92 protein-coding genes and 1 pseudogene (2 of these 93 cut by a window edge) are annotated in these 115,343 nt (G+C 42.1%); 64 read left to right on the top strand and 29 right to left on the bottom strand.

Going from position 1 to position 115,343, the window contains the following annotated elements:
- On the top strand, positions 1–468 hold the 3' portion of the coding sequence (locus KO473_RS06060) for an FISUMP domain-containing protein (protein WP_216035091.1). It extends 1,155 nt beyond the left edge of the window; the window shows 468 of its 1,623 coding nt (coding positions 1,156–1,623); its start codon lies off the left edge, out of view; it ends in the stop codon at positions 466–468.
- Positions 469–493: 25 nt separating this feature from the next.
- Positions 494–1,258, top strand: coding sequence for a DNA-binding domain-containing protein (locus tag KO473_RS06055; RefSeq protein WP_032543411.1), 765 nt, complete (start codon positions 494–496; stop codon positions 1,256–1,258).
- Positions 1,259–1,427: 169 nt separating this feature from the next.
- On the opposite strand, the gene KO473_RS06050 is transcribed toward KO473_RS06055, so the two are convergent.
- Both KO473_RS06050 and KO473_RS06045 read right to left on the bottom strand, forming a co-directional pair.
- On the bottom strand, positions 1,428–4,184 hold the full coding sequence (locus KO473_RS06050; RefSeq protein WP_005822470.1) for a substrate-binding domain-containing protein: 2,757 nt from the start codon (positions 4,182–4,184) through the stop codon (positions 1,428–1,430).
- A gap of 79 nt (positions 4,185–4,263) precedes the next feature.
- Positions 4,264–5,910, bottom strand: coding sequence for a glycoside hydrolase family 32 protein (locus KO473_RS06045; RefSeq protein ID WP_005782940.1), 1,647 nt, complete (start codon positions 5,908–5,910; stop codon positions 4,264–4,266).
- Between the two features lie 227 nt (positions 5,911–6,137).
- Here KO473_RS06045 and KO473_RS06040 point away from each other — a divergent pair, with 227 nt between their 5' ends.
- Positions 6,138–8,900, top strand: coding sequence for a TonB-dependent receptor (locus KO473_RS06040; RefSeq protein ID WP_122130101.1), 2,763 nt, complete (start codon positions 6,138–6,140; stop codon positions 8,898–8,900).
- Between the two features lie 144 nt (positions 8,901–9,044).
- On the top strand, positions 9,045–9,977 hold the full coding sequence (locus KO473_RS06035; RefSeq protein WP_122130102.1) for a metallophosphoesterase: 933 nt from the start codon (positions 9,045–9,047) through the stop codon (positions 9,975–9,977).
- 739 nt (positions 9,978–10,716) lie between these two features.
- Here the strand turns inward: KO473_RS06035 and KO473_RS06030 are convergent.
- Positions 10,717–12,528, bottom strand: coding sequence for a mechanosensitive ion channel family protein (locus KO473_RS06030; protein ID WP_005822472.1), 1,812 nt, complete (start codon positions 12,526–12,528; stop codon positions 10,717–10,719).
- Positions 12,529–12,653: 125 nt separating this feature from the next.
- Between KO473_RS06030 and KO473_RS06025 the strand changes: the two genes are divergently transcribed.
- The 5 genes from KO473_RS06025 to KO473_RS06005 all read left to right on the top strand — a co-directional run bounded on the left by KO473_RS06025 (position 12,654) and on the right by KO473_RS06005 (position 18,811).
- Positions 12,654–13,616 carry a calcium/sodium antiporter gene (locus tag KO473_RS06025; protein ID WP_005782936.1) on the top strand — a complete coding sequence of 321 codons (963 nt, stop codon included), beginning with the start codon at positions 12,654–12,656 and terminating at the stop codon, positions 13,614–13,616.
- A gap of 88 nt (positions 13,617–13,704) precedes the next feature.
- Positions 13,705–14,841 carry a hypothetical protein gene (locus KO473_RS06020; RefSeq protein ID WP_032540912.1) on the top strand — a complete coding sequence of 379 codons (1,137 nt, stop codon included), beginning with the start codon at positions 13,705–13,707 and terminating at the stop codon, positions 14,839–14,841.
- A gap of 5 nt (positions 14,842–14,846) precedes the next feature.
- The gene (locus tag KO473_RS06015; RefSeq protein ID WP_005782933.1) at positions 14,847–16,718 is read left to right on the top strand and encodes a DNA topoisomerase IV subunit B; all 1,872 of its coding nucleotides are present in this window, start codon (positions 14,847–14,849) and stop codon (positions 16,716–16,718) included.
- Between the two features lie 2 nt (positions 16,719–16,720).
- Positions 16,721–17,173, top strand: coding sequence for a pantetheine-phosphate adenylyltransferase (gene coaD, locus KO473_RS06010; protein ID WP_005812543.1), 453 nt, complete (start codon positions 16,721–16,723; stop codon positions 17,171–17,173).
- 15 nt (positions 17,174–17,188) lie between these two features.
- Positions 17,189–18,811, top strand: coding sequence for a S41 family peptidase (locus KO473_RS06005; RefSeq protein ID WP_005822473.1), 1,623 nt, complete (start codon positions 17,189–17,191; stop codon positions 18,809–18,811).
- Positions 18,812–18,893: 82 nt separating this feature from the next.
- On the opposite strand, the gene KO473_RS06000 is transcribed toward KO473_RS06005, so the two are convergent.
- The gene (locus tag KO473_RS06000) at positions 18,894–19,517 is read right to left on the bottom strand and encodes a phosphatase PAP2 family protein (protein WP_005782927.1); all 624 of its coding nucleotides are present in this window, start codon (positions 19,515–19,517) and stop codon (positions 18,894–18,896) included.
- A 115-nt stretch (positions 19,518–19,632) separates the two neighbouring features.
- Between KO473_RS06000 and KO473_RS05995 the strand changes: the two genes are divergently transcribed.
- Positions 19,633–20,508: a helix-turn-helix transcriptional regulator gene (locus KO473_RS05995; RefSeq protein ID WP_122130103.1), complete on the top strand. Its 876-nt coding sequence runs from the start codon at positions 19,633–19,635 to the stop codon at positions 20,506–20,508.
- Between the two features lie 687 nt (positions 20,509–21,195).
- On the opposite strand, the gene KO473_RS05990 is transcribed toward KO473_RS05995, so the two are convergent.
- Positions 21,196–22,236, bottom strand: a complete 1,041-nt coding sequence (locus tag KO473_RS05990) for an acyltransferase (RefSeq protein ID WP_005782922.1) — start codon at positions 22,234–22,236, stop codon at positions 21,196–21,198.
- Between the two features lie 399 nt (positions 22,237–22,635).
- Here KO473_RS05990 and KO473_RS05985 point away from each other — a divergent pair, with 399 nt between their 5' ends.
- The 3 genes from KO473_RS05985 to KO473_RS05975 are packed head-to-tail and all read left to right on the top strand — an operon-like array spanning position 22,636 to position 26,094.
- Positions 22,636–23,328: a succinate dehydrogenase/fumarate reductase cytochrome b subunit gene (locus tag KO473_RS05985; protein ID WP_005782920.1), complete on the top strand. Its 693-nt coding sequence runs from the start codon at positions 22,636–22,638 to the stop codon at positions 23,326–23,328.
- A 37-nt stretch (positions 23,329–23,365) separates the two neighbouring features.
- Positions 23,366–25,309, top strand: a complete 1,944-nt coding sequence (locus KO473_RS05980) for a fumarate reductase/succinate dehydrogenase flavoprotein subunit (RefSeq protein ID WP_005782919.1) — start codon at positions 23,366–23,368, stop codon at positions 25,307–25,309.
- A 29-nt stretch (positions 25,310–25,338) separates the two neighbouring features.
- Entirely contained in the window at positions 25,339–26,094 is a 756-nt protein-coding gene (locus tag KO473_RS05975) for a succinate dehydrogenase/fumarate reductase iron-sulfur subunit (protein WP_005782917.1), read from the top strand.
- A 150-nt stretch (positions 26,095–26,244) separates the two neighbouring features.
- On the opposite strand, the gene KO473_RS05970 is transcribed toward KO473_RS05975, so the two are convergent.
- The 8 genes from KO473_RS05970 to KO473_RS05935 all read right to left on the bottom strand — a co-directional run bounded on the left by KO473_RS05970 (position 26,245) and on the right by KO473_RS05935 (position 34,107).
- Positions 26,245–27,090, bottom strand: a complete 846-nt coding sequence (locus KO473_RS05970; protein ID WP_005822475.1) for an AraC family transcriptional regulator — start codon at positions 27,088–27,090, stop codon at positions 26,245–26,247.
- 378 nt (positions 27,091–27,468) lie between these two features.
- The gene (locus KO473_RS05965; protein WP_232303472.1) at positions 27,469–28,443 is read right to left on the bottom strand and encodes a fimbrillin family protein; all 975 of its coding nucleotides are present in this window, start codon (positions 28,441–28,443) and stop codon (positions 27,469–27,471) included.
- A gap of 87 nt (positions 28,444–28,530) precedes the next feature.
- Positions 28,531–29,496 (bottom strand): DUF5119 domain-containing protein, encoded by a 966-nt coding sequence (locus KO473_RS05960; protein WP_005822476.1) that lies wholly within the window; start codon positions 29,494–29,496, stop codon positions 28,531–28,533.
- Positions 29,497–29,502: 6 nt separating this feature from the next.
- Positions 29,503–30,477: a DUF3575 domain-containing protein gene (locus KO473_RS05955; protein ID WP_022012568.1), complete on the bottom strand. Its 975-nt coding sequence runs from the start codon at positions 30,475–30,477 to the stop codon at positions 29,503–29,505.
- Positions 30,478–30,824: 347 nt separating this feature from the next.
- Positions 30,825–31,946 (bottom strand): DNA-processing protein DprA, encoded by a 1,122-nt coding sequence (gene dprA, locus KO473_RS05950; RefSeq protein WP_005822478.1) that lies wholly within the window; start codon positions 31,944–31,946, stop codon positions 30,825–30,827.
- Positions 31,943–32,347 carry a thioesterase family protein gene (locus tag KO473_RS05945; protein WP_005782900.1) on the bottom strand — a complete coding sequence of 135 codons (405 nt, stop codon included), beginning with the start codon at positions 32,345–32,347 and terminating at the stop codon, positions 31,943–31,945. The genes dprA and KO473_RS05945 overlap by 4 nt, the downstream gene beginning before the upstream one ends.
- 2 nt (positions 32,348–32,349) lie before the next feature.
- Complete coding sequence (locus KO473_RS05940; protein WP_181996013.1) at positions 32,350–33,591, bottom strand: peptidase U32 family protein; 1,242 nt, start codon at positions 33,589–33,591, stop codon at positions 32,350–32,352.
- A gap of 57 nt (positions 33,592–33,648) precedes the next feature.
- Positions 33,649–34,107, bottom strand: coding sequence for a DUF2059 domain-containing protein (locus KO473_RS05935; RefSeq protein WP_005822479.1), 459 nt, complete (start codon positions 34,105–34,107; stop codon positions 33,649–33,651).
- A gap of 94 nt (positions 34,108–34,201) precedes the next feature.
- On the opposite strand from KO473_RS05935, the gene dusB reads away from it, so the two are divergent.
- Positions 34,202–35,179, top strand: coding sequence for a tRNA dihydrouridine synthase DusB (dusB, locus tag KO473_RS05930; RefSeq protein WP_005822481.1), 978 nt, complete (start codon positions 34,202–34,204; stop codon positions 35,177–35,179).
- On the opposite strand, the gene KO473_RS05925 is transcribed toward dusB, so the two are convergent.
- Genes KO473_RS05925 through KO473_RS05915 form a run of 3 tightly spaced genes read right to left on the bottom strand, consistent with a single transcriptional unit; the run spans position 35,172 to position 38,056 of the window.
- On the bottom strand, positions 35,172–36,137 hold the full coding sequence (locus tag KO473_RS05925) for a phosphatase PAP2 family protein (protein WP_005782893.1): 966 nt from the start codon (positions 36,135–36,137) through the stop codon (positions 35,172–35,174). The two genes, dusB and KO473_RS05925, sit on opposite strands and share 8 nt — an antisense overlap.
- Complete coding sequence (locus KO473_RS05920) at positions 36,128–37,135, bottom strand: NAD(P)-dependent oxidoreductase (RefSeq protein WP_005812513.1); 1,008 nt, start codon at positions 37,133–37,135, stop codon at positions 36,128–36,130. The genes KO473_RS05925 and KO473_RS05920 overlap by 10 nt, the downstream gene beginning before the upstream one ends.
- Before the next feature lie 21 nt (positions 37,136–37,156).
- On the bottom strand, positions 37,157–38,056 hold the full coding sequence (locus KO473_RS05915; protein WP_005782889.1) for a cation diffusion facilitator family transporter: 900 nt from the start codon (positions 38,054–38,056) through the stop codon (positions 37,157–37,159).
- A gap of 103 nt (positions 38,057–38,159) precedes the next feature.
- Between KO473_RS05915 and rnr the strand changes: the two genes are divergently transcribed.
- From rnr to KO473_RS05885, 7 genes are all read left to right on the top strand, one after another.
- On the top strand, positions 38,160–40,304 hold the full coding sequence (gene rnr, locus KO473_RS05910; protein WP_122130105.1) for a ribonuclease R: 2,145 nt from the start codon (positions 38,160–38,162) through the stop codon (positions 40,302–40,304).
- Between the two features lie 796 nt (positions 40,305–41,100).
- Positions 41,101–41,613: a hypothetical protein gene (locus tag KO473_RS05905; RefSeq protein ID WP_250716529.1), complete on the top strand. Its 513-nt coding sequence runs from the start codon at positions 41,101–41,103 to the stop codon at positions 41,611–41,613.
- A 124-nt stretch (positions 41,614–41,737) separates the two neighbouring features.
- Positions 41,738–42,700: a toxin-antitoxin system YwqK family antitoxin gene (locus KO473_RS05900; RefSeq protein WP_005782880.1), complete on the top strand. Its 963-nt coding sequence runs from the start codon at positions 41,738–41,740 to the stop codon at positions 42,698–42,700.
- Between the two features lie 71 nt (positions 42,701–42,771).
- On the top strand, positions 42,772–43,314 hold the full coding sequence (locus KO473_RS23380; protein ID WP_250716530.1) for a DUF5991 domain-containing protein: 543 nt from the start codon (positions 42,772–42,774) through the stop codon (positions 43,312–43,314).
- 249 nt (positions 43,315–43,563) lie between these two features.
- Complete coding sequence (locus KO473_RS23375; protein ID WP_250716531.1) at positions 43,564–43,917, top strand: hypothetical protein; 354 nt, start codon at positions 43,564–43,566, stop codon at positions 43,915–43,917.
- A 190-nt stretch (positions 43,918–44,107) separates the two neighbouring features.
- Positions 44,108–44,593 (top strand): RNA polymerase sigma factor, encoded by a 486-nt coding sequence (locus tag KO473_RS05890; RefSeq protein ID WP_005782877.1) that lies wholly within the window; start codon positions 44,108–44,110, stop codon positions 44,591–44,593.
- A gap of 6 nt (positions 44,594–44,599) precedes the next feature.
- On the top strand, positions 44,600–45,196 hold the full coding sequence (locus KO473_RS05885) for a hypothetical protein (RefSeq protein WP_005782874.1): 597 nt from the start codon (positions 44,600–44,602) through the stop codon (positions 45,194–45,196).
- Between the two features lie 277 nt (positions 45,197–45,473).
- Here the strand turns inward: KO473_RS05885 and KO473_RS05880 are convergent, their stop codons facing one another.
- Positions 45,474–47,939, bottom strand: a complete 2,466-nt coding sequence (locus KO473_RS05880; RefSeq protein ID WP_122130107.1) for a glycoside hydrolase N-terminal domain-containing protein — start codon at positions 47,937–47,939, stop codon at positions 45,474–45,476.
- A gap of 106 nt (positions 47,940–48,045) precedes the next feature.
- Here KO473_RS05880 and KO473_RS05875 point away from each other — a divergent pair, with 106 nt between their 5' ends.
- Positions 48,046–48,519, top strand: a complete 474-nt coding sequence (locus KO473_RS05875) for a pyridoxamine 5'-phosphate oxidase family protein (RefSeq protein ID WP_005782870.1) — start codon at positions 48,046–48,048, stop codon at positions 48,517–48,519.
- A gap of 103 nt (positions 48,520–48,622) precedes the next feature.
- Here the strand turns inward: KO473_RS05875 and cysK are convergent, their stop codons facing one another.
- Both cysK and KO473_RS05865 read right to left on the bottom strand, forming a co-directional pair.
- Positions 48,623–49,570: a cysteine synthase A gene (gene cysK / locus KO473_RS05870; protein WP_005822492.1), complete on the bottom strand. Its 948-nt coding sequence runs from the start codon at positions 49,568–49,570 to the stop codon at positions 48,623–48,625.
- A gap of 144 nt (positions 49,571–49,714) precedes the next feature.
- Positions 49,715–50,527, bottom strand: coding sequence for an alpha/beta hydrolase (locus KO473_RS05865; RefSeq protein ID WP_005812493.1), 813 nt, complete (start codon positions 50,525–50,527; stop codon positions 49,715–49,717).
- Positions 50,528–50,700: 173 nt separating this feature from the next.
- On the opposite strand from KO473_RS05865, the gene KO473_RS05860 reads away from it, so the two are divergent.
- The 5 genes from KO473_RS05860 (at position 50,701) to KO473_RS05840 (ending at position 55,990) form a co-directional block, all read left to right on the top strand.
- The gene (locus KO473_RS05860) at positions 50,701–52,086 is read left to right on the top strand and encodes a DUF4932 domain-containing protein (RefSeq protein WP_005822493.1); all 1,386 of its coding nucleotides are present in this window, start codon (positions 50,701–50,703) and stop codon (positions 52,084–52,086) included.
- A 220-nt stretch (positions 52,087–52,306) separates the two neighbouring features.
- Complete coding sequence (gene ychF, locus KO473_RS05855; RefSeq protein WP_005782865.1) at positions 52,307–53,410, top strand: redox-regulated ATPase YchF; 1,104 nt, start codon at positions 52,307–52,309, stop codon at positions 53,408–53,410.
- A 168-nt stretch (positions 53,411–53,578) separates the two neighbouring features.
- Positions 53,579–54,508 (top strand): ketopantoate reductase family protein, encoded by a 930-nt coding sequence (locus KO473_RS05850; RefSeq protein ID WP_005782864.1) that lies wholly within the window; start codon positions 53,579–53,581, stop codon positions 54,506–54,508.
- 10 nt (positions 54,509–54,518) lie between these two features.
- On the top strand, positions 54,519–55,352 hold the full coding sequence (gene lgt / locus KO473_RS05845) for a prolipoprotein diacylglyceryl transferase (protein ID WP_005822496.1): 834 nt from the start codon (positions 54,519–54,521) through the stop codon (positions 55,350–55,352).
- Positions 55,349–55,990 carry a chloramphenicol acetyltransferase gene (locus KO473_RS05840; RefSeq protein WP_005782860.1) on the top strand — a complete coding sequence of 214 codons (642 nt, stop codon included), beginning with the start codon at positions 55,349–55,351 and terminating at the stop codon, positions 55,988–55,990. The genes lgt and KO473_RS05840 overlap by 4 nt, the downstream gene beginning before the upstream one ends.
- Here KO473_RS05840 and mutS read toward each other — a convergent pair whose 3' ends face one another.
- The gene (gene mutS, locus KO473_RS05835) at positions 55,991–58,606 is read right to left on the bottom strand and encodes a DNA mismatch repair protein MutS (protein ID WP_005782858.1); all 2,616 of its coding nucleotides are present in this window, start codon (positions 58,604–58,606) and stop codon (positions 55,991–55,993) included.
- A 1,136-nt stretch (positions 58,607–59,742) separates the two neighbouring features.
- Here mutS and leuS point away from each other — a divergent pair.
- From leuS to KO473_RS05820, 3 genes are read left to right on the top strand one after another with little or no spacing between them, the layout of a single operon-like run.
- Positions 59,743–62,574, top strand: coding sequence for a leucine--tRNA ligase (leuS, locus tag KO473_RS05830; RefSeq protein ID WP_005822498.1), 2,832 nt, complete (start codon positions 59,743–59,745; stop codon positions 62,572–62,574).
- 14 nt (positions 62,575–62,588) lie between these two features.
- Positions 62,589–63,488, top strand: coding sequence for a YitT family protein (locus KO473_RS05825; protein WP_005783550.1), 900 nt, complete (start codon positions 62,589–62,591; stop codon positions 63,486–63,488).
- Positions 63,489–63,498: 10 nt separating this feature from the next.
- On the top strand, positions 63,499–64,083 hold the full coding sequence (locus KO473_RS05820; RefSeq protein ID WP_005822500.1) for a non-canonical purine NTP diphosphatase: 585 nt from the start codon (positions 63,499–63,501) through the stop codon (positions 64,081–64,083).
- Between the two features lie 590 nt (positions 64,084–64,673).
- Here the strand turns inward: KO473_RS05820 and nadA are convergent.
- A complete protein-coding gene (gene nadA, locus KO473_RS05815; RefSeq protein WP_122130109.1) occupies positions 64,674–65,666 on the bottom strand; it encodes a quinolinate synthase NadA in 993 nt (330 codons plus the stop codon).
- A gap of 456 nt (positions 65,667–66,122) precedes the next feature.
- Between nadA and KO473_RS05810 the strand changes: the two genes are divergently transcribed.
- The 3 genes and pseudogenes from KO473_RS05810 to KO473_RS05800 all read left to right on the top strand — a co-directional run.
- Positions 66,123–66,650, top strand: a complete 528-nt coding sequence (locus KO473_RS05810) for an RNA methyltransferase (protein ID WP_032537718.1) — start codon at positions 66,123–66,125, stop codon at positions 66,648–66,650.
- Between the two features lie 315 nt (positions 66,651–66,965).
- Entirely contained in the window at positions 66,966–68,777 is a 1,812-nt protein-coding gene (locus KO473_RS05805; protein WP_122130110.1) for an erythromycin esterase family protein, read from the top strand.
- Positions 68,778–68,890: 113 nt separating this feature from the next.
- A pseudogene (locus KO473_RS05800) lies at positions 68,891–69,224 on the top strand (peptidase domain-containing ABC transporter); the annotation flags it as partial.
- Between the two features lie 150 nt (positions 69,225–69,374).
- Here the strand turns inward: KO473_RS05800 and KO473_RS05795 are convergent.
- On the bottom strand, positions 69,375–69,974 hold the full coding sequence (locus KO473_RS05795; protein ID WP_005822507.1) for a DUF4294 domain-containing protein: 600 nt from the start codon (positions 69,972–69,974) through the stop codon (positions 69,375–69,377).
- A gap of 119 nt (positions 69,975–70,093) precedes the next feature.
- Between KO473_RS05795 and KO473_RS05790 the strand changes: the two genes are divergently transcribed.
- The 4 genes from KO473_RS05790 to KO473_RS05775 are packed head-to-tail and all read left to right on the top strand — an operon-like array spanning position 70,094 to position 75,126.
- Positions 70,094–72,121, top strand: coding sequence for a helix-hairpin-helix domain-containing protein (locus tag KO473_RS05790; protein WP_122130111.1), 2,028 nt, complete (start codon positions 70,094–70,096; stop codon positions 72,119–72,121).
- Positions 72,122–72,170: 49 nt separating this feature from the next.
- Positions 72,171–72,944: a radical SAM protein gene (locus KO473_RS05785; protein WP_122130112.1), complete on the top strand. Its 774-nt coding sequence runs from the start codon at positions 72,171–72,173 to the stop codon at positions 72,942–72,944.
- A 41-nt stretch (positions 72,945–72,985) separates the two neighbouring features.
- Positions 72,986–73,501, top strand: a complete 516-nt coding sequence (locus tag KO473_RS05780; RefSeq protein ID WP_181996010.1) for a flavin reductase family protein — start codon at positions 72,986–72,988, stop codon at positions 73,499–73,501.
- An 11-nt stretch (positions 73,502–73,512) separates the two neighbouring features.
- Entirely contained in the window at positions 73,513–75,126 is a 1,614-nt protein-coding gene (locus tag KO473_RS05775; RefSeq protein ID WP_122130113.1) for an arylsulfatase, read from the top strand.
- Positions 75,127–75,229: 103 nt separating this feature from the next.
- Here the strand turns inward: KO473_RS05775 and KO473_RS05770 are convergent, their stop codons facing one another.
- From KO473_RS05770 to KO473_RS05760, 3 genes are all read right to left on the bottom strand, one after another.
- On the bottom strand, positions 75,230–75,856 hold the full coding sequence (locus KO473_RS05770; protein ID WP_005812463.1) for a PepSY domain-containing protein: 627 nt from the start codon (positions 75,854–75,856) through the stop codon (positions 75,230–75,232).
- Positions 75,857–78,271 (bottom strand): TonB-dependent receptor, encoded by a 2,415-nt coding sequence (locus tag KO473_RS05765; RefSeq protein ID WP_122130114.1) that lies wholly within the window; start codon positions 78,269–78,271, stop codon positions 75,857–75,859.
- Between the two features lie 197 nt (positions 78,272–78,468).
- Positions 78,469–80,151, bottom strand: a complete 1,683-nt coding sequence (locus KO473_RS05760; protein WP_005812459.1) for a SulP family inorganic anion transporter — start codon at positions 80,149–80,151, stop codon at positions 78,469–78,471.
- Positions 80,152–80,412: 261 nt separating this feature from the next.
- On the opposite strand from KO473_RS05760, the gene rbr reads away from it, so the two are divergent.
- Complete coding sequence (gene rbr, locus KO473_RS05755) at positions 80,413–80,991, top strand: rubrerythrin (RefSeq protein ID WP_005782823.1); 579 nt, start codon at positions 80,413–80,415, stop codon at positions 80,989–80,991.
- A gap of 84 nt (positions 80,992–81,075) precedes the next feature.
- Here the strand turns inward: rbr and nadB are convergent, their stop codons facing one another.
- Complete coding sequence (nadB, locus tag KO473_RS05750) at positions 81,076–82,647, bottom strand: L-aspartate oxidase (RefSeq protein ID WP_005782820.1); 1,572 nt, start codon at positions 82,645–82,647, stop codon at positions 81,076–81,078.
- 107 nt (positions 82,648–82,754) lie between these two features.
- On the opposite strand from nadB, the gene KO473_RS05745 reads away from it, so the two are divergent.
- The 3 genes from KO473_RS05745 (at position 82,755) to dacB (ending at position 86,016) form a co-directional block, all read left to right on the top strand.
- Positions 82,755–83,153: a PH domain-containing protein gene (locus tag KO473_RS05745; protein WP_005782818.1), complete on the top strand. Its 399-nt coding sequence runs from the start codon at positions 82,755–82,757 to the stop codon at positions 83,151–83,153.
- A 6-nt stretch (positions 83,154–83,159) separates the two neighbouring features.
- Positions 83,160–84,503 carry a dihydrolipoyl dehydrogenase gene (gene lpdA / locus KO473_RS05740; RefSeq protein ID WP_005782816.1) on the top strand — a complete coding sequence of 448 codons (1,344 nt, stop codon included), beginning with the start codon at positions 83,160–83,162 and terminating at the stop codon, positions 84,501–84,503.
- 103 nt (positions 84,504–84,606) lie between these two features.
- Positions 84,607–86,016 (top strand): D-alanyl-D-alanine carboxypeptidase/D-alanyl-D-alanine-endopeptidase, encoded by a 1,410-nt coding sequence (gene dacB, locus KO473_RS05735; protein WP_022010936.1) that lies wholly within the window; start codon positions 84,607–84,609, stop codon positions 86,014–86,016.
- A 56-nt stretch (positions 86,017–86,072) separates the two neighbouring features.
- On the opposite strand, the gene KO473_RS05730 is transcribed toward dacB, so the two are convergent.
- Both KO473_RS05730 and KO473_RS05725 read right to left on the bottom strand, forming a co-directional pair.
- The gene (locus tag KO473_RS05730; RefSeq protein WP_005782811.1) at positions 86,073–87,572 is read right to left on the bottom strand and encodes an acetyl-CoA hydrolase/transferase family protein; all 1,500 of its coding nucleotides are present in this window, start codon (positions 87,570–87,572) and stop codon (positions 86,073–86,075) included.
- Positions 87,573–87,607: 35 nt separating this feature from the next.
- Positions 87,608–87,937, bottom strand: a complete 330-nt coding sequence (locus KO473_RS05725) for a hypothetical protein (protein ID WP_032531548.1) — start codon at positions 87,935–87,937, stop codon at positions 87,608–87,610.
- Between the two features lie 330 nt (positions 87,938–88,267).
- Here KO473_RS05725 and miaB point away from each other — a divergent pair, with 330 nt between their 5' ends.
- The 3 genes from miaB to KO473_RS05710 all read left to right on the top strand — a co-directional run bounded on the left by miaB (position 88,268) and on the right by KO473_RS05710 (position 93,353).
- The gene (miaB, locus tag KO473_RS05720) at positions 88,268–89,641 is read left to right on the top strand and encodes a tRNA (N6-isopentenyl adenosine(37)-C2)-methylthiotransferase MiaB (RefSeq protein ID WP_005822519.1); all 1,374 of its coding nucleotides are present in this window, start codon (positions 88,268–88,270) and stop codon (positions 89,639–89,641) included.
- Positions 89,642–89,757: 116 nt separating this feature from the next.
- The gene (locus KO473_RS05715) at positions 89,758–91,176 is read left to right on the top strand and encodes an alpha-L-fucosidase (protein WP_005822520.1); all 1,419 of its coding nucleotides are present in this window, start codon (positions 89,758–89,760) and stop codon (positions 91,174–91,176) included.
- Between the two features lie 62 nt (positions 91,177–91,238).
- Positions 91,239–93,353 (top strand): glycoside hydrolase family 2 TIM barrel-domain containing protein, encoded by a 2,115-nt coding sequence (locus tag KO473_RS05710; protein WP_005822521.1) that lies wholly within the window; start codon positions 91,239–91,241, stop codon positions 93,351–93,353.
- A gap of 411 nt (positions 93,354–93,764) precedes the next feature.
- Here KO473_RS05710 and KO473_RS05705 read toward each other — a convergent pair whose 3' ends face one another.
- Positions 93,765–95,489 carry a helix-turn-helix domain-containing protein gene (locus KO473_RS05705; protein ID WP_005822522.1) on the bottom strand — a complete coding sequence of 575 codons (1,725 nt, stop codon included), beginning with the start codon at positions 95,487–95,489 and terminating at the stop codon, positions 93,765–93,767.
- A 961-nt stretch (positions 95,490–96,450) separates the two neighbouring features.
- Between KO473_RS05705 and KO473_RS05700 the strand changes: the two genes are divergently transcribed.
- The 20 genes from KO473_RS05700 to KO473_RS05615 all read left to right on the top strand — a co-directional run.
- Positions 96,451–97,668 carry a winged helix-turn-helix domain-containing protein gene (locus tag KO473_RS05700; protein ID WP_032541643.1) on the top strand — a complete coding sequence of 406 codons (1,218 nt, stop codon included), beginning with the start codon at positions 96,451–96,453 and terminating at the stop codon, positions 97,666–97,668.
- 104 nt (positions 97,669–97,772) lie between these two features.
- A complete protein-coding gene (locus tag KO473_RS05695) occupies positions 97,773–97,997 on the top strand; it encodes an NVEALA domain-containing protein (protein ID WP_005779757.1) in 225 nt (74 codons plus the stop codon).
- Positions 97,998–98,177: 180 nt separating this feature from the next.
- Positions 98,178–99,245 (top strand): BF3164 family lipoprotein, encoded by a 1,068-nt coding sequence (locus KO473_RS05690; RefSeq protein WP_005822526.1) that lies wholly within the window; start codon positions 98,178–98,180, stop codon positions 99,243–99,245.
- Positions 99,246–99,651: 406 nt separating this feature from the next.
- On the top strand, positions 99,652–100,803 hold the full coding sequence (locus KO473_RS05685) for a hypothetical protein (RefSeq protein ID WP_232303474.1): 1,152 nt from the start codon (positions 99,652–99,654) through the stop codon (positions 100,801–100,803).
- 130 nt (positions 100,804–100,933) lie between these two features.
- On the top strand, positions 100,934–102,052 hold the full coding sequence (locus tag KO473_RS05680; protein ID WP_005822528.1) for a 6-bladed beta-propeller: 1,119 nt from the start codon (positions 100,934–100,936) through the stop codon (positions 102,050–102,052).
- Complete coding sequence (locus KO473_RS05675) at positions 102,049–102,918, top strand: DUF1573 domain-containing protein (RefSeq protein WP_005822529.1); 870 nt, start codon at positions 102,049–102,051, stop codon at positions 102,916–102,918. Before KO473_RS05680 ends, KO473_RS05675 begins: the two co-directional genes overlap by 4 nt.
- 46 nt (positions 102,919–102,964) lie before the next feature.
- Positions 102,965–103,207, top strand: coding sequence for an NVEALA domain-containing protein (locus KO473_RS05670; RefSeq protein WP_005779749.1), 243 nt, complete (start codon positions 102,965–102,967; stop codon positions 103,205–103,207).
- Positions 103,208–103,274: 67 nt separating this feature from the next.
- Positions 103,275–104,330 (top strand): BF3164 family lipoprotein, encoded by a 1,056-nt coding sequence (locus KO473_RS05665; RefSeq protein ID WP_005779745.1) that lies wholly within the window; start codon positions 103,275–103,277, stop codon positions 104,328–104,330.
- A gap of 37 nt (positions 104,331–104,367) precedes the next feature.
- A complete protein-coding gene (locus KO473_RS23370) occupies positions 104,368–104,946 on the top strand; it encodes a BF3164 family lipoprotein (RefSeq protein WP_005822530.1) in 579 nt (192 codons plus the stop codon).
- Positions 104,947–104,975: 29 nt separating this feature from the next.
- On the top strand, positions 104,976–105,410 hold the full coding sequence (locus KO473_RS23365; RefSeq protein ID WP_022012683.1) for a BF3164 family lipoprotein: 435 nt from the start codon (positions 104,976–104,978) through the stop codon (positions 105,408–105,410).
- A 329-nt stretch (positions 105,411–105,739) separates the two neighbouring features.
- Positions 105,740–106,879 carry a hypothetical protein gene (locus KO473_RS05655; RefSeq protein ID WP_005822534.1) on the top strand — a complete coding sequence of 380 codons (1,140 nt, stop codon included), beginning with the start codon at positions 105,740–105,742 and terminating at the stop codon, positions 106,877–106,879.
- Between the two features lie 103 nt (positions 106,880–106,982).
- Positions 106,983–107,204, top strand: coding sequence for an NVEALA domain-containing protein (locus KO473_RS05650; protein WP_005822536.1), 222 nt, complete (start codon positions 106,983–106,985; stop codon positions 107,202–107,204).
- Between the two features lie 273 nt (positions 107,205–107,477).
- Positions 107,478–107,708 (top strand): NVEALA domain-containing protein, encoded by a 231-nt coding sequence (locus tag KO473_RS05645; protein WP_005779735.1) that lies wholly within the window; start codon positions 107,478–107,480, stop codon positions 107,706–107,708.
- 120 nt (positions 107,709–107,828) lie between these two features.
- The gene (locus tag KO473_RS05640; RefSeq protein WP_005779732.1) at positions 107,829–108,872 is read left to right on the top strand and encodes a BF3164 family lipoprotein; all 1,044 of its coding nucleotides are present in this window, start codon (positions 107,829–107,831) and stop codon (positions 108,870–108,872) included.
- A gap of 5 nt (positions 108,873–108,877) precedes the next feature.
- Entirely contained in the window at positions 108,878–109,732 is an 855-nt protein-coding gene (locus KO473_RS05635) for a DUF1573 domain-containing protein (protein ID WP_005779729.1), read from the top strand.
- A gap of 372 nt (positions 109,733–110,104) precedes the next feature.
- Positions 110,105–110,890: a 6-bladed beta-propeller gene (locus KO473_RS23360; protein ID WP_005822539.1), complete on the top strand. Its 786-nt coding sequence runs from the start codon at positions 110,105–110,107 to the stop codon at positions 110,888–110,890.
- Entirely contained in the window at positions 110,887–111,279 is a 393-nt protein-coding gene (locus KO473_RS23355) for a hypothetical protein (protein ID WP_232303475.1), read from the top strand. The genes KO473_RS23360 and KO473_RS23355 overlap by 4 nt, the downstream gene beginning before the upstream one ends.
- A 164-nt stretch (positions 111,280–111,443) precedes the next feature.
- Positions 111,444–113,426, top strand: coding sequence for a hypothetical protein (locus KO473_RS05625; protein ID WP_005822541.1), 1,983 nt, complete (start codon positions 111,444–111,446; stop codon positions 113,424–113,426).
- A gap of 149 nt (positions 113,427–113,575) precedes the next feature.
- Positions 113,576–114,475, top strand: coding sequence for a bifunctional 2-polyprenyl-6-hydroxyphenol methylase/3-demethylubiquinol 3-O-methyltransferase UbiG (locus tag KO473_RS05620; RefSeq protein WP_005822543.1), 900 nt, complete (start codon positions 113,576–113,578; stop codon positions 114,473–114,475).
- Positions 114,475–115,343, top strand: partial view of an ABC transporter permease gene (locus tag KO473_RS05615; protein WP_005812419.1) — the 5' portion only. 13 nt of this gene lie beyond the right edge of the window; 869 of the gene's 882 nt are visible here — the first part of the coding sequence; its start codon is at positions 114,475–114,477; the stop codon falls past the right edge of the window. Before KO473_RS05620 ends, KO473_RS05615 begins: the two co-directional genes overlap by 1 nt.

Genomic DNA, 115,343 nt, shown 5'->3' with positions numbered 1-115,343 from the left:
AAAAGTACAGGAGCGAGTAATAATTATGTGTGGACTACTTCGACTGATTATGGATATTATTATACTTGGAATCAAGATTATAATAGAAACAATATAGATCCATGTACAAGACTTAACCCTACGACGTATGGTTCAGGATGGCGAACGCCATCGATAAACGAATTGACTAAACTTTCTCGATGTACAAATAAAATAGTGACTAATAAAGGCGTATGGTTTATGAATAACAGCAAAGGAATCTTTCTCACTGTAGCAGGAGCAAGAGGAGCAGGAGGATGTGGTACAGTAGGGACACACTTTGTCGGAGAAGTTGGCTTTTATTGGAGTAGTGATAATAATAATAGTAATAATAATTGGGCGCGTAGGCTTGTTCTTGATGCTCGATCTACACTTAGCATAGAAATACAAGTTGAAGGTCCGAAAGGTGACGGGCATTCTGTCCGTTGCGTAAAAGGCACCAAACAATAATATTCACTTTTAAACTTAACAAATCATGAAAACCGAACTCAAAGGCTGGCTTGCGGACAATACCGTAACCACCGACAACAAAGAAGACAAAATCCTGGTATTGGAGAGCGCCGGAAACCTGACACTATCCGATGTACTGGATGAAATGAAGAAAGAAGATACCGGCTTGCGGGCAGAGACTTTAAAGCATGCCGTCGATCTCTTTCAGCGCACAGTATCAGAATTGGTACTGAACGGATACTCTGTCAATACGGGGCTTTTTCGTGCCGTACCACAGTTTCGCGGTGTGATAGACGGCGGGATATGGAATCCCGAGAAAAATTCTATCTATGTTTCCTTCAATCAGGATAAGGATTTACGTGAAGCTATCGCACGGACCGGCGTGAAAATTCTGGGAGCCAAAGGTGACCCGGCCTACTTCATCGGCGGTGAAGACGCCGCCACCCGTGCTACGGACGGTAGTGCAACTGCGGGACGTAACTATCGTCTGCAAGGAAAGAATATCAAAGTAACAGGTACAGACTCTGCCGTAGGTATCGTCTTGATTGATGAAAAAGGCACGGAAACGAAGCTACCGATGGATATGATAGCAGTAAACAACCCTTCGGAAGTATTGGTGCTACTTCCTGCCGACTTGAAAGACGGAACCTATGAGCTGCGACTGACTACACAATACTGCCACAGTTCGCAGACAATGCTAAAAACGCCGAGAACTGTCAGTCGATTTATCAATATCGGCGCATCCCAGGGGAGTGGTGATGACGATATTGTAGATGATCCAACGGCCTGATAGTAAACATACCGGCACATTTCATATCGTCCCGCATTGAGAAAATTCAATGCGGGACAATTTTGTATAATACGTATACAGCATTATTTACGGCTCGTATACTACTCTATATACGTACTGTATACAGAGTTGCATACGGTGCGTAGACAGAACGATCTGTTTCCCATATTCAGTTAGCCACCATTGCCTCTGTCGGAGTGACCCCATAAAGTGTACGGAAACATTTAGTGAAATAGGCGGGCGAAGTAAAACCGGTCATATAAGCTATCTCACTGATATTGTACTGCCGGGCTTTAAGCAAAAGCATTGCTTTATTGAGCCGGTAATTCCTCAGGTAATCGGTGGGTGAAACCCCGAACAGTGTTTTCATCTTCCGGTAAAGGTGCACCCTCGACAATCCCAAATGTTCACTCAAGTCTTCGATGCTGAAATCGGAGTTTTCATATTGCGTGTCGACAATGCTCAGCAGCTTGTCCCTGAACAACTCGTCTACCTTCATCAGTTTGCATACCTCCACATTGTCCATCGTACCGGCCCGGAGATTCTTCATATAAGCTTCCTTCATCTTTTGCCGTTCCGAAATCATGTTGATGATACGTATTTTCAGGAAGTCGATGTTGAAAGGTTTGGGAATATACTCGTCCGCCCCTTCGGCAATGCCGTAAATGCGCTGGCTGTCTTCGGACAAAGCAGTCAGAAGTATGATAGGAATATGGCTGAAAGCAAGATCGTTCTTCACCCGGTTAACCAACTGGAAACCATTCATACCAGGCATCAGCACGTCACTCAGAATCAGGTGGAAAGCGACATCCTTCCCCAACAGATCCAACGCTTCATTGCCATTACCCGCCACTTCGACCCGGAAATTGTCGGACAGCTCCTTCCGCAGGCTGTATCGCACATCGGGGTCGTCTTCCACCACCAGAATATGATAATCGTAGGTCGTGGACAGCATTTCATTCACTATCGTCGTATCCACTTCCATGTCATGATAACTCAGATTGAAACGGTCAGTCTCTTCCAGTATATATTCGTGGGTATAATGGGATATGGCCTTATAAAGCCTGACGCTGAACAAGGTATATTCTCCGGGCTGGCTCTCTACACGAATTTCACCGTCATGCAAATCGACGTATTCTTTCGAAAGATTAAGTCCGATGCCGAAACCTGCCGTACCGAATGTTTTATTACCGGTATAAAACCGCTCGAAGAGATGCTCCATGCTCTCTTTTGAAATTCCCCGCCCGTGGTCCTCCACTTCCACCAGAACAGTTTCTGCCTCATCGGTAATCCTGACGGAAATATCCCCGCCGCCATCCGAATATTTAAAAGCATTCGAAATGATATTCACCAATACCTGCTCTATCTTATTGACATCGATATGGATATTCAGTTCATCGATGTTGGTGCGGAACTGATAATGAATCTGCTTCTCCTGAGCAATACCGGTAAAGTAGTCGAAGACTTCTCTGACCATTCCTATCAGATCTACCTGACGCAGAATCAGTTTCATCTTGTCGTTGTCAATCCTGCGAAAATCGAGTATCTGGTTGACAATCCGGTAGAGCCGGTCTACGTTCCGCTTCATCAAAGCCACATCTTCCTGAATAGAAGGATCGAGCCTGGAGTTTTTAATCAGTTTGTTTACCGGCCCCAGTATTAACGTAAGGGGAGTACGGATTTCGTGGGAGATATTAGTAAAGAACTGCAGTTTCTGGTTCGAGATATTTTCTATCTGGTTATTCTTGACCGCCAGTTCCTCCTTCTGCGCCTCTACAAGCTGGTTTTTATCATACAGTTCTTTGTTTTTGTTCTTGATACGGAGATTCATGTACATGACATATCCCAACAAAGGGATAATGAGTAACATCAACGCCAGGATCAGTATGGTGGAGTTGCGCAGGAACTTGAAACGAGACAGCAGATTGTCTTCTTCCTGCTTCTGGCGGTTGATCCGCTTCTGGTAATGATTCAGTTGTTCGGACTGTGCCAGAATGGTTTTTGCGTTTCCCCGGTTAATGATAGCGGTATTCAATACGTAGTTTTTCTTCACCTTCTCCCCATTGATAATGGCCATGGCCACCTGAATGGAGATAGCTCCTCCGGTAGGATACTGAAAAGAGGCTTCCAATTTCTCGTCGGCTACAGCCTGCAACCCGGCTCCATCACCATATACTCCGTCGATACCTATAAACCGGATACGTCTGCCGGACACGGAGTCACGCTTCATAATGACATCACGTGCAGCAAGAGCCATCACATCATTATGGGCATACACCAAGTCGATATCTGTAAAAGCAGGCAGCTTACTGACAGCATCGTAAGCACTGTTATAGTGCCACTTACCAAAAACCTGGGTCACCCGGAAGTTTTTGTCGCTGCGGAGATGGTCAATAAACCCGTCATGGCGTTCCATGGCGGGCGAAGAGCCTTCCAGTCCCCATATTTCAAGTATTTGGGAATTGGGAGAAAGTTGTCCGTTGATATATTCGCCGATGGCAGAACCGATGTTGTAATTATTGGCGCCGATAGAAACTGTATATTCATCCGACTGTATCTTACGGTCGTGGATAATGGTAGGAATGCCTTTCCGGTAGGCTTCCACTGCCACGTCGGTAATGGGAACAGCTTCGTTGGGTGAAATGATAAGCACATCCACATTCTGGGAAATCAGTTTGCGGATCTGGGCTACTTGCCGGCTGCTGTTATCCATTGCATTATATACTACCAACTCCACGTTGCGGTAATTGGAGGCCTCAATCTGCATTTCGAGCAATACGGCTTCGCGCCAGGAATCGGAAGTGCACTGAGAAAAACCTATAACATATTTTCTGTCCGCCTCTTCCTTCCGTTGGCAAGAAGACAGGAATACGAACAGGCCTGCAAAAAGCAAAATGCCGAACCGGAATAGATTTGTGTTTTTCATGCTGTGTTCTCCTTAGTAATACGTATATAAGACGTCCTGAAGCAAAGAAACAGGACGCCTTATCAAAAGAAAATGTTCGTTACCAGATGGATTTTACCGAGAACACTTCCAAGTTCTTGACTTCTATGTTGTTACCCCAGAAGTGAAGTCCTTCGCGATTTCCTTCACGCGGGCTTCGTTTCATCGAATACGAATAAGCTCCTCCGTCGATGAAGACTTCGATGGAGGTACGGTCGATGTATATGTCGGCTGTCAGTTCCATACTGGTGCGGTCGTCGGGTGAATAGAACACACCGTTTATCAGATTGGAGTTCATGTCATAATCCACCAGAGGCTGTCCGTAAAGATTCAGTCCGGCACTGGTGGCATGTGATAACTTGATGGTAGTCCGTATCCGCAAACAGTCTTTATCGGAAAATGATTGCAACCGCCCGTTGGCTGCATCAGAAGTAAGTGATGTCCAGTTTCCTACCGGCCGGAACAGTTGCTCTGCCTCCCTGACAGGAACACTAAACAAACGGACTCCCTTTGAAGTAGTACGAAGAGTCAGTTCATTGGGCAGCAGCATCATTCCGTTGAACGGCATGCCATCGTGTGAAATTCGTCCCCAGCCTATCTGGATGCGACGTCCGTCACTGGCAGGCAGGTTGCTATAGGTTTGGGCAGCATACATACTTCCTGTATAATAGTAGTACTTACCCGCCTCCGGAGTAAATGTCTGACCATCGAACGATCCCAGCATATAAGTACCCGAGGCTCCGTACATCACCCATTTCGTATGATTCTTATCTCCGTCAACCGGCAGCTCAAACAGTTCGGGACATTCCCAGAAACCGGTAACATGGCTCTTGTACTCCCAGTTCTTCAGGTCGGAAGAGTTGTAGATGGAGTGTCCGTCCCGCTCGTTGAGCACCATCACCCAATGTTTGCCGGGTGCGTACCAGAAAACTTTCGGATCACGTGTGTCTTTACTATTCCATTTTGCCTTTGAGTCTATCACCGGATTGCCTTCGTATTTGGTAAACGTACGTCCCCGGTCGAGACTGTAGGCAATGCACTGTCGCTGTTTCTCCGGATTATCCACTGTATAGGCGGCTACCAGTGCCGGCTCTCCCTTTTTATTAAATCCGGCGGTATTATCATAATCGATCACGGCCGAACCGGAAAAGATGGTTCCCAGTTCATCGGGGTGCAAAGCATCCGGCAGTTCCTCCCAATGTACCAGGTCACGGCTCACAGCATGTCCCCAGGTCATGTTCTCCCATTCTCGTTCGTAAGGATTATGCTGATAGAAAAGATGGTATTCGCCTTCATAGTAAACCAATCCGTTAGGATCGTTAATCCATCCGCGACGGGTAGTGAAGTGAAATTGCGGACGGTTCTTCTCTTTATACAGGCTGTCTTGCCCCGCAATCACATCGTCCTGATAGATCTTCTCCAATCCGGCAGACTCTCCTTCATAGCTGATCCGGAGTGTCTTGCCTTTCCAGGAAGAAACATCGCAAAATACCCAATAATCGGGTTTCCCGTCGGCCAGGCGAATCACGAAATTACGTTCCGGAGCCCCTTTCACCTCGAATGTCATTTTCTTCCGGTCCATTTGGTGGGACACGGGAAGGTTGATATACTTCTTCGTAATCTTCAGCGTAACATCGCCGGCAAATGAAGCAAACAGGTTACCGGCAAGCAGCGTTGCGGCAAGAAATAATTTTGTAGTCAAATGCATAGTTTTATTTTGTTAGTTAATAATGGAAAACCTGAGTGCAATTTTACGCATTTTTTCAGGGATAAGCTATCACTCAGCGTACAAAACGTATCACTCAAGTTACCCGAAAGAAGCTTTACGGTCATACAGATGTAACATCTTTGTCACCCAGCGTTCAAACAACTGTAAAAGTGACGAAACTTCCTCCCTCTACTTTTGCAACAAATTATTAACGCATACTAACAAATATGAAACGAATTCTGAAACTGGTATCATTCGTTCTTTTATTATCGAACATGGGCGGTCATCTCTACGCCGATGAAAAAGCAAACGTAGTAAAACAAGGTACGATCCGGGGACGTATCATCGACACATCCAAACAGACATTACCGGGGGCATCGATCTACATCGAGAATCTGAAAACAGGAGTAACGAGCGACGTAAACGGTTTTTATACCTTCGCCAATCTCAATCCGGGAACTTACACCGTAAAAGTAAGCTATGTGGGATATGCTCCCGTAGAAATGAAAATAACGATTCCCGAAGGCAAGACGCTCGAAAGAGATGTCATACTGAATGAAGGGGTCGAATTGCAGGAAATTGTAATAGGCGGTGCTTTTCAAGGCCAGCGCCGCGCCATCAACTCACAAAAGAACAGTCTGGGCATCAAGAATGTGGTTTCTGCCGATCAGGTAGGTAAGTTTCCGGACTCAAACATCGGAGATGCGCTGAAGCGTATCTCGGGTATCAACGTTCAATATGACCAGGGTGAAGCCCGTTTCGGACAGGTGCGCGGTACATCGGCAGACCTCAGTTCTGTCACGATCAACGGTAACCGCATCCCATCGGCAGAAGGTGATACACGTAACGTGCAGCTTGACCTGATTCCGGCAGATATGATTCAGACCATCGAAGTGAGCAAAGTGGTAACCTCGGACATGGATGGCGACGCCATCGGAGGATCGATCAATCTGGTCACCAAGAACTCTCCTTATAAACGTACGCTGACAGCCACAGCCGGTTCCGGCTACAACTGGATCAGCGAAAAGGCACAGCTGAACCTGGGATTGACTTATGGCGACCGCTTCTTTAATGATAAACTGGGGGTCATGCTATCGGCTTCGTATCAAAATGCCCCTTCGGGTTCGTACGATACGGAATTCCTCTGGGAGAAAGACGATAAAGGCAATGTATACATCAATGACTATCAGATACGCCAGTATTATGTGACCCGCGAACGCCAGAGCTATTCGGCAGCCCTGGATTGGGACATCAACGAAAACCATAAACTGATGTTCAAAGGTATTTTCAATAACCGGAACGACTGGGAAAACCGGTACCGCACTACTCTTAAAGATCTGGACGAAGAAGGCAAAGCAACCGTACGCGTACAGACTAAAGCCGGCACACCCGACAATCGGAATGCCCGTCTGGAACGCCAGCGCACAATGGACTTCACATTGGGCGGGGAGCATCTGTTCGGACCGCTATCTATGGACTGGAACGCCAGTTATGCCCAAGCAACCGAGGAGCGTCCGAACGAGCGTTACATCGACTTTCAGCTCAAGAAGCAACAATTCGATATGGATCTGAGTAACGAACGCGAACCATTGGCTACTCCGAAGCCCGGCTCTACGATGACGCTGAACAAGGATTCCGGCCTGAAAGAACTTACCGAACAACAACAAGACATCAAAGAAGAAGATCTGAAATTCTCTATGAACTTCAAGCTTCCGTTCCAAAACGGAAACAAACTGAAGTTTGGAGCCAAAGTAGTGCGCAAAACCAAAGACAAGGAGGTGGATTTCTATGAATATACCCCGAAAGATGAAGATGCATTTATGACCCACAGCCTGCAAAATACGGTAGATCAAACTAACAAAAACTTCATGCCGAGTAACAAATACAAGGCAGGTGTTTATGCCAGCAAAGAATATGCAGGCTCACTGGATCTGAACAATCCTTCCTTATTTGACAAAGAACAGGTACAGGAAGAACTGGCAGGCAACTTCGAAGCACGCGAGACTGTAAGCTCGGGATACATCCGCTTCGACCAGAAACTCACCGACAACGTGGAGCTGATGACAGGACTACGCATTGAGAATACCAGCCTCAGCTATACCGGACGGACGTATGACGACGAAACAGACCAAACCTCAAAGACTGCCCGAGAAACAAACAGTTATATCAACTTCCTTCCGTCACTCCTTATGAAGTGGAGCATAAATGAAGAATTCAAGGTACGCGGTTCGTTTACCCAGACGCTGTCGCGCCCGAAGTATTCCGCCCTGGTGCCCAGCGTCAACATTAAACGTTCGGATAACGAAGTGACAGTGGGTAATCCCGGCTTGAAACCGACTCTTTCTTATAACTTCGACCTGAGCGCGGATTATTACTTCAAGAGTATCGGCCTGGTCAGCGCAGGAGTATTCTACAAGAAGATAGACGACTTCATTGTCAACCAGGTGGCTACGAACTACGAATACAACGGCAACCTATACAACCGCTTTATCCAACCCAAGAATGCAGGCAATGCCAATCTGATAGGTATGGAACTCTCTTACCAGCGTGATTTCGGATTTATCGCTCCTGCCCTGAAATGTGTCGGCTTCTATGGCACGTATACTTTCACTCACTCCCGTGTAGAAGACTTCAACTTCGAAGGACGCGAGAACGAAAAGGACCTGAGCCTGCCGGGCTCTCCGAAGCATACCGCCAACGCATCACTTTATTTTGAGAAAAGCGGGCTGAATCTCCGCCTGAGTTATAACTTTGCCTCCGCCTTTATTGACGAGATGGGTGAAGACGCCTTTCACGACCGCTATTATGACCGTGTGAGCTATCTGGACGTAAACGCCAGTTACACTTTTGCAAAACACTACACCCTCTATGCCGAAGCAAACAACCTGCTGAATCAGCCGCTCCGCTATTATCAGGGGACAAAAGACCGTACGATGCAGGCGGAATATTATGGCGTAAAGATTAATGCCGGGTTTAAGATCAACTTCTAACCGGCTATCAGAGGAGGTTGAATCAACGGTGCACCGCTGATTAAAAAACGGTGCACCGTGGGTCTGAGATTAAAACCGTCTTCTCGCATCACTGATGAAAAAACGTATTCAATTCATTAATAATCAATATAAAAAACCATATTTATGAAATTAAAGAACTTACTGACACTTCTATTTATCTTCATCGGGGCGATAGCCTCAGCCCAGATCAGGGACTACTCTATATTCGACAAGAAGTTTAACTTCTATATTGCCAACGATCTGGGACGTAACGGCTACTACGACCAGAAACCAATCGCCGAATTAATGGGAACTATGGGCGAGGAAATAGGCCCTGAATTTGTACTGGCTCCCGGAGACGTCCATCACTTCGAAGGAGTACGCAGCGTGGACGACCCGCTTTGGATGACCAACTTTGAGCTGATCTACAGTCATCCGGAGCTGATGATCGACTGGTATCCTGTGTTGGGAAACCACGAATACCGGGGTAATACCCAGGCTGTACTGGACTACAGCCGGGTGAGCCGCCGCTGGACCATGCCTGCACGTTATTACACCAAGACGTTTGAAGAAAAAAGTGCCACCATCCGCATTGTCTGGATAGATACCGCTCCCCTGATCGACAAATACCGCAACGAAACCGAAACTTATCCCGATGCCTGCCGGCAGGATATGAACGGACAACTGGCTTGGCTGGATTCTGTGCTGACTGCAGCCAAAGAGGACTGGGTAATCGTTGCCGGCCATCATCCTATCTATGCCGAAACACCGAAAGACCAGAGTGAACGCGGTGATTTGCAAAAACGGCTCGACCCTATCTTGAGGAAGCATAAGGTAGATATGTACATCTGCGGACACATTCACAACTTCCAGCATATCCGTGTACCGGGCAGTGATACCGACTATATCGTAAACTCTGCCGGATCGCTGGCGCGTAAGGTGAAACCGGTTGAAGGTACTCAATTCTGTAGTCCCGAACCGGGCTTTTCTGTATGTTCTGCCGATAAAAAGGAATTGAACTTACGTATGATCGATAAAAAAGGGAATATACTCTATACAGTGACCCGAAAGAAATAAATCACTCTCTCTTGAAAAATACACAACTTTCAAAGAGCCGGCTTCTTCGCGACGAAAGAGCCGGCTCTGTTTTATGGGACACAGGAGCCAATTACGCAAACTGACACTGAGTTTTAATCTTTAGGAATATATAAGATAGAATCAGTCTCTATATCCTCTATAGTAAATCAGAACCTGAAAGCTCTGTAGTACTCCTGCTTCTTCACTCTGCAATGAATCGGAGAACCAACTCTCTGAGAGGTTCTATTTGTCAACATTCAAAAACAAATCAACAACCTATAAAACGTATTCTATAATTACCAAAATCGATTTAAGGGCGTTTACCCTCCGAAAAATTGAGATCACGACGACGATTTTTTGTCATCGAGACGATGTTTTGTTGAGATCGTGACGACGGTATATCGCCCTCTGGACGACGATTTTCAAATTTCCAGATTTTGTATAAAAAGAAAACCGCTACGGATAGCGGTTTCTAATGGTGTTATGTCTTGATTTTTACTTATCTTGATTTCTGCCTTTTTTTAGAGGATCTATCCAGATACTGACCAAGCGGGCGGGATTCTTCTTTTTAATTTCCGTAAAGATAGGAACAATCGTTTGAGAAAGCAAAAAAACAGGACGAAAACTTATTTCTTACGATAAAAGACATAGAGTGTGCCATAAAGTATTTATTCTTAATTAACCGGCAACTTAACCGTTTGGGATCCTCCGTGGTGTGAGTTTTTGACTCATCCGCTTACTACTGTTTATCGGTTTTAGGTCTCAGATCATCTTTCGGAATGGTAGACTCGTTGCCGTCACGCATAGCCATATAGTGAGGTGACATGATTTCGACGCCCGCTTCATTAAAACGATCCTGAATGTTCTGATGCAGATCCGAATAAATTTGCGCCAGCTTATCCGCCTCGCGAATATAAGCATTGATCTGATAAACCGGATACCAGTCGCTTAATGACGTTTCAAGTACAAACGGACGAGGATCATCAATCACTCCGGGAGTATTCAAGGCGGCTTCTATCAGCAACTGGTGCACCTGACGCCAGGGAGCATCGTAACCAATGGTCACCTCAGAGTGAATAATCAATCCGTATTCGCGCGCCGAAGAGCTATAGTTCACCGTATGAGACGACATGATAAACGAGTTGGGGATTGTCACCACTTCATTCTTCGGTGTCCTGATCCTGGTCACCAAAGGTGTTTTCTCTATCACGTTTCCGGTAGTATCATTCAGCTGGATGCGGTCCCCTAACTTGAAAGGACGCATATAGGTAATGACGAGTCCCGCAATGATATTACCAATCACCGTACTGGACCCCAACGAAACGATCAATCCGACGAAGACCGATATTCCCTGAAACACCCCGCTTCTGGATCCCGGCAAATAAGGATAAATCATCGCAATCATAAATGCATAAAGCAAAAAGCGGATAATATGGAAAGTAGGCATTGCCCAGTCGGGATAAAAACCGCCGAACTTAAGCCGCCCGGCTTCAATCTCACGGGACAGATAGTGGACAAAACGCACCAGATATTTAATAGCATACCAGATAATAAAGATGGTGAACAGATTGGGAATATAATCGACGATGCCTACCAAAATATCCTTCACCGGATTCCAGATATACGAAAAGATCGTGTCGGCCAACCCCTTGGTCTGCGGAAAAATAACAAATAGAAGCGGAACAGTAATCAACAACTGGAGAAACACCAGCACGTAACGCAACAGGTTGGAAAGGAAGATCAGCAAATTAACCTGCCGTTGTGTGTCCAGCAGTTCATAGTCCTGAATGGAAATGGGTTTCAACTTTGTGTCCTTCAGCTTCTGGATACGTACTTTCAGCTTACGGAAAAGCCAGGTAGTAAGCCGGAACAAGAGATATTGCCCCACCAATACTAAAACGAAATAGAGAATCCGTTTACCCAATTGCCAGAAGCTGTGTTCCTCTTTCAGTTCCTTCAGCTTCTTCACCACCACGATACGCTTATCTGCCGCCAGTTGCTCACGGGAACGTCCTTCCCACAACCCGTCCTGGTCGGTAAACGAAGCAATGACCTTATTGCCATACATCAAATCGGACACTATATCACTGCTCTCTATATATACCGAATCGGGATGCAGCGTAAACCGTCTACCCAATTGGGTAATGGCCGCGTCAATCATTTCAGCCCTCTGCAACGGAGTATATCCTCCACGTTTGGTGTAGAGATAAAACAACGTATCACCCTCAACCACCACCGGTACGCCCGGAGTGAACTGACGGAGCGAGTCGATGCGTGCTTTCTGCTGTGCCAGCTTCACAGAATCGGCAGCAAAGGCCTTCAACCTCAACTGCTCCATTTCCATACGCATATTGGCTTCATTCAGACGTGCCTCTTCCAACTCCCTTTTCATATTTGCCATCCGTATGGAATCCGAATCATTCCGGACCGTGGTATGGGTAACGGCACTGTCGCCGGTCAGTATCTCCCGGACCGCTTTCCCTAACTGGGCAAACATACTGTTGGCCACTAACAGAAACAACAAAAGGCTGAATAATCTGTTCTTCTTCATATCAAAAACTCATATAGTCATTGTCACTAAAATGGATAAACGTGCCAAACATACAGATTGTTTTTGACATAGCATAGAGTGAAATCACTATATTTGCACCCGAATCAGTAATTTAAGGTATCAACATGGATATATTACTACTTATCGGAGGATTACTCCTTATTTTAGTGGGCGCCAACTGCCTGACGGATGGAGCTGCGTCCGTAGCCAAACGTTTCCATATTCCTTCCATTGTGATCGGACTGACCATTGTAGCTTTCGGGACATCGGCACCGGAACTGACGGTAAGTGTATCATCCGCCTTGAAAGGCAGTGCGGACATCGCTGTCGGCAACGTTGTGGGAAGCAACATTTTCAATACCCTGATGATCGTGGGTTGCACAGCCCTCTTCGCTCCCATTGTAATCACCCGGAACACCTTGAGAAAAGAAATTCCCTTGTGTATTCTTTCTTCCATTGTTCTGCTGATATGTGCCAACGATGTCTTTCTGGACAAAGCTCCCCGTAATACATTAAGTATTTCAGACGGATTGATTCTGCTCTGCTTCTTCACTATCTTTCTGGGCTACACATTTGCCATAGCTTCTCGTAATACGAACGACGCCCAGCCACCGGAAGAAGAAATCAAAAGTCTCCCGATGTGGAAATCCGTACTTTTTATTCTGGGCGGATTAGGCGGACTTATCTTCGGAGGACAGTGGTTTGTAGAAGGAGCAAGTAACATCGCCCGTAATCTGGGTGTCAGCGAATCCGTTATCGGACTCACACTCGTAGCCGGAGGCACTTCCCTGCCCGAACTGGCTACCTCCATTGTGGCTGCCTTGAAAAAGAATCCCGAAATAGCCATCGGCAACGTCATAGGCAGCAATCTGTTCAATATCTTCTTTGTGTTGGGGTGCAGTGCCTCCATCACCCCCTTACAGTTGGCAGGCATCAATAATTTCGATCTTTTCACGTTGGTCGGATCAGGCATCCTGCTCTGGTTTTTCGGATTATTCTTCGCCAAACGCACCATCACACGGATCGAAGGAAGCATTCTGGTCTTGTGCTATATAGCCTATACAACCTATCTTATCTATCAGATCTGAAAACATTGAGGCACACAGTTTTTAGTTTCTGTACGTGGTAATTTAAAGATTATCACGTATCTTTGCTGCCTCATCATAAATACAAGTTATGGCCATTACAATTAAAAAGGTATCGACGAAAAGAGAACTTAAGAAATTCATTCGTTTTAATTACGAATTATACAAAGAGAATCCCTATTCCGTACCTGACCTCTACGACGACATGCTGAACACATTCAATAAGAAGAAAAACGCGGCTTTCGAATTTTGTGAAGCCGAATACTTTCTGGCTTATAAAGACGGGAAAATCGTAGGGCGCATCGCAGGTATCATCAACCACCGTGCCAATGCCACCTGGAACAAGAAAGATGTCCGTTTCGGTTGGATCGATTTCATCGACGACCTCGAAGTATCTTCGAAACTCTTGCAAACCGTAGAAGAATGGGGCAAGTCCAAAGGAATGGAAAATATTCAGGGTCCCCTCGGATTTACCGATTTCGACGCAGAAGGCATGCTGATCGAAGGGTTCGACCAACTCAGCACCATGGCCACGATCTATAACTATCCCTACTATCCGCAACATATGGAGAAACTGGGATTCGACAAAGACGCCGATTGGGTGGAATATAAAATCTTCATTCCCGATGCCATTCCCGAAAAACATCAGCGCATATCCGATCTTATCCAACGTAAATATAACCTCAAGGTAAAGAAATACACTTCATCCAGAAAGATCGCAGCCGATTACGGACAAGCCATCTTCGAATTGATGAACGAAGCTTACAGCCCGCTGTATGGCTACTCTCCCCTCTCCCAACGCCAGATTGACCAATACGTAAAAATGTATCTCCCGATTGTCGACCTGCGGATGGTGACCCTGATTACCGATGCGGAAGACAAACTGATCGCCGTAGGAATTTCAATGCCTTCACTTTCAGAAGCATTGCAGAAATCACACGGACGATTACTCCCCCTCGGATGGTATTATCTGCTGAAGGCATTATTTATGAAACGACGGGCCAAAATGCTTGACTTGCTGCTTGTAGCCGTAAAACCGGAGTACCAGAACAAAGGTGTTAACGCTTTGTTATTTTCCGATTTAATTCCGGTTTATCAAAAATTAGGTTTTATCTTTGCAGAAAGCAACCCCGAACTGGAAATGAACGGAAAAGTTCAGGCACAATGGGAATACTTTAAAACCGAACAACATAAACGACGTCGTGCGTTTACTAAGAAGATAGACTAAAAACAATGGAAGAGAACGAACTGATACCTGTAGACAACAACCCTGTAGAATATACAGACGACAACATCCGCCACCTGAGCGACATGGAACATGTGCGCACCCGTCCGGGTATGTACATCGGTAAGCTGGGCGACGGTTCGCATCCCGAAGACGGAATTTATGTCCTTCTGAAAGAAGTTATTGACAACAGTATCGACGAGTTCAAAATGCAATCCGGCAAGAAGATTGAAATCAGAATTGAAGAGAATCTTCGTGTCAGCGTACGCGACTACGGCCGTGGTATCCCACAGGGAAAACTGGTAGAAGCAGTCAGTGTGCTGAACACCGGTGGTAAGTATGACAGCAAAGCATTCAAGAAGAGTGTCGGACTGAACGGTGTCGGCGTGAAAGCTGTCAATGCCTTGAGCTCAAACTTCGAAGTACGTAGTTACCGGGATGGTAAAGTGCGCTGCGCCACCTTTACCAAAGGTGAGTTGATAACAGATCACACCGAGGATACCGAGGAAGAAAACGGTACTTACATCTTCTTCGAACCCGATAATACTTTATTTCTGAATTATACTTTCCGTCCCGAATTTATCGAGACGATGCTCCGCAATTATACCTACCTGAACACCGGGTTGGCCATTATCTATAACGGGCAGCGGATTCTTTCGCGTAACGGTCTGGTCGATTTGCTGAATGATAATATGACAGCTACCGGACTCTACCCCATCGTCCACCTCAAGGGAGAGGATATCGAAATCGCTTTTACCCATACAGGACAATATGGCGAAGAGTACTATTCATTCGTCAATGGACAGCACACCACTCAGGGAGGTACCCATCAAAGTGCGTTCAAAGAACACATTGCCCGCACTATCAAGGAATTCTATAATAAGAACCAGGACTATACCGACATCCGTAACGGATTGGTAGCCGCCATTGCTGTCAATGTGGAAGAACCCATGTTCGAGAGTCAGACTAAAATTAAACTCGGCTCTACCAACATGTCGCCGGGTGGCGTTACTGTAAACAAGTTCGTTGGCGACTTTGTAAAACAAGAGGTAGACAATTTCCTCCACAAGCATGCAGATGTAGCCGAAATCATGTTACAAAAGATACAGGATTCGGAAAAAGAACGCAAGGCTATTGCCGGAGTTACGAAACTGGCACGTGAACGTGCTAAGAAAGCCAATCTGCACAACCGGAAACTGCGTGATTGCCGTATCCACCTGAACGATGTGAAAGGCAAAGGGCTGGAAGAGGAATCGTGCATCTTCATCACCGAGGGTGACTCGGCAAGCGGTTCCATCACCAAAAGCCGGGATGTAAACACACAAGCTGTATTCAGCCTCCGTGGTAAACCACTCAATTCTTTCGGCCTGACCAAGAAAGTGGTTTACGAAAACGAAGAATTCAATCTGCTGCAGGCCGCATTGAACATAGAAGACGGCATAGAGGGATTGCGTTATAATAAAGTGATTGTAGCGACCGATGCCGATGTGGACGGTATGCACATCCGCTTGCTGCTGATCACTTTCTTCCTCCAGTTCTTCCCCGATCTGATCAAGAAAGGACATGTATACATCCTTCAGACCCCTCTTTTCCGCGTACGCAACAAAAAGAAAACACTCTATTGCTATACCGAAGAAGAGCGGGTGAATGCCATCAAAGAACTTAGCCCGAATCCGGAAATCACCCGGTTTAAAGGTCTGGGAGAAATCTCGCCCGACGAATTCAAACACTTTATCGGTAAAGACATGCGTCTTGAACAAGTGTCACTGCGCAAAACAGACACGGTAAAAGAACTGCTTGAATTCTACATGGGTAAGAATACAATGGAACGGCAAAACTTTATTATTGACAATCTGGTTATAGAAGAAGATATCGCATAGACATGAGAAGAGCCATCTTTCCGGGAACGTTCGACCCGTTTACTATCGGACACTATTCTGTTGTACAACGAACCCTGACATTTATGGATGAAGTTGTCATCGGTATCGGTATCAACGAAAATAAAAATACGTATTTTCCGATAGAGAAACGTGTGGAAATGATTCGTAAGTTTTATAAAGACGAACCCCGGATCAGGGTTGAATCTTACGATTGCCTGACTATTGATTTTGCCCGTCAGGTAGATGCCCGATTTATCGTCCGTGGCATCCGTACCGTGAAAGATTTCGAATACGAAGAAACCATTGCCGATATCAATCGGAAACTGGCAGGAATCGAAACCATTCTGCTGTTTACCGAACCGGAACTCACTTGTGTCAGTTCTACCATTGTACGCGAACTGCTGGGCTATAATAAAGATATCAGTATGTTTATTCCCGAAGGGATGGAAATGTAATAAATCCATGTGATCATGAAAAAAATAATATACCTGCTTATCGGCTTGTGTTCCGTTTTAGGATTACAGGCACAAAACTTCGGCTCACCTGCCATGCGAAAATTGCAACTGGCAGAGTTCGCCATCTCTAATTTATATGTAGATACGGTCAATGAAAACAAACTCGTTGAATCGGCCATTATCGAAATGCTGGCACAACTCGATCCTCATTCCACCTATTCGGATGCCGAAGAGGTTAAGAAAATGAACGAACCTCTCCAAGGTAACTTTGAAGGAATAGGGGTACAATTCCAGATGATTGAAGATACGCTACTCATTGTACAACCGGTGAGCAATGGCCCTTCCGAAAAAGTGGGTATTCTGGCAGGAGACCGCATCATCGCAGTTAACGATACTGCCATCGCAGGAGTCAAAATGAGCACAGAGGAAATCATGGGACGTCTGCGGGGCCCCAAAGACTCGAAAGTAAATCTGACCATTATCCGAAGAGGTGTGAAAGAACCACTTTTATTCAACGTAAAAAGGGATAAAATCCCCATCCTCAGTCTGGACGCTGCTTATATGATCCAACCCAAAACGGGATACATCCGTATCAACCGTTTCGGAGCAACCACTGCAGAAGAGTTTCTGAAAGCCCTGAAAGAGTTACAGAAGAAAGGAATGAAAGACTTGATTTTAGACCTGCAAGGCAATGGAGGAGGTTACCTGAACGCTGCCATCGACCTGGCAAATGAGTTTTTGGGACAAAAAGAACTGATTGTTTACACGGAAGGACGTTCTGCGCAACGCAGTGAGTTCTTTGCCAAAGGTAACGGAAGCTTCCGTAACGGACGCTTGGTGGTATTGGTAGATGAATATTCGGCCTCGGCAAGCGAAATTGTAACAGGAGCCATTCAGGATTGGGACCGGGGTGTTGTAGTAGGACGCCGTTCTTTCGGAAAAGGATTGGTTCAACGCCCGATCGACCTGCCCGACGGCTCCATGATCCGCCTGACCATAGCCCGCTATTATACTCCTGCAGGGCGTTGCATACAGAAACCTTATGATAGCAACATCAACGAGAAGCCGGGAAAAGGAAAGAGCAGCGAAAGCAGTATCGATAAATACAATCAGGACCTTATCGACCGTTACAATCACGGCGAAATGGTAAGTGCAGACAGTATCCACTTCCCGGACTCACTAAAATGCCAGACTAAAAAGCTGGGACGCACCGTCTATGGCGGCGGAGGTATCATGCCTGATTATTTTGTTCCGGTTGACACGACTCTGTATACTGATTACCATCGTAACCTGGTAGCCAAAGGGGTAGTAATCAAAACGACTATGAACTTTATTGAAAATAACCGCAAGGCTTTATTGGATAAATATAAGACCTTTGAGAAATTCAATGAGAAGTTTGAAATAGACGACCAGATATTGAATTTCCTGAGAGAGGCTGCCGACAAAGAAAAGATAGAGTTCAACGAAGAGCAGTACAACAAGGCTTTACCACTGATTAAGGCCCAATTAAAAGCTCTGATAGCCCGTGACTTATGGGATATGAATGAATACTTTCAAGTAATGAATGCTACCAATAAGAGCGTGGAGCGGGCACTGGAAATCTTAAATGACAAAGAATACGAGAAGATATTGAAATAATGATTCTCTAACGGAGAGTTATGAACGGTGAATGATGATCAGTCTACGCTTTTGGCAGAGTGTCCATCATTCACCGTTTATGTTAATAATTTATAGTAACCTGCTTTTTCTCACCGAACAACCATTTATTGAGCCAGCGATTCACATAAATATTGGCTACTGCGCAACCGGCACCTATCACAGCTCCTGCCGCTACATCCGACGGGTAATGCACACCTTCGTTCATTCTTGAAAAGCCCACAGAACATGCCCAAAAGGCTGATGGAGCTATCACATACCACTTAGGATAACGGATACTCAAAGAAGTAGCCAACGAAAAGGCGGCTGCCGTATGCCCGGAAGGAAACGAAGGACTCGATTCATGGCTGCGCGCATTCACCCGATCCGGATAACGGTCATATGGCCGCTCACGGTCAAAAGCATATTTCATACCATATGTAATTACAACTGCCTCGGCTACACTCGTCCCAATATAAATAGCATCCTTCAATAACTCTTTATCTTTATCAATCCCTGCATATACAGCCATCGCCACCGGAACACCTACTGCGATATAAGGTGCCGATTTAGAAAAAGCCTTGCTATAATTCCTCGCAAACTTACCATCAAGACTGTTTATTTTATGTAACGTATTGATATCCCAGTTCTGAGCATACCCTCCCATCGAAGAAAGCACACAAAAACAAATAAGCACAAATTTCTTCATTTTTCTACTAATTTACTATTTTGCAGCAAAGATAGATTAAAAAGACAGAGTTTTCGCAAAAAAAACCTATCTTTGTTCCCCAAGTATTATTTACCCTGACACCTAACTTTAATTCATGACCAGAGAAACTCAATGTAATAGACAGACAGATTGTGCGCAATGTCCCAAAGCTACAGAAGGCATACTTGTTCACCGGACGTTTCCAAAAGGGCAACATTTTCCGGCCGACAAATGCATACAAAATTGTATCCTGTTTATACTACAAGGAGAGTTACTGGTCAATAGTGAAGAGTATCCCGGCACAGCATTACGCGAAGGACAATTCATCCTCCAGTCCATCGGCTCCAAATTAGAATTACTGGCACTGACAGATGTAAATTATGTAGTGTACTGGTTCAACGAACCACCTTTGATCTGTGAGCAACATTATCAGGAAATCCTGCAACAATCAGAATCACCCTTAACTTATACGCCTTTGGTAATGACCCAACGTATTACCAATTTCATGAAAGATATTTGTGATTACCTGAGTGAACAGATTCCTTGCGGTGCGTTTATCGATCTCAAATGTCAGGAACTTATGTATCTGATTACCTGCTATTACCCGTCACCCCAATTAAGTAGATTCTTTTATCCCATCAGCAGTTACACAGAAAGTTTCCAATATTTCGTCATGCAAAATTACGAAAAAGTGAAAAACGTGGAAGAGTTCGCACACTTGGGAGGCTATACAACTACTACCTTCCGCCGCTTATTTAAGAATATGTATGGAGTGCCGGTATACGAATGGATTCTGAGCAAGAAAAGAGAAGGTATCCTGGAAGATCTCCAGCACACCAAACAACGCATCACTGAAATCAGCAATCGTTATGGTTTCGATTCCTTATCACATTTTGCACATTTCTGCAAAGCTTCTTTTGGAGACTCCCCGCGTGCCCTTCGTACACGTGCAGCCAAAGGTGAAAAAATTACTACTCTAAAAACAGAATAGAAACCGCCCTTTGCCTGGCAAAAGAGAAACGGTCCGCTATTTGGCATCCATAGTAAGCAGACCTTCTGTTCCAATACCCTCCATTATATACCAGGACGATAACCATTACCACAAAACTTTATAAACATCCACTTCCTTGATGAAGCTTTTATTGGTGAGTTATTCCGGTTCTTCTTCAAATTTGGTGGTAAATTCTTTATTTCTTTATTTTCAAGTTGATAATTGTCCTTTTTGCTTGCTTTAATAAGAAAAACCAGACACCGGCTGAATAAGATAACTCAAGTTTCAGAAGTGAATTTGCGCCGTCCGGACCGGTATCTTCATCCTTATACCTTTCTTCAATTAACATTGTTAACGCCTTTTGCAGTTCGTCAGGTTCTTATGCGCAAATAATAAGGCTTTTGCATTTAAAGAACTTGTTATTCACATCCAAAGAACAAGCTTTAACTCTGTGTTAAAACAAAGCTTTTGAGGATAGAAATCTTACTTTTTAAAGATATTGATTTTCAGATGGTTTATTCTAAAATTCGCTTCTTCACCTCATGGATGGACTCTTCGGGGGAAAGCCGGGATACTTGCTTTTTTGTCAACTATAAACGAGAGCTTACACTTCCGAAAACGGAATTAGATTCCATGAGTAAAAGAAAACTTACCACCAAATTTGGAGAAGAACCCTTATTCCACGAATTATTTATTTAACAGTGCTCTAATTCGCCTATTCATCGGCTTCTCAAAATAATAGTAAGAGAGCAGGCTTAACGAGACGATGACACAAAATAGAATCGGAATGGAAACGTACCAGACTATATGAAAGTTATTTTCTTTCTGCCACTCCGCATAAGATAACAAAACAAAAAGATGAATCAGGTAAAAGCTAAAGCTAATCTCTCCCCCAATCACTAAAATACGATTGGACAAAAGACGTGAGACCCAACCCTTTTGCAGAGAGAAACTGATCAGGATGAACGCGATCGGCAGCCAATAGTAACAGGAATACCGATATACTTTTGGAACTTCAGCAGCATATAGATAGAATACCAAAAATAAGACGATCGATATTATTTCAATAATACTTCCTTGGAAAGATGTGATGTTTTTATTTTTCAAACGGTCGTACAGTTGAAACAACAACATGCCGACTATAAAATCCGGAAATCGAGCAATCGGATTAACGTACCAATATCCTTTTATATCACTTTCCGGAGTAAAATACATACCGACAATAACCAATATCGCGGAGATTAAGAAAACACAGAACAAACCCTTATAGTTTTTTGCCATCGGCACCAGAAATGGAAAACAGAAGTAAAAAAGCTGCTCGCAACATAAGCTCCACGAAGGACTGTTAAATGAAAAAAAGTAATCAGCTTTAGGTATATAGGCATTTGTTAATGTGAGTGAAGCCAAAAAATGCTTGCTCCAATCCGTAAATCCCGATGCAATTACATAGCCTCCTAAAGCGGCAGCAATCAATAAAGTCAGGACATGCAAAGGATAAATACGGGCTATGCGCGCTACCCAGAAAGATCGTTTGGTCATTTTGCTTTCACTTAGTTTCTTTTGATAATTGTATGCTATAATAAAACCGCTTAGTACGAAAAAGAAACTAACACCGACAAAACCTTCTTTAAAAAAATGAAGATCGAAAAAGTCGTCTATTACATAACAATGTGCTCCAAAAACCATTAAAGCAAATATAAGTCGCAAAGAGGTGAGTGTGTTTATCATAAATCTGGTATTGCCTGTTTCTTTTGATCATTCCTTCTCTGGGATGCAAAATTAAGAAAAGAACAGTTCGAATATGCACTAAACAACTTCTTTTTATACAGATCAAGGTTAACTTCTTAAGAACAAATAATTTACTCTTCTAACAGATTCACAATAAATCACTTATAAACACAACCGACAATCCTTTGCCAGGTTTCCTCATGGAGTGCTTTCAGTCAATCAGTTACTATTTTACCGGCCCTATTTATCCTGTTCTCTCCAGGCACTTCAGATTAAAGAATTATTTCTTTAATTCTTTGGTTAATCAATGTATTTCGTGTACTTTTGCACAATGAGAAAGAAGGCTCGTAAAACAGAAATTATAGTTCTAACAATTAAATAATTTAAAATCAATCATTTATGTGGTTAAGTAATTCATCTGTAGGAAGGAAAGTGGTGATGAGCGTTACCGGTATCGCCCTTGTCCTGTTTCTAACGTTTCACATGGCGATGAACCTTGTTGCGATCATCTCGGCTGAGGGTTACAACCTGGTTTGTGAGTTCCTGGGAGCAAACTGGTATGCGTTGGTAGCTACGCTGGGCCTGGCTGCCCTCTTCGTGATTCACATTATCTACGCTTTCTGGCTGACAATCCAGAATCGCGCAGCACGTGGTAGCGAACGTTACGCCGTAGTTGACAAACCCAAAACCGTAGAATGGGCATCACAGAACATGCTGGTGCTGGGTATCATCGTTATCTTAGGTTTGGGCCTTCACCTCTTTAATTTCTGGGCTAAAATGCAGTTACCGGAATTGATACACAACATGGGAGGAGTAGCAGACACAACTTATGCTGCCGATGGTGTTTATCACATCATGAACACTTTTTCTAACCCCGTATACGTAGTGCTGTACCTCGTTTGGCTGGGCGCCCTTTGGTTCCACCTGACTCATGGTTTCTGGAGCTCTATGCAATCTCTGGGCTGGAACAACAAGATTTGGATCAACCGCTGGAAATGCATCTCCAACATCTATTCAACCATCGTTGTTGTATGCTTTGCTCTGGTAGTAGTCGTATTCTTCGTTAAATCGTTGGCATGCGGTGCTTGCTAAATTGTAAATTGTAAATGATTAAATTGTAAATAGCATTATGACTAAGATAGATTCAAAAATTCCTGAAGGCCAGCTCGCCGAAAAATGGAGTAACTATAAAGCTCATCAAAAACTTGTTAACCCTGCCAACAAACGTCGCCTTGACATCATCGTTGTAGGTACCGGACTTGCCGGGGCATCTGCCGCCGCTTCTCTGGGCGAAATGGGTTTCAGAGTATTCAATTTCTGTATTCAGGATTCACCCCGTCGTGCTCACTCCATCGCAGCACAGGGTGGTATCAACGCAGCTAAAAATTACCAGAATGATGGTGACTCGGTTTACCGTCTTTTCTACGATACAATCAAAGGTGGTGACTACCGCGCACGTGAAGCCAACGTTTACCGTCTGGCCGAGGTATCAAACGCTATCATCGACCAATGTGTAGCTCAAGGTGTACCTTTCGCACGCGATTACGGTGGCACACTCGATAACCGTTCATTCGGTGGTGCACAGGTATCCCGTACGTTCTACGCCCGTGGCCAGACCGGACAGCAGCTATTGCTGGGCGCTTATTCAGCATTGAGCCGTCAGGTACAAAAAGGTACTGTTAAACTTTACACTCGTTACGAAATGCTCGACCTCGTCGTTATCGAAGGACGTGCACGCGGTATCATTGCCCGCAACCTCGTAACCGGTGAAATCGAACGTTTCGCCGCTCATGCTGTAGTTATCGGCACAGGTGGTTACGGAAACGCTTTCTTCCTTTCTACAAACGCTATGGGTTCCAACGGTTCTGTTGCCATCCAATGCTACAAAAAAGGTGCTTACTTTGCTAATCCTTGTTTTGCCCAAATTCACCCGACCTGTATCCCGGTACACGGTGACAAGCAGTCTAAGCTGACATTGATGTCAGAGTCACTTCGTAACGACGGTCGTATCTGGGTTCCAAAGAAGATTGAAGATGCCAAAGCATTGCAGGCAGGAACTAAAAAGCCGACTGAAATTCCTGATGAAGACCGTGACTTCTATCTAGAACGCCGTTACCCCGCATTTGGTAACCTTGTTCCCCGTGACGTAGCTTCACGTGCTGCCAAAGAACGTTGTGACGCAGGTTTTGGTGTCAACAACACCGGTTTGGCCGTATTCCTTGATTTCAAATATGCCATCGATCGTCTGGGTGAAGATGTAGTTCGCGCCCGTTATGGTAACCTCTTCGACATGTACGAAGAGATCACTGACGAGAACCCGTACAAGACTCCGATGATGATATTCCCTGCTATCCACTATACAATGGGTGGTATCTGGGTTGACTATGAATTGATGACCTCTATCCCGGGCCTGTTCGCTATTGGTGAAGCTAACTTCTCTGACCACGGTGCCAACCGTCTGGGTGCATCTGCATTGATGCAAGGTCTGGCTGACGGATATTTCGTATTGCCTTATACTATCCAGAACTATCTGGCCGACCAGATTCAGGTACCACGTTTCTCTACAGACCTGCCCGAATTTGCGGCAGCAGAGAAAGAAGTGAAAGATAAAATCCAGAAGATTAAAGCTGTAAACGGAAAACATTCTGTTGACTCAATCCACAAGAAACTGGGTCACATTATGTGGGACTTCGTAGGTATGGCTCGTACTAAAGAATCTCTGCAGAAAGCTCTGACAGGTATTCAGGAAGTGAAAAAAGACTTCTGGACCAACGTTCGCATCCCGGGTGAAGTAAACGAACTGAACGTAGAACTTGAAAAAGCCCTCCGCCTGATCGACTTCATTGAAGTAGGTATGTTGATGGCTCGTGACGGTCTGAACCGTGAAGAATCTTGCGGTGGACACTTCCGTACAGAATATCAGACTCCGGAAGGCGAAGCATTGCGCGACGATAAGAACTTCTCTTACGTAGCATGCTGGAAATACACCGGTGAAGATTCAGAACCGGAATTGATCAAAGAAGACTTGAACTATCAATTCGTGAAAGTTCAGACTCGTAACTACAAGTCATAATTCGGTTAATCAATTAAAGGAAAACAAAAATGGATAAAAATATATCATTCACGCTGAAAGTATGGCGTCAGAAAAGCCCTAAAGCGAAAGGTGCTTTTGAAACATACCAAATGAAAGATATCCCGGGCGATACTTCATTCCTCGAGATGCTGGATATTCTGAACGAACAGATCATCAATGATGGTGGCGAACCTATCGTATTTGACCACGACTGCCGCGAAGGCATCTGCGGTATGTGTTCTCTTTACATCAACGGACACCCACACGGACCTGCAACAGGTGCTACTACCTGCCAGATGTATATGCGTCGTTTCAAAGACGGAGATACTATCACTGTTGAGCCGTGGCGTTCTGCCGGTTTCCCGGTAATCCGCGACTTGATGGTTGACCGTACGGCCTATGACAAGATCATGCAGGCCGGTGGTTACGTAAGCGTAAACACAGGTGCTCCTCAGGATGCCAATGCCATTCTTATCTCTAAGGACATCGCTGACGAAGCCATGGACGCTGCCGCATGTATCGGTTGTGGTGCTTGTGTAGCTGCTTGTAAAAATGGTTCTGCCATGTTATTCGTATCAGCCAAGGTTAGCCAACTGAACCTGCTTCCACAAGGTAAAGTAGAAGCTGCCCGCCGTGCAAAAGCAATGCTTTCTAAAATGGATGAACTGGGATTCGGTAACTGTACAAACACACGTGCTTGTGAAGCAGAATGCCCGAAGAACATCTCCATCAGCAACATTGCCCGCTTGAACCGCGATTTCATCATCGCAAAACTGAAAGACTAAGCAAAACTTAGCATTTGATTAATAAGTAGGAAAATTCCCCGCCGGCATCGGCGGGGAATTTTTTTATATGAAAAGTATTATTTCTTACGATGTCTACGATACCAGATAATGAAGCCGGTCAGGGGAAGTGAAGCACCCGAACATTAAAAGCTACTCCTTACCGCTGGATTTTCGAATAGCCCGGGGCGAAGCACCGAACGACTTCTTACAAAAATTGGAGAAATGAGGCAAAGACTCAAAACCATATTTGTAACAAATCTCCGAAATGGTGGCATCGGTATACTTAAGATCATACATAATCCCCTCCTTACGGCGTTTCAGCATCCATTCGTAGACCGGTTCGTGAAAGATGGTATTAAAAATGCGACGGAATGTAGTCACGCTATATCCTCCCATGTGGGCCAGTTCCTCTACGGTTTTCACCCTCATATAGTTTTGCAGAACAAAATACTGAAAGCTATTGGTATATTGTGAGAGCGGATGAACCAATGAAGACAGGTCATAGTCCGAATAATAATACCCCAGAATAAAAGCAAGTTCTTTCCGTTTGAGTGATAACAGCTCCCGACAAATTTTATTTTCACTCAAATAGTTTTTCGATCCTTCAAGAAAATATTGCAACTCCGGGATAATTTTGAGAGGTGAGTAAATCAACGGTGCCGGAATTTCATTCATAATGTAGTTATAGCGTTGTTCACAAAAAAGCTCCGGCTGGTTAAAACTGTAACACACACACTCTACATCTGTCATAGCCAATACTTCCAACTTCGATCCGATGGCTTGAAGAATAAACTCTCCGGCACGTAACATCGTTCCGGCATATTCCTGACTATTGACTAATATCTCCCCTTTTAAGAGGAAAATCATCAGGTTCTCTTCACACTTCTGGGCAGGACGATGAAAACCTCTCGGATGAGAAGCATGCATAATGGCATTATCAACAGCCTTGGGACATATCTGACAGTTCATCTTATCTCCACAGAAGGAGTCGGACATAGCGCGTTGTGTTTTGTTTATGTTGCCGACAAATGTAGGAGATTTTTTTGAAAAAACAATTAAGAAAGAAGAAAATGGCATAAAAATAGGTTCATCCGACAAATACGCAACAGGATATCTTTCTCAATAGGATTGATAATCAGAAGATTATATTTACCATAATTTTCTTTTCAATGTAAAGGTATTTACCCCGGCATGTAAAAGCATTTACCTCGGCATGTAAAGGCATTTACCTCGGTACGTAAATGAAGCCGGCATGCAAAGTAACGGATCCCCTCCCGTAGGATAAGCGTCGGCAAGACGCATCCTTCGGATGAACCTAAAAATAGCCCTGAGGTTTCTCTCAGAGCTATTTTTATAAATAACGGCTTACGAATACTACTTAGGAGTATCGGTGAAATCCCAGCTATCAGCAACTGAACCGGTAATAGCCATCTTCTCAGCGCCTTTTAACGTCAATATGTAAGCAATACTTTGTCCAGCAGTCCAGTTTCCTTCGGTAAATGTAATTTCCTCCGGAGTAGTTGTTTTATCGAGCAACATTGCGCCACCAGCTTCAGCTTTGTAGTAGATTTCGAATGTAACGTCAGTTAAAGCTTGAGGAATAAGCATGGCAGTGTAATCTGCTCCAACCAAAGTCTCGTTCGCAGTGCCACCGCCATCTGCTCCTACAATAGAAAGTGCAGTAGCAGGTTCAATGGTATAGCTTGTGGTAGTAGTAACATCGTCAGGAATAGCCCATGTACCTAATGTTGTCTCAGTAGTAGAAGTAGCTCCATAAGTATACACACCTTTGTTTTTAGCTTTAATAACCACTTTATTTAAAGTGTAAGTAATACCACTTCCCTCTCCTTTTATTTTAAAGCCAATCTTCGTCAACGCGTGTTTAAAATTTAAAGCAACCGCTTCTGTGGTACCGCTTATAGCTTTTTGCTTATTCATCGCTTCTGCTACCACCAAATCTTCCTGGTCTTTCACGGCATCTTTCACTGTATAGGTCAGTGTAGGCGCTTTGTTAGCAGAAGCTGCCCCCCAAGAAAGCTGTGCCGTAGTGTTAGGTGAAAAAGCAAAGAAACTTACTTGATCTGTTGCCGGCCAATAGAATACAGAGCCACCACTGCTCCATGTGCTTTCTTTTAATTCAAAATCAGCTCCAGGTATCAGCGCATTGACAGCTGTAGCATCAGCAAATGCCCCAGTAGTAGAATAGGCATACGTCGTAAACTTTGTAAAATCTGCGTTCACTAAAGTCGTAGCTCTTGTTGTTTTACTTACCGCCGTATTGAATCCGATTTCCACCGGCTGTGCAGCCTTTTCAATCTCTTCATTCTGTGAGCAACCCGTAATTGCCATTGCAGCAACTGCTGCGAATAAAATCTTCTTCATAATAGTATGTTTTTTTAAGTTATTAATGTTTTATCTGTATGTATTCCTTTTTTCTTATCCAACGGGCAACTCCACATTTGTTTCGTCGTCCCAGTCTCCTACATCACCGCCAATGCCGCCACCTCCACCCGGAGGTACCTCCACATCGTCTACTTTTATTTCGTCTTCTATTTCAACTTTAACCAATGTCGGCGGTTTCGTTTCATCTCCTTCTCCTCCTTCACCACCGCCGGTAGGTTCTTGTACGGCTTCCGTTATATTAATCTTCACTTCCTGCACCGACTTGTCCACCTTAATAATCATCAGGTTCATCATCACCGGAAGTTCGGTCTCGGCACGGCTAAGAACAACTTCGGGTAGCCCAAAAGTGGTAAATACCCCTTCTATCTTTCCGGCTTTCACGTTCAGATCAATATTAATCGGACAGGCATCACACATGGCATAACCTTTTCCTAAAAAATAATGGTCTGCCATCCCACCGACACTCCCTATCACAGTAGAAACATTACTCAACCCCTGTGCCTTGATGCTAAAGGAGTAAGTTCTGACTACCAGCCTTGGTTTCAACTCCAGCGTCAATGTCTCCTCACTATTTCGTACATCCAGATCATCTATGTTTATCACATAAAGCGGATCCGGCCCCCAAACCATCTTTTCTGTTCCGGCAACCCCAAACTTACAGAGATTGGTGTAAGCCTGAATGGTTTCATAAGATTCTTCTCCACGAATCAAGACCGTTTCTGTATCGTAATTGTAAACCACAACCGAGTAATGTCCGGGAGGTACCGGTACCTCTCCACCGGTTACCGACAAATATGCACTCTTCTTTTTACCTCTTTCATCTTTCGGATAAAAGATAACCTGCATTCCCTCCGGTAGTTTCTCTGTCACTCCTTCCCAGTTTAGTGCGATCCGTACTCCACTAACCGGATAATCATCCAGCAGTTCCCGCCGGCTGCATCCCGTCATCAGCAACAACGGGCAGAAAAGCACAAAAAGCAACTGTCCTATATCTTTCATCCATCTCTATCTCCTTGCCGTTATAAGCCAGACCAATGATACCTTGGCTTTGGTAGGCCCGATAAAATTGTAACGTCCGCTATTTGTCCAGACTAACGAGCCTTCGTAAGGAGTATACTTACGGTATTCTGTTGTCAAGTATCCCACTCCCACACTAAACTCAAACGAAAGATGGCGGGCTACCTGTTTCGCATATCCATACGTAAACCCCGAGGCTGCATAATACTTTCCCTGATAACCATCTCCCTTAAACTGGAAGTCGTAAATACCTCCTTCTGCATAACATCCCAGAAAATGTCCTGTCAGCCTGCCGTGTTTCCGGCGATTTCCTAACCAGCAACGTCCTTCCACCCCTCCCGAAAGCAGCTGATAGCAGAACTCTTCTCTGCTGTTCAGCCACCAGGGACATTTGTATTCAGTATTCAAAGACCAACGCTTACCTAATGGTATTTCCACTTCTATATTGGGTGCCAATGCCAAGTCATAAAGCAGATTGTTCTTCACGGCCAATACCGTTTGCCGCCGCACCTTCTCCGATTCCATTACTGATTTTTCCCTATTTACCATGACAGGCTCTCCTCCGGCAAGTTTACCGGGAAGCGGTTTAGCTGTTTCCACTCCATATACCGGCTTTGCTTCTTTTACCGTCATTGCCGGAAGCCGTTTTCTTTGCGGTACCGACAGTTCCGGTAATATCCGGTTCGCAATGTAATGGTAAGCTTTTCCTCCGTTAAGCCGACGCAATAAAGACTCACATCTTACAGGATCATCACGATGGTAATCCAATAACATCAGTACATCTCTCTGATCGGGCACCTGTGAATCTGCAGCAATCTTCTCGTACAAAACAGACCAGTCTATTTTTTGAAAATCGAACCCTTCTTTCCTTATGGCATCCGTCATCGTCATCATCGCAAAACCTTCACCCGGCAAAAAGAAAAGGATCCCCCAAAAGATGAATATATAGATGCGATTCTCCATAGTTGCTCTATTTGTATAAAGCAAATATAGAGCTTTGAAATTAAACGAAATACACTTAATCTAACTAAATAAAGGGCCTGGTTTGTTGTGTGAAACGATTGGAACGATTTTGCAAGTTTGACGGGGTTTATCCTTCCCTAAAGACTGCTAAATAAACAGGAAGAAGAGACATTATAAAGGCATATCCGTGAAAAACCGTGAAGGAATTCAAAAGAGAGACAATATTCAGGGAAATATTTGGAGAATCATCCGAAGAGAATTACATTTGTATTGTGATTTTTTTCATAGTATTAGATTTAAGGTTAACAAAAGGTTGGAGTCAGGCGTGACTCCTTTTTTTTGCCCCTTTATTTAAGCAACTGATAGACTCCTCCCGCCAAGGCCCGGATTACTCCTTTCATTTCCAGCTCAAACAGAATGACACTGATCTTATTGATAGGAATATCAGCCTGCACCATCAACGCATTGATCTGCAAATCTCCCAGCCGTCCGAGAATATCTACAATCTTCAGTTCTTCGGCAGATAAATCAGGGAAAAGATTCCGCTGTACGGTTGTCGGTTTAATAGTATGTGAACCGGTATCCCACCCCATTGCCTTCACAAAATCCGCCGCAGACTCCAATAAAACAGCCTTATTGTCCCGTATCAACTGATTGCACCCTTTCGAATATTCATCAGTGACCCGCCCCGGGAAAGCAAAACAGTCGCGATGATAACTTCCGGCAATATCCGCCGTAATCAGAGAACCGCCTTTAGCGGCAGACTCCACCACAATAGTGGCATCGCTGATACCGGCAACAATACGGTTCCGACTGATGAAGTTATGTTTATCCGGATTTGTTCCGGAAAGAAATTCAGTTAACAGTCCACCCTGCCGGAGCATATCAATGGCTGTTTTACGATGTAACGAAGGGTAAATACGGTCCAGCCCATGAGCCAATACCCCCACAGTAGGAAGTTCAACAGCCAGTGCTGCCCGGTGGGCATTGATATCGACCCCATAAGCCAATCCGCTGACAACAAGTACATCCGGACATAACGCCTGCAAATCCTGCAGGAAACTGACGCAAATTTGTTTCCCGTAATCCGTTGCATTACGGGTCCCGACCATATTAATAATGTGGAAAGCATTGAGATCTGCTTTTCCTTTAAAGAATAATACGACGGGAGCATCATCGCATTCACGCAGTCTGGAAGGATAGCCCTCATCTGCCATCGTAAGGCAAGAGATACGGTTATCCCGTACAAACTCATATTCCTGTTCGGCACGCTTCAATGCCTGTGGAGAATCCAATGCTGCGACAACTGCCTGATTCACTCCGGGTAAGCGATCGGGCAATTCAGTCCGGTAACGGAATACATCGGCAGCACTCCCCATACCGTCTACCAGACGTTTGGCACCTATATGCCCAACGCCCGGTATTTGCGTCAGTGCAATACTGCATATCCGTTCTTCATCGGTGCTCATTGCAGGTAAGGCGCAAAAATCCGGTCGAATAATTCACTATCGCTCAAACGTCCGTTTACCACACATACCGTTTCCACCGTCGATTTAACGACAACCTTATTATCGCTTTTCCGGAAGATGTCCTGATAGAACACATATTTGATACCTTCTTTCTTCATATACAATTTGGAAACGAATTCATCACCACTCTTTAATGGGGTTTTGAAGGCCATATTAATGCGGGCTACCACCGGATCCACGCCCTCTTCGTGCAGTTTTGCAAAACTTACGCCTACCGATGAAAGAAACTCATGACGGGTATGTTCCAGATAATGTTGATAATTAGCGTTATTCACAATGCCTTGCAGGTCGCACTCGTAGTCACGTACCTTTAAAGTAAGTTCATAGATATACTTTTCCATCTTTATTCCAGTCCTTTAAATTTTTTCAGTTCTTCGGTCGAAACCAATTTATACAGTTTGTCACTCGGACGTATCTTATCCAGCTTCATAGAGAAGTGCTCTCCCTTCTTCACGGTTTCTACCGGTTTCAGCTCCACACGGGCCTCATCGAGCGTAGCAAACACAGCTCCGGTAGTAGGGCCGGTAATCAACAGCTTATCGCCTACACTCACTTCAGCCGCTTCCACCAGGAATTCGGCTACACCAATGTTGGAGAAGTATTTAATACCTTTCCCCACATAGATCTTACGTTCGGTTGCCGCCGATCCGTAATTCTTAGTCCATTCTCCCAGACGCTGTCCCAGATAGTAACCGTCCCAAAAGCCCCGGTTGAATACCGTTTTCAAGCGTTCATCCCACGCCGCAATCTTCTCGTCGGTAAACGTACCATCCAGACAGGCCTGAATAGCCTGCTTATAACACTCGACAACAGTACGTACATATTCGGGCCCGCGGGCACGGCCTTCGATTTTGAATACACGCACCCCGGCATCCATCATTTTATTCATGAAATGAATGGTCTTTAAATCTTTGGGCGACATGATGTACTGGTTGTCAACCTCAAGTTCCACATCGGTATCCTTATCACGGACAGTGTAAGAACGACGGCAGATCTGCATGCAGGCTCCCCGGTTGGCAGAATGATTCATTTCATGCAAAGACAGATAGCACTTGCCCGAAACAGCCATACAAAGCGCTCCGTGGCAAAACATTTCGATACGGATCAGCTCTCCGCCCGGTCCACAGATATGTTCTTCCTGAATCTGACGATAGATCTCCGCTACCTGTTCCAGATTCAGTTCGCGCGCCAACACCACTACATCGGCAAATTGCGCGTAAAACTTCAAGGCTTCTGCATTCGAGATATTCAATTGCGTAGACAGATGCACTTCCTGACCAATCTTGTTGGCATAGCTCATCACCGCCACATCGGCGGCAATCACAGCCGAAATACCCGCTTCCTTGGCCGCGTCGACAATGGTACGCATCAGTTCAACATCCTTGTCATATATGATGGTATTCACCGTCAGATAACTCTTCATTCCATGTTCGTCACAGGTCCGGGCTATCTCGCGCAAGTCCTCAATGGTGAATGTATTGGCCGAACGTGCACGCATGTTCAGATTCTCAATACCAAAATAAATAGAATCAGCTCCCGCCTGGATGGCTGCCGCGAGCGATTCGCGTGAGCCAACCGGAGCCATTATTTCAAAGTCACTTATCTTATACATAGTTACCAATTATAAGTTACGAGTCCGCAACTACTGAATATATCCTTTTTCTTTCAGGTTTGCCACTATCTCCTGGGCAATCCCCATTCCGATCTGCTGACCCGCTTCCATGGCCTCGGCAGTCATCACCGGAGTGGACTCGGCCAGCTTCTTTCCCACAGGAGATTCATAGAACTGGGTAATCTTCTTCAGGTCGTTTATCGTCAGATACCTGTAATAAATAGATACATATATATCCATAAACTGTGTGTTTGCCTTTTCGGACAACTGCTCTTCAAAAGTTTTCCAGAATTCATCCGGAACGTTCGAATAAGTATGTTTCATCATCCCGATCATCTGCGGAACCATCGATTTCACAGTAGTCATAGCGCCCGAGGCCTCGAGCATCTTGCTTAACGCCTCTTTATAAGCAGCATCCTGAGCCGAAACGGAAGTGGCAGACAAGATAAAAGTCAGGCACAGAGCAATGGAAAATAGTCTTTTCTTCATAATTTCTATCCAGTTAAATAAATGAATGGAGTGCAAAGGTAGGGGTTTTTTCCGTACTTTTGCAGCCAAATAATGAATAGAAAATCGTAAAAAGATGAAAATAGGCCACATAGACCTGGGTGAACGCCCTGTATTTTTGGCTCCGATGGAGGATGTCACCGATCTCGCTTTCCGCCTGATGTGCAAAAAGTTCGGAGCCGATATGGTATACACAGAGTTCGTCTCGAGTGATGCTTTGATACGTTCCGTCAACAAAACAACTCAAAAACTGACCATCTGCGACGAAGAACGTCCCGTCGCCATTCAGATATACGGTAAAGATACGGAAGCCATGGTTGGCGCAGCACGGATTGTAGAAGAAGCACAACCGGATATATTAGACATCAACTTCGGCTGTCCGGTAAAGAAAGTTGCCGGAAAAGGAGCAGGCGCCGGTATGTTGCAGAATATCCCGAAGATGCTTGAAATAACCCGTGCCGTAGTAGATGCAGTCAAAATACCCGTTACTGTAAAGACCCGTCTGGGATGGGATGCGGACCATAAAATCATTGTCGACCTGGCCGAACAATTACAGGATTGCGGTATTGCGGCATTGGCCATTCACGGACGTACCCGGGCACAGATGTATACGGGCGAAGCGGACTGGACCCTGATAGGGGAAGTAAAGAACAACCCGCGTATGCATATACCGATCATAGGAAATGGCGACGTAACTTCGGCTACCGGTGCCAAGGAGTGTTTTGAGCGGTATGGAGTAGACGCTATCATGATAGGACGTGGCAGCATCGGCCGCCCATGGATATTCCGCGAAGTGAAGCATTATCTTGAAACCGGAGAAGAATTGCCGCAGGAATCCTTTGAGTGGTATCTGAATGTATTGCGTGAAGAGGTGCTGAACAGTGTAGCCCGCCTGGACGAGCGCAGAGGGATTATCCATATCCGCCGCCATCTGGCAGCAACTCCTTTATTCAAAGGAATACCCAACTTCCGGGAAACACGCATCGCCATGCTGCGAACAGAGTCGGTAGAAGAGCTTTTCCGGATATTCGATGGACTTCACCCCATCACTTAAACATCGGCACTGCAAACCATTTCTTGAACATCTTTGTCACCAGCACATACAGCACGAAAGCAGAGATAAAGCCCGCAATCGCATCAATCAGATAATGTGCCTGAATATAGACAGTAGCTCCGCAAAGCAACAGATAGAGCGGCAACAGGCAGGCAAAAAGTTTCTTGCTGCCACGCCAAGCCATAATCATCAGAATAGTCGAAACACCGACATGCGAACTGGGAAAAGCCGCCGTAGGACGTTCTCCCACTTGTTGCGAACCCTCTACCAGGCTATAAAAGAATCCATGCTGATAGCCGGGACCCGGAAGCAACTCCTGATTGTGATTGAAATAATCGCCAATGGCAGGAAAGACACCTTGTGAGACAGAATCCATGCCAATGGCAGGGAAATAGAACTGAGGACCGGCAACCGGAACGAATATATAAATAAGGTAGTAGATGAAAAAGCAGGTGACCAGTACAAACGACATCTTCTCAAACAGATCGAACCGATAGATGAAATAGAACAACGTCACAACCAGAATCATAGGATAATATGCGAAGTACCCCATATTGAAGGGTTCACTCACCCACATTTGCGGAAACGCGTGGCAAAACCATACGGCAGGTTGCCCTCCGAACATCCACTGTTCGGCCGTAGCAAAAAGATGATCCAGGTTGGGGAAGACACGGTTGAACTCAAAGGTATCCGGATACCAGTATGACAAAAGGCTCATCTGGATAGCGATACGCACAAAAGCGGAAAACTTACATGGAGCCAACCGGTAGAGATACATCAGCAAAAAAGTCATTGCTGCAATCACTGCCCTGTCCCACAACATGTGGAGCGGATGGTCCATCCGTTGAAACATGAATAAAATCAAGATAGAAGTTAACAGATTATATATCAATGTTATCTTCTCAACAGCAAACAAGCCCTTACGGCTTTCTACACGTTTAAATAAATCTAAAGCCATCCTTCGTTCTTATACCAGGCAATCGTTTCCTTCACTCCCTTTTCCAAATCGTATTCAGGAGCATATCCCAGTTCTTTCACAGCCGGAGTTATGTCGCATTGCCAATTTCTTTGTTTCATTATTTTATATTTGTCCGAATTCAGTGTGCTGCTCTTTCCCGAACGGGTCGCTATAAATTCGGCGAGCAAAGATACGACTTTTAGCACAATTAACGGACATTTGATGTGAATAACAAACGGACTCCCCAATTCTTTTTGAATCAGATCGGAGAAAGCACGGCTTTTATATACCTTCCCGTCAGCCAGAAAGTAAGCACGCCGGGATACTTCCTTCTCAATTCCCAGAAAAATAGCCTGTACAATATCTTTCACATACACAAATGTCAAATCCTGCCGTTTATATCCCACGGAGAAATCCGTATGCTGCCGGATGGACTTCGCCATCAGGAAATAGTCTGCCTCACGAGGTCCGTACACTCCCGTCGGACGGTAAATGACATACGGAAAACCGGGCAGGCTCTGGATATAAAGTTCCGCTTTCAGCTTACTTAATCCGTAAGCCGTATTCGGAGCCGGAGTATCTTCTTCACGGATGGGAGTATAATCCTTTTCACGTATCGGACCGAATACACTCAGAGTACTGATATAGATAAACTGCTTGGGAATCATATTAAGCTCGCGCAACGTATCGACAAAATATTTGGTCTGCAGATAGTTGACACGGTCGAAGTCGTTCTTGTCCGCACACTTGGTCACGCCGGCACAATGGACGATATAATCGAATTTATTGTACGTACCTTTATGGCCGGACAGTTGTGCCCGCAACTCATTGGGGTGTGCAAAGTCCAACTCAAGGAAGTGAATCTTGCGTTCTTTCAGGTATTTCTTACTGCTGGATGCACGGATCCCCGCCCAGACACCAAACCTGCGTTTCAAAGCTTCCTGAACAATGAAACTGCCGATAAATCCGCTTGCTCCGGTAATTAGAATACTCTCCATAAAATTCAGATCAAATGATAATTATTTCGTTGGTTCCACATGAATGCCTACATGGGTTCCTTTCCCAAACATCTCTTTTAGTTTATTTTCGATAGCAGTAGCCGTGCCATGCGCCTCTTCCAGAGTTATCTTCCCATCCATGCGGACATGAATTTCGATGGCATAATAACTGCCGATCCTGCGGGTACGCAAATGGTGGGGCTGACTCACTCCCGGAAAAGAGAGTACGGTCTGCTCAATCTCTTTCTCGACATCGTCCGGCAAGGACTTTTCAAGCAGTTCGTCCACACAAGGAATCAGCAACTGCACAGATACCTTCATAATAAAGAAACTGACTACCACTGCGGCAATCGGATCGAGTACCCGCCAATGATCTCCCAGCAAAATGGCCCCTCCAATACCGATAGCCGTTCCGATGGATGATAACGCATCACTCCGGTGATGCCAGGCATTGGCTACCACGGCCTGAGAATTTAACTTCTTGCCCTGAATCACGGTATACTGATACAGTATCTCTTTTGACACAATCGACACCAATGCCGCCACCAATGCCACTACACCGGGAGACTCCAACTGTCCGCCCTGCAAAAAAGTATAAATGGAAGAGGCACCATTCCAAAAGATACCGAAGCCGACACACAAAAGTAACAACCCGATGATGGCCGTAGCCAATGTTTCATATTTGCCGTGCCCATAATCGTGCCCCTTATCTTCGGGCTTCCCGGCGATACGGACAAAGACAATGACAACAATATCGGTGATGAAGTCGGATAGTGAATGGACAGCATCGGCCAGCATAGCCGCACTATGCCCGGCAATTCCGGCAAAGAATTTAAAAACGAGCAAAAGGAAGTTCACGATACTTCCCACGATCGTTACTTTATAAATTCCCTTCTCCCTGGAAGACTTTTCACTTTCCATTTGTTAGATTATTCATAATGTGAGGGGCAAATGTACATGAAAATCTTGAATTATTAATATTTAATCGCTTACTTTGTACTGATTGATATAAAACGAACCGATTATGGCTAAAAAGAAAGAAAAAAAAGCCGGCAAAAGAATGAAGAAGAAAGAACTGTCAAAGGTGGTTCTCGATTTCTTCCATGCCAAACAAGACGAGGTTATCAGCCTGAAATATATTTTCTCGGAACTGAAGTTAACCACTCATCCGCTAAAAATGCTCTGCATGGATATCCTGTCCGATCTCCTGGCCGATGACTACATTACCGAAGTAGATAAAAACAAATATAAACTAAACAATCACGGTGTTGAAATGACCGGAACTTTCCAACGTAAAAGCAACGGGAAGAACTCGTTTATCCCCGAAGGAGGCGGAGACCCGATTTTTGTCGCCGAGCGTAACTCCGCTCATGCGATGAATAACGATAAGGTGCGCATCGCCTTTTATGCCAAACGTCGCGGACGCGAGGCCGAGGGAGAAGTGATCGAGATACTGGAACGCGCCAACGATACATTTGTCGGCACACTGGAAGTGGAGAAATCATATGCCTTCCTCGTCACGGAAAACCGTACGCTTGCCAACGACATCTTTATCCCTAAAGATAAACTGAAGGGCGGAAAGACCGGCGACAAGGCAGTGGTAAAGGTCACAGAGTGGCCGGACAAAGCTAAAAACCCGATCGGACAAGTGCTCGACATTCTTGGCAAAGCCGGTGACAATACGACTGAGATGCACGCTATCCTGGCCGAATTCGGATTGCCATACGTCTATCCGCAGTCGGTAGAAAAAGCCGCAGATAAGATTCCCGCAGAGATTTCCGCCGAAGAGATAGCCCGCCGCGAAGACTTCCGAAAAGTAACCACTTTCACCATCGACCCGAAAGACGCCAAAGACTTTGACGACGCTCTTTCCATCCGCCCATTGAAGGACGGACTTTGGGAAGTCGGCGTACACATTGCCGATGTGACGCATTATGTCAAAGAGGGAAGCATTATCGACAAAGAAGCCGAAAAGCGTGCAACTTCCGTTTATCTGGTAGACCGCACCATACCGATGTTGCCCGAACGGCTCTGCAACTTCATCTGCTCGCTTCGCCCCAACGAAGAGAAACTTGCTTTCTCTGCCATATTCGATATCACGGAAAAAGGAGAAGTGAGAGACTCGCGCATTGTACACACGGTCATCGAATCGGACCGCCGCTTCACTTACGAAGAGGCGCAACAGATCATCGAAACCAAAGAGGGTGACTTCAAGGACGAGATACTGATGCTCGACACCATAGCCAAGGCTCTGCGTGAAAAGCGTTTTGCGGCAGGAGCCATCAACTTCGACCGTTACGAAGTGAAATTCGAAATCGATGAAAAAGGAAAACCCATCAGCGTTTACTTTAAGGAGTCAAAAGATGCCAATAAACTGGTAGAAGAGTTTATGCTGCTTGCCAACCGCACCGTAGCAGAGAAAATAGGCAAGGTACCCAAAGGAAAGAAGGCCAAAGTGCTGCCTTACCGTATCCACGACCTTCCTGATCCGGAAAAGCTGGACAACCTCGCACAGTTCATCGCCCGTTTCGGTTACAGACTCCGCACAAGCGGAACCAAGACGGATGTCTCTAAATCGATCAATCACCTGCTGGACGACATACAAGGAAAGAAAGAAGAAAACCTGATTGAAACCGTATCTATCCGTGCCATGCAGAAAGCGCGCTACTCTACGCACAACATCGGACACTACGGACTGGCTTTCGACTATTACACCCACTTCACCTCTCCTATCCGGCGTTTTCCGGACATGATGGTGCACCGGTTGGTAACCAAATATATGGATGGCGGACGCAGCGTATCGGAAACGAAGTACGAGGATCTGTGCGACCACAGTTCGAACATGGAACAGATTGCAGCCAACGCCGAACGCGCTTCCATCAAATACAAACAGGTGGAGTTCATGAGCGAACATCTGGGACAGACTTATGACGGAGTGATCTCCGGCGTAACGGAATGGGGACTTTACGTAGAACTAAACGAAAACAAATGTGAGGGCATGATACCTATCCGCGATCTGGACGATGATTATTACGAGTTCGACGAAAAGAACTACTGCCTGCGCGGTCGTCGCAAGAACCGTATCTACAGCCTGGGAGACGCGATCACCATCAAAGTGGCACGGGCCAATCTGGAGAAGAAACAACTGGACTTCGCACTGATAGAGTAACACTTTGTCAAAATGATAATCGGGACCCGCTCAGATTGCCTTATTTCCGGCAAGAGTACGTCCGCAAAGAAAAATCGCCTTCCACACGGATCGGCGATTTTCTTTTTATTATCCAGATAGGGAAAGTTGGACAAAAGCGAAAGTATAAGTACATAGAAGCCGGACAAAGAAAAAGAAATAAAGGATATAAGGAATCATTTTATCTTTTCCTAAGCGCTCGCCATTCGGAAGCAACCAGAGAAATATATGGATTCACGCCGCTCCGAAACACCGGTAAAAGAAGATGTGAAACAAAAGACCTTTGTTTTTCTTCAAAAGAAATAAGCATTTCACCCGAAAGAAGTAAGCATTTTCGGAAAATGCTTACTTCTTTTCGAGAAAAGCAAGGGGCTTCAACCCGAAAAGCCCGGGTTTCCGATCTCCAAAGTCCGGCTGTTGGAGTCCAAAAATCTGTTTTTGTGTTCCTGTGCTCCCTATCAGTCCGATAAAAGAGAAAGTATATGTAAGCGGAAACAGCCATTTACTTACTTTTTGAAATGAAACACAGACAAAACGCAGCAATCGGATCATCCGACAAATTCTAATATATAAAATCCATTCCGACAATGTATCCAAGGTGCCGTGCAATTCTTTGATTTAAGTGTAAATGCGACAGTTCTTCTTTTTACCATATACATTCGTACCCGCTTATCAACTCTGCTCATCGCCGCTTCATCATTTAGCATTTCAACAATAAAACCAATTTTCATTCGGTCATCGGAATTAAAACAGTATATTTGCCGCCAACTAAACAAAGTTGGAATACGGAGTAAAACAACTCAATAAAAAGAACATCACAAACATGCTTGGAATAAAACTGATCATAGCAATACTATTTGTAATCATCGCATTACTCAGCATCTTCTTTGTAATTATCAGAGCAATCAAGAATAATAAGAACTGGAAAATAATAGAACCTGAACTTATAAAGAAAGTTCAAGAGTCCACCAGGCAAGAAATTATACATACAATGACGTTAAACGCCAGCGACTCAACTGACTTCTCCAACGGCAAGGGTTTCTTACTATGGATAGCATTTACATCTGGCTACACAGCTTTTATCAATAAGAGCTATATTGCCGATAGCGGTAATGGACATGTTTATCTTTCAAGAAGAATGGATACTTCAATGAAAAGATTAGAGAAAAGATTTATGGAACTTGAGTTCAGGAACAAGGAATCCGCAGAAATAATAAAATTAGACGTACTGGTCCGTCCCAAAGATATAGAGATACTAAGCGCATTTATTCCCAATAAAAAATCTTTGTAAAGATTGACAGTACAAAAACCGATCAGGAAACCGGATATCGAACGTACTTTCATCTGCTACGGCAGATAAAGGCAGAATGCAGATATTCCAATTATTTATTATCACAAAATAAACTAAGAAATCAATGAAAAAAGTTATTCTTTTACTCTTACTCGGAGCATGGGTATTCACAAGTGTTGCTCAGGAAAAGGTATTTCAAGTAAACGAAGTGTCCGTCATTAACTATGGTGACGGACGGTTGCTGTTCCGGGAACTGAACGAGGAAAAAACACCGTTACAGGGCGAATACCGCATCATCGACGGCTATCATTCGGAATATATCCTGGCTTCTTTCAAGAATGGCATGTACGACGGGCTGTATCGCCATTTCAAGAGGAATGTTCTTGCGGAGGAAAGCACATACAAGGATGGATGGAGAGAAGGCTATCGTAAAACATATTATGGCGACGGCAAAACCCTGCAGGGCGAAGGAACGTTCGTGGAAGGAAAGTTGCACGGTGTCTGTAAGTCATACTATCAAAATGGAAAAGTCGAAACGGAGGTCTGCTATAAAATGGGAGACCAGGACGGATGCGACCGCAAATACAATGAGGAAGGAAGCCTCGTGCGCGATACTTATTATAAAGATGGCAAGCCCGATGGAAATTGGGTGGAGCATCTGTCCGGTAGTATTGATTTCACCCGTCGCAGCAGCTATAAAAACGGATTGCTGACGGGCGAATATTCTGAAACGCTAAAGAATGGAAATCTCCGTAAAAAAGGTACTTACAAGGAAGGCAAAAAAGACGGAATCTGGATCGAATATCGCCGTGATACGGGCATCCCCGAACGTTCGACTACCTACCGGGCAGGGGAAAAGACAGGAGAAGAGATTCGCTATTTCACTGATGGAAAGCCCGAAAGCTCCAAAAATTACCTGAATGGCAAGTTGGAAGGCATTAGCCGCGAATATTATTATAGCAACGGCCAGCTAAAGTCGGAATTCACCTACAAAGCCAACAAACAGCATGGCCCTTTTAAATATCTGAACGAGGACGGAACCGTCCGCGAAGCAGGCCGTTACGAAAACGATATGCGGAAAGAGTAATTCTGCCGGAACCAGTATGGAAGGCGGTTTTACATTTATAGATAGGAATATGAATAAACACATTTGTTTTTATGAATAGAAAGTGGATCTTAATAACATTGTGCATTATACTACTATCCGGTTGTATAAATTTTGGGAAACGTTCGTCCACTCCGAAGACTCAATCACCCGGCAACGAAACCGAACAATCAGAACACGCCATCAGTCAGCATTGGATTGGGAGCTATTCTTTATATATCCTCTCAGGAGAAACCATTCAAGAAGATGCCAGCAACATCGGAGTCGGTTATGATTTTGAAATTCAGGATTCGATGGTTTCTTTTACAGCAGAGGGCTTTCAGACGTTTTTCGTGTGTGAATGCTCGATCCGGGAAAGCAAAGATCAGTTGTTGTTACTCTACAAAAGAAAGATTGAAGAGACTACTACCGTACCTTTTAGAAACGAGGGCGATACGGTTGCCCTGATTACCTGCGAACAGGGAAAATATTATGTGCAAAGCCCGGTCATTCCGGTTGCCGGATGGGTTTACAATCAAAAGATATTGCTGGAGAAGGAGCCGGTTAATACATCAGAGGAATCGGATCATGGCTCGATCCCGGAAATAACCTATTAGCACGAGGACTTTGAATATGGCACTGAAGAAGATCATTTAGACCGTTGGGTCATTCCCATTGACGAAGCTGAATTTTTAGCGGCATCGGCTAACTATAAGAACATACAGCCGGACAGCACGGTTCAGTTACCCACTGATCAAGGGAGCTATTCTGTTTCACTGGAAAATGGGCACACAAAAGTGTTATCCGATTGCTATGAACAATCCGATGCGTATCGCAAATACCTATACAAAGGATATCTTGCAGAAATGAATTGTTATGTATTCGAATACGAAGGCCTTGAGTGGGAAGGAATTTCATACGTCTCTAAAGCGAACGGGGAAGAATACGGTCTCCGCACCCAAGCTTTGTTCTCTTTGAATCAGAATTGTTATTGTGTGGATGCATGCACCGAGCTTGAAGGCGAAAGAGCCGGAATTATAAAGGTATTTCAGGTCTCAGGCGGCGAATTCAAATTCATGTTCGGCTTATGGTCGGACAAGATATTCCCGCAAACCGTTTGCTGGAAGGATAACACCACTCTTTATGTGAAAGCCCTCCGGGAGGAAAATGGCGCAGATCAAACTTATTACTATAAGATACCTTTGGATCAGGTACAATGATTCGCTTTTGGTAAATGACCGATAAAGAGGCTGTCTCAAAATTTTATTTTTGAGTTCAGCCTCTTGTTTTATTGTCTATTGCTTTTCTTACCTAATCTTTTTATACTCTTTTCTCTCTTATTCTTTTATAATAAAGCAATCTTGTAATAATAACATCGTTCGCCCGACTATAAAGTAAAGATTAAAACAAATGAAGTCGAACAAAAATGAATTTCTGAAGATGTTGACTGCCTATCAGGGGATTATCCACAAGGTAAACCGGGTATATTTCAGATCGGAAGCGGACAGAGAGGACAACTTTCAGGAAACCGTCTATCAGCTCTGGCGATCTTTCCCGGCATTGCAGAACAAGGAGAAACCCGCATCGTGGATCTATAGGGTAGCAATCAATACCTCTATTTCGAAAATAAGAAAGGATAGTCGCATCGAGTTTCATGACTCGCCGCCGGAGGGAGAGACCGTTGACCCTTGGGAACAGCAGGAACAGGACGAAAACTGGCAAAGACTTGTCAATGCCCTTCAAAAGCTGAATGAAATAGACAAGTCCATCATGCTGCTTTATATGGAAGACTATAGTTATGAAGAAATAGCAGAAATAGTGGGAATGAGCAGCTCCGCCGTCGGCGTAAAGATTCACAGGCTGAAAAGCCGATTACAAAAACAATTTAAAAAGTAAAGCATCATGGAAGCACATGACATTAAAGAAACCTGGAAAGCGGGAGTGGAAAAGAATATCAAACCGTATCCCGAAGAGAAACTGAACGAGATGGTAATCAAATCCGCGAGAAAATCAATCAAGACAGTGTATCCCGGAACCGTCTTCCGACTCGTTGTGGTCGCCGTGGTTGTTTACCTTATTGTAATGCTGTTTATAAGAGAGCAAAGCATGGAAAGAGCGTACGTGGATATAGCCGCTTTGGCCGTATTGTCCGTTTCCTATTTCCTTTGGGAACGTTCCGCTTACAGAATGCGGAAATACACCAACGGCATGGCTGTAAAGGAATGGTTGGAATACCGGATAAAAGAAGTTGAGAAAGACGTCAAATTCAATACCAAATATGGTTGGATCGTATATACGTGTTCCTTTCTCTCGGCAATAGGCTTCTATGTGTTCTATCTGATGGCAATGAATATAACTCCCGGTATATTGAACGTCGTAGTTGTCCCACTCGGCATAGCCATTTACCTGCTGATCATAGACCGTTCTTTAGGACGGAATTACCGGAAAACCCTCCGTGAACTGAAAGATTTATATAAACAGTTTGAAGTGGAGGATTGAAAACAACTATATCAAGGAAACGAATCATCATCGAGCAGGCACAGGCACTTACTATAAGCACCGGTACATCCCCATCCGACCGGAAATCAGAAAGTAAAAAAACAAGTAGACCCGGTCTGTCGGAAGATGAAAGTCGGAAAGACGGACTTTTATCTTCCGGCCGATCCCGGAAAAGAGGAAACATTATTATCCCAAGCATCCATCAACGTTCTTGCTGAAAGGTGAAAAAGAGAAATGACGCCGCTTTAGAGACAGCCGGTCATTGCCCCATGCCGGACTACCGCTTAACCGTAAAGACCTGACTCTGACCTGCCGGAATTACAACTTCCTTCACCTTCCGCCCGATCTTCAAACGGCAGGCATTTCCCTGTTCGGAAAATACCTTTACCACAGTTTTACCTGATTTACTCCATGTAATATCTATAATGAAACCACCGCGGGCACGCAGCCCCGTAACCTTTCCTTCTGCCCATACATCGGGTAATGCCGGCAGAACGTCTATCACACCGTCATGGCTCTGCAACAACATTTCCGCCACACCGGCAGTATACCCAAAGTTACCGTCGATCTGGAAAGGGGGATGTGCATCGAACAAATTCTTATATAATCCCCCATGCCGATTTACTTCCGGCCCGAAGTCGGTGGGGGTGAATAAATTCCGTATAATACGGTAAGCGTGATTTCCATCGTGCATACGGGCCCACATGTTGATCTTCCATCCCATACTCCAGCCCGTAGCTTCATCTCCACGCAATTCGAGCGTACGGCGGACTGCACTGACAAGTTCGGGTGTCTTGCCCGGTGTTATTTCACATCCCGGATGGAATCCATACAAGTGTGACAAATGGCGGTGGTGCGGTTCTACTTCATCAAAGTCTTCACTCCACTCCATAATCTGCCCCCGCTTTCCGATACGGTAAGGCACCAGTTGCTTTGCTCCCATTACGTGCAGCAAGAGAGTATCGGCAGGAGGAAGAATAGAATCGGCAGCTAAAATCGCAGCTGCTTCGGCCGTATTGCTGAAGAGTTCACGAATAATGGCCATATCCATCGCCGGAGCCGGAGCTACGGCCGAAGTTTTCTTTTCCGGAGTCAGAAACTGATTCTCGGGTGAAACTCCCAACGGAGTTTGCCACATCCCGTCTTTTTCCACCAGCCAGGCGTTATAAAACCGTGCGGCATCGCGCATCAGCGGATAGGCGGTCTCACGGAGAAACTTCTTATCCTCCGAAAACAGGTAATGATCCCACAAATGCCGGCAAAGCCAGCCGGCACTCATATTCCACATAAACCAGGTAGGTTCACCGTCTGCCGGTCCCGACTCACGCCAGATAGAGGTGATATGATGGGAAGTCCAGCCGGGAAGGTTATACATCTTTGCAGCTGTAACGGAACCATTGACCGCAAGTTCCCGAATCAGTCGGAAAAGCGGTTCACTGCACTCAGGCAGTCCGGTGGTTTCGGCCGGCCAGTAATTCATCTCAGTATTGATATTAATGGTATAACTGCTGCTCCATGCCGGAACCACATCCTTATTCCATATACCTTGCAGATTGGCGGGTTGTCCGCCTTCACGTGAAGATGCTATCAGCAGGTAACGCCCATACTGAAACAAAAGTGCTGCCAGAGCATTGTCCGGATTGTCCCTGAATCCGATAATACGGCGGTCGGTAGGCAGACCAGAATAGTCTTTCTCCGATTTCAAAGTCAACGCCACACGACCGAACAGCCGTTGATAGTCCGCCAAGTGACGTTTCTTCAGATCTTCATAAGGCAGCTGCCCGGCAACGGAAAGAATCGTATCCAACTTGGCCTGATAATCACTGCCGTCCTGTGAAGGACTTCTATCAAAGCCATTATAGCTGGTGGCAGCAGCAACCAAAAGAATTATTTCACCCTCTCCGCTCACTTTCAACTGATTGTCTTGCAAGGTGGCATTTCCTTTCAGTACCTTCACCCGGCTTTGGAAAAACATCCCTTTGCCGCCAACCTCATCGGCATACAGCACTTGTTTGTCGGTCTTTCGGCGTCCGTGACTATCGAAAAGTTCCGGATGGCGATCTGTCAATCTGTTCTTTTCGAGGAAGTCCAGCGTCCGCCGCTCTACACAACCCGGAGCCTGTCCCGAAAGAATCAACTCTTCACCCGTACCATCCACTTTCGCTGTCGGATGCTCCGATGTATAGCTCACCGCTACATTTACGGGCGACCGACGTGAAGCAGAGATACGAATCACCATTACCCGGTCCGGATTGGATATAAAGTATTCACGGGTATAGCGGATGCCTTCTGCCTGATAGCGAATAGTATGTACGGCATCTTGCAGATTCAATTCACGCACATAGTTTTCCACCTTTCCCTGAACATCAAAGCTTAGAAAAAGGTCGGCCAGAGGTTGATAGCTCTGCGAAAGCCTGCCTTGCCAGTTCCGGGTTATCAATCGGTGGGCACCCGCATAATCGCCATGGTTCAACAAGGCAAGCACTTCATTGTATACACTTCCGATAGAAGGTACGCCAACACCGGAAAAAGGTTCACCGCTATATAGTGTGCTTTCATTCAGTTGCAAATGTTCTCTCCCGGCATCTCCGAATACCATCGCACCCAGATATCCATTTCCCAAAGGAAGAGCTTCATTCCAGTTGGCAGCAGGCTGCCGGTACCAAAGCGAAAGATTATTTCCGCCGAACAACAGGCAGGCTTCCAGTAAACAAAAAAGAGTGGTAAAAATGTGTTTCTTCATAACTATCAGGGTTAATTCATTTCAAAAACCGTATTTCTATATTCCCGGAAGGCAAAGTTATTAAAATAAATTTCCATCTTTGTATTCCTATCAAGAGAATATAGTTATGAAGACAGTAATCATTGAAAACAAAGAGCAGGTAGAAGAAATTATCTCCCGTTGCGATATTTGCTTTGTCGGTATCACCGACCTGGAAGGCAACCCTTATGTGATCCCCATGAACTTCGGCTATCAGGATGGAGTGATCTATCTGCATTCCGGCCCCACAGGCAGCAGCATCGATATGCTGGCAAAAAATAACCGTGTCTGCATCACTTTCAGTGTAGACCACGAATTGGTATTCCAGCACCCCAAGGTGGCATGCAGTTATCGGATGCGGGCCAAAAGTGTGATTTGCAGAGGACGCGTAAACTTTATCGAAGACCTGGAAGAAAAACGTGAAGCGCTCAATATATTGATGCGGCATTATAGCAGCCGGGAATTTGTATACTCAGATCCGGCAGTGAGAAATGTAAAAATCTGGGAGATACCGATTGAAAACGTTACGGCAAAAGAGTATGCGGTGCCGCATACGAAATAAATTCACCACAGATTACACGGATTCACTCAGAATTTTGATCCGATAGTTAGTAAGACGAATCATTAATCTGTGCAAATCTGTGTAATCTGTGGTGAACAATGCATCAGAGCGGATACTCCTCGAACGCATATAAGATTGTCGACAGATAGCGTTCGCCTGTATCCGGCAATAATACAACAATCAATTTTCCCTCATTCTCCGGAAGTCTGGCTAACTCGGTAGCTGCATATACTGCCGCCCCGGAAGAGATTCCGACCAAAAGCCCCTCTTTAGCCGCCAATTCACGACTGGTACGGATAGCATCATCGTTTCCTACCTGTTTAATCTCGTCTACCACAGCAGCATTATAGGTTTTGGGTATAAATCCTGCTCCAATACCCTGTATCTTGTGCGGACCGGGAGCACCACCCGACAATACCGGTGAATCGGTAGGCTCTACAGCCACAATTCGTACAGTAGGATTATGCTCCTTCAAAGCAGACCCTACTCCACTTACGGTACCTCCCGTTCCTACTCCGGCCACAAAGATGTCCACCTTTCCATCGGTATCTCTCCAGATCTCCTGTCCGGTAGTACGTACATGAACCGCAGGGTTAGCCGGATTTTCGAACTGTTGCAGAATGACAGATCCGGGAGTAGCCGCTTGCAGTTCCTCAGCCTTGGCAATGGCTCCTTTCATCCCGTTTGCTCCCGGAGTAAGTACAAGCTCCGCTCCCAACGCCTTCAACAGGTTCCTGCGTTCCATACTCATCGTGTCGGGCATGGTCAATATCAGCTTATATCCTTTGGCAGCAGCCACAAATGCCAAACCGACTCCGGTATTTCCACTGGTTGGCTCTATAATAACAGATCCTGGCCTCAACGTCCCCTTCACTTCGGCATCTTCAATCATGGCCAGAGAAATACGGTCTTTCACACTTCCGGCCGGATTGAAATATTCCAGCTTTGCCACTACACGTGCTTTGAGCCCTTTACTTGCGTTATAATTACTCAACTCCAGTAACGGAGTGTTACCGACTAAATCTGTCAGCTTCTTTGCTATCTTTCCCATATCTATCTATTATTAAATATCTGTTTATTAGTAATAGGACAAAAGTAGTGCAGATTTGGTTCATTCTCAATACCATAAGTATGGTAAATTCGTACTACGAATGAGGGAGAAATATCTTTCTAAAGAATCCAAACGAACCGCCGGTTACATTCCGGACACAGTAAAACGACGAATATAATTCGCCACCAGACAACAACCCGGAGTATATACCTGCCCGTGATCAAAGCCCTGCAATTCGTAAAGTGATACTTTCTGATTACCAATATTCTTCAGTACTGAAGCCAGCAAAGCATTTTCTTCGTAACGGTCTGCCATTTCCAAATTCCGGTCACCGGTAATCAATATAAAAGGAGGTGTATTCTTACGGGCTTTGTTGCAAGGCGCATACCGGTCTATCACCGGAATACCTTCGGGCAGCGCGCGTTCTTTACGTATGGTGAAATGTGTAACAGTCTGCCCGCTGATAGGAAGATACGCAGCTATGCTGTCAGCATCTACTCCATATTTCCGAAGATATGATTTATCTAATCCGACCATTAAAGTCAAATAACCTCCGGCCGAATGTCCGGTAACAAAAACACGTTTGGGACTACCTCCATATTCTTCTATATGTTTACAGGTCCAGGCAACGGCAGCGGCTGCATCATCGGTATAAGCAGGGTTTTTAGCTTTAGGACTAAGCCTGTAATTGACAGCGACTACTGCAAATCCTTGATTCATAAACATCTCAGGAATGTGTTTTCCTCCCCCTTCCAATCCTCCGCCATGAAACCAGACAATCGTTGGAAAGTCTTTTTTCCCAACCGGATAATAGACATCAAGTTTACAGCGTTCCTTACGGTAACCATCCGTTTCCCCCGCAGAAATATACGAAATGTCTTTTACTGTTTTGTACGTCTCCTGTGCCTGTAAGGTGAAGGCAACGAACAGGAGAATAAATGATAAATACTTTTTCATGCTATTAAGTGTTTGTGAATTACTTGGGCAAATATAATACAATAACGACACTGTTTGAAAAAATAATAGCTTCCTTTATGCACTCAATATCAAAAAAGTATAGAGAAGTGGCTGTATTAATTCCTATTTAATTACCTTTGTCAATATCATAACCTCCAAACACTTATTTCAATATGAGAAAGATCACCCTCATTATGTTTACGCTGCTAATCTGTGCAGCACAACAGGTAAAGGCACAAACTGACAGTATGCTCATCCGGCCGACAGTAGATAAGAGAGTCGAACTACTTAGCATTGTTTTCCGTTTAACGGGTAATCCGGAGTATAGCAAAAACGATTTCAAACTCTACACAGACCGCATCGAATCGCATTTTTCTCCATATAAAAACCACGAACTTATACTATTCGTACGCTCGTTGGTCAAGACTGACGGTGTTTCATACGATGCAGTGATGAGTATGGCCGTCAATCTCGACGACCAGTTCAATCTGCCCGAAGATTATGGTTCACTGGACTCTCGTTGGAATAGGAATCAAGTAGGGCCATTCATCAAACTGCTAAAGAAGTTTGTCAAAGACAGTCGTTTCGATGCCTTTTATCACTCAAACGAAAACTTATATAAAGAGGCTGTAAATCGTTTTATGCCTATTTACAAAAACATAGATATCCAATGGTATAATGACTTCTATGGGCAGAAGTCCAACGACCGGTTTCACATTATACTTTCAATGGGCAACGGTTCGGGAAATTATGGACCGAGTGTCACTGACAAGGAAAACGTACATAATGTATTTTCAATCATGGGAGCATGGGTTACCGATTCCGTAGGAATGGTTGTTTATCCATCTGAATTAATCTTACCAATTTTAATCCACGAATTCAACCATTCGTTCGTAAGCTTCGATCCGGAAATGTTCCGCACAAGCGGCGAACAGATTTATGCTGCGGTTGGCGAACAAATGGCGCACCAAGCCTATGGACAATGGTCTATTGTCCTCACTGAAGCAATGGTACGTGCGGCAGTCATAAAATACATGAAAGACCATAACTTCCCGGCTGTCGAAATCACCAAAGAAACCGTCATACAAAAAACACGTGGCTTTGTCTGGATAAGCAAGCTGGTCGATGAACTCGAGAAGTATGCCTCTGACCGCACGACATACCCGACTCTCAACAACTATATGCCACGGCTGACAGAAGCTTACACAGGCTTTGCCCAATATACCGCAAACTATGATTCTATCCGTCCCAAAGTAGTTTCGATCGACGAATTTACCAACGGCGATACAACCGTTCGGAGCGACATCAAAACTATTACTATCCACTTCGACCGTCCTTTGGTGGGCCGCGGATACTCTATCAATTATGGTCACCTCGGAATGGATGCAATGCCCAAGATTTTAAACGTCAACTACGCCAATGACAACCGTACTGTGATTATCGGAGTAGAATTGTTACCCGGAAAAGAGTATGGAATCACTCTTTTAGGGCTTTCTTTCCGCACTCCGGAAGGAGATGGCATAAAACCCTATGAAATTTCTTTCAGAACGGCACAGTGACACAAATTCTCTCTCATTGTCTGTGATCCAGGTAGTAAAAGGCAATCCCATTTTGGACAAAAAGGGAAAGCAGATGACTGCATTAGCCTAAAATTGATTATCTTTGCACCCCAAAACGGAATATTATTAGAGTAATTGCTCTTTTTCAACTTTATAGGGTTACTCTTCCATTTGATAGAAATACACAACTGATTGATAATATAAAAAAGATTATAATATTATGGCATTGCAATGTGGTATTGTCGGACTACCCAACGTAGGTAAGTCAACACTTTTCAATTGTTTGTCCAACGCGAAAGCACAGGCGGCAAACTTCCCTTTTTGTACGATCGAACCGAACGTGGGTGTAATCACTGTACCCGACGAGCGTTTAAATAAACTGGCCGAATTGGTACATCCCAACCGTATTGTTCCTACAACGGTAGAAATCGTAGATATCGCCGGACTTGTGAAAGGTGCCAGTAAGGGCGAAGGACTGGGAAACAAATTTCTGGCTAACATTCGTGAAACTGATGCCATCATCCATGTACTCCGTTGCTTTGACGACGATAATGTAACTCATGTGGACGGAAGTGTGAATCCGGTACGGGATAAAGAAATCATCGATTACGAGTTGCAGCTAAAAGACCTGGAAACCATCGAGAGCCGTATCCAAAAAGTACAAAAACAAGCTCAGACCGGAGGAGATAAAGCTGCCAAGCAAGCTTATGACGTACTTGTGCAATTCAAGGATGCGCTGGAACAGGGTAAATCGGCACGTACAGTAACTTTTGAAACGAAAGACGAACAAAAAATAGCAAAAGAATTGTTTCTGCTTACCAGCAAACCTGTAATGTATGTTTGCAATGTAGACGAAGCGAGTGCAGTCAACGGAAACAAATATGTGGACATGGTACGTGAAGCCGTTAAGGACGAAGATGCCGAAATCCTCGTGGTAGCCGGAAAAACAGAGGCTGACATCGCCGAACTGGAAACTTACGAAGACCGCCAAATGTTCCTCGCCGAGATCGGTTTGGAAGAATCGGGCGTAGCACGCCTTATTAAATCGGCCTACAAACTGCTGAACCTTGAAACTTATTTCACTGCCGGCGTACAGGAAGTACGTGCCTGGACTTACGAAAAAGGTTGGAAAGCCCCACAGTGCGCCGGAGTAATCCATACCGATTTTGAGAAAGGATTTATCCGCGCAGAAGTAATCAAATATGAAGACTTCTTGCAATATGGCTCGGAGGCTGCTGTTAAAGAAGCCGGAAAGTTGGGCGTAGAAGGAAAAGAATACGTAGTACAGGATGGAGACATCATGCACTTCCGTTTCAATGTATAAGACATCTATTTTCAATTATAGACTGAGGAGCTGATCAAATGGTCAGCTCTTTTTTTCTCCTCCCCTCAAAACGAAAACTCCCCGCTTTCTAACACTATCTTCAAGCAAATCATTATCTTTGCGCCCGTATATTATGCCTAACAAGCAACACAAGAAAATATCATGAACATGGAAAGTACTAACAGACTTCGTTATCTTATCGCAGGAACCGGAGGCGTAGGCGGAAGTATCGCCGGCTTTCTGTCACTTGCCGGTAAAAACGTTACCTGCATTGCCCGCGGAGCACATCTGCAAGCGATACAACAGGACGGACTTAAACTGAAATCGGACTTAAAAGGTGAACATACATTACGGATGGACGCTTGCACGGCAGAAGAATATAACGGAAAAGCTGACGTGATATTTGTATGTGTTAAAGGATATTCCGTAGACTCCATCACAGAACTTATCAAACGGGCTTCCCATGAAAATACAATTGTAATTCCTATATTAAACGTATACGGTACCGGGCCGCGCATACAACGTCTGGTACCGGGAATCACTGTACTGGACGGATGTATCTACATCGTAGGGTTTGTTTCCGGACCGGGCGAAATCACTCAGATGGGAACTATTTTCCGTCTGGTATATGGTGCACACCGCGGAACCGTCGTTCCTGTGGGAATGATGGAAGCCGTACAGAGAGACTTACAGGAAAGCGGCATTAAAGTTGAAATCTCTCCCGATATTAATCGTGATACCTTCATTAAATGGTCTTTCATCTCGGCTATGGCAGTCACCGGAGCCTATTATAATGTTCCGATGGGAGAAGTGCAGAAACCGGGTAAGGTACGCGATACTTTCATTGGACTCTCTACCGAAAGTGCAGCCCTGGGAAAGAAACTTGGAATCGAATTTAAAGAAGATATAGTCACATACAATCTGAAAGTTATCGATAAACTGGCTCCTGAGAGCACGGCATCCATGCAAAAAGACATAGCACGCGGACACGAATCAGAGGTACAGGGTCTGCTTTTCGATATGATAACAGCAGCTGAAGAACAGGACATTGATGTACCTACCTATCGGGAAGTTGCTAAAAAATTCATCAAACTATAAAGAAATAATTATGAACAACCTTCTTTTATCTATCAATTGGAATCCGAATCCGGAATTATTCAATCTTTTCGGCATCTCAATCCGTTATTACGGACTACTGTGGGCTATCGGAATATTCTTTGCTTATGTGGTAGTCCACTATCAGTACCGTGATAAGAAGATAGACGAAAAGAAGTTCGAACCGCTTTTCTTTTATTGTTTCTTCGGCATCCTCATCGGAGCACGATTAGGACATTGCCTGTTCTACGATCCGGCATATTACCTGAATCATTTCTGGGAAATGATACTTCCGGTCAAATTTCTTCCCGGAGGCGGATGGAAGTTCACGGGATATGAAGGACTGGCCAGCCACGGAGGTACGCTCGGACTGATTATTGCCCTTTGGCTTTACTGCCGTAAAACAAAGATTAATTATATGGATGTGGTAGACATGATTGCAGTAGCCACTCCTATCACAGCTTGTTTCATTCGCCTTGCCAACTTAATGAACTCTGAAATTATCGGTAAGGTAACAGATGTATCCTGGGCATTCGTTTTCGAACGGGTAGACATGCAACCCCGCCATCCGGCACAGCTTTACGAAGCAATAGCCTATTTTATCTTATTCCTGATTATGATGTTCCTTTATAAGAACTACAGCAAGAAACTACACCGGGGATTCTTCTTCGGACTTTGCCTGACAGCCATCTTTACCTTCCGTTTCTTCGTTGAATTCCTGAAAGAAAATCAGGTGGACTTTGAAAATGGTATGGCACTGAATATGGGACAATGGTTAAGTATTCCGTTCGTAATCATCGGCGTTTACTTTATGTTTTTCTATGGAAAGAAAAAGAGTGCAAAATGAAACATATTATTGATATTAAAACCTGGGAAAGAAAAGAAAATTACGAGTTTTTCCTTGGTTTCCAGAATCCTACTATTTCTATTACTTCAGAAGTAGAATGTTCGGGTGCCAAAACCCGTGCCAAAGCTGCCGGAGAATCCTTCTTCCTGCACTATCTTTATGCCGTGTTGCGTGCTGTCAATGAAATTAAAGAATTCCGGTTCCGCATCGATTCTGAAGGACAGGTAGTCTATTTCGATACAGTGGATATGCTGACTCCCATTAAAGTGGCAGATAACGGACGTTTTTTTACTGTACGACTTCCCTGGCATCCTGATTTTAAAACTTTCCATACAGAAGCCAAAGCCATCATTAACAGAATAAATCCGGATAAAGACCCTTATGAAGCAGAAAAGACAGGAGGTAATGATCTACTGGATGTAGTGCTGCTCAGCGCCACTCCCGATTTATATTTTACCTCACTGACCTGTACGCAGGAACATCGTCACGGTAGTAATTACCCGTTGATGAATGCAGGTAAAGCCGTCATAAGAGGTGGTGTATTAGTGATGCCCATCGCTATGACCATTCATCATGGGTTTATTGACGGACACCACTTATCTCTATTTTATAAAAAGGTGGAAGAATTTCTTAAATAATTATTTGCCCCTGACTATCTTTTTGATATCGTTCAGTTTGTTTAATGCTTCAATCGGAGTCAGATTATTCACATCCAGATTAAGTATCTCATCCCGGATCTGACATAAGACCGGGTCATCAAGCTGAAAGAAACTCAACTGCATACCTCCACGATTCTCACTGACTTCTGCCAGCGGTTTACCTGAAATTCCCTGCTGGCGGTTGTCAGATTCGAGCTGCTTCAGAATTTCATTGGCACGTTTCACTATACTTTTAGGCATACCGGCCATCTTGGCCACATGGATACCGAAAGAGTGCTCACTTCCACCCCTTTCAAGTTTCCGGAGAAAAATAACTTTGTTATCCACTTCCTTAACCGATACATTATAATTCTTTATGCGCTTAAAGGATTTCTCCATCTCGTTCAGTTCATGGTAGTGGGTAGCAAAAAGTGTACGTGCTTTTGCCTTCGGGTGCTCATGAATATACTCCACAATGGCCCAAGCTATAGATATTCCGTCATAAGTAGAAGTACCACGTCCCAATTCATCAAACAAAACGAGACTCCGGGAAGATACATTATTCAAAATATCAGATGCTTCATTCATCTCGACCATAAAAGTAGATTCTCCTACAGAGATATTGTCACTGGCACCGACACGTGTGAATATCTTATCCACCAATCCGATATGAGCACTCTCGGCCGGAACGAATGAACCAATCTGTGCAAGCAGGGTGATCAATGCAGTTTGCCTTAATAGAGCCGACTTACCGGCCATATTCGGCCCCGTAATAATGATAATCTGCTGCGTTGCATTATCCAGCATTACATCATTAGCTATATATTTCTCTCCAATCGGCAATTGCTTTTCAATTACCGGATGACGCCCTTGACGAATATCCAGCACATCGCTGTCTTCAATAACCGGACGGATATAATTATTCTCTTTAGCTACATTGGCAAATGACAGCAAACAGTCAATGCGTGCTATTTGGTTAGCATTGATCTGAATGGCAGGAATAAACTCACTCAGCGCTTGCACCAATTCTGTATACAAGCGGGTCTCCAATACCAATATCTTATCTTCTGCACCCAGGATCTTTTCTTCATATTCTTTCAATTCCTGAGTAATGTAGCGCTCTGCATTTACCAATGTCTGCTTGCGTATCCACTCTTGCGGCACTTTATCTTTATGTACATTCCGCACTTCAATATAGTATCCGAAAACACTGTTATAGGCAATCTTCAAACTTGGTATTCCTGTCAGTTCGCTTTCACGCTGCTGTATCTGAAGCAAATAATCTTTACCCGAGTAAGCTATCTGACGTAATTCATCCAGTTCCGGATTCACTCCGTCTTTAATGACTCCTCCCTTATTTATCAACAAAGGAGGATCATTATTAATTTCCTTCTCAATGCGGTCGCGAATAGAAATACAAAGATTCAACTGCTCTCCAATACGATTCAAACTGGGGTTATCAGCTTGCCGGCAAGCCTCTTTAATAGGTTCAATTGCTTGTAAAGCAACTTTTAACTGTACTACCTCACGTGGAGAAACCCGCCCGACGGCCACTTTCGAAATGATACGTTCCAAATCTCCAATCCGATGCAACTCGTCTTCGATCAACTCCCTGAAATCCGGTTTACGAAAAAAGTATTCTACTACATTTAATCGATCGTTAATAGGCTTCTCGTCTTTTAACGGAAATACCATCCAACGCTTCAGCAGACGCGCTCCCATAGGGCTGATAGTTTTATCGATTACATTGAGAAGGCTACTTCCACCATCATTCATGCTACCGATCAACTCCAGGCTGCGCACTGTAAATTTATCAAGACGTACATACTTGTCCTCTTCGATACGGGCTAATGAAGTGATATGCCCCACCTGAGTATGCTCCGTCATGTCCAGATATTGCAGAATAGCTCCGGAAGCAACAATACCGTTTTTAAGATGCTCAACTCCAAATCCTTTCAGATTTTTCGTCTCAAAATGTTTCAGTAACTTCTCCCGGGAACTGGATTCGGTAAATACCCAGTCATCCAGTTCAAAAGTAAAAAATTTACTTCCAAAGTTTCCTTCGAACATTCCACGTTTTCCACGTTCAAAAAGAACCTCTTTTGGGGCAAAATTATTCAGCAGCTTATCTACATAGTCAAAAGGTCCTTCTGCTGTCAAAAACTCTCCGGTAGAAATATCCAGAAATGCTATTCCACAAGCGGATTTTCCGAAATGAACAGCAGCCAGAAAGTTGTTTTCTTTATAATTTAAAACGTTATCATTGATAGAAACACCGGGAGTGACCAACTCCGTAATGCCACGCTTCACCAACTTTTTCGTTGTTTTGGGATCTTCAAGCTGATCACATATAGCCACCCGCTTACCGGCACGGATCAGCTTCGGCAAATAAGTATCTAATGCATGATGAGGAAAACCTGCCATTTCAATGGTTTTTCCTTTCCCATTGGCGCGTTTCGTGAGAGTAATTCCTAATATTTCAGCCGCAATAATCGCATCGGTAGAATAAGTTTCATAGAAGTCCCCACACCGGAACAGCATCACTGCATCCGGATGCTTAGCCTTCAGGTCAAGGAATTGTTTCATCATCGGGGTTAATTCAATATCATTGCTCACGGATAGTCTTCTTTTTTAAGTTCATAAATAACAAGGCAAAGATAAGGGTTTCCTACTAATCTACCTACCTTAACAGATAGTTTTACCATACCTAAAAAGATGTATATTTACTAACCTTACCAATTATCCCGCCAATAAAATCGGTTACACCAATTTCTAAATAAACCTTTCAAAAGGAGGTATATTTATTAATAACTTTATTAATTCCATTAAAATATATTATAATATACCGTTTTTCACCAGAATTATTTGCAGTTTTCGTGGAAAGCCGTACATTTGCAATGTGTTTTTCATAGTATTAGATTTAAGGTTAACAAAGGTTGGAGCAAGGCGTTGCTCCTTTTTTTATGTCCTTACTCCACAGATTCCAATAATTTCCCTTCCAAATGAATGTAATTCATTCCACACAGATGGTCACACTTTCTTCAAAGAGAGATTATTTTTTCCATTGATAATCAATATCAACCCGTCTCGCAATGGCATATTGAATTAGGAAAATATAAAGTAGCGGAAGATGCACGATACACACTGACAGATCCCAGAAAAAGTGTTTTTGATAATGCGGCGATATTGACTCTTATCGGAAAATGGGATAATAAACTCTTCTTTTCGGCAACAGCCAATAAACAAAATTATCTGCTCTACTATGATCTAAAAGAAAAGAAATCCGGTAATATCCGACTCCCCTATCCGCAATATTCATTCGCCATACCAAAAAACACTCATTCATACCTGAATCCATGTCTGATGACGGAAAATATCTGATCTCGTATGAAATACAAGAAAATGATGAGAATCCAGTGATCATATTGGCCGAAAAATAAAAAAATCGGGATATATTCCATAAAGATTATATCCCGATCGTTATCCTTTCAGCACATCTTCGTGCTCAAACCTATTGAATGAATGTCATCATTTTTATCTTTTGAGTAATCATATGTCTAATCGATGATTACAAATATAAACACTAAAATTTAAATTATCAACAAATATAAGATTTTTATTTTCTGATCCTTCCCTTTCATACCTATTTTGTTTTTTAGCTATCTTCGTGGTTATCTGAAAATAATCATGTAAATTTGCTCCCTCATATTAAAGTATATATTATAAATCACTATAAACAAAAGGTTATCGCTATGGAATATAATTTCAGGGAGATCGAAAAGAAATGGCAGAAAATATGGGTAGACCACCATACCTACCAAGTAAATGAAGATGCATCCAAACAAAAATTCTATGTACTCAATATGTTCCCTTACCCTTCGGGAGCCGGACTGCACGTAGGCCATCCGCTCGGATATATTGCTTCGGACATCTATGCACGTTATAAACGCCTGCAAGGATTTAATGTCCTGAATCCGATGGGTTATGATGCTTACGGACTGCCAGCCGAACAATATGCTATCCAGACCGGACAACACCCTGCAATTACTACCATCAATAACATCAACCGTTATCGTGAACAGTTGGATAAGATAGGATTTTCATTCGACTGGAACCGTGAAATACATACTTGTGATCCCGAATATTATCACTGGACTCAATGGGCATTTATAAAAATGTTCAACAGCTATTACTGTAATGATGAAAAACAGGCACGTCCCATCGAAGAGTTGATCGAAGCCTTCGAAGCCAATGGAACGAAAAACATGAATATAGCCTGTGGTGAAGAAATGAATTTCACAGCCGACGAATGGAAAGCTAAGAGTGAAAAAGAACAACAGGAAATTTTAATGAACTACCGTATAGCCTATTTAGGCAATACGATGGTAAACTGGTGTCCGGCTTTGGGTACCGTACTTGCCAATGACGAAGTGGTTGACGGTGTTTCTGAAAGAGGCGGTTATCCGGTCATTCAAAAAGTGATGCGCCAGTGGTGTCTGCGTGTATCTGCTTATGCGCAGCGTTTACTTGACGGACTTGAAACCGTAGAATGGACTGACTCACTGAAAGAAACCCAACGTAACTGGATTGGACGTAGTGAAGGTGCTGAAATGAATTTCAAAGTGAAAGATTCCGATCTTGAATTTACCATCTTTACGACTCGTGCCGACACTGTATTCGGAGTTACTTTCATGGTGCTTGCCCCGGAAAGTGAATTGGTATCCCAATTAACGACCCCTGCACAAAAGGCAGAAGTAGACGCTTATCTGGAACGTACCAAAAAACGTACCGAACGCGAACGCATCGCCGATCGTAGTGTTAGTGGCGTATTCTCCGGAAGTTATGCCATTAATCCATTAACCAATGAACCTATACCGGTATGGATCAGTGATTATGTACTGGCAGGTTACGGTACTGGTGCCATCATGGCTGTACCTGCACACGACAGCCGTGACTATGCTTTTGCCAAACATTTCAATCTGGAAATTCGCCCGTTGATTGAAGGTTGCGACGTCAGTGAAGAAAGCTTCGACGCCAAAGAGGGTATTATGATGAACTCTCCACGTCCGGAAACTCCTGAAGGGGGCCTCGTACTGAATGGCTTAACTGTAAAAGAAGCCATTGCTAAAACCAAAGAATACATCAAAGAAACCGGATTGGGACGTGTAAAAGTAAATTTCCGTTTACGTGACGCCATTTTCTCGCGTCAGCGTTATTGGGGCGAACCATTCCCGGTTTACTATAAAGACGGAATGCCTTACATGATCGATGAAAGTTGTCTCCCGTTAGAGTTGCCGGAAGTAGCTAAATTCCTTCCTACAGAAACAGGTGAGCCCCCATTGGGACATGCTACCAAATGGGCATGGGATACTGTCAACAAGTGTGTGACAGACAATGACAAAATCGACAATGTAACCATTTTCCCATTGGAACTGAATACAATGCCAGGCTTTGCAGGTTCTTCTGCCTATTATTTGCGTTATATGGATCCGCGTAATCACGAAGCACTCGTTGCTCCTGCCGTAGATCAATACTGGAGAAATGTAGACCTGTATGTGGGCGGTACGGAACATGCTACCGGACACTTGATTTACTCACGTTTCTGGAATAAATTCCTGCATGATTTAGGCATATCTGTAGCTGAAGAACCTTTCCAGAAACTGGTCAATCAAGGAATGATACAGGGACGAAGCAACTTTGTTTATCGTATCAAAGACACCAATACTTTCGTATCTCTGAACCTGAAAGATCAATATGAGGTAACTCCTATTCATGTCGACGTAAATATTGTATCTAACGATATTCTCGATCTGGAAGCTTTCAAAGCATGGAGACCCGAATACGAAACTGCCGAATTCATCCTGGAAGACGGTAAATATATCTGTGGATGGGCTGTTGAAAAGATGAGTAAATCTATGTTCAATGTAGTTAATCCGGATATGATTGTCGAGAAATATGGCGCCGATACACTTCGTATGTACGAAATGTTCCTCGGACCGGTTGAACAATCCAAACCCTGGGACACGAACGGAATAGATGGCGTACATCGTTTCATAAAAAAATTCTGGTCGCTATTCTATGACAGAAACGGCGAGTATCTGGTAAAAGACGAACCGGCTACCAAAGACGAACTAAAGGCACTTCATAAGCTCATTAAGAAAGTAACCGGTGATATTGAACAGTTCTCCTACAATACTTCGGTAAGTGCTTTCATGATCTGTGTCAACGAACTCTCAAGTTTGAAATGCAGCAAAAAAGAAATATTGGAGCAGCTCGTTGTGGTCCTCGCTCCCTTCGCTCCCCATGTTTGCGAAGAATTATGGAATACATTAGGAAACACCACTTCCGTATGTGATGCACAATGGCCGGCATTTAATGAACAATACCTGGTAGAAGATACGGTTAATTACACGATTTCTTTCAATGGCAAAGCCCGTTTCAATATGGAGTTTCCTGCAGATGCCGCCAGCGATGTAATTCAAGCCACCGTACTTGCTGACGAACGCTCGTTGAAATGGACAGAAGGTAAAACACCGAAAAAAGTTATTGTAGTTCCGAAGAAGATTGTTAACGTTGTTATTTAATACCTACACACAAAATGATAAGCAAACCCACAAAATCCGATGTAATGCGAGAGTTGAGAGATTATATCTTTATCACTCTCGGACTGATAAGTTATGCGTTAGGCTGGACAGCCTTTCTTATTCCTTATCAGATTACTACAGGTGGAACAACCGGTATCGGTGCCATCATCTATTATGCAACAGGCTTTCCTATCCAATGGTCTTATTTCATTATCAATGCTGTGCTGATGACATTTGCCATTAAGATACTTGGTCCGAAATTCAGTATAAAGACGACATATGCCATCTTTATGCTTACTTTCTTCCTATGGTTCTTCCAACTGATCATTGTGGACGATAAAGGAGCTCCGCTTCAGTTGGTAGGAGAAGGGCAGGACTTTATGGCTTGCATCATCGGAGCCATCATGTGTGGTCTCGGATTAGGGGTGGTATTTAATAATAACGGCAGCACGGGTGGTACCGATATCATTGCAGCCATTGTTAATAAATACAAGGATGTTACTCTCGGACGAATGATCATGTTTTGTGATATCATCATCATCAGTTCATGCTATTTCATTTTTAACGACTGGCGCAGAGTGATATTCGGTTTCGTTACCTTGTTTATCATCGGCTTCGTTCTGGACTATGTAGTCAACAGCGCCCGTCAATCGGTACAATTCTTTATCTTTTCGAAAGATTATGCCAAGATTGCCGACCGCATTACGAAAGAAACCCATCGGGGAGTGACCGTACTTGACGGATTGGGCTGGTACAGCCAGAATAATGTAAAAGTATTAGTTGTACTTGCCTACAAACGTCAGTCACTCGATATTTTCCGTTTAGTGAAAGATATCGATCCGAATGCTTTTATTTCGCAGAGTTCGGTAATCGGTGTATATGGTGAAGGATTCGACCGCCTGAAAATAAAATAAACTGCATACAATGAAACGTAAACTTGTTTTCGCAACCAATAATGCACATAAGCTGGAAGAAGTATCTGCTATCTTAGGAGATAAAGTCGAACTACTCAGCCTGAATGACATCAATTGTCATACAGATATTCCGGAGACAGCAGAGACTCTTGAAGGCAATGCATACCTCAAATCATCTTTTATTTACCGGAACTACGGATTAAACTGCTTTGCCGATGACACGGGACTGGAAGTTGAATCACTGGGAGGTGCTCCGGGTGTCTATTCGGCCCGTTATGCCGGTGGAGAAGGACACAATGCGGAAGCCAACATGTTGAAACTCCTCCACGAACTGGAAGGAAAAGACAACCGTAGAGCACAATTCCGTACGGCTATTTCGCTCATTCTGGATGAAAAGGAGTATCTCTTCGAAGGAATCATAAAAGGCGAAATAATCAAAGAAAAAAGAGGTGATTCCGGATTCGGATACGATCCGATATTCGTTCCTGAAGGATACGACCGGACCTTTGCCGAATTAGGTAATGAAATTAAAAATCAAATCAGTCATCGTGCTTTGGCTGTGAACAAACTATGTGAATTTCTTCGTTCGATCTGATCGATAAAACGAAATAAATAAAATGAATCCTTCGGCTGAATATAATTTCAAACCGAAGGATTTTTTTATACTTACCGATGTCGGCAGACGGCACTTCCCCACCCGCTACTAATGTGACCAAGTATGACATCAAACATCAGGAGATGAATGGGTACATGCAAAATACATAGCGAAGCTGAATAAAAATCATTTCAATACTTCATTCATCCTGAAACACTAAGCTTACATTACAAAAACATCCGGATGTTCTGCATTAGAACATCCGGATGTTTTATATCATAACATGGGGATCTTATTCAGCAAAACATCCCCATGTTGTTACTCTATACTCTTTACTTTATTCTTCCGGACTCTATCCTTTTTCTCTGGTCCTTTATCCAATTTATCCCTCTTTTTCCTAAAGAGTAACCGCTATTCAATGGATCTTTCCTGTTTAAACACTATACACTTATTATTAACAGGTATTTCAACCGATCTTGTTAATAACAAAAAATCGTATTATACCTTTATATATAAGTATAATACGATTCTTTTATATGATAAATACATTCAATATTAACCGGAAAGTTAACTTATTATTCACAACCTGTTTATAAGCCTAACTTAGCTGAAATCTCCAGCATCCGTTTAATCGGCTTTACCGCCTCTCTGGCAACTTCCGGGTCAACAGTCACTTCCGGGAATTCGTATTTAAGGCAATTATAGAGCTTTTCCAGCGTGTTCAGCCGCATGAAGTTACATTCATTGCATCCACAGGTACTATCGTTAGGAGGAGCCGGAATGAATGTTTTTTGAGGGCACTTTTTCTGCATCTCGTGTAAGATACCTGCCTCCGTGGCCACAATGAGCCGTTGCTTGTCACTGTTTACTGCATATTTTAATAAAGCCGCCGTAGAACCCACCATATCGGCCAACTTTAATACCACACTCTTACATTCGGGATGCGCCAATACTACCGCATCGGGATATTGTGCTTTCAGTTCTACAATCTTCTCCACCGAAAACTGTTCATGCACATGGCAAGCTCCGTCCCACAACAGCATTTCACGTCCTGTAATCGAATTGATATAATTCCCCAAGTTACGATCCGGGCCGAAAATAATCTTTTCATCCCTCGGGAAACTTTCAACGATCTGTTTTGCATTGGTCGAAGTCACTACTACATCTGTCACCGCTTTCACAGCTGCCGTTGTATTCACATACGAAATCACCGTATATCCCGGATGTGCTTTCACAAACTCAGCAAACTTGTCCGCCGGACAGCTGTCTGCCAACGAACATCCTGCATTCAAGTCGGGCACCAGTACCTTCTTGTCCGGACAAAGCACCTTTGCGGTTTCTCCCATGAAATGAACGCCACACATCACAAGAATATCCGCATCGGTTTTGGCTGCAATTTGAGCCAAAGCCAAACTGTCTCCAATGTAGTCGGCAATATCTTGTATTTCGCCTTTCTGGTAATAGTGTCCCAAGATTACCGCATTCTTTTCTTTTTTCAGTTCATTGATGGCTGCTTTCAGATCAATGCTTTTGTCTACGGGTTCGTCAACGAATCCCTTATTCACCCATTCTTCTCGATTCATTATATTCTTATTTTTTCTCTTCTTTTAAAAAGAAATCCTTTGTTAGTGATTATAGCCTGTTAATAGTGTTAGCAAATAAACCGGCTTTTTCTTGCCGGATAAGTTATTAGTTACTTATCTAAGTTTATAATCAGTTTATGAACGTGTCTATTTATTGATAATAAGCTATATTGCTAACTTCATTAACACCTTGTTGATAAAGTGCAAAGTTAAAAACTTTATGGATATAAACAGGCTAATTAGTACTGAAAAATCTGTTGAAGTATGCTTGGAAAGTTGAAGCTAACTTTTTTGTATTGTTCATATCCCGTTGCTCTTATACCTTCATTTGAATAATGCAAGAATTAGTTTTCAAAATATATGCTGATTCTTTTGACAGGTTTTAAACCGTTATCAACACCTATGTTAACAAGAAAAGAATTACTTTTGCAACATACTAACAGAAACGACATCATCATGCGAAAATTGAAAATAACCGAGCTGAACCGGATAAGTATAGAAGAGTTTAAAGAAGCTGATAAATTGCCTTTAGTTGTAGTGTTGGACGATATACGGAGTTTGCATAATATCGGTTCTGTGTTTCGTACGGCAGATGCTTTCCGGATTGAATGTATTTATCTGTGTGGAATTACGGCTACTCCTCCCCATCCCGAGATGCATAAGACAGCTTTGGGCGCCGAGTTTACAGTGGATTGGAAGTATGTTAATAACGCAGTTGAAACGGTTGATAACCTCCGGAGTGAAGGATATGTGGTATACTCTGTCGAACAGGCGGAAGGGAGTATCATGTTGGATGAGTTAACACTGGACCGTTCGAAGAAATATGCTGTAGTTATGGGAAATGAAGTAAAAGGAGTGCAGCAGGAGGTTATTGACCATTCGGATGGTTGCATTGAGATTCCCCAATATGGCACAAAACATTCATTGAATGTATCGGTAACAGCAGGAATTGTGATGTGGGATTTATTTAAAAAGTTGAAGTAGACTTGGCTAAATTTTAATCCTATCAATTTTAACAGGTCACTGCGATTATTGCAACAACCGGTCAATGAAGCTATTCCTACGTAGAGAACAATTCAAATAATACTAATTTGGATACTACTGTACGACAGAAAATCAAGGTGGTTTTGGTGTAGGTATAAGGCTGGGGTATCAATGGTGTAGAGATTGACACATGGAATGCTATAACTACCATTTCCGCTAATAATGAAATCAGGGATGTCAATAGTGATAAGAACTGAGAGATAGTTTGGCGAAAGGACGGGAAGCCATAGGAAACTAAGTATTAATATTTTAAACATGAATTCAACAACAAAAACTCATACGCTGTTTTTCTTTGTATTTATATTCTACGCCGTATCATGTACTGCTAAATTAGGGAAACAAACATATACGAATATATATGATTTACATTTTGCTATGCGGTCTGATTCTGCGGTGGTTTATCCGTGGCGGGAGAATGGGGCATATAGTAATTATACTATCCCTACTTATATACAAGATTCAAATCGAAATTTGTTCGCTAAGAAATATTTTAAAGGATTTCCTTTTTCTAAGCGGTTAAGATCAGAGTACGAACAGAGAATTTTGCTTCCCAATAATAACATAAAAGAAGCTGTAATCGGATTTGAAGGTAAAGGTGATAATATAAAACTTGTCTCTATCATCTTGGATGCGATAGGTAAACAGGAAAACATTCTTTTTTCTGACACCTTAAGATTCAGGCCTGACAGTATATTAAGCTTGGTTACCCAAAACATTAATTTGACTAATGCGGAGATGTTAAACGTACGAATTAATGTGGAAGGAGAAATTGATAAGGATGCTTATATTGCTTTCTCTCGATTGGACATACTGATTGACGGTAAGCCTATTGACGAATTTCCTGTTCGAACCCTTTCTCCATTGATAGTAGATAAAAAAATTAATTATACAGGTATAAATGTTGATAGAAAAATAGGATTGGAGCAAATAAATGAAATCAATGATAAAAAGATTATCGGCTTAGGGGAGTCAGTCCACGGGAATGACGGTATAAAAAATTTAGCGTATCAATTGATTATCCAGGCAGTGGAAAGGTTAAATTGCAAATTAGTACTGCAGGAAATGCCCCTCGAACAATCATTTGCCTACAATAGGTTTATACAAGATGACAATTATGAACTTGATTCTTCCTTGGTTATCAACCATGCTACAATTAATTTTTTAAAAAGGTTGCGGAGCTTTAATTCTGGTAAAACGAAAGATTCTAAAGTTAAATTATATGGCATGGATTACAATTCACTTCTTTCTTCTACTCAAAGTTCCGCTATGGATATTTTTGATTTTATTACCGGGCTGAACCAAAAATCGCAGATTCCGGAAGTTGATCAATTATCCCTGCTGTTAATGAAAAAAGATCGTAACTGTGCGATAAACTTTCTTGATATTCATCGAGATAAGATAAAAAAACTTCTTACTGCTGAAGAAATAGAATGTATCTTGCATATTCTGAGGGTTTCAAAGCAAGCCGGAGATGGCGGAATAGAAAGATTCATACGGCGGGATTCCATTATGTTCGTAAATGCAAGATTCTTAATTGACAAGTTCGCCAAAGACGAAAACGTAAAAACGGTAATCTACGGGCATGCGGGACATATTAATCCTATTTCGAGTTATCCTGCCGTACCTTGTATTCCTTTCGGGAGGTATATGCGCAAAGCGTATGGTGAAAGTTACTCTCCTTTGCTATTTCTGATAGGGAGTGGAGAAGCCATGGCATATGATGAAGATTATAACAGGAAAGATAATTGGTTGAGTAGGTCTCCTGAAAACAGTATGGAATATTTTTTAAGTTTTATTAATGACAATGTTTTTTACACCCCCTTAACTGTCGATTTTAATGAATTAACACTGTCTCGACTTCAGGGGAGTCACCATATCCCACAAGAATTTTATCCATTTAACTTATATCAAAGATTTAAAGGCGTGTTTTTCATAAAAAGTACGGATTGTATCCATATGGATGAAAAAGAAATCTCTTTTGAGAAAGCTTCTGATAGGCTTATAATGAAAATAAAACAAAGACAGGAAAAAATAAAGGAGATACACAAGCGGATAGAAAATTTATAAATCAATTTAGATTCATTATTCTAAAATGAAGAATAGATAGCAGATTTTTCCTAATAGATTGACAAGTATTGGTAAGAGAGAACTGTTTTGAGTAGAATTTAAGTACTGTTTTTATAACGAATTTATGTATGATTTCTACAGAATTTATTATTGGCATGCTCAATGGTCCGTTTGTGCAATTTATTAATTTAGTGGTATCAGCACAATATGTTAAAATTAGTTTCTTACGCATCAACGAAATTCGTCAGTTGGAAAATGAGGATGAATTACTTTCTATTGGCAATACAACAATTCTTCCGGAAAAGATTAGAGAATATATATTTTAATACACTGCTAATTCTCCTTATAAATACCGGGAAATAAAAGATTCGGCTTTATAAACCCAGTCGTGGAGAAATAAAAATGGACAAGATGAATGTAAGTCGCATTGTTCAGATTGAGTGGAAGATAAAAGCAGCATCCTTCACAGATACAAGATTAACGAAGAATATCCAGGAGCATGTATCAGAAGTCACTGCCATAACACACTTATAAGATAATATGAATTTGAGAATAACCTATTACTCAAAGTATAGGAAATGAATCTGGAAGGATACATTACAATTGTCCGCTTTCTACCAACAGTATCACTCGTTCGGTTAACTTATCTTCTCCTTCGGGGTCATATTGTTTTTTCAAACTGGCTCCGAAAAGAGCGGCAAATGTCTGATAGAATCCTGCTTTAAAAGGTCCCATAAATGCTTTTACCAGTTCATAAGAACTTTGATGGCTTTGCCGGTCTATCAGCTTTATCAACAGTTTGCCTTGTGCAAAAGAGAGCTTTTTCATTCGTGGAGTATATTGCTCCTTCAGTCCTTTTTCTACCCGTTTGATATGACGTTGGCGGGCTTTTTCGTTGGGCAGGGTCTGTAAGTATTCGTAAGTTTCAATGATGGTGCGGTTAATTTCTCTGGCAATGGGATACACTTTCTTCACGTTTCTCACCAGTTTATAATATTCCATCTGCTCTTTTCTGTTTCTGAATTTTAAAGGCTTGAATATATGAATGGTCGGAATCTGGAAAGCCGGGATTGTATCACCATTATACACACACATAGGTACCAGGTATCCACCGAGATTTGTTTTTTCCTGTGCCAGTGATTCGGAAGAAAACAATACGACGATAGATAACACCAAAAGTCCTATGGTAAGCCTCATATTCATTTTGCAAAAATAAAGGATTAAATTTATATTAATGATTTTCCTTGCAGCATTAACCTATTTAAATTATCTTCGACAATTCGTTTGCTATTTAAAACACAATAATCACACTCGATATGAACGAAAGCATATCTATATTGGGTATATTCCTACTTGTTAATATAATGTTGATAACTTCTACTTGCCATGCTCAGAATCGTTCGGATTATCCTTGGGAAGAGGTGATGGAAAACTTGTCTATATCCGATGAAGAAGGAGATACACGTAATTGGGAGAATGAATTGGAGGAATTAACCGATCTTGTTAACAACCCTGTTAATATAAACTCTGCCACCAAAGAGCAGCTACAGCGGTTTCCTTTTCTTAATGATGTTCAGATTGAGAATTTACTTGCGTACATTTATATTCACGGATCGATGCAGACTGTCTATGAACTTCAGTTAGTGGAGGAGTTGGATCGGCAGACTATTCAATATCTGCTTCCTTTTGTCTGTGTAGAGCCTGTTGATAAGAAAGAGTCTGTTACGTTAAAGCAGATTTTAAAATATGGAAAACATGAAGTGGTGACTCGTATGGATGTGCCTTTGTATAGGCGTAAGGGATATGAGAAAAATTACCTGGGTCCTGCTGTTTATAACTCGGTGAAATACGGATTTCACTATCGGGAAAAAGTTTATGCAGGCATAGTTGCCGAGAAAGATAGCGGCGAACCTTTCGGAGCTTTACATAATAAGCAGGGATACGATTACTACTCTTTCTATCTACTCCTTCATGATATAGGAATACTGAAAACGGGAATTGTAGGAAACTATCGGTTGAATTTCGGTCAGGGACTGGTATTCGGACAAGGTTCTATGTTTGGAAAAACAGTTTATTCTTCGTCTTTCACTTTCAGAAATACAGGGATACGCAGACATGCTTCTACCGATGAATATAATTATTTCCGTGGGAGTGCCATAGCTTTAAAATGGAAACAATGGACACTTTCTATGTTTTATTCACATCGTTCGTTGGATGGAGTGATAAAAGACGGTGAAATTACCTCGATTTATAAAACAGGTTTACATCGAAGCAAAAAGGAAGCTGATAAAATGAATCAATTGGTTATGCAGATGGGCGGAGGAAATATCAGCTATACCGGGAATAGTTATCAACTGGGTATAACCGGTGTTTACTACTGTTTTAACAGGTCTTATGAACCGGAACTTAAAGACTATTCAAAATACAATCTGCATGGTCGTTCTTTTTATAATCTGGGTATGGATTATAAATATCGTTTTCATCGTTTTTCTATACAAGGAGAAGCTGCTTTGGGGATCAGTGGTATGGCTTTTATGAATCAGGTACTTTATTCTCCTTTACAAGATATACGGTTGATGTTGGTTCACCGTTATTATTCACATGATTATTGGGCTATGTTTGCTCATTCATTTAGTGAAGGAAGTAGTGTTCAGAATGAAAACGGATGGTATTTAGCTGCTTCTGTAAATCCTTTCAATCGCTGGACGTTTTTCATTTCTGCCGATCTGTTTTCTTTTCCCTGGTGGAGGTACCGGATAAGTAAGGCTTCGAAAGGAGTGGATCTGTTCTTTCAGGCAGATTACGTTCCGTCGAAAACGGTTGATATGTATGTGAATTACCGTTATAAACGGAAAGAGCGTGATGTGACCGCTACGAAGGGAAAGGTGATTCTGCCTACCTATCATCACCGGCTGCGTTATCGTTTGAACTATTTACCCTGTTCTTCGTTATCTTTCCGGACAACGGTAGATTATAACCATTTTCATTCATCCGGGAAAACGGCGGGGAAAGGTTATCAACTGACGCAAAAGGCCGGATGGAAACTTTCCCGGTTGCCTCTGACAACAGAATTGCAAGGTAGTTATTTCCATACAGACGATTATGATTCACGTATTTATATCTACGAGAAAGGGTTGCTGTATTCTTTTTATACTCCCTCTTTTCAGGGAGAAGGTATTCGACTGGCTATTCATTTTCGCTATGATATGAACAAGCATTGGACAGCAATTGCCAAGCTCGGACAAACTACGTATTTTGATCGTGATGAAATAGGTTCCGGCAACGACCTGATCAGGGGAAATAAAAAAACGGATATACAAATGCAGCTGCGTCTAAAGTTTTAGTAATTTTGTAGAAATTCAAAACAGTTTCTAAGATTAAACAGAATTAAGTATGACTATTATTTTTCCTTCTCCCATATTCGGACCGGTTCATTCACGCCGGTTAGGGGTCTCACTTGGAATAAATTTACTTCCTTCCGACGGAAAAGTATGTTCTTTCGATTGCATTTATTGTGAATGTGGTTACAATGGCGAACATCGTCCTAAATCTTCATTACCGACCCGCGAAGAAGTCCGTATGGCTCTGGAAGATAAATTGAAAGAGATGAAAAGTAACGGACCTGCTCCCGATGTACTGACTTTCGCCGGAAACGGTGAGCCGACTGCTCATCCTCACTTTCCGGAGATTATCAAGGATACACTTGCTTTGCGTGATGCTTACTTTCCGGATGCAAAGGTGAGTGTGCTCAGTAATGCTACTTTTATCAACCGTCCGGCTGTATTCGATGCATTGAATAGGGTGGATAATAATATTTTGAAGTTGGACACGGTGGATGAAGAGTATATTCGGACTGTAGATCGTCCGAACGGACGATACGATCTGAATGGAACAGTCGGACTTTTAAAAGCTTTTAAAGGTAATTGTATCGTGCAGACTATGTTTATGAAAGGAAAATATAAGGGGAAAGATGTGGATAATACTTCTGACAAGTATGTACTTCCCTGGCTGGAAGTTGTGAAGGATATCGCCCCGAGACAGGTGATGATTTATACGATCGATCGGGAAACTCCCGATCAGGACTTGCAAAAAGCTACTCATGAAGAGTTGGATCGTATTGTGACCCTTCTCACGAAAGAGGGGCTTTCGGCATCTGCTTCTTATTGAGAATTATTCTTAAATGTATCATTTATAAAAAAGATTTGGATATGATGAAACCAATTGCTGTCAGCCAACTTAGTGATAATTTCTTTGAAACCATCAGTAAAGAATGGATGCTGGTAACTGCCGGTAATAAAGATGCTTTTAATACCATGACTGCCAACTGGGGTGGTATCGGATTTCTGTGGAATAAACCGGTTGTTTATGTTTTCATTCGCCCGGAAAGATATACGTTCGGCTTTATGGAGAAAAGTGATTATTTCACTCTTTCTTTTTTAGGGGAGGAGAATAAAAGTATTCATAAAATATGTGGTTCTAAGTCGGGACGTGAGGTGGATAAGATCAAAGAGACCGGATTGAAACCGATGATTACCGAGAAAGGCAACGTTCTGTTTGAACAAGGAAGGTTGAGTCTGGAATGCCGGAAATTGTATACCGATGTGCTGCGGAAAGAAAATTTTCTGGATCCGTCTGTGTATGAACAATGGTATACTACACATGGAGGTTTGCATCATGTGTATGTGGCAGAGATTACAAGTGCATGGATAAAGGATAAATCTTAATAGCTTAATTTATGAAAAACAATTGTCTGATATGTTCCTTATTGTTTGCTTCCGGAATTCAGAATACTTGGGGAGCTCAAATAACAGACCGTAAAGCGAATCCTGATAAAGCGAAACCCAATATAATTCTGATTATGTGTGATGATATGGGGTTTTCTGATTTATCGTGTTATGGCGGAGAAGTACACACACCTCATATTGATTTTCTGGCGGAAAACGGGATACGTTTCAGTCAATTTAAAAATACGGGACGCAGTTGCCCCAGCCGGGCGGCTTTGCTGACTGGTAGATATCAACACGAAGTGGGTATGGGCTGGATGACTGCTGTGGATGAACATCGTCCGGGATACAGAGGACAGATATCGGACCGGTATCCTACAATCGCAGAGGTATTTAGTGAAAATGGGTACCACACTTATATGAGCGGTAAATGGCATGTTACCGTTGAAGGAGCATTTACCCAACCTAATGGAAGCTATCCGGTTGAACGGGGATTTGAGAAATATTACGGTTGTCTTTCGGGAGGCGGTAGCTATTATACTCCCAAACCGGTATTTTCGGGTTTGCAGCGCATTACGGAATTTCCGAAAGACTATTATTATACCACAGCCATAACCGATTCTGCCGTTAGTTTTATCCGTCAACATCCGGCTGATGAACCTATGTTCATGTATTTGGCTCACTATGCTCCTCATCTGCCCCTTCAGGCTCCAAAAGAGAGAGTAGAGGCTTGTCGGGAAAGGTATAAAGCGGGATATGACGTATTGCGTAAACAACGCTTCGAACGGATCTGTCGCAATGGCTTAATCGACACTAAAGGAGAACTTCCGGTATTTGAAAAAGAGTTTGGAGGAAAACGTCCCGCATGGAATAGTCTTACTCTGCAGCAGCAGGAACGATGGATTACGGAAATGGCTACTTATGCTGCCATGATTGAAATTATGGACGATGGTATCGGAGAAGTAATAAAAGCCACTAAGGAAAAAGGTATATTTGATAATACCATATTTTTATTCTTAAGTGATAACGGTGCTACCAATGAAGGCGATATGATCACGCAGTTGCGTGCAGATTTGAGTAATACTCCATTTCGCAGTTATAAGCAATGGTGTTTTCAGGGAGGTACAAGTGCTCCTCTGATTATCATGTACGGAGGCGGACAACCTGATGGAAAAAAGGGAGCGGTTCGTCACGAATTTACACATATTATCGATCTGTTTCCCACTTGTCTGGATATGGCTTCTATTGAATATCCCCGGGAATTTCGAAATCATGCCATTGATGCTCCTGGAGGTAGAACGATTCTTCCGGCATTGAAAGGAAAAAAATTATCGAAAAGAGATTTGTTTTTTGAACATCAAACCTCCTGTGGCATTATATCCGGAGACTGGAAGTTGGTTCGGGCTAATGGTAAGCAGCCGTGGGAACTGTTTAACCTGTTACAAGATCCGTTTGAACAGAATGATTTATCTGCCCGTTATCCGGATAGAGTGAAAACATTGGAAAAAAAGTGGAATCAATGGGCAGAAAAACAACAGATATTTCCTTTTGAATACAGGCCATGGACTAAGCGTATCAATTATTATAAATCCCTGTATCCTGATCAATCCGGAAAGGATTTATGATCCCAACCGTTATTTCAGACCATGAAGATGTGTTGAAAACACTGCAAATTTCACAGATTTAATAATCATTTCTATGTTAGTCTGTGAAATTTGCGGTAGCGGGCTATAGTAATTTTTTTCTTTTCAGATACATCCAATATCCCGTGACAGGTAATGAAGTTCCTATCAGGGCAGCGATAAAAGTGATGATCTTTGAAAACATTCCCGCATAGGTGCCAAAATGTAAAGCACGTACTATTTTCCAGATAGGTGCTCCGCGTTTTACTTCCACATCAAAGATAAAACTTACGATGTCTCTGTACCATTGAAATGACCACATTAATCCGGTGAGTGCACATACTAATAAGATAAGTGCTGCATATAATCCCAGTACAGAGTGTAAATCGAACATTAACCTTCTTCTGCCTTTTTGATGTTCTATAATCAACCGGCTTTTCTTCCACTTGCGCGGCCAGTATACTGTAAGTCCGCTGATCAGGATAAAGATGAAAAAAAGGGTAGAAATACCTACTATCATTTTGCCTGTCGTCCGGGTATCATCCATAAGCCACCGATGAAGCTTCATCACGATCATCAGAGGACTTTCCCGGATGGAGTCATGTCCCATCATTGTCAGAAGCTCTTCTTTGAATACAAGGATGGCACCTGTAAAACAAATGATGCTGATCAGGACTCCTGCCGGTAATGAAAGCCATAAGTGAATATAACGGCAATATCTTTTTATCTTCATTTAAAAACGGTAAGAGATTATTGCTGAGAAATTACGTGGATCGATCTGGTTGATGTATCCTCCACGATAGTAAGAATTATATCCTAATGCGTCGAACAAATTGTTCAGGTATACACGGGCAGTAAACTTGTGGATACTATAGGCCAACTGGGCGTTTATTGTAGTATAACCGGGCATGTCAAAAGGCTTTTCGTTGGTCATGGAACCGTGTCCGTCCGGTTTGATTGCAAAATCATTCACAGGACGTTTACCTACGAAATAGACTCCTATACCGGCTGATAGTCTTTTTAATACTCCTTTGTCAAATCGGTATTGAATCCATCCGTTAGCAGTATGTTTAGGGGTATTCATCGGGGCTGAGCCATTTTTAAAGGCCGGGCTGTTTTCGTATTTTGCATCCAGATAAGCGTAACCCATCATTACTTGGAGGTTTTCAAGTATACTTCCGCTTAATTCGGTTTCAATACCTTTCCTTTTCAGACTTCCCGCTTTATCAAAATAACCGGTAGGTTGCGTAGTTCCCGGATGATAAGTACTATAAGAGAGGTTTTTAGTAAGGATATCGAAATATGTCAGATTAAAGCGCAGGCGGTTATTCAGCCAGTCAGACTTGATGCCTACCTCAAATTGGCGGGTATTCGACGGACCTATTTCGTCTCCGTTCTCCATTCGTCTGGCCGCATGAAGGAGGCTGGTAGTGGTTGTATATGAACCGAACAAATTAATGTTCTTTATAGGAGTCAACATGATGCCCAACATCGGATTCCAGGCATCTCCGGTAGTGGGACCTGCACTTGTATCGTCCTGGCTGCTGATATAACTGTACCTCAGTCCCAGAATAGCCTTTATATACTTATTAAAAGTCATTACTTCCTGTGCCATTATTCCATAACTTGAAGAATTGGATTCTACCGGGGGCTCGGGAACAAATTTAACCGCAACAGGTAGCACATTCGAGATACTCGGGGCCAGTACGTTGATAGTGTCTATATTGACAGGGGTATAATTGGTGATCGACAGATCGGTGTTTTTGTAGTCGAATCCCAATTGGAATGTATGTTTAACAGGACCGGTGAAAATGTCTCTGCCGATAAAGTCAAGCTGGAAAGTTGAGTTGCGGTCATCGCGTAATGAACGTGAAATCGTTCTTCTACGCATGTTATATTCTTTATTGACTACGGTTTTTACGGAAGTACTTGTATTATCCACTTTATATGAAGAGCCGAAGTATGCTGCCCGCACACTGATATTATCTGTCAGCTGGCGGGTGATGCGTGCGGCATAAGTCAGCGTCTTGTTGTTTACATTATCGTTTTTGAATCCCAGGAATTTGTTGTGTGGCATGTCGTAGAGATTCTCTTCCGTATCTTTCGATAGATTGACTGAACTGGTATAAGGAGTACGGTTATCATTCAGATAATCCATTTCTATGGTAATGCTTGTTTTGTCGTCCGGACGCCATTCTAATGAAGGGTTGATGTATACTCGATTGGAATGGATGACCGGGCGATAATTATCCGAACGTTCGAAGGCACCGTTCATACGGAAAGCGATCGTCTGATTTTTATCCAGAACGGACTGTACGTCGAATGTGGGACGGAACAATCCCCAGCTGCCTGCACGCAAAGATACTTCTCCTTCATTGGTGAACTTGGGTGTTTTGGTTACTACGTTGATTACTCCGCCGGCACTTCCGAGATCGTTTCCGATACCTTGTGTGACGGCTGCAGAACCCTTAATAACCTGTACACTTTCTACTCCCTGCATTTCGGATAAAGCAGATCCGGTACGGAAATCGGAATCTATCCGGACTCCATTCTTTAAAATAGGTACTCCCCGGTATCCGCGGATGGACATACTTTCTCTTACTCCGCCATACGATCCGAAAAGAGTAACTCCGGGTACATTTTTTGTAACATCGATTACGGTGAGTGCTCCCTGTTCGGCAATCGATTTTTCTGAGATTACAGAAATACTCTGTATCTGTTCACTGGGGCGTAATGGCATGCGGGTGATGGCATCCAGTTTTTTCGGTTGTTTATATCGTTCTCCGAATACTTCTACAGTCGATAGCAAATTCTCGTCCGGTAAAAGTGTAAAAGAGAGCTGTGCTACACTTCTTGAAGTGAGATCAACAGTACGCGTCTGAGTGACATATCCCACAAAACTGATATTTATCTTGTAAACTTTATGAGCCAGATTGCGCAAAATAAAACGGCCTTCACTATTGGTTGTTGTTCCGATGGTGGTTCCTTCTATTTGGACAGTGGCCGAAGCCAATGGTGTATCTGTTTCATCGTAGACTACTCCACGGATGGTGGGTACTCTATCGGCGGACTCTGATTCTGTGGCAAAAAGTAACGATGGGAATATTAGTAAAACTAATACAAGCAGGGCACTATACATTTGCTTCATACATTTAACGGCATTAAATTAATATTAAAAATTAGCGAGCCGCAAAGGTATGTGTACATGAAAGAGTCTACAATACCTATAAAAAGGTATAATGCAACACAAAATCCATAGAATTGGTGATTATTAAAAATAAGGAAAGCGGATGAAAGTGACCTCCGTCCACTTCCACCCGCCTGTTGTGTGCAGATAGTATCAGATTATAAATTCATAATTTCTTTGGCTCTGTCCAGTGCTACATTAATGTTCGGACAGATGTTTTGTTTTCCCAGTAATTCATAGAAGCCGGATTTCTCAAGCGTGTTGTGCACTTTTTCATTTACTCCCGAGAGCACAATGGTGATCTTTTCTTTTTGAGACATTTTGCAGAGGCTGGTCAGGTTATGAATACCGGTTGAATCGATAAATGGAACTTTACGCATACGTATGACGCGTACTTTGGGACGGTCGCCCAGTTGTGCCATTGTCTCTTCAAATTTGGTTGCGATGCCGAAAAAGTACGGACCATTAATCTCATATACCTCCACTCCCGCAGGTATTATCAGATGTTCTTCGCACACCGCGATGTCCAGTTCGTCATTCGGATCTATTTCGTCTTTGATGACAGATATTTCGGTAGTTTCCATTACACGGCGCATGAACAGGATGCAGGCAATCACCAGGCCTACTTCGATGGCGATAGTCAGGTCGAAGATGATGGTGAGGAAAAAAGTGATAAGCAGTACTGTTACATCCGATTTGGGATTTTTCAGTAATGCCTTGAAAGTGCGCCATTCGCTCATGTTATAAGATACGATAACCAATACTCCTGCCAGACATGCCATTGGGATGTACTGTGCCAAAGGCATCAGGAAAAGGAGGATCAGCAATAAAACTACAGCATGGATTATACCGGCCACCGGTGTTTTACCGCCATTATTGATGTTTGTCATTGTACGGGCGATGGCTCCGGTAGCAGGAATACCACCAAATAACGGTGTGATAAGGTTGGCTGTTCCCTGGGCAATCAGTTCGGTGTTTGAATCGTGCTTATCGCCCGTTACACCATCGGCTACGGTTGCTGACAATAACGATTCGATTGCTCCCAAAACGGCAATGGTAATAGCTACCGGAAACAAGTCCTTGATGGCCTCCCAATTGAGTGCAGGCATGGTCGCGTCAGGTAATTCGGATTTGATTGTAAAACGGTCGCCAATGGTATCGATGGTGTCAATACCGGCGTATGTTTTCAATAAATATACTACTGCCGTTACTACAATGATGGCAATAAGGGAACCCGGAATTTTCTTTGAGAACCGGGGGGTAATGGCAATAATGATGATACTGGCAATACTCACAATAGTGTTCCACCAATTGATTGTATCGAAATGGCGGAAATAAATCATCCATTTTCCGATAAAGTCTCCCGGTACTTTCTCTCCACCAAAGTTTAATCCGAAAATATCAGCAATCTGTGTTGTGAAAATGGTGACGGCTATACCGCTGGTAAAACCTACAATAATCGGGTAAGGAATAAATTTAATAATTGCGCCCAATTTAAAAACTCCCAATAAGATAAGGAGTATGCCGGCCATCAGGGTAGCTACAATCAATCCTGCTTCTCCGTATTGCTGGATGATGCCATAAATGATGACAATGAATGCTCCGGTAGGTCCTCCGATCTGTACTTTGCTTCCTCCGAGCAGCGAGATGATGAACCCCGCAATAATAGCCGTGATAATTCCCTTTTCGGGTGATACGCCTGATGCGATACCAAATGCGATGGCCAGAGGCAAGGCTACGATACCTACAATGATACCTGCCATCAAATCGGCCATAAACGTTTCTTTAGAGTAGTTCTTCAAGGCTGAGAATAACCTTGGTTTGAAATCAAACACTTTCATTTTTTTCTTTACTTATATATAATGTGATAAATGTCGTTATAATCCTTGTTTTGCAAAGTCGAGGTTGCAAAATTACATAAAATAAATGGTAATAAGATGTTTTTGAACATCTTATTTATTTTTGATCAGTTTTGTCTATATTGCAATAGATATTATTAATGAATAAAATTCCGGGTTTTGTGAACTAAATCCTTATATTTGCGTTGTTAATAAAGGCAAGTAACCGACAAACGTAATTACCAATCTAAAATATATCAGATTATGACTAAAAGTATTAAAGGCACTCAGACAGAAAAGAATTTGCTGACATCATTTGCAGGTGAATCACAGGCAAGAATGCGTTACACTTATTTTGCAAGCGTGGCTAAAAAAGAAGGTTACGAACAGATTGCAGCTATCTTTACAGAGACTGCCGATCAGGAAAAAGAACATGCAAAACGTATGTTTAAGTTCCTTGAAGGGGGTATGGTTGAAATCACTGCAAGTTATCCTGCTGGTGTTATCGGCAACACTCTTCAGAATCTGCAGGCTGCCGCAGCAGGCGAACATGAAGAATGGTCTATGGATTATCCTCATTTTGCAGATGTTGCAGAGCAGGAAGGTTTCCCGATGATCGCCGCTATGTATCGTAATATCTCTATTGCGGAAAAAGGTCATGAAGAAAGATACCTTGCTTTCGTGAAGAACATTGAAGTTGCATCTGTATTTGCCAAAGAAGGAGAAGTTATATGGCAGTGCCGTAACTGTGGTTATATTGAAGCAGGTAAGGAAGCTCCTGAGGTATGTCCTGCATGTCTGCACCCACAAGCATATTTCGAAATTAAGAAAGAAAATTATTAATAGAATCAGACTGTATTTTGGAGAAAGGTGGAGCTGTTTAATTATGGCTCCACCTTTTTTCTATGCATTAATAATACTGTTTCTTTATTTACCGGCGTGTGGATAGTCAACCGTGTAGTGCAGACCACGGCTCTCTTTACGTTCCATAGCCATGCGCATAATCAGATAACCCACATTAATCATATTGCGCAGTTCACATATTTCTTTAGATGCCACGCTGCGTTTGAACAGGCTTTCGGTCTCTTCGTATAGGATATCCAGGCGGTCCCAAGCGCGTTTCAACCGGAGATCGCTACGGACAATACCAACATAAGTGCTCATAATTTGATTTACTTCTTTCATACTTTGAGTAATAAGTACCATTTCTTCCGGTGAGCGGGTACCTTCATCATTCCATTCCGGAATCTCTTCGTTATAAGAATATTGGTCAATCACCGATAAACAATGTTTGGCGGCAGCATCTGCGTAAACCACTGCTTCTATCAACGAGTTTGAGGCTAACCGGTTGCCTCCATGCAAACCTGTACACGAACATTCGCCGGCAGCGTACAGACGTTCAATAGAGGATTGGGCGTTCAAGTCTACCTTAATACCTCCACACAGGTAGTGTGCGGATGGTGCCACGGGAATATATTCTTTGGTAATGTCGATTCCTAAGCTGAGGCATTTCTCGTATATGTTAGGAAAATGTTTTTTGGTTTCTTCAGGATCTTTGTGTGTTACGTCCAGATAAACATGGTCGTCCCCACGATTTTTCATTTCATTGTCAATGGCACGTGCCACGATATCACGGGGTGCCAAAGATAAACGTGGATCATATTTTTGCATGAATTCTTTTCCGTCCATTGTGCGGAGCACACCGCCATATCCACGCATTGCTTCCGTAATAAGGAAAGAAGGACGGTCGCCCGGATGGTAAAGAGCTGTCGGATGGAATTGTACGAACTCCATGTCTTTTACGGTTCCTTTAGCCCGGTATACCATGGCGATACCGTCTCCGGTCGCTACAAGCGGATTGGTAGTGGTCTGGTAAACAGCCCCCACTCCACCTGTTGCCATTAGTGTCACTTTGGCCAGATATGTATCCACTTTACCTGTTCGGGGATCGAGTATATAAGCTCCGTAGCATTTTATGTCCGGTGTCTGGCGGGTGACAGTTACTCCTAAATGGTGTTGTGTCAGGATTTCTATGGCAAAATGATTTTCAATTACCGTAATATTGGGATGTTGTTGTACAGCTTGAATCAAACTGTCTTGAATTTCAGCGCCGGTATTATCTTTATGGTGTAAAATACGAAATTCCGAATGACCGCCTTCCCGGTGTAGATCGAACTCCCCTTTTTCATTTTTGTCGAAGTTTACACCCCAGCTGATCAGTTCTTGTATTTGCGCAGGAGCCTCACGCACGACTTTCTCTACAGCAGTACGGTCGCTGATCCAGTCACCGGCAATCATTGTGTCTTCAATATGTTTCTCGAAATTGTCTACCAGCAGATTGGTCACTGAGGCCACTCCTCCTTGCGCAAAATAAGTGTTTGCTTCTTCCAGCCCACTTTTGCAAACAAGGGCAACTTTTCCTTTATGTGCCACTTTTAGGGCAAAACTCATTCCGGCGATACCGGAACCGATTACGAGGAAATCGAACTTTTTAACCATAAGTTTTAGTGTTTATCACCGCAAAGCTACAAAATAAGTTTTTTCGTTGTGCTTTTCGTTGCCATTAATTCATAATTTTACTAACTTTCCGCCAAAAATCTGACAAAATGAACCGTATTTTTCATGCTCGCATTGTCTGGTACCAGTATTTTCTGCTGGTTGTATTGGGCATTAATGCTTTTGGTTTCTTATGGTGTAAGAATATTATATTGGCTACTTTGATGATGTTGTTTCTGATTGTTATCATCGAACAGATCATACATACAGTTTATACTGTTACCACTGACGGTTTGCTGATACTTAACTATGGGCGGTTTATCCGTAAGAAAACTATTCCCATAGCAGAAATTACTTCAGTCCGCAAAGTCCATTCTATGAAATTCGGAAGTTTTGCAGTGACAAACTATTTATTGATAGAATATGGAAATGGAAAATATGCTTCTGTACTTCCGGTGAAAGAAAAGGAATTTATAGAACTGATTGAAAAAACAAGAAACTTAATTTAGTAAGCTATGAAATACCAGGTTATTATTATCGGCGGGGGACCTGCCGGTTACACTGCTGCCGAAGCAGCTGGAAAAGCAGGTTTAAGCGTGTTGCTTTTTGAGAAACAGAATTTAGGAGGAGTTTGTTTAAACGAAGGGTGTATACCTACAAAAACATTGCTCTATTCGGCAAAGACATATGATGGGGCTAAACATGCCTCAAAGTATGCTGTAACAGTTTCTGAGGCTTCGTTTGATCTTTCGAAGATCATTGCTCGTAAGTCGAAGGTAGTACGCAAGTTGGTTTTGGGGGTTAAATCAAAATTAACGTCTAATAATGTTACTATCATAAATGGAGAAGCAACAATCTTGGACAAAAACAAAATCTGCTGTGGCGAAGAAATCTATGAATGTGATAACTTAATTCTTTGCACAGGATCCGAGACTTTCATTCCTCCTATTTCCGGAATCGATACGGTAAATTATTGGACACATCGGGAAGCATTAGACAATAAGGAATTGCCCGCTTCGCTTGCTATCGTAGGTGGTGGAGTGATTGGTATGGAGTTTGCATCATTCTTCAACAGTCTGGGTGTGAAAGTGACCGTCATTGAAATGATGGACGAGATCTTGGGAGGCATGGATAAAGAGCTTTCTGCTCTGTTGCGTGCTGACTATGCCAAACGGGGCATTACATTTCTGTTGAGTACTAAAGTAGTCTCGTTGGCACAATCAGAGGAGGGGGTCTTAGTTTCTTATGAGAATGCAGATGGTGCCGGAAATGTGACTGCGGAGAAATTGCTAATGAGTGTAGGTCGCCGTCCGGTAGCAAAAGGTTTCGGACTTGAGAACCTGAATCTTCAACGGACAGAGCGCGGAAGTATTTTAGTAAACGGGCAGATGGAAAGTTCATTGCCCGGAGTATATGTATGTGGGGATTTAACCGGATTTTCTTTATTGGCACATACGGCAGTTCGTGAAGCGGAAGTAGCCGTACATGCAATTCTCGGTAAAACAGATACAATGAGTTATCGTGCTATTCCCGGTGTAGTGTATACCAATCCTGAAATAGCCGGAGTCGGGCAAACAGAAGAGTCGCTTATTGCGAAAGGTATTGCTTATCGTGCTGTAAAGCTTCCTATGGCATATTCTGGACGTTTTGTTGCCGAAAATGAAGGGGTAAACGGTGTATGTAAAGTATTGCTTGGAGATGATGATACGATTTTGGGAGCACATGTTTTAGGCAATCCGGCTTCTGAAATTATCACATTAGCAGGTATGGCCATAGAAATGAAACTAAAAGCGGCCGAATGGAAGAAGATTGTTTTTCCCCATCCTACTGTTGCCGAAATATTCCGTGAAGCATTGTAAGAGTTACAAGTTGTAAACTACGGGTTATAAGTATCATGCGTATAATGGCGTAATTACTCGTAACCCGTAATTTATGACTTGTCATTCGTTGTTTATAAGCATTATGAAGAAACTGAATTTATTTATTTTATTCTCTTTTTGTTTTTCAATTATTATCCGGGGGCAGGTAGATTTCGCCGCAATTGATTCACTTATTAAGAAGGAATTGCCCCAAGGTTCCGAAGTTGGTATTTCCGTGTATGATCTGACTGCAAAGAAATCACTCTATACATACCGTGATGCCAAGCTTTCGCGTCCGGCATCTACCATGAAACTCTTAACTACTATAACCGCGCTTGCCCGGCCGGATGCAGATGAACCTTTCCGGACCGAAGTGTGGTATAAAGGTACTATAGAACATGATACGCTCCGCGGAGACATTTATGTGATTGGCGGATTCGACCCGGAGTTTGACGATGAAGGTATGAATGCATTGGTGGAGGAAGTGATAACTTTTCCTTTTTCAGTATTGAAAGGGAGAATCTATGGAGATATATCGATGAAAGATTCTCTTTATTGGGGAAGCGGTTGGGCATGGGATGATACTCCCTATTCTTTTCAGCCTTATTTGTCGCCATTGATGTATCATAAAGGTGTAGTGAAAGTAACGGCTGTACCGGGAACGATACGTGGTGACTCGGCGCGCCTGAGTTTTGAACCATCGTCCTCTTATTATACTGTGATCAATGAAACTGAGACACGTACTCCTTCTGCCGGTAAGTTTTCTGTTTCGAGAGGATGGTTAGAGAATAAAAATAATCTTATTGTCAGTGGAAATGTAGAGAATAGAAGAATTGGTGATGTGAATGTGTATTCTTCGCAGGACTTCTTTCTGCATACCTTTGCCGAGCGTTTACGCAATAGGGGGATAGAGATTTCGGAGCAGTATGCTTTCGACAGCTTTCAGCCCGACAGCCTTTCTACCCGCATGGCACGTTGGGAATGTCCCGTTCAGAAAGTAGTAGACCAGATTATGAAAGAAAGTGATAACTTGAGTGCGGAAGCATTACTTTGCCGTTTAGGAGTACAAGCTACAGGCAAAAAGCAAGTTTCGGCTAAAGACGGGATCGATGAGATCCATCGGCTGATTAAAGATTTGGGGCATGATCCGGACAATTATAAAATAGCTGATGGTTGTGGATTGTCAAATTACGATTACCTCTCTCCTGCCCTGTTGGTTGATTTTTTGAAGTTTGCTTATTCGAGAACGGATATTTTTCGGAAGCTCTATAAAGCTCTTCCGGTTGCAGGTATTGATGGAACACTTAAGAATCGTATGAAAAAAGGGTCGGCATTTAAGAATGTACATGCCAAAACGGGATCTTATACTGCCATTAACACATTAGCCGGTTACCTAAAGATGGCTAACGGTCATCAGGTGGCCTTTGCCATTATGAACCAAAATGTATTGTCGGCAGCCAAAGCAAGGAATTTTCAAAATAAAGTATGCGAAATACTGGTAAATTGTAAATGATGAACGATGAACACTTTGTAGAAGTCACAGTCGGTTCATCGTTCATCGTTCATCGTTTATTTTTCGTATTCTGCCCAGTTCACGTTTTTCATATCTCCGCTTTTAGCCAGTTCGGCATGCATTCCCAAAGCGGCTTGAATGGCGTGAGGAGTCTGTGACTTATTACCGGCCAGTTTCAGATAATCCCATAAGATTTGTTTGTAATCCGGGTGTGCACAGTTTTCGATGATTGCCTGTGCTCTTTCCTTCGGACTTTTGCCACGCAAATCGGCTACTCCCTGTTCGGTAATAACGATATTAACGGAGTGCTCACTGTGATCCAGATGAGAAACCATCGGAACGATGGAACTGATTTTGCCTTCTTTAGCCACTGACGGACAAGTAAAGATGGAAATATAAGCATTGCGTGTAAAATCGCCCGAGCCGCCGATACCGTTCATCATCTTGGTTCCACCGATATGGGTAGAGTTTACGTTACCATAAATATCTGCTTCAATGGCGGTATTGATAGAGATGATTCCTAAACGGCGGACTACTTCCGGACTGTTAGAGATTTCAGACGGACGGAGAATCAGTTTATCACGGAAGAAGTCCATGTCGTCATAAATGCCTTGCAGACAGTCATTGGTTACGGTCAGTGAGCAGGCACTTCCGAATTTTACACGACCTTCACGGATTAATCCGATCACAGAGTTTTGGATAACTTCGGTATACATTTCGAAAGCAGGGATTGTTTTATCGCGTCCCAAGGCTCCTAAAACTGCGTTGGCGATGTTACCTACTCCCGATTGTAACGGAAGGAATGTGGAAGGAATAATGCCACGTTTCATGTCGGCAGCCAGGAAGTCGGCCACATTCTGACCAATCTTATCAGTAATAGGATCGGCAGCCGCAAATGAACGGGCTTCATCCGGCCAGTTTGTTTCTACGATACCTACAATCTTTTTCGGGTCGACTTGTATATAAGGTAGTCCGACGCGGTCACTCGGTTTGTAGATTGGAATTTCACGACGGTAAGGCGGGTCGAGCGGTTCGTACACGTCATGCATTCCCATCATATTTTTGCTATGTGCACTGTTCAACTCAATGATGATCTGATCGGCCAGTCGGCAGACGGTTGGTGCAATTCCACCGGCAGCTGTCAGATAGATTTTTCCATCCGGAGTCACTTCACAAGCTTCGATGATAGCTACATTCACTTTTCCCATGAATCCGTAGCGCACTTCTTGTGCCATTTGTGAAAGGTGAATGTCATTATAGGCAATCTCACCGTTATTCACTGCTTTACGGAAATCGGGATTGGTTGTGTAAGGGGCACGATAACGGATAGCCTTTACACGTGATAATATACCATCACATGAGTCGCCGGTAGAAGCTCCGGTAAAGATGCCGATCTGGAAAGGGTTTCCTTTTGCATGTTCCGCTTCCGCTATTTTCGCTATTTCGGAAGTGACAGCTTTGGCCGTTCCTGCGGGGGTAAAACCGCTGAGGCCGATGTTATAGCCATGTTTTACAAGGCTGGCAGCTTCTGCTGCAGAAATGGATTTGAATGCCATAATTATAGTATTATTTTCGTGTTAGGAATAATCTTTCAATATTTTCTATTCAGAATTTCGGACCAGATAATGGCTTTTCGGGCTTCTTCAGCCGAGCGAATGGTAAATTCCGGATCATCTGTCGGGGATGTTTCCATTTTCGGAGGAATTGTTTTATTTTTCTTCACTTCCGCTTTCGGAGGGAGCGGTTGGGAACGGAATGTTTGATGTTTTCGCGGTGTTTGAAGGACTTCGGCCTCTTCCGTATCCGGAATGGGTACGAAAGGTTTTTGGGCAGATCTTTCCGTTTTGCTCTTTTTGATCTGTCTGATAAGAGGTAATGCGAAAACAGCCATAATGACGAGGACTTTTAAAATATCATCCATAGTACTTTTATTTTCTACAGTCCGCCAAAGTTATACATTTAATCTGATTGATACCAATATTTTGGCATGAAAAAAGGGCAGCTTCACAGCTCCCCTTAATTTTTTTAACCTAAACCTTAACTATGAAAAAATCTAATGTTTCTTTCATTGCACAAATGTGTGAAATAAAATTAATAGTGCCAAATCCTTACGCCATAAATGTTTGTTCTATTAACATAAATTATCCTTTTGCCTCTGAATCGATAAGCAAAAGTGTTATTTTGGTTTCATTTCACAACTTTTTGAGGATGAAGCTGTATCTTTGCAGGTACAAATTTAAATTCTGAATTTATGAACGAATTGACGGGAGCGGACTTTAAATCCGCAACTGCTGATGACAACAAGAAGTTGTTTATCGAGACTTATGGCTGCCAGATGAATGTGGCCGATAGTGAAGTAATTGCCTCTGTGATGCAAATGGCCGGTTATTCGGTTGCCGAAACGCTGGAAGATGCTGATGCGGTATTTATGAATACTTGCTCTATCCGTGACAATGCCGAGCAGAAGATTCTGAATCGTCTGGAGTTTTTTCATTCGATGAAGAAAAAGAAGAAGCATCTGATTGTAGGCGTGTTGGGATGTATGGCCGAGCGAGTGAAAGATGATTTGATTGAACATCATCATGTAGATCTTGTAGTGGGGCCGGATGCTTATTTGACTCTTCCGGAACTGATCGCTTCTGTGGAAGCGGGTGAGAAGGCAATGAATGTAGAACTTTCGACTACGGAAACCTATCGGGATGTGATTCCTTCACGTATCTGCGGTAACCATATCTCCGGATTTGTATCCATCATGCGTGGTTGCAATAACTTCTGCACCTATTGTATAGTGCCTTACACCCGTGGTCGTGAACGCAGCCGGGATGTGGAAAGTATTCTGAACGAAGTGGCCGATCTGGTATCAAAAGGTTACAAAGAGATTACTTTGTTGGGGCAGAATGTAAACTCTTATCGTTTTGAGAAGGAGGGAGGAGAAGTGGTTACCTTCCCAATGTTGCTTCGTGTGGTAGCTGAGGCGGCGCCGGATGTACGTATCCGTTTCACAACTTCGCATCCCAAAGATATGAGTGATGAAACTTTGGAGGTGATTGCACAAGTGCCTAATGTATGTAAACACATTCACCTTCCCGTGCAAAGCGGTAGCTCGCGCATTCTTAAGTTGATGAATCGTAAATATACGCGTGAATGGTATCTGGATCGTGTATCGGCTATTAAGCGTATTGTTCCCGATTGCGGGCTTACTACGGATATATTCTCCGGTTTCCACTCTGAGACAGAGGAAGATCATCAGGAGTCACTTTCGCTGATGGAGGCTTGTGGCTATGATGCGGCATTTATGTTTAAATATTCCGAGCGTCCCGGTACTTATGCATCTAAACATCTGGAAGACAATGTTCCCGAGGAGGTAAAAGTCCGTCGTCTGAATGAAATAATTGCTTTACAGAATCGTTTGTCTGCTGAATCCAATACCCGCTGTATCGGAAAGACCTATGAAGTATTGGTAGAAGGTGTTTCGAAACGTTCGCGCGATCAGTTGTTCGGCCGTACCGAGCAGAACAGGGTGGTTGTATTCGATCGTGGTACTCACCGGATAGGCGATTTTGTGAACGTAAGAATTACGGAAGCCAGTTCTGCCACGCTGAAAGGTGAAGAAGTTTTTGGATAATCCGTAGTTTTGCATATAAAATAAAAGGTGTAGTCATTGAGAACGTATGGCTACACCTTGTTTGTTATATGGCTACAATGTTTTATCTTTGTGCGTACCTTAGAAAATAGAACACCATGAAGAACAAACTATTTATTTTAATTGCACTCTGCATTTCAATCCATGTTTTAGCTCAAGAACCTAAAAAGGAAATTCCTTTAAAATATGGTGCCACTAACATCGGCAAGCGTCAGGACGAAGCTATGAAGCGGTTTCGCGACAATCGTTTGGGAGAATTCATTCACTGGGGACTGTATGCCATTCCCGGTGGCGAATGGAAAGGTAAAGTATATAATGGAGCTGCCGAATGGCTCAAGTCGTGGGCTCAAGTTCCTGCTTCTGAATGGCTGGGGCTGATGAAACAATGGAATCCGGTAAAATTTGATGCACGCCAATGGGCGAGAATGGCCAAAGAGATGGGAGTAAAATACGTCAAGATAACAACGAAACATCACGAAGGATTCTGTCTCTGGCCGAGCCGGTATAGTGAATATACCGTAGCGCAGACTCCATTTAAGAAAGATATCTTAGGCGAGTTGGTAAAAGCCTACAATGATGAAGGTATCGACGTGCATTTCTACTTTTCGGTAATGGATTGGAGCCATCCGGATTATCGTTATGAGATTTCATCGAAAGAAGATAGCGTTGCTTTCAGCCGTTTTCTCACTTTCACCGATAATCAGTTGAAGGAATTGGCTACCCGCTATCCGACGGTTAAGGACTTTTGGTTCGACGGCACTTGGGATGCAAGTATTAAGAAGAATGGTTGGTGGACGGCTCATGTAGAGCAGATGTTGAAGAATCTTGTGCCGGGAGTCACTGTCAATAGCCGGCTTCGTGCCGATGATTATGGCAAGAGACACTTCGATAGCAATGGCTGTCTTATGGGAGATTATGAATCGGGGTACGAACGTCGTCTTCCTGATCCGGTGGAGGACTTGCAGGTGACTAAATGGGATTGGGAAGCTTGTATGACCCTTCCCGAAAATCAGTGGGGATATCATAAGGATTGGTCGCTGAGTTATGTCAAGACTCCGGTAGAAGTAATCGACCGTATTGTGCATGCTGTATCGATGGGAGGGAATATGGTAGTCAATTTCGGTCCTCAGGCCGATGGTGATTTCCGTTCGGAAGAGAAGGAGTTGGCTGTAGCTTTGGGTAAATGGATGAAGAAGTATGGTGAGTGTATTTATGGCTGTGGCTATGCCGGATGGGATAAACGAGACTGGGGATACTATACCCGTAAAGGTCAAGAGATTTATATGGTTGTATTCAATTGTCCCTATTCGGGTTTCCTTGATGTAAAGGTTCCGAAAGGCACAAAAATAGAGAAAGCCGCTTTACCGGACGGACAGGAACTGAAGGTTGTCGAGACCACCCGGAATGAATATAATGTAGCTATGCCTTCGCAAAATCCGGGAGAACCCTTTATAATCAAATTGCAAATTAAAGAAACTTTCGCTACGACAGACAAGTACCGGGATGCATTGACATAGTAGAATTTCCTTATCTGTGCGTTCACCCGCAAAAAGGTGACCAATCATTAAAATAAAATATTATGAGAAAACTATCTTATTTAATTATTGCATGCTTATGCCTGTGCAGTAGTATTTTTCCCTTGATGGCACGACAGGTTACCGCATTCAATACCGGCTGGCAATTTAAGAAAGGTCCTTTTGCAGCCGATCCGATGCAGGCTGCTTCACAATGGGACGGAAAGTGGGAGACTGTTGAGATTCCACATACCTGGAATGCCAAGGATATGCAAGTTCAATCGTGCTCTTTCTATGAAGGGGTGGGTTACTATCGGAAAACACAGTTTTTTCCTCAAGATTTGAAAGATAAACGTATATTTCTGCGTTTCGAAGGAGTAGGGGCTTGTTCGGAAGTACACGTCAATGGAAAATTGGTCGGCACTCACAAGGGGGGCTACTCTGCTTTTGCCTGTGAAATAGGTACGGTCCTTCAGTTCGGAACAGAGAACGAGATCGTTGTTAAAGCCGACAATAAGGCCCGTCCCGACGTAATTCCGGTCAATCAGAATCTTTTCGGAGTATATGGTGGTATTTACCGTCCCGTATGGCTGATTGTAACTGAGCAGAATAACATTACGGTTACCGATTGTGCCTCTCCGGGTGTTTATATTACCCAAAAGAATGTTTCAAAAAAGTCAGCCGATATAACTGTGAAGGTAAAATTGGATAATGCCGGGCTCCAACCTGCTGCTTTGACTCTTGAAAATGCTATTTATACGCAGGATGGGCGTAAAGTAAGTGTACACAGCCAGTCGTTCGACCTGACTCCGCAAGGAACACAGACCTATACATCTACTTTTAAGATGAAAGATCTGCACCTCTGGCACGGACGCAAAGATCCCTATCTCTATAAGGTTGTCTGCAAGCTGATGGCAGATGGAAAAGTAATCGACGAGGTGGTGCAACCTCTTGGTGTGCGTAAATATGAGATTGTGCCCGGGAAAGGTTTTTTTCTGAATGGAGAAAAGTATCCGATGTATGGCGTAACCCGCCATCAGGACTGGTGGGGACTGGGCAGTGCGCTTAAGAATGAACATCATGACTTCGATCTGGCTACAATAATGGATGTGGGGGCTACTACTGTCCGTTTTGCCCACTACCAACAGTCAGATTATCTCTACTCCCGTTGTGATACACTGGGACTGATTATCTGGGCCGAAATACCTTGTGTAAACCGGGTGACCGGATACGAAGCGGAAAATGCCCAAAGCCAGCTTCGTGAACTGATCCGTCAAAGCTTCAATCACCCTTCTATTTACGTATGGGGGCTTCATAACGAAGTATATCAGCCTCATGAATATACAGCTGCCTTGACCCAATCTCTTCATGATCTTGCTAAGACGGAAGATCCGGATCGTTATACCGTTTCGGTCAATGGATATGGACATATGGAACATCCGGTCAATTTGAATGCGGATATACAGGGTATGAACCGTTATTTCGGTTGGTACGAGAAGAAGATACAGGATATCAAGCCTTGGGTAGAACAACTTGAAAAAGAATATCCTTATCAGAAGCTGATGTTGACTGAATATGGTGCCGATGCCAACCTGGCCCATCAAACCGAATATTTGGGTGACGCCCTCAATTGGGGCAAGCCGTTCTATCCGGAAACATTCCAGACTAAGACACACGAATATCAGTGGAGTGTCATCAAAGACCATCCATATATCATCGCTTCTTATCTTTGGAATATGTTTGATTTTGCCGTACCGATGTGGACACGTGGCGGTGTTCCCGCACGTAATATGAAAGGCCTGGTTACCTTTGACCGTAAAATAAAGAAAGACTCTTATTTCTGGTACAAGGCCAACTGGAGTGAGAATCCGGTTCTTTATCTCACGCAACGTCGTAATGTCGATCGTGAAAAACGAATGACTACCGTTACTGTCTATTCTAATATCGGGACTCCTAAAGTATATCTGAATGGAAAAGAACTGGGCGGTATTCGCAAAGGATATACCGATGTGCATTACATCTTCGATAATGTGGCACTTGCTGATGGGAAAAATGTTCTGAAAGCTGTAGCCGCAATCAAAGGAAAGGAGTATACCGATGAAATCGTATGGAACTATTCCGGTGAGAAAAACCGGGAAGTAGATTCTTATGAGAATAAGAATGAACATTCAGGTTTTTGATAGTAGATTTCAAACTCCGTCCTTTCCTGCGAAAAATGTATTTTGATCTTCCATCTTCCACCCTTATAGAGATAAACTTCTGTTTATCATTATTATATGCGGTGGAAGATCGCGTTTTTAAGCCATTTATCTTCCACCTTTATCTTCCATCTTCCACCTCTGTTTTTAAGAAGTAAATAAGTTGTAAATGTCTAATATATAAACTCATAAAGTTAGTATCTTATCTGTTTGGACCCCTAAAAGCATTTTACTTTCCTTGGCATCTTTGCCGAAAATGGTCGGAGCTTTATCTCGTCCCGCGTATCTGTGCCCATCGTCCTGCATACCTGTGCCCATCGTCCCACGTACCCGGGCTTATGAGCCCAGGTATGCGTGACGAGATCATGAGAAGGTTATAAACCCTTATAGACATTATAAAATCTCTTTGATATAGCGCGTAGGTGGCACTTTATAGAACTTCTTGAATCTTGCTCCGAAATATTTAGCATCGCAAAAGCCTAAATAGGTTGCTATTTCTGTAACGGTGTATTTTTGTGTAACCAGTAAAATTTTGGCTTTATTCATTTTAAAATAATACATGTACTCTGCAGGTGCTTTATCTGTAATCTCTTTTAATTTAGTATAGAATGTAGTACGGCACATTCCCATATCGGCGCTTAACATGTCGACCGTATAATTGTCTGATGAGAGATTCTTTTCCAGAAGCTTATTTACTTTATCCATAAATAGAGTGTTCTCTTCACTCTTCGAAGTTGTCTCAGGGAGGTCGGCAGGCAAATTGGTTTCCAGAAGCTGTTTGATACGTTTATGCTTATTTATAAGTACTTGTATATCCGCTTTAAGCCTGCAAATACTGATTGCACGTGGTGCCAATTTATCTACTCCACAATGGATATGGGTGAGATAACTCCTATTATCATTGAAGTTCATCAGGAGAATGGCGGGAGTTTGAACCATGCTGGCATTTGATTTTATCCGGGAATAAATTTCTTTTCCGCCTATACCGTTCACTATTTCATCAATAATGATAATATCTGGTGTTCGCTGACCGGAGAAATTGGATAAACGTTCCGGATTATTAAGAATAGTTATCCGGAAGAGGGTTGAGAGGGCTCCATTTAAGTAGCTGCTCAACTCATTGTCTGACATGACTAACAGTACGTGTGACCTATTTTTATCAGAACGGCCCATCTTGCCATCTTTTATGGTAGGAATTTCCACTTCCGGACATTGGATTGTATTGCAGCAACCGTTTATGGGAACGATAACTTGAAAAGTAATAATTCGCCTATGGCAATCCCCGATTAATTTTCCACCATGTAAGCGGATTATCTTCTTTATGATTTGAAGATTCCCACAGTGGTATATCAACATAAGGGCAGAGAGTAGAGAAAGTAACTTTTTATTGTCCTGTTTGCATTCTGGTCCATTGGTAATCCGGAGGCTCCAATGGTTGTTCAGGTGAGACACGTTCATATTAATGCAACCTTTGCAAGGTGTGGCATCGATTATTTTACTCAATAGGCATTGTAAGGCTGCAGTCATGGTAATTTCGTCTACCCGGCAACTGATATAGCCGAAATCTTTGCTGACGTTTAATTGTATCTGGCGAGTATTGGCATAACTCTGGCATTGATTGGTGATTGAGGTAATGAAAGTGTAAAGTTCAAACTCAATGGGAGAACCAGGATATATTTCATTCTCTATATTGCTGAATATTCCAATATTCTGGTAGCTGTTCATGATGTGGCTGGTGTAGCCGAGCACTCGCTTTAACTTTTGAGATGTAGGTTCAGGAAGGTTGTCAGAGGCGATTTCTTCCAGTAAGTGATGCATCAGAGTCAGTGGGGTTTGAGTTTTATGAGCTATGTTTTGAACAATGCCCAGTTTTTCGTGGGAAAAGAGTTTCGTGTTATACATGATTCTATAACGTATCATGAGAACAATAAACAACCCTATTACCAAACCCTCAATCGGGTATACCCATGACATCTGCCATAAGAAAGCAGGTATAAAAGTAGCTGTTTGGTACTGACTTGTAAGGTCGAGTTGTACATCGGTTTGCATACAAGGACATACATCATTAAATGGTGTGTCCAATAAGATCAACTGTAAAAATAGAATAACTGGTTCCATAACTGTATTTAGATAATTATTAATTTTGTTTTCATAGTTAAACCATCATTTTTTCAAACTTCTTTTTTGGGGGGAATTCCCAATTAGTCGTTGGTGCTGCAATTATAGGGCTTTTTGTACAGCTTGATTGGGTATAATCTTTTAAAAGATATGGGTAATATCTGGTAACGGATTTTAATGTATATATTTACGATTGTTTTAGACTTTGCCGTATGGAGGGGATTTTATAGTTGTGAGGTAATCAGGTTTATTTTCATGATCTATGCTTCACTTATCAGATTTTGCCCGCTTATTATTTATATTTAGATACTGATTGGTTACATAAAAAATGGTAGAAATAACTCCCGGGGATAAAAAGAAATCCTGGTTACATACTTTATGGTACCTTCTGATAGTGGAATAATCGTAATGTCAGAATAGCTCCCTTTATGTTTGCAGATGCTTTTATGAATGTCTTGTTGTCTATAAATGTTTGATATTTAGACTGTTGCTTAATGTCGAGATCTTTTCCTTAGACAATTTTTTTGTTTTATACATTGAGTTGGGGGAGAGTGAGGCTGTTAAAACAATATTACCCTGACACCCAGCCTCGATTTCTTATCTGTTAATTGTATGTGCTTCTTTTAATTAAAAAGAGTGTATTACTTTTTATTACCTGTTAATGGGTTGGTTTTTAATAATGTGATGGTATGTAATAAATTGTAATGCGTTGAAATGGACGTGTTATGTCAAAATTTCTTTTTTAGCCTAATCGTTAAATTATTTTAGAATTTAATATGGGAAATGCCGTGAAATCAATAATCTTTTGATTATTGTTGTTTGAGGTAAACATTTAGGGTTCTATTTTTTATATCAATAACCGGGCGATTGTATGTTTATCCTCTGTTAATCAGTGAAATTGGTAGTGAGATTTTGAGATAATATTGTAAAGTATTACATTTGTTTGCAAAAACAAACTACGATGAAACGCTCTAGATTATTTTTATGGATTTTGGGTATAATAATGCAAGCATTCTTGGTCAGCATTCATTTCTATCAGAAAAATGTGGAGGCAATGCGCACCGAATCGGAAGACCTTTTAGTAGAAGTGCTCAAGAAAGAGTTGCACAGAAAGCAACAAGAGTTGAATCTGTTTTATATTTCCAAAGTAACAGTCGATACGGTTCCTCTGATAATTCGTGTTACGACAAGTGAAGGAGTTAAGTCCTATGCCGTGGACGCAAAGAAAAGTAAAAAGAATATTTCACAAAATATGGCGGAGCGATCTTGGCATTCGGCTGTCTGCATGAAGAGTGGTCTGTCTGTAGATACTTTACATCAACTTTGGGACAGAGGGCTCAAAAGACATAAAATTTTCGCTAAAACCGATGTGCACATGTCAATAACCCATTTGGATAATACCATTTCCCATTTTAAATGTAAAAATAGCAATGATCTTTGTTCCGTAACACAAAAAATTACTGTTTATATAGGCAATAGATGTGAACTTGAGATTATTGGTTTCTGGTCCTATTCATGGTGGACTGTATATCAGTATCATTCTACTCCTTTTGAAGTGATAGGAAGTGTAGCGGCCGCTCTTATCATTGTTTTTTGTGGCTGGTATCTGGTAAAGAAATATATAACTAAAATCCGAAATGATAAAAGACATTTAGCCAATGACTGGGATCGTGAAAGAAAGGTTCGTATACAATTGGAAAAGGATCAGAAAAGGTTGGAGGCAAAACAAAGAGAATATGAAAAACGGATTAAAGACCTTTCAGCAAGAGGCGAAGAGTATGAAGAAGAACGAAAAAGTATGGAGAAAATACTGAAAGAGTATGAGATACAAATTCAAAAGCTTAAAGAATTAAGGGAATCCGGAAAAGAACCATTACTTTATATACTGAGTCCGAAGGTCACTTTTGATTCTTATGCAAAGTTATTAATTTGTGGTGATCAAACCATTCCTCTTACTTCACAGGCTTGTAGACTTTTGGATGCTTTTCTGAATGCTCCAGATTATATTTTAACTTACGAAGAGCTATTGGAATGTTTGTGGAAAGATGGTAGTGGAGGCATGGTTCGTTTGCGAGTGGCTATTTCTCGTTTGCGTATTGTGTTAAGCGTAGATCCTGAAATTACTGTTTTTCAAAGAGATATTGATAAATATCAATTAATACTTCCTGAAAAGGAATAATTTAGGGAATCTTTTATAATATGTAATAAATTGTAATGTATAATATGATGTTTTATTGAGTAATAGCCTTTAACTTTGCGGTGAATAATTAAAACATATATCTTATGAAAATGAAGAGCTATTTGAAAGCAACTTTTCTTTTGGTTGTTATCATTTCGGTTTGGTATTTAAAACCGGTGCAGAAATCTCAGAATGTAGATCCTCTTTTATTGCAGAATGTAGAAGCTTTGGCCAGTGGCGAAGAATCTTCGCAGATCCATTGTTATTGGCGTGGATCTGTAGATTGTCCTGTTAGTCACGATAAGGTGGAGATTGTATATGAGGCATGAAACGTAGGATATTAAAAGAACACTTAGTGTTCCTTTAGCTGCGTGTTTATCAAAGGGAGTGGAAGTATTTCTATTCCCTTTAAAACAGGCAAATCAGCCACCTCCTAAAGGACTTTAAAGTAGAAACCTTTAGGTCTGAAAGCTAAGTAAAGCTTTTAGTCCGCCTAAAATCGAATGCTTATGAATAAAAATGTCAGTGTATTAATTTTAATAGGGATTATTCTTTTGGGGTGTCATCCGGCAAAAGAGAAGGTTGAGTTTTCAAATGAAGTTATTTGTAGCGATAGCATATCACGGGAACTGGTTGTTTTAAATGATACGTTTTTATTTTCGTATCCTTTGCAAATAGAGCTTATAGACTCAATGCTACTGGTGTTGGATAATGTTAATAATAACTTCTTTCATCTGTTTACTCTAAAGGGGATACCTGTAAAATCATTTGGAGAAAAAGGTCAGGGGCCTGCTGATTTTATAAATGTGGGGGCATTCAATTTATCTGAAGATGGAAAAAACATGTATGCATACGATTCTTCAATGCGTAAAATAGTGAAATATGATGTCTCTTCTTTTTTAAAAGATTCATTGAAATCTGAAGTTATGCAAGTGAATTATGGTAGCTTACCACACTCTGAAGTACCCACAATAATCTATGATATGCTTTCTCTTAAAGATTCGGATTTTCTTGTAAAAGCGAACCATAAGGATCTTCGGTTTGGATTATTAAAAGATGGAAAGATTACTCAATTATACAATTCTTTCTCTGATTGTTTAAATACAAATAATGAAGAAGAAGTATGGTCGGTTTTCTGTAGTAATACCAAAACCAAGTTAAAACCGGACAGGACGAAGATGTTGAATGCGACCTATCTGGGAGGGATCCTGGAGCTATTTGACTTGGACGAAAATTGTCGTTTGTCATTGAATAAAACGCTTTATATTTACGAACCTAAATATGGTATTGCTGAAGGAGCAATTCCGGCGTATGTAGTTTCCAATGAAACGACTCAGATTGGTTTCGAAGATGTATATGCAACAAATAATAGTATTTATGCATTATTGCATAATAGAGGAAGCGAAGTTTTACCTTCAGAGATTACTGTATTTAGTTGGCAAGGACTTCCAACAAGTAAAATTAAGGCTAACCACGGTCTTGTAAATATAGTTGTGGATGAGAAAAACAATCTAATCTATGTAATTGCGGAAAATGAACAGAATGCTTATGAACTGTCTTGCTTATCTTTAAATTGATGTGTATTCTACAATTTTCAAGAATAAAGCAAGCTGTCTATAAACGGTTTTCCGCTTAAATAGATTCACTACGGGGTGATGCTACTAAAAAACAGAAAGAAGTTAAGAAACCAATCTTAAAACGGCAAATCACTTTACTAAAAGTTCTAAAACGCGAGAGGTAAACTTGCTCAGGTCAGTAATTAAAGTTCATCTTAGCACGCAAGATGTACATCTTACGCGCCAAGATAGACATCTTGCGCCTTAAGATGCGTATCTTGGCTGTCAAGATGAACTTAGACTGTATGAAGAAAATATTTTTCTAAGAATCATAAGATACTTTAATCTGCATCTTGTGGAATTTGAGTGTTAACTTCAATAACTTGCCATTGTGTTTCTTCTAAATCCGTACAATACATACATTGTCATGAATAAGCAGTATGTTAGTTATTATTTCTTTCAAAGGAATAAGAAGTTGATGCGTATAAAGGCAGAAAACCTATTTATACAAGTGTTGAAAGATGAAATGAAAAAGAAAGGGGAAGAATTGGATTTATTTTATTCTTTTTCAGGGATATCAAGTGACACGATACCTTTAACTATTTCGATTATGACCGAAACCGGATCCAGACAGTATAAAGTGGATGTTGCGAAGAGCCGGAAAAATCTTTCTCAGATATCGAGAGAACGTTCATTACACTCTGTTATTTGTTCCGAGAAGCAGTTATCTCCCATGACTTTGAGTCAGACCTGGGCGGATAGCCTGCAAACACGACATATTCTGGCAAGAGTTGCGATAGAAATAGTAACTACAGACTTGGAAAATAGGATCTTATATAGAAAAAGCCAAACTGTCAACCTGTCTCCAGAGTTGAAGTTTGTTGTTTATTTGGGGGAGAGATGTGAAATAGAGGTTTCCGGTTTTTTATTTTATACTTGGTGGTCGGTTTGTAGATATCATTTCTTTCCATTCGGAATGATTGTTGGTATAGCTTTGTGTTTGATTGTTTTTTTGATCTATTTGTTTAGGGTGAGAAAGCACTTGTTTAAAACACAGTCTGAGTGTGGACTATTGGTGGAGAAGCTAAACAAAGAAGAAGAAAAATTAGAAGAGTTAGAGAGTATATGGGATCAATATGCGCAACAGGTTGAAATGGAGCAATCTGATGCTCGGGAAAAGGACATGCTGTTGAAGGATCTGGAGCAAAAGTCAAAGGCGTACGAAGGGCAAATAGCGGAACTAAAAAAGGCAAAAGAACTGTTGGGAACAAAATCCTTGATCTATAAATTGAGTCCTATACTGACCTTTGATGTATATAAAAAGACACTGGAGTGCAATGAGGAAATAATTTCACTTAATCTCCAGTCCTATACTCTCTTGCTGGTTTTCTTAAATGCTACTGATTGTCAATTGACACGTAAGGAAATCGAGAAGTGTTTATCCGGAGGGAGTCGGGAGTGTTTCCGGACAGCTAAGCACCGCTTAGTTAAGGTACTTCAAATCGATCCTTCTATTTCTATTGTTCAGCACAATAGGGATCTTTTTCAGTTGCAACTGCCGGAAATTGAGGTCTTGTAGCGCTTTGTAACGCACTATATGGTGAGTATAAGAAAAATATGGCTTATATTTGCACGTATTTAAAACGTATATAGACATGAAAAACACTTTGGTATAACTTCCTGCATTGTTAATCTAATCTAATAAAGTTATGAAGAATATCTTGTTAACACTTCTCTTGTTTATACTTTTTTCATGTAAAAGTACTGGAGATAAAACCGACTGTGAAGTATTACATGTCGATTTGGTTGAACGCCCTGTTGCAACGGAAGAATTATTTTCTAAAATATCTGTCATTCCATTGGAAACCAATGATAGCTCCTTTCTTGTAAGGCCTGTGAAAGTTATTATTAAAGATAACAGATATTATATTGTCGATGAAGGGGTTCCGGCTGTGTTTTCTTTTGATGAAGAAGGGCATCTTTTGCATAAAATAGGTAAAAAGGGACAAGGTCCCGGAGAGTATCGTGAAATATACGATGCCGTTATTAAAGAAAAAGAAAATGCAGTGTATATGCTATCTCCATTTGGCTCTCTTTATGTGTATTCTCTGGATGGAAAATTCATAAAAGAAATAGAACTGCCAACGAGGGCAAATTATCAATTGATAGAGGAGCTGGAGAGTAAGTATTTCGTTACATGGACACTACCTGCCTCTGAGAATGATAATTGTATCAGCGTTATTTCTAAAGAGTCTTCCAAGAATGTGAAAGAATTTTGGCATGTTCCTCCCGTTCTCACTACTCTGAATTCTAAACCTTTTTATAATTATGAACATAAAGTATATTTTTCCAATCCTTATCAAAATGAAGTATATGAAGTAAGGACAGATAGCTTACGGGTTGCATACCGTTGGGATTTTGGAAAAGATAATCTTGATTTGAAGGAGTATGGATTCACTTTATTAGAGGATAAAAAGGTTGAAGAATATAAATTAATGTTGCAGTATTTACGTGATTCTACTGTGCCTTATTTATTAAGGCATCAATTTCAGAATAAAAAATATTATTATACCATGTTGACGTTTGGCTTTCGGCATCGGATAAATCTTTTTTATCGAAAGGATGACGGCAAGAGTTTCTTTTTTGAGAAAACAGCGGAAGGTGTTTTGCTCCATCCTTTAGCCTTTAATGAAGATTTCCTGACTTGTATTGTTTTCAATGAAGACTTTCCAAACTATGAAAAAGTGCTTCCTCCAGAGGAATATAAGAAGCTGGAAGAGCGTTTAGAAGATGATAACCCCTGTTTAATCAAATTTTATTTTAAATGAAAAATCTTATATTTGTACTGGGTTGCTTTCTCTTTCTAATCTCATGTGAGCAGACCGAGAAGGAAAAACTTGAAGAACTTGTTCAAAATTGGAATGGGAAGGAGGTACTATTTCCGACAAATCTTAGTTTTACGTTATATGGAAAAACTCCTGTCGATTTTAAAATCCCTGCTTCGGATTATAAGATCGTGACCTATGTCGATTCGTTGGGTTGTTCCAGTTGTAAATTGCAATTGCCTAAATGGAAGGATTTTATGAAATATGCGGATTCTATAGTAGGCTATCAAATACCGGTTCTTTTTTTTCTTCATCCTGCTAATGTTCGCGAGATGAGGTCTGTGTTAAAACAAAATCGTTTTGATTATCCTGTTTGTATGGATACGGAAGATACTTTTAATAAAGTGAATAAGTTTCCTTCACAGCTAAATTTTCAAACTTTTTTATTAGATAAAAACAATCATGTAATTGCGATAGGAAATCCGGTTCATAATTACGATGTAAGAGAACTCTATATCCATCTTATTTCAGGAGGAATAGATGGAGATTCTCTTTCAAATATGCGAACTGTGATAAAAATAGAGAAAGATATGGTTGATTTGGGGAGTTTTGATTGGAGGCGAGAGCAGCATATAACTTTTGAGATACACAATATTGGTGATAATAATTTGGTCGTTTATGATAATAAGACATCTTGCGGATGTACTTCTGTTGAATACTCGAAAGAACCCGTTCAGCCCGGAAAGTCTTTAGCAGTTAAAGTAACTTATAAAGCGGACCATCCGGAACACTTTAATAAAACTATTATACTATATTGCAATGCTTCCGCTTCTCCTTTGGAGTTAAAGATAACTGGAGATGCCAAATAACTGGAACATATAATGAAATAAATTTCTATAGGGCGAGTGCTGCCAGTTGTCTTATTTGTCCTTGATAGTCGCTGTAGTCGCAACTTTTGCAGGCTACAATATATATCAGTCACAGAGAGTAGAAAGTATCATGTCGGATTTGACGATGGCCAATGTAGAGGCGTTAGCTGGTTCTGAGATTAATGATGAGGATTGTGTCAGTGCATCTAATCGTTATTGCTCTGTTTTGATAGTGACCCCAAATGGGAATTATCTAGAAACTTATTTTGACCAAAAAACAAAGTACTGATTCTTATAAAAAGTGGGGATAGGAATATTGGCTTTGACTAGTATATTTTATCCCCTAATTTATTATTATGAATAAAATTGTATCGTTTTTTATTTTAATTCTTGTTTGTTCTTGTTCAGATAAGAAAGAGCATATAGCAAATATTCTGTCAATGAATTCTATAGATATTAAAACTAATAGGATTAATAAAGACGAAGTAATTGCTAGAGGTGCATTTCCTTTTGAAATGATTGATTCATTATTCTTTCTTTTCAATGGAGATCCTTCGTCTGGAGCATTGGTTTTATGTGAATCGAATGCTTCCGAACTGGGACACTTCTTGCAAAAAGGAAATGGTTTTGGAGAATGTATCACTCCTGGATATATAGGACATTGCAATGATACTATTTATGTTTCTGAACGCTCTAGGACAAGGCGAATGACTTATTTACTATCAAATCATAATGATAGTTTGCAATATAAGTGTCTTGAAGATGTTAGTCCTAAAATGAATTCAGAATTTTATTATCAGATTTGTCGTCTACAAAGTGGTTTATTTGTAGGTGCCCGTTTATTTGGAAAAGAACATTTGTTTACATTGTTAGACGAAAGTTTGGATACACTTATCACTTTTGCACGGGTGCCGATAGACATTGAGGAAAATGCAAATAATAAGCTCGCTCCTTTTATTGGTCATTTATGTATAGATGATAATACGGTTTATTATGCTTCTAATGACTTTTCTTATATGGCTGCTTATGATATTTTATCTGAAAAAGAGATAAAACCAGTATTTGAGAGGATGTATATATCTCCAATAATCCAAAAATCAGCAAATGGGATTTCATTAGATAAATACAAACATCTTTTGGGCTTTGGTGATATCAGGGTTTATCAGAATTATATTTTTGCGACGTATATAGGGAAACCTGATATAACAATGGATCAAGAGAATGATACTTCAGCCTTAGTCCCCACCCATTTGCTGGTTTTTAATAAAGATGGAGTTCCTATTGTAAAATTTAAGTTTCCGTTTAAAATAAGATCATTTGTGTTTACCAAATCCAAGATGTATCTATTAGATGTGGATTGTAATATAGAATCTGTCGATTTGGCAGAGTTGTGGAAGCATTTGCCTGATTGAAGTGGGATAGTGACTTTATAGAATAAATGTGAATAATATGAGATTTAATTTAGTCGTTTTATTTGTAATTTTACTTTCTTTCTCTTCTTGTGGCAGGGAAGAAAAAACTGTGTATGATTTTCCTTTAGAACAATCGCTTAAGAGTGATAAAGAAGTTAGTTTAAACAAGGAACTATTAGCTCCCTATCTGATGTGTTCTTATGATTCCACTCTGTGTCTAATAGATTGGACTGCCAATCCGATGGTGCATGTTTATAATATGAATACAGGGAAAGAGATGGTTGCTTTTGGAAATAAAGGCATGGGGCCGGATGATTTTCTATCTATATCCCAAATGTATGTAGATATGGGCAAGCGTTCTTTGGTACTGTATGATCAGTCTTTGCAAACTATAAGTTCTTTTCGAATTGATAGTTTAGCTCAAGGCAGTCTTTCAAAGATAGATTGTGTTTCAGCTCCTAAGTTAGGAATGAATAGGGTATATGCATATTCGGATTCCATATTTTACGGGAGTGGGACTTTTGAAAGTGGCCTGATAGCGAAATGCAATCAGAAAGAGATTTTAAATCAATATCTCCCTTTTCCACAAACAGAGCAAGCGGTAAACGGGATGTAAACTATTTGTTGTTCCAGGGAGATCTTATTATGAAGCCGGATAAAAAACGTTTTGCTTACTTGGCGTATGAGTGCGATTTATTATCTATTCAGAAAGTGGTAAATGACACGTGCCTGGAAAGTGTAGTACATTTGAATGCGTATGCGGCAGTATTTGAGAATCAATCTATTAACGAAGTGTCTTCTGTTGATGTCTCTGCCGATTCTCCGAAAGGATTTCTTCGTGGGGTAGCAACTGAAAACTATGTTTATGCACTTTACAGTGGGCAAATTGGGAAAAATAAGCCGATAGCAAATGAAGTTTATGTATTTGATTGGGAAGGACGTGCTGTGAAGAAAGTGATATTAGATGGATGGGGTATATGTATCTCGGTGGATAGCAATGATGAACGACTCTGCCTGATGACAAAGGAAGCGGATGGTGGAGAAGAGCGCTATCATTATTATTGTTATCAGTTAAACTGACTTTTTTGTTAGGATGTTACGAGTTTGCTTGATATGTATATTTTTTGTTTTTCAAATCTTTCTTTATGCAGGGGTGGAACAGACAAGCGGGAGGAGGCTTTGTTATTTTCGGGCAATAACCGTGATGAATTTGAAACGGTACTGAATACAATCTATTTTGGAGGAATATTGGAATTAGTTGACTCGTGCAAGAGTTCTTGTTTGCGTGTGAAATGAACAGAATGCTTACAAACTGTTTTGTATATCTCTAAATTTGTTATTTAATTTTTTTCTGTCTTTTAGCTTCTTGTTAGGAAATAATATTATTTTTGTCAGTAAAATAAATCGAAATGACAAAAAATGAATTGCTTTCGTGTGTTATTGGAGTGATAATCCTATCACTATTGGTTGGAGCCTATTTCTATCAACGAAATAAGATGGGCATACATAAACAGGCGGAGAATCTATTCGTACAGATGCTTCAAGAAGAGATGGAAAGAAAAGAAAGAGATTTAAATCTATTTCACTTGTTTGCTGAGAGTTCATCCGATACTCTACCTTTGAAAATTTGCATTACAATAGCAGAAGGGAAAAAAGCGTACGAGGTTGATTCTTTGAAAAGTAAAAAGAACATTTCTCGGAATCTGAGAAACCGGTCAATACACTCTATCCTATGTGAGAAATCCCATTTATTGCCGGATTCTTTAAATGAACATTGGCGGAGTATGCTTAAGAAAGATCACATTGATACAGAGTCTGCGGTGCGTGTGCAGATGGAAAATCTTCAGGGAAGGATTGTTAGTTCATCCAGTCACGATGGTGTGTGGGATACTTCTTTGGAGGTTGTGACTTCATATATAGGTAATCGTTGTGAGATAGAGGTCATCGGTCTTTTAGCTTTTAGTTGGAAAACAATATTATGGTATCATTGGCAACCTTTTGGATGGATTGTAATTTGTTTGTTATTGACGCTTTTATTTATCTGCTTTTATTATAAAATGGTAAATCGGTCTCCGGAATTAAAAGAGGTTCCTTATGAGGTTGTCGTTGAAAAGGAAGTCGTTGTTGAGAAAGAGGTGATTCGTGAAATAATAGTTGAAAAAGAAACATCTCCGGAAGAAAAGGTACCTCTAATAAAGCAGATTTGTAAAGTAGAAGGACAACTATATAGTTTACGTCATGGAGTTGTTTTTGATGCCCAGAATAGAGTTCTTAATTGTAATGGCAAGAAAATGTCTTTATCCCCCCAACAATGTCAGATTCTAAAGCTTTTTTTAGATGCTCCCGACTATACTGTGACTGATGAGGATATCATTAAGTTTATTTGGAAGGGTCAATCGAACGTTCAGATAAATATGTTTTGTTCTGCCGGAAACAAATTAGGGAAGAGATTAGAGCAAGCTGGTTGTGGTGTTTGTTTCAGGCGTTTTGGAAGCGATCGTTATCGTATGTTGTTCATAGACGACCTTGTTGACAATGATTTGACATAAATGGCAATAAATGGCAATAAAATTGATAGCGGTTTATCCAAAATCTCTTTTTACCTTTGTCACCAGTTATTAACACTTATACTTTGAAGTCATGAAAAACTATATGAAATTGATCTTTGGGCTTGGTTTAATAGCCTTGATCGGGTATTGGCCTGCCGCTAAAACTCCTAAGAGAGTAAATTCCTTATTCTTGCAAAATGTAGAGGCGCTTGCCGGTGGTGAACACGTTACCAATTTAGGTTGCTTAGGTGACGGATCTGTAGATTGTCCTATTAACCATATCAAAGTAGAATATGTGGTTCAAGGATTTAGTCTTGGGGAGTGAGGACTCTTTTATATAAATCTTATCACATTATAATCATTCATTGCATTATTAACTTGGGTTAGAAAGGGAGTGGAACGATCTACGTCCTGGGAAAAGTCTTAGAATTGTCCACTCCCGGATAACCTTTAAAAAAGGAGGTTGCCCGGTACGAAGATAGCAAAAAATTAATTGGAATGAGTAAATGTAGCATTTACTTTTTCTACGGAGGAGGTGGCTCCCCGAAAGAGAGACACGACAAACAACAGAATAATTAACATCATAAAAAAGTAGATTATGAGTAAAAAGGTTTTTGCGGCCCTGATAGTCGCTGTAGTCGCAACTTTTGCAGGCTACAATATATATCAGTCACAGAGAGCAGAAATGACAATGTCGAATATAGTGCTAGCTAATGCTGAAGCATTAGCCGGTACTGAAACAACATATACATGTTGTCTTGCTTTGTGGGGAACTTGTCATGATGAGGTAAAAGCTCCTGAAGTAACGTGTACCATTACATCGAATTAATAAGTGAGAAAGTGGGGTATCCCTAAGGTCAATCGTGCTTCCGATTTTTCTGAAAGAGAGAGGGGCTAATATTAACTTTTCGGATACCTCTTGTTTTTAATTTCTAATAATTTGAATTTTATGAAATATGTGAGTGTATTATTGCTGTTGTTACTAATTTCTTGTAAGCAAGAGAAAAGTCAATTATTTTTAGATTTGTTTGCTGAAAATCAAGAGGTACAATTGTTTGAAATAAAAGGATATCCAATGGATTCGCTACAAGCTCCAGACATGATTCTAGGAGTTGGAGATTATATAATTTTATCTGAACCCAAATTGAATTCTCTATTATCGTGTTATAATTATAAAACAGCCTATTTTAAACGTTTCTTATCTAAAGGACAAGGTGCAAATGAAGTTATTAATGTGCAAACAATGGGATATTGTAATAATGAGAAAGGGTTTTATGTTCATGATGTTATGGGGCAATCTGTTTCAACATTTCTTTTGAAGGATACTTTTTCTATTCTAACGAAAGATGCCATTTTGCCTGAAGAAAGAATTTGTTCGATCTCCTATGATGATAGTTTGGCTTTTTTTACTAAAGCAGGTACGGTTAAGCACTTTGCTGTAAGAACTAACTTGAATAAGTTCATAGACTTTGGTAATGACATTTACCTTGAGAATAAAACTCCTGAAGCTGTTACCCAAATTTTGCAAGGACCTTCTGTCGTTTCTCCTGCTAAAAAGAGGATGGCGTGGTTTTCAGTATATGGAGATGTCTTTGAAGTCTATGACTTTACGGATTTTGAAAATATCAGATTGATCAGGTCTGTTGTTGGTACACTTCCTGTCTTTTCTACTGTAGGAGGAATGAATAGTGCTGCTTTAGAAAAAGAAACAAAACTGGGAGTTTCTTCCGTAGCGACTAATGATCAATTTCTTTTTGCCCTTTATAACGAAAACACTTTAGAAGATGCGATAAAATTAAAAGATGAAGTGTTTTATTCTAATAAAATTTTAATTTTCGATTGGGAAGGAATGCCATATAAGGTTTTAAATTTGGATAAAAAAATAAGAAGTTTGTCCTATTGGAGAAATAAGAATATGATTATATGCCTTGGTTTGGATACCTATTTAAATCCTGCTTTATATTATATTGATTTAGGCCAAATAAATATTTAAGAGTAATGGGATATAGAGCCGCAGTCATGCTTTGGGGCATTTGTTTGTTTATGGGATGTTCTGATTTTCGGGCTGAAAAAATTGTAAATGATTGGGTTGGTCGAGAAATTGTATTCCCTGATAATGAAGCTTTCTCTCATTTGGGAATGGGTTTAAATGATAGTGTAAATTATACGATATTAACGTATGTAGATTCTGCTGGATGCTTAAATTGTAAAATGAAATTGTCTGAATGGAAGTTATTTATGGCTTTAATAGATTCTTTAGGAGATTTTTCTGTTAGGTTTCTCTTTTATGCATATCCTTCTGATGTGGAAGAATTGCGTTCAATTTTGCAGAGGAATAAGTTTAATCAGTTTGTCTATATTGATGAGAACGACTCTCTTAATAAATTGAATCATTTTCCACATGAAATAATGCTTCAAACATTTTTGTTGAATGAGAACAATAAAGTGTTGGCGATGGGGAATCCAGTTTATAGTTCTAAAATTTCAGAATTATATGTTAACATTATTTCAGGGAAAAATGTAGAATGGGGAAAATTGCAAAAAAAAATGACGGAAGTCTCTGTTTCTAACTCCTTTATCGACATTGGAGAGTTTTCTTGGGAGAAGGCTCAGCATTGTATTTTTACTTTATATAATACCGGTGAGAATATGCTTGTTATTGATGATGTGGTTACCTCTTGTGGGTGTACTTCCGTGGAGTATTCAAAAGAACCGGTTTCACCAGGGAAGTCTTTGGATATCATTGTAACTTATAAAGCGGATCATCCGGAGCACTTTAATAAAACTATTACGGTATACTGTAACTCTTCCGCGTCTCCATTGCGATTAAAGATAATGGGGAATGCTAAATAGTTTGAAATGAAGAGTTAATTGAATATATTTGTTGAACTTTAAATTTGATTATTATGAGGAAAAAACTTGTTTTAAGTGTGATGGGTGTTCTATTGATTTTAGGTACTGTTACAAATGTAATGTTTACAAGAGCGGAGAAGTCTTCTGATAGAAGACTGGTTGGCTTCTATTGAAGCTTTAGAAGCTTTGGCTGAAGATGAAATAGGGGGCAGTCCGGGTGGATGTGGAACTGCGGTTTATTTTTATGATTGTTATGGAGCACAAATTGCAGAAAATGATTTTACGAGATCAATACCTTGTCAATAAAAAGATTGCTTGGTACCGTATAGTATCGGTTTTATTGTTTCTTAGTGCTTTTTCTTCTTGTTCTTTGTGGGGAAACAGAATGCTCCTTCAAAGAACGAAATATATATAGCTGATCTGGATAGTGCCATTCAGAAAGATTGGTATTTGTATTCTGATGTGTTTAAATCTGTAAGAGTGATTCCTTTGGCAATGGATAAATCTGTGTTGATGGGAGACGTTAATAAAATGCAGGTTTATAAAGGTCATTATATTGTACTTGATGAAGAGATAGCACGCGGAGTATATCTTTTCGATTCTAAAGGGCGGTTTATCCGTAAGATAGGTGATGTGGGCAGTGGACCGGGAGAATATTCTAAGCCGGCAGATTTTACGATTGATACAAAAAAAGGGGAAATATATATATTCGATTATAATCAAAAAAAGATATTTAAGTATGATATTGCTTCGGGAAAGTATTTAGGAGTTTGCAATGTTGAACATCGATTGAATCGGATGTTTTTCTCAAAGGGGTACTTGTACGCAAATATTGATTATCAATTAGAAGATGAACCTGGACAAGAGCATTACCTATTACAAAGAATCGACTTTGATAATGAAGGTAATGTAGAAATGTTTTTTAAAGTAGCTGATTACAAAAAGGGTTGGGACGGGATAGCTCTTCAAGGGAATATGTTTTTTAATTTAGGAACTGAGTCTGCTCTTTTTGTTCAGGACTTTATGGATACAATTATCTATGTGAATGGGGATCAGGTTATTCCTTATATGGTAGTGAAGAGTCAGGATTGGGTGTGTAAAACAGATTTAGAAATACTTGGGACTACTGATAATCCTTCGCCAAAGGATTGGCTATGATGAAGCTGATTCAGCATTTAGGGGCACAAAGAAGGGCCTATAATCTATCTGATGTGTTTGTGAACGACTCTGTTATTGGGTTTTCGTATATGCAAAGAATGATGGGGACGGATGCGTTGTATGATAAGAGTACGGGTGAAACTATGGTGTTCGATCGCTCTAAAGATGATGTGTTGTTCGGAGAGCAACCATCACACAGGCAGATACCTACTTTTTTGTGTGCGAGTGATAAAGGTGTTTTCTATTCTCTTAGACCCAGTCATTTGCCTGAGATGAAGTATTTTATCTCTCAAGGCCTTGTGAAGGATGAAGTGATTGGGAAAAATGATTTGGATTCTTTGGATGGTGATGCAAATCCGGTGTTATTGTATTATGAATATAAAGATTAAGATAGTATTAATAGGACTGGCTGTCAGTAACTTTTTTCTTATATGGATTGTTGTAGCGATACTTTAAAAAAAGGTACAATTAGTATATTGTTTTCTTTTTATCCTCTTAAGGATCACCTTGAGTTGACACAATGCTATTTAGAGTTTATTGCTAAAAAGATAGAATGAAAAGGAGTGGAATATTTATAGCGATCGGTTTGTTTTGCCTTGTTTCCTCATGTGGGGATCGGGACAGGCAAGTGGAGGAAGCCTTATCCCTTTCGGGCAATAACCGTAATGAACTTGAAGCGGTGCTGAAGCATTATGAAGGAGATGCCCGGAAGCTGGAGGCGGCACGCTTCTTGATTGGCAATATGCCCGGAAGTTATGGAGCTAATCCGATAGTAGAGCAGGATTGTTCTGCTTTTTACGAGGCTTATGATTCATTGGGACAAAAGTATGGCTATCGGGTAGGAACGGAATGGGGGAAACAGGTAGATAGTCTTTGGAAAGATTTTAGTAATCGACATCGGGTGAGGCAGGAACTTAACTATGATATTACCCGCATGAAGGCGGAAGATTTAATCCGGGAAATTGATCTGGCATTTCGGGCATGGGTGGAGAATGTGCATTCAAGAAACTGTTCGTTTGAAGACTTTTGTGAGTATATACTGCCTTATAGGCGACAGAATGGCTTATCGATTGACAATGCACGCCGGGAGTTCAACAAACGGCATCAGGGAAAGTATTTTGTGGAAGAGGGAAAGGATTGGCAACAAGAGATCGATTCGTTGTTATACGAATATAAGTATCTGACTCATTCCGGTTTTTGGGGGACGAAGATTCCGATATGGAATGCGGCGACTTTTGAGAAGATGCGTCATGGGTTATGTGCACAGCGCTGTTGGTATAACTCTTTGTTATTATCATCGTTGGGGATTCCGGTTGCCATTGACTTTGTTCCGGCATGGGGAAACCGAAATAATTCGCATACCTGGAATGTGGTGCTAATAGACGGGGAATCGCATGCTTTTGAGGCGTTTTGGGATAATGATCGCTGGAAATATAAGCGGATTTATAATAACCGGGATGATGATGAGCTTTGGGGAAGATTTCGCCTTCCGAAGGTATACAGATATACCTACTCAAATCATATTGAAGGACCGTTGGCAGATGTAGAGGTGGATAAAGCTGATATTCCGGAGCTATTTCGTAGTGTGAAAAAGGTGGATGTTTCTTCGGAGTATTTTGAAACGGCCGACGTAACGGTGGAGTTGACAGGTGAGGCGCCTCAAGGGGTGAAATATGTGTATTTGGCTGTGTTCGGATATCAGGACTGGCACCCTGTGCAGTGGGCAAAGATAGAAAACGGGAGGGCTGTCTTTCGAGAAATGGGTAAGGACATGGTTTATTTACCCGTTTATTACAAGCGGGGGGGATTATTGCCCGCAGCAGAACCTTTCAGATTGCGGAATGACGGAACGATGGAGAAGCTGAGCGGAAATGAAGAAACAGAGGAGGTTGCCGTGAGGATGGTGACGGGAGCGCCGGCTTATGATCAGAATAGGGAATATCTGGGGTGTATGAAAGGAAGCCGGATAGTAGGATTACTTGATGGAAAATCAGAAGAGGAACTGTGCAGATGGACGGACTCGCTGGCTCTGGAGCCGGTTGTACGGAAGGTGTCCGCACGATTACCTTACCGCTTTGTGAGGTTATTATTACCGTCGGATAGCATTGCTTTGGGGGAGCTTTCTTTTTATACGGAAGAAGGACGGATCGGGAATGTGAGGATAATTACTCCGATGAGGGCTACCGGAAGGAATGAAGTGCCCGGCATGATAACCGATGGTTTGGGGGCGACGGGCTATCGAGGCAGGGTGGCAGAAAGGCTGGTAGATATAGATCTGGGAAAAGAGTATATGGTCAGCCATATTGGAATGACTTCTTACCTGAAAACACAATTGTTCTGTCCGGATGAATTTGAGTTAAGATATTGGAACAATGGTTGGAAGACTGTGGAGCGTAAGCAAGCCGATCATAAAGGGTATCTTGTATTTGAGAAAGTACCCCGGGGAGCATTGTTGATGTTGAAGAACTGCCGCTGGAAAGGAAAGACGGCGGAGCGTATATTTACTTATGAAAAAGGAGATGTGAAGTGGGAATGATTGCTATGAACGAACAGTTGCCTTGCCATTATTGTTAAACCTCCTTAAGGAAATGCCTATCCGTCACTTTTTATTTGTTATTTTGCACCAAATTCGGGTGGAGTGTGTCCTGACGTTTCGGGGTACGCTTAAATATGCAGATAAAACCAATGAATAAACTCACTATAAATGCCTGTCCGCTATGTGGGAGCACACATTTGAAATGTGCTATGACCTGTACTGATTTTTATGCCTCCGGTGAACAGTTTGACTTGTACACCTGCGAAGATTGCGGATTTACTTTTACACAAGGAGTCCCGGTAGAGGCGGAGATAGGCAGATATTACGAAACACCTGATTATATTTCCCATTCGGACACGAAGAAAGGTGCCATGAATGCCATTTACCATCATGTACGTCAGTATATGCTTGGTCGTAAGGCACGTTTGGTCATGAAAGAGTCGCATCGTAAAACCGGTAGAATATTGGATATTGGTACGGGAACAGGTTATTTTGCCCATACGATGCAGAATAGGGGATGGGAAGTGGAGGCCGTGGAAAAGAGTGTGCAGGCCCGTGGGTTTGCCCGCGAACATTTCGGATTGGATGTAAAGCCGGAGTCTGCATTGAAAGGGTTCGTTCCCGGTTCTTTTGATGTGATTACGCTGTGGCACGTTATGGAACATTTGGAGCATCTGGATGAAACGTGGGAGTTGTTGCGCGAATTATTGACCGAGAAAGGTGTCTTGATAGTGGCTGTGCCCAATTGTTCGTCATACGATGCAATGAAATATGGGAAATATTGGGCTGCTTATGATGTACCCCGTCATTTATGGCATTTTACGCCTGCCACGATTCAGCAGTTTGGGTCGAAACATGGATTTATCCTGGCAGCCCGTCATCCGATGCCATTCGATGCTTTTTATGTGTCGATGCTGACTGAGAAACATAAAGGGAGTGCTTACTCTTTTGCAAAAGGTATGTGGACCGGATCGGCGGCTTGGTTGAGTGCCCAGGCCAAAAAGGAACGAAGCAGTTCAATGATTTATGTATTCAGAAAGAAACGCTGATGAAGAGTAAAAGCAGAAATAACGCTGTGTCATATTTTGATATGCAGTTCATAACTTCCAGCATCAGTACCACGTTGGTATTGCTGTTACTGGGGCTTGTGGTGTTCTTTGTGTTGGCAGCCAATAACTTGTCTGTTTATGTACGCGAAAATATAAATTTCTCTGTATTGATCAGCGATGATATGAAAGAAACGGATATTCTGAAGCTTCAGAAACGGCTGAATAATGAACCTTTCGTGAAAGAGACGGAATATATTTCAAAGAAACAAGCATTGAAAGAGCAGACCGAGGCTATGGGCACCGATCCGCAAGAGTTTTTAGGGTATAATCCGTTTACGGCCTCAATAGAGATTAAATTGCATTCTGATTATGCGAACTCTGACAGTATCGCGAAGATTGAGAAATTGATTAAAAGGAATACCAACATACAAGATGTGTTATATCAGAAAGATCTGATTGACGCGGTCAATGAAAACATACGTAACATCAGCTTGGTGCTGCTGGGATTGGCCATTATGCTGACATTTATCTCTTTCGCGCTGATTAATAATACGATCCGGCTGGCTATTTATTCAAAACGCTTCCTGATTCATACCATGAAACTGGTGGGAGCAAGCTGGGGATTTATCCGTCGGCCATTTTTGAAAAGAAATATATGGAGTGGGGTTTTAGCTGCTTTTATTGCAGATACAATCCTGATGGGAGCCGCTTATTGGCTTGTGTCGTACGAGCCGGAATTAATTCGGGTGATTACACCTGAAGTCATGTTGTTGGTATCGGGTGCAGTACTGGTATTCGGAGTGGTCATCACTTTCTTGTGTGCTTATCTTTCTATTAATAAATATCTGAGAATGAAAGCAAGCACGCT

It is taken from the genome of Bacteroides sp. HF-4919 (assembly GCF_018860125.1).
The sequence above is the reverse complement of the archived record's forward strand: the minus strand, read 5'-3'. Positions and strand labels throughout refer to the sequence as shown.

Excerpts from the sequence above, each read along its gene's own strand:
- KO473_RS06055 (WP_032543411.1), top strand. The coding sequence starts at position 494 with ATGAAAACCGAACTCAAAGGCTGGCTTGCGGACAATACCGTAACCACC.
- KO473_RS06050 (WP_005822470.1), bottom strand. The coding sequence starts at position 4,184 with ATGAAAAACACAAATCTATTCCGGTTCGGCATTTTGCTTTTTGCAGGC.
- KO473_RS06045 (WP_005782940.1), bottom strand. The coding sequence starts at position 5,910 with ATGCATTTGACTACAAAATTATTTCTTGCCGCAACGCTGCTTGCCGGT.
- KO473_RS06040 (WP_122130101.1), top strand. The coding sequence starts at position 6,138 with ATGAAACGAATTCTGAAACTGGTATCATTCGTTCTTTTATTATCGAAC.
- KO473_RS06035 (WP_122130102.1), top strand. The coding sequence starts at position 9,045 with ATGAAATTAAAGAACTTACTGACACTTCTATTTATCTTCATCGGGGCG.
- KO473_RS06030 (WP_005822472.1), bottom strand. The coding sequence starts at position 12,528 with ATGAAGAAGAACAGATTATTCAGCCTTTTGTTGTTTCTGTTAGTGGCC.
- KO473_RS06025 (WP_005782936.1), top strand. The coding sequence starts at position 12,654 with ATGGATATATTACTACTTATCGGAGGATTACTCCTTATTTTAGTGGGC.
- KO473_RS06020 (WP_032540912.1), top strand. The coding sequence starts at position 13,705 with ATGGCCATTACAATTAAAAAGGTATCGACGAAAAGAGAACTTAAGAAA.
- KO473_RS06015 (WP_005782933.1), top strand. The coding sequence starts at position 14,847 with ATGGAAGAGAACGAACTGATACCTGTAGACAACAACCCTGTAGAATAT.
- coaD (WP_005812543.1), top strand. The coding sequence starts at position 16,721 with ATGAGAAGAGCCATCTTTCCGGGAACGTTCGACCCGTTTACTATCGGA.
- KO473_RS06005 (WP_005822473.1), top strand. The coding sequence starts at position 17,189 with ATGAAAAAAATAATATACCTGCTTATCGGCTTGTGTTCCGTTTTAGGA.
- KO473_RS06000 (WP_005782927.1), bottom strand. The coding sequence starts at position 19,517 with ATGAAGAAATTTGTGCTTATTTGTTTTTGTGTGCTTTCTTCGATGGGA.
- KO473_RS05995 (WP_122130103.1), top strand. The coding sequence starts at position 19,633 with ATGACCAGAGAAACTCAATGTAATAGACAGACAGATTGTGCGCAATGT.
- KO473_RS05990 (WP_005782922.1), bottom strand. The coding sequence starts at position 22,236 with ATGATAAACACACTCACCTCTTTGCGACTTATATTTGCTTTAATGGTT.
- KO473_RS05985 (WP_005782920.1), top strand. The coding sequence starts at position 22,636 with ATGTGGTTAAGTAATTCATCTGTAGGAAGGAAAGTGGTGATGAGCGTT.
- KO473_RS05980 (WP_005782919.1), top strand. The coding sequence starts at position 23,366 with ATGACTAAGATAGATTCAAAAATTCCTGAAGGCCAGCTCGCCGAAAAA.
- KO473_RS05975 (WP_005782917.1), top strand. The coding sequence starts at position 25,339 with ATGGATAAAAATATATCATTCACGCTGAAAGTATGGCGTCAGAAAAGC.
- KO473_RS05970 (WP_005822475.1), bottom strand. The coding sequence starts at position 27,090 with ATGTCCGACTCCTTCTGTGGAGATAAGATGAACTGTCAGATATGTCCC.
- KO473_RS05965 (WP_232303472.1), bottom strand. The coding sequence starts at position 28,443 with ATGGCAATTACGGGTTGCTCACAGAATGAAGAGATTGAAAAGGCTGCA.
- KO473_RS05960 (WP_005822476.1), bottom strand. The coding sequence starts at position 29,496 with ATGAAAGATATAGGACAGTTGCTTTTTGTGCTTTTCTGCCCGTTGTTG.
- KO473_RS05955 (WP_022012568.1), bottom strand. The coding sequence starts at position 30,477 with ATGGAGAATCGCATCTATATATTCATCTTTTGGGGGATCCTTTTCTTT.
- dprA (WP_005822478.1), bottom strand. The coding sequence starts at position 31,946 with ATGAGCACCGATGAAGAACGGATATGCAGTATTGCACTGACGCAAATA.
- KO473_RS05945 (WP_005782900.1), bottom strand. The coding sequence starts at position 32,347 with ATGGAAAAGTATATCTATGAACTTACTTTAAAGGTACGTGACTACGAG.
- KO473_RS05940 (WP_181996013.1), bottom strand. The coding sequence starts at position 33,591 with ATGGCTCCGGTTGGCTCACGCGAATCGCTCGCGGCAGCCATCCAGGCG.
- KO473_RS05935 (WP_005822479.1), bottom strand. The coding sequence starts at position 34,107 with ATGAAGAAAAGACTATTTTCCATTGCTCTGTGCCTGACTTTTATCTTG.
- dusB (WP_005822481.1), top strand. The coding sequence starts at position 34,202 with ATGAAAATAGGCCACATAGACCTGGGTGAACGCCCTGTATTTTTGGCT.
- KO473_RS05925 (WP_005782893.1), bottom strand. The coding sequence starts at position 36,137 with ATGGCTTTAGATTTATTTAAACGTGTAGAAAGCCGTAAGGGCTTGTTT.
- KO473_RS05920 (WP_005812513.1), bottom strand. The coding sequence starts at position 37,135 with ATGGAGAGTATTCTAATTACCGGAGCAAGCGGATTTATCGGCAGTTTC.
- KO473_RS05915 (WP_005782889.1), bottom strand. The coding sequence starts at position 38,056 with ATGGAAAGTGAAAAGTCTTCCAGGGAGAAGGGAATTTATAAAGTAACG.
- rnr (WP_122130105.1), top strand. The coding sequence starts at position 38,160 with ATGGCTAAAAAGAAAGAAAAAAAAGCCGGCAAAAGAATGAAGAAGAAA.
- KO473_RS05900 (WP_005782880.1), top strand. The coding sequence starts at position 41,738 with ATGAAAAAAGTTATTCTTTTACTCTTACTCGGAGCATGGGTATTCACA.
- KO473_RS23380 (WP_250716530.1), top strand. The coding sequence starts at position 42,772 with ATGAATAGAAAGTGGATCTTAATAACATTGTGCATTATACTACTATCC.
- KO473_RS23375 (WP_250716531.1), top strand. The coding sequence starts at position 43,564 with ATGAATTGTTATGTATTCGAATACGAAGGCCTTGAGTGGGAAGGAATT.
- KO473_RS05890 (WP_005782877.1), top strand. The coding sequence starts at position 44,108 with ATGAAGTCGAACAAAAATGAATTTCTGAAGATGTTGACTGCCTATCAG.
- KO473_RS05885 (WP_005782874.1), top strand. The coding sequence starts at position 44,600 with ATGGAAGCACATGACATTAAAGAAACCTGGAAAGCGGGAGTGGAAAAG.
- KO473_RS05880 (WP_122130107.1), bottom strand. The coding sequence starts at position 47,939 with ATGAAGAAACACATTTTTACCACTCTTTTTTGTTTACTGGAAGCCTGC.
- KO473_RS05875 (WP_005782870.1), top strand. The coding sequence starts at position 48,046 with ATGAAGACAGTAATCATTGAAAACAAAGAGCAGGTAGAAGAAATTATC.
- cysK (WP_005822492.1), bottom strand. The coding sequence starts at position 49,570 with ATGGGAAAGATAGCAAAGAAGCTGACAGATTTAGTCGGTAACACTCCG.
- KO473_RS05865 (WP_005812493.1), bottom strand. The coding sequence starts at position 50,527 with ATGAAAAAGTATTTATCATTTATTCTCCTGTTCGTTGCCTTCACCTTA.
- KO473_RS05860 (WP_005822493.1), top strand. The coding sequence starts at position 50,701 with ATGAGAAAGATCACCCTCATTATGTTTACGCTGCTAATCTGTGCAGCA.
- ychF (WP_005782865.1), top strand. The coding sequence starts at position 52,307 with ATGGCATTGCAATGTGGTATTGTCGGACTACCCAACGTAGGTAAGTCA.
- KO473_RS05850 (WP_005782864.1), top strand. The coding sequence starts at position 53,579 with ATGGAAAGTACTAACAGACTTCGTTATCTTATCGCAGGAACCGGAGGC.
- lgt (WP_005822496.1), top strand. The coding sequence starts at position 54,519 with ATGAACAACCTTCTTTTATCTATCAATTGGAATCCGAATCCGGAATTA.
- KO473_RS05840 (WP_005782860.1), top strand. The coding sequence starts at position 55,349 with ATGAAACATATTATTGATATTAAAACCTGGGAAAGAAAAGAAAATTAC.
- leuS (WP_005822498.1), top strand. The coding sequence starts at position 59,743 with ATGGAATATAATTTCAGGGAGATCGAAAAGAAATGGCAGAAAATATGG.
- KO473_RS05825 (WP_005783550.1), top strand. The coding sequence starts at position 62,589 with ATGATAAGCAAACCCACAAAATCCGATGTAATGCGAGAGTTGAGAGAT.
- KO473_RS05820 (WP_005822500.1), top strand. The coding sequence starts at position 63,499 with ATGAAACGTAAACTTGTTTTCGCAACCAATAATGCACATAAGCTGGAA.
- nadA (WP_122130109.1), bottom strand. The coding sequence starts at position 65,666 with ATGAATCGAGAAGAATGGGTGAATAAGGGATTCGTTGACGAACCCGTA.
- KO473_RS05810 (WP_032537718.1), top strand. The coding sequence starts at position 66,123 with ATGCGAAAATTGAAAATAACCGAGCTGAACCGGATAAGTATAGAAGAG.
- KO473_RS05805 (WP_122130110.1), top strand. The coding sequence starts at position 66,966 with ATGAATTCAACAACAAAAACTCATACGCTGTTTTTCTTTGTATTTATA.
- KO473_RS05795 (WP_005822507.1), bottom strand. The coding sequence starts at position 69,974 with ATGAGGCTTACCATAGGACTTTTGGTGTTATCTATCGTCGTATTGTTT.
- KO473_RS05790 (WP_122130111.1), top strand. The coding sequence starts at position 70,094 with ATGAACGAAAGCATATCTATATTGGGTATATTCCTACTTGTTAATATA.
- KO473_RS05785 (WP_122130112.1), top strand. The coding sequence starts at position 72,171 with ATGACTATTATTTTTCCTTCTCCCATATTCGGACCGGTTCATTCACGC.
- KO473_RS05780 (WP_181996010.1), top strand. The coding sequence starts at position 72,986 with ATGATGAAACCAATTGCTGTCAGCCAACTTAGTGATAATTTCTTTGAA.
- KO473_RS05775 (WP_122130113.1), top strand. The coding sequence starts at position 73,513 with ATGAAAAACAATTGTCTGATATGTTCCTTATTGTTTGCTTCCGGAATT.
- KO473_RS05770 (WP_005812463.1), bottom strand. The coding sequence starts at position 75,856 with ATGAAGATAAAAAGATATTGCCGTTATATTCACTTATGGCTTTCATTA.
- KO473_RS05765 (WP_122130114.1), bottom strand. The coding sequence starts at position 78,271 with ATGAAGCAAATGTATAGTGCCCTGCTTGTATTAGTTTTACTAATATTC.
- KO473_RS05760 (WP_005812459.1), bottom strand. The coding sequence starts at position 80,151 with ATGAAAGTGTTTGATTTCAAACCAAGGTTATTCTCAGCCTTGAAGAAC.
- rbr (WP_005782823.1), top strand. The coding sequence starts at position 80,413 with ATGACTAAAAGTATTAAAGGCACTCAGACAGAAAAGAATTTGCTGACA.
- nadB (WP_005782820.1), bottom strand. The coding sequence starts at position 82,647 with ATGGTTAAAAAGTTCGATTTCCTCGTAATCGGTTCCGGTATCGCCGGA.
- KO473_RS05745 (WP_005782818.1), top strand. The coding sequence starts at position 82,755 with ATGAACCGTATTTTTCATGCTCGCATTGTCTGGTACCAGTATTTTCTG.
- lpdA (WP_005782816.1), top strand. The coding sequence starts at position 83,160 with ATGAAATACCAGGTTATTATTATCGGCGGGGGACCTGCCGGTTACACT.
- dacB (WP_022010936.1), top strand. The coding sequence starts at position 84,607 with ATGAAGAAACTGAATTTATTTATTTTATTCTCTTTTTGTTTTTCAATT.
- KO473_RS05730 (WP_005782811.1), bottom strand. The coding sequence starts at position 87,572 with ATGGCATTCAAATCCATTTCTGCAGCAGAAGCTGCCAGCCTTGTAAAA.
- KO473_RS05725 (WP_032531548.1), bottom strand. The coding sequence starts at position 87,937 with ATGGATGATATTTTAAAAGTCCTCGTCATTATGGCTGTTTTCGCATTA.
- miaB (WP_005822519.1), top strand. The coding sequence starts at position 88,268 with ATGAACGAATTGACGGGAGCGGACTTTAAATCCGCAACTGCTGATGAC.
- KO473_RS05715 (WP_005822520.1), top strand. The coding sequence starts at position 89,758 with ATGAAGAACAAACTATTTATTTTAATTGCACTCTGCATTTCAATCCAT.
- KO473_RS05710 (WP_005822521.1), top strand. The coding sequence starts at position 91,239 with ATGAGAAAACTATCTTATTTAATTATTGCATGCTTATGCCTGTGCAGT.
- KO473_RS05705 (WP_005822522.1), bottom strand. The coding sequence starts at position 95,489 with ATGGAACCAGTTATTCTATTTTTACAGTTGATCTTATTGGACACACCA.
- KO473_RS05700 (WP_032541643.1), top strand. The coding sequence starts at position 96,451 with ATGAAACGCTCTAGATTATTTTTATGGATTTTGGGTATAATAATGCAA.
- KO473_RS05695 (WP_005779757.1), top strand. The coding sequence starts at position 97,773 with ATGAAAATGAAGAGCTATTTGAAAGCAACTTTTCTTTTGGTTGTTATC.
- KO473_RS05690 (WP_005822526.1), top strand. The coding sequence starts at position 98,178 with ATGAATAAAAATGTCAGTGTATTAATTTTAATAGGGATTATTCTTTTG.
- KO473_RS05685 (WP_232303474.1), top strand. The coding sequence starts at position 99,652 with ATGAATAAGCAGTATGTTAGTTATTATTTCTTTCAAAGGAATAAGAAG.
- KO473_RS05680 (WP_005822528.1), top strand. The coding sequence starts at position 100,934 with ATGAAGAATATCTTGTTAACACTTCTCTTGTTTATACTTTTTTCATGT.
- KO473_RS05675 (WP_005822529.1), top strand. The coding sequence starts at position 102,049 with ATGAAAAATCTTATATTTGTACTGGGTTGCTTTCTCTTTCTAATCTCA.
- KO473_RS05665 (WP_005779745.1), top strand. The coding sequence starts at position 103,275 with ATGAATAAAATTGTATCGTTTTTTATTTTAATTCTTGTTTGTTCTTGT.
- KO473_RS23370 (WP_005822530.1), top strand. The coding sequence starts at position 104,368 with ATGAGATTTAATTTAGTCGTTTTATTTGTAATTTTACTTTCTTTCTCT.
- KO473_RS23365 (WP_022012683.1), top strand. The coding sequence starts at position 104,976 with ATGAAGCCGGATAAAAAACGTTTTGCTTACTTGGCGTATGAGTGCGAT.
- KO473_RS05655 (WP_005822534.1), top strand. The coding sequence starts at position 105,740 with ATGACAAAAAATGAATTGCTTTCGTGTGTTATTGGAGTGATAATCCTA.
- KO473_RS05650 (WP_005822536.1), top strand. The coding sequence starts at position 106,983 with ATGAAATTGATCTTTGGGCTTGGTTTAATAGCCTTGATCGGGTATTGG.
- KO473_RS05645 (WP_005779735.1), top strand. The coding sequence starts at position 107,478 with ATGAGTAAAAAGGTTTTTGCGGCCCTGATAGTCGCTGTAGTCGCAACT.
- KO473_RS05640 (WP_005779732.1), top strand. The coding sequence starts at position 107,829 with ATGAAATATGTGAGTGTATTATTGCTGTTGTTACTAATTTCTTGTAAG.
- KO473_RS05635 (WP_005779729.1), top strand. The coding sequence starts at position 108,878 with ATGGGATATAGAGCCGCAGTCATGCTTTGGGGCATTTGTTTGTTTATG.
- KO473_RS23355 (WP_232303475.1), top strand. The coding sequence starts at position 110,887 with ATGATGAAGCTGATTCAGCATTTAGGGGCACAAAGAAGGGCCTATAAT.
- KO473_RS05625 (WP_005822541.1), top strand. The coding sequence starts at position 111,444 with ATGAAAAGGAGTGGAATATTTATAGCGATCGGTTTGTTTTGCCTTGTT.
- KO473_RS05620 (WP_005822543.1), top strand. The coding sequence starts at position 113,576 with ATGAATAAACTCACTATAAATGCCTGTCCGCTATGTGGGAGCACACAT.